The following is a 115343-nucleotide window of genomic DNA, read 5'->3' as shown; positions in this document are numbered from 1 at the left end:
GGTGATTACACAAAGTTTATGGCGCATCTTTTAACCAAACACACATCCGATCCGATGTTCAAACTGCAGGAGGAATCATATGCAAAGTTGAATGTCATTCCGTCATTAAGTCTCTATAGCTATGAACAAGAAATGGATACACCTGAAACTCGCAAGATGATTGAAAGAGCAAAAAGATTAAACAAGGAGTAATTATGAAACGTATTAAAACAGCGGTTATCGGTTCGGGATTTATGGGCGGTGCGCACATCGAAGCACTGCAGAGAATCGGTGGAGTTGATGTTGTTGCAATTGCTTCCGATGATAAAACCGGTGCAAGTGAATTACAATCAAAATATGATATTCCAAAGTATTATAAAGATTGGCAAGAATTAATGAATGATGATGAAGTTGAAGTAATACATAACTGTACTCCTAACTTTCTTCACTTTGAAATAAATAAAGCTGCAATCGAAGCAGGCAAACATATTCTTTCTGAAAAACCGTTAACTCTTACTGCAAATGAATCTGATCAACTTTTAGCACTATTGAAAAGGAAAAATGTAGTCAACGGAATCAACTTCAATTATAGATTTTATCCGTTGGTGCAGAACGCACGAGTTGAGATTGAAAAAGGAAATCTCGGCGATATTTATTTAGTTCACGGAAATTATTTACAGGATTGGCTTTACTACGATACCGATTACAATTGGAGATTGGAGACCGAGTTGAGTGGTACTTCACGCGCAATTGCTGATGTTGGTTCGCATTGGTGTGATACTGTTCAATTTGTAACTGGACAAAAAATTACACGTGTCTTCGCAAATTTGGTAACGATTCACAAGAAACGAAAAAAACCTACAAAACAAGTAGCAACATTTAAGGGGAAGGAAGAACTCGGTTCAACCGAGTATCAAGAAATTGAAATCAATACGGAAGATGCCGGTTCCGTTTTAATCCAATTTGAAAACGGAACTCAAGGAGTTTTCACTGTTTCGCAAGTTAGTGCGGGAAGAAAAAATCATTTTAGTTTTGATATTGACGGAAGTAAAAAAGCAATCTCTTGGAATCAAGAAAGACCGAATGAAATGTGGGTTGGTTATCGAGAGAAACCAAATGAAATACTTATTAAAGACCCTGCGTTGATTGACGAGAGTGTAAGAAAGTATGCGAGTTATCCCGGCGGACATCCTGAAGGTTATCCTGATGGACCAAAAAATTTATTTGCAAACTTCTATCAATTCATTCGCGAGGGAAAAGATCCGCAAAAAGAAAAATCGGATTTCCCCACATTCGCGGACGGACACATTGAAAACAAAATTGTAGAAGCAATTCTAAAAAGTAATAAAGAACAAATGTGGATTGAAGTCTAAAAAATTGCCGTCGGTTTTAACCGACGGGTTACAAAGAATTATCCTTGGTTTTGGCTTTAGCCACATTGTTTAAAAGTATATGGGTCTGAAGCCCTGAAAGTTTACAGTTATCACTGATACCGTCTGCTGAAGCAGACGGCAATAAATTGAAATACTTGAATTGAAAAATAAAACGGAGTATAAAATGAAATTAGGTTACATCACAGCTTGTTTCCCGAGTTTGAGTTTGGAAGAAATGGTAAAGTGGTCGGCTGATGCCGGATTCCAAACACTAGAACTTGCAGCTTGGCCGGTTGAAAGTGATAGAGATTATCAAGCTAGACAAATTGATGCAGCAAACTTTACGAAAGACGACGCAAAAAGAGTAAAGGATTTATTTACAGAAAACAATATGGAAATTTCTGCAATGGCTTATTATGATAATAACATGCATCCAGATTTAAAGAAAAGAGAATACTACATCAATCATCTTAAAAAAGTTATTGATACTGCAGAAATGTTGGATGTTGAGTTAGTCGGTACATTTGTCGGAAGCAGACCCGATAAGACACCGACGGAAAATATGAAAGAAATCGGTGAAGTTTTTCGTGACATATTAAAGTATGCTGAAGATAAAGGCAGAAAAATAATGATTGAAAACTGTCCGATGGAAAACTGGGTTCAATTCGGACTTCCGGGCAACTATGCATATTCGCCTGAACTTTGGGAAGCATTATTCAATGAAGTACCGAGTGATAATTTCGGATTGAACTTTGATCCCTCACATCTATACTGGCTCGGCATTGACCACATTGCAGCATTAAGAGAATTCAAATCAAAAATATTTCACGCTCACGCAAAGGATACAGAAATCTTAGATGACGGAGTTTACAGTTACGGTCTCTTCGGAAAACAAATAGATCCGACACCTTGGAAATCCGGCTGGTGGCGTTACAGAATGCCAGGCTGGGGAGAAATAGATTGGCAGAAATTTATCTCAGCTTTACAAGAAGAAGGATATGATAATGTTCTTTCAATCGAGCATGAAGACCCGGTTTGGGAAGGTTCGGTTGAGAAAACAAAGAAAGGTTTGCAGCTAGGACTCAAACATTTATCTCAATTTGTGATATAAAAATTTACGGAGTTATTAATGATAAATCTTATAAAAGGAAATTACGTTCCATTCGGTTCTCAATATTATAGAGCTCCCTCACCGCATCGTGAGGATTGGGATCGTGACTTAAATCGAATGTCTGAACTCGGTTTTAATACGATAAAATATTGGATTCAGTGGCGATGGAATAATCCAGCTGAAGGTGAATATTATTTTGACGACATTGATGAGTTAATGGACTTAGCACGGAAGTATAACTTAAAGGTTATGCTTAATACAATTTTTGATGTTGCTCCGGCTTGGATTTATGAAAAATATGAAGATGCGTCGATGGTAACTTTAAGCGGAAGAAAAATCGGTCCGCAGACTCAGCCGCATCGTCAAATTGGCGGACTTGGTTACTGTTTTAATCACGATGGTGTAAGCAAACACTTTTTCGATTTCTTGGCAGCATCAGTAGAAAGATATAAAGATCATCCAGCTCTTGAAATTTGGAATGTAGGCAGCGAACCGGAATTGACAAGCAGCATGGCAGAGATGCGGGATTATGCAAACGACTTAAACAAAATGGGCGATATGCTCTGCTTCTGTGATAACTGCAAAACTAAATTCAAAAAATGGTTAAGCACAAAGTATAATTCAATCGAACAATTAAACATAAGCTGGAATAGAAATTATACATCATTTGAGCAAGCTGAAATTCCGTTAACAAGAAATACATTCAATGATATGATTGATTGGAGAATGTTTTTCGTTTACACTCTCGGTGAAAATGTTAAGAAAAGATTTGAAGTAGCAAAAGAGATTGACAAAGGAAAACATCCTTTAATGTGTCATCACGTTTTCATTCAAGGATTTCCCGTTACTTCAACAGCAAGCGATCCTTGGAATGTCGGACAATACGGCGACTTGCACGGTTTTACTCAAATGGATGATGCTGCGATGATTGATATTCTTCGTTCGTGTGCGAGAGGCAAACCTGTTATCTCCGCTGAAATGTTAATGCTTCCCGGCTACACACTTAATTTGCCGGATATAATTGATGCAGATGATATTAAGAAATTCATTTTCAGCGGTGTTGCCGGTAATCAAAAAGGATTCATCTTTTGGCAGTATCGCCCCGAAATTCTCGGAAGAGAAGCCCCAACATGGGGACTTTCTTATCTCGATGGAGACGAAACTTCAAACTTAAAAGCTTATGCCGAAGTCGGAAAAGTCTTAAATAAAAATGTTGATTTAGTGATGGACGGCGAACCGGAAAAAGCTGAAGTGGCGATTATGTATAATCCCGAAAACCAAGTATTTGCTTGGGCTTCAACCGGCAGAGAAGGAAGTGCAACCGATTCCATTTTAGGAATACACAAAGCACTCTATGAAAGAAACATTACAAGTGACTTTTTACATCCGAAAGACTTTGAAAATGGTGAACTCGATAACTATAAAGTTCTTGTTCTTCCTTTCCCTTATTTAATTAACAAAAAGATTGCTGAACAAATTAAAACTTGGGTTGAAAAAGGCGGAGTAATTTTAAGCGAAAGTTACACTGCCGGATGGAATAAAGAAGGTGGACATCACGAAAAAACAGTTCCAGGTTACGGACTTCACGAAGTTTTTGGAATCAAACAGCGTGATGTTGAACCAGCTGATGATAACAACGATGTAGAAATAGAACTAACAGCTGATTTACCGTTACTCAAAAAAGGTGCAAAAGTAATCGGAAGTTTTGTTAAAGAAACTTTTGAAATCAATGGTGCAAAGGCTTTGGCAAAATTTAAAGATGGTAAAGCAGCGATCACTATTTCAAATTACGGTAAAGGTAAGGCAATTCAAATCGGTTCATATGCCGGAATGAATTATCACAGAAAAGGCATTGATGAAATCGGAAGACTCTTCCCATCATTAATCGAATATGCAATTGACCTCAATAAACCAAAAGTAAAAGATGATGTTAAGGTAAGAGTTGATACATTGAAAGACGTAAAGAGTTTGATGCTCATTCTTCAAAATAAAGAAGTGAAAGAAGTGAGTTCTGAAGTTGTTTTTAATTATGATAAAGAAATTGAGTTGACAGAGCAGTTTACCGGTGAAAAGTTAAAACTCACAAAAACAAATAACGGTGTTTCATGTTCATTCGGTTTGAGAGCTAAGGAGGTAAAGGTTTACTGTGGGTAAATTCTCTCTTCCTTCTTATAATTGGTCGGGCAACGTTAAGCGAAACTTTATTTTAAACGTTTTTGATGGAGCAATTTTTGCATTTGCTATGAACTTTGCTGCTTTAAATACTGTAATACCTGTGTACATTAAAAAAATCGGCGGTACAAATTTGGCAGTCGGTTTAATTCCAGTTATCTGGATAATCGGTTTTCATCTTCCGCAGATTTTTACAGCAAATTATGTGAGAAGACATTCCGAGAAAAAGAGAATTGTAATGTTCACCGCATTTATGCAAAGAATACCGTGGCTGATTCTTTCATTGTTAAGTTTTTTTGTTATCTATAAAGTAGATACGCAATTAGGGCTGCTCATTTTTTTTATAGGATTTTTACTTGCTTCTTTAGGTGGTGGAATGAATCTGCCCGCTTGGTTTGATTTACTTACAAAAATTACTCCGACTCATATACGTGGTAGGTTGTTTGCTTTCAGAGTTACTCTTGGTGCTGTGATGGGTATCTTCGCCGGGTACGCTTCAAAACAAGTTCTCGATAATGTGCAGTACCCGGCTAATTTTTCGCTTTTGTTTGGAATCGCCTTTGTCGTAATGATGATTTCTTATGTCTTTCTAGCATCAATTAAAGAGGAAAAAATCAATACTGTTGCTAAAGCAATTCATTGGAAAGATTTTTTAAAAGGGCTTCCTCAAATTTTAAAAAATGAAAGAAACTATCGAAATTATTTGATTGCAGATGTTCTGATGATTCTCGCAGGAATGGCAAATGCGTTTTACACAGTTTACGCGTTTGAAAAGTTTAATCTTACTTCCGGCTACGCGGGTGATTTTACAATTGTGATGATGACTGCAACGGTGTTTGCTAGTCTATTGTTCGGGTTCTTAGCGGATAAGTACGGACATCGAATTAATCTTTTCTTCGGTGCATTGTTTACCGCAATTGCTTGTTTGCTCGCAATAATTAGTCAGACGCTATTTCTTTATTACTCAGTGTTTGTTTTCTCTGCGATGACGATTGCACTAATTCAAGTATCGCGAATAACAATAATCGCAGAACTTTCACCTCAAGAAGAAACATCGACATATGTTTCATTAACCAATGTAATTACCGTTCCGTTCGTGTTGTCCGGAATTTTAGCCGGATGGCTAGCCGATTTGTTTGGTTACATTCCGGTCTTCGTTTTAGCAGGATTTTTTGCAGTTCTTTCTGCTTATTGGTTTTTGTTCATAATGAAGGAACCACGATTTCATCAAACAACTAATTTGAGTCAATAATGGATAGAAGAAAATTCATTAAAAATACTTTGATCGGAAGTATTGGGACAATCGCTGCAGCAAATTCAATTTTATCTGCCCCTTCTATTTTAACTTCATCGCGAGTTTCGAAAAGCACACTCGGAGGTGAATTAATTTTTAAACCAATGTTTGTTCAAAAAGGAATGGGTCCGCATCTATACGATTTAGTTTGGGCAACCGATAAAGATTGGGATACGTTTTATTCAAATATTGAACTTGCTCCGGATGGAATTAAAATCTCTGATTCTAAAGGAAAACAAAAATTCGGAATCAACGCAAGATGGAATGTAGAAGGATTCGGTTATACAAACATAACGGCAGATAATGGTGGCGAATTTTATGAACTTCCACCGGAAGGGAAATCACAAGAGTTTATTTTGCAATATGAATTTGCAAAGAGTCGTGTTGCAAGAAACAAAAGAAGAATAAAACTTCACTCGATAAATGGATGGCAGCCATCAACAGAATCTGCCGGATTACATGCATTCTCCCAAACACTGTTTGAAGATGCAACAAAGTATAAAAACGATAAAGAAAAATGTGCGGAGCTCTCACAAAAAAGTTTGATGTATGCATTATGGGCTTCCGAAAAAATTGAACTTGATAAAGCCAATTATGAAATCGCAAGAATGGGTAAAAGGAATGATTTCTTTATCGGCTGTGATGCAAGAGCATTTTATCAAATGGATCAAGATATATTTTTGGAAAACTTTGTTCCGCTGTTCAATTATGCCAACATAACTTTTGTCCCGCAAAGTAATAATGCTATAAATAGAGACTTCGAACCACAGCGGGGTAAACACAATTTTACAATCCGTGAACATTTAATTGATACTCTTGCCGAACACGGAATTAAATCACAGGGAAGATTAATGTATTGGTTTCATGATTGCTGTATGCCCGATTGGATGCAAGGAATGAAATATGATGAACTTCTAAAATATGTAGATGAAAACACAAGAAAAGTTACCAAGCATTACGGCGAAAAAATGTATGCTTGGGAAATGGTTAACGAACTTCACGACTGGGCTAATGAATTTCATCTTGATCATGAACAGATTAACGAACTAACTGGAATTATAACAGACGCTGCAAAAGAAACCGTTCCTAAGGTTAAAAGGACAATTAATAGCTGCTGTCCTTTTGCGGAATATGTCGGAATGAAAAGTTATTCCGGTTCTCCTGCATCACATCCACAAAGAACACCGGTGCAGTTTACGAGAGATATTTTAGATGCCGGAATCGACATAGATATTATCGAACAGCAAATGTATTTCCCGTACAGAGATTTACAAGATACAATTATGCTTATTGAACGATATGAAGAATTTGGCAAACCTATGCACATTTCTGAAATCGGTTGCCCGGGCGGACCAACTGAGTACTCGGTTAAAATGACTAACCAACCTTTCCCGTCTGAAGAACCATATTTATGGCATCATCATTGGGATGAAGAAACACAAGGTGATTGGATTGAACAGATCTATACATTGATCTACAGTAAGCCGTACATAAAAGCCGGCAACTGGTTCGATTTTGTTGAGCCGCATTCTTATATGCAGAACGGTGCTCTATTAAAAAATATAAGGGGGGAAAAGAAAGCCTCGTATCATAGATTCAAAAAAGTGGTTGATAGGTTTATATAAAATTAATTCTTCTGATGAATTGCCGTCTGCTTTAGCAGACGGATAAAGTAAAGAGAAAGTAGATGGGCTTCAGCCCCATAGTTCTTAATTAGAATGTGGCTAAAGCCAAATGTGATTTGAATTATTAGCATCCGTCGGTTAAAACCGACGGCAATAACTGCAAACAACACATTAAGGAAAAATAAAATGAGAAGACGAGATTTTCTGCGCAATACAATGTTAACCGGTGTCGGTTTGTCTGTCGGTTCAACTATACTAGGAGCACCAACTGTCCTTACACCAAAACGCACCAATTACAACACAGAGAAAGGAAGACTGGTTTTTAAACCTGTGTTTGTACAAAGCGGCAAAGGTCCGCATCTACTCGATTGGGCTTATGCTTCCGATCATAACTGGGATGCTTTCCATTCAAATATAACTTCTGATAACAAAGGTGTTGTAATAAGTGATACTGAAGGAACAGAAAAATTCGGTATCGATGTACGCTGGCACGTAGAAAATTTTGGATACATATTTATTACCGCTGATAACGGAGGAGAGTTTTATACACTTCCCGAAAAAGGAAAAACCAAAGAACTCAATCTCAACTACGAATTGGCAAAGAGCAGAGTTTATAGAAACAGAAAACGAAAAGGAAATTTTGAACCCTCAAGAGAAGTTGCATCACTGCTTGATTTATCAGAAGAGCTTTTAGAGGATTCAAAAAAATCAATTGGCAACGAATATAAGTTTTCGCAGCTAGCACAAAACTCCCTTTACTATGCAATGGTAGCCGGAGAAAAACTTGAATTAGAAAAAGCAAACTCTGCAATTCTTAAAACCGGTTATCGCCCCGATTTCTTTGTTGGATGTGATGCACGCGGTTACTTGCAAATGGATCCCGATGTTTTCATGGAATTATTTACGGAAGCTTTCAACTATGCAACTATTACACATTATTTAATCAGTGAAAAATATCAGAACTTCGAAACACACGAAGGTAAAAAGCAATTCAATTTAAGAACGGCACTTCATAAAGAATTAAGAAAGAAAGATATAACAGTTGAGGGAAGACCCCTTTTCTGGTTTTATAACACAGTAACACCAGATTGGTTAAGAAATAAATCATATGATCAACTGTTAAAATATGTTGAATCTCATACCAAAGAAGTAGTAGGACATTATGGTGATGGTATGTACGCGTGGGAAGTTGTGAACGAAGCTCACGATTGGGCAAATGAATTACAATTAACTCCTGATCAAATTGTTGAAGTAACAAAACTCGCTTGTGATGTTGCTAAAGATACAGCACCAAATGTTCATAGATTAATCAACAACTGCTGTCCGTTTGCGGAATATGTTCAACTTAAAAAATGGGGTGAACTAGATGCAAAATATCCACAGCGTACACCGGTTAAATTTATGCAAGATTTAGTAGATGCCGGAGTTGATTTTACTATAACCGGTCAACAAATGTATTTCCCGTATCGTGATCTTCAAGACACAATTATTTTAATTGAAAGACATGAGCAATTCGGAAGACCTGTTCAATTAACCGAAGTCGGAGCTTCATCAGGTCCAACAAAAGCTTCAATAAATGATGGAAGACTTGGATTATCGAATGAACCATACATCTGGCATCGTCACTGGGATCAAAATTTACAAGCTGAATGGCTTGAAGGATTATATACTTTAGCTTACAGCAAACCTTGGATTGAAGCAGTTAACTGGTATGATTTTGTTGATCCTTATTCATGGATAAAAGAAGGTGGTTTACTTGAATCACCGAATGGAGAAAAGAAAGAATCATATAACAGAATTATTGAGTTGCAAAAAAGATGGAAATCACTCGGAACTAAACAAGGATAAAAATGAGGCGAAGAGATTTTATAAGAAATTCTACGTTAGCCGGAGTCGGAGGGCTGGTCGCAGCAAATTCATTATTTAGTGCACCGACTATCTTAACAAAACCTCGTGTTCCAAAATCAACCGAACAGGGAACACTTGTTTTCAAACCATACGTAGTGCAGAATGGAAGCGGTCCGCATTATGGAATGGTAAATTCGCTAGACTCCTTAGGTGAAAAAGACTGGGCATTTCCTCAATGGGCTTTTGCAAGTGATGAAAATTGGGATGCTTTCTATTCTAATATTTTTGCATATCCCGACGGAGTAAAAATTTCAAACTCCGAAGGGCGAGATAAAATAGGAATCAATGTAAGATGGAATGTTGAGGGATTCGGTTTCATTTATATGACAGCAGACAACGGCGGTGAGTTTTACGAACTTCCTTCAATCGGTAACGAGAAGCAGTATAATTTAAATTTCGAATTGGCAAAATCTCGTCTGGTTAAAAACCGTGAACGTTACAACCAATTTATGAAAGAAGGTTACTTCCCCGAAAAGGACGTAAAAGCATATCTCGATTTAAGCGAAGAATATTTTCATGATGCACAAAGAGTAAGTGCCGATGAGTGGAAACGAGCACAGCTATCACAGAAATCTCTCTACTATTCGATGTGGGGAGGCGAAATGCTCGAACTCGATAAAGCAAGAAAAGATATTGTACTTCGCGGACATCGCTCCGACTTTTTCATCGGATGTGATACAAAAGGTTATCCGCATATGGATAAAGATTACTTCCTCGATATGTTCAGTGATATTTTTAACTATGCAACAATAACACACTACTTACCACGATTCGAAAAAGAAGAAGGTAAATACACTTATCTTGATAGAGACGAACAGTTTCGAGAATTAAGAAAACGAGGAGTTACTGTTGAAGGAAGACCAATATTTTGGTCCGCGGATTGTTGTATGCCCGATTGGATAATGAAGAAAAGCTATCCAGAACTATTAAAATATTTAGAAAGACACACTCGTGAAGTTGTAAGTCATTACGGTGATGAAATGTACGCTTGGGAAATTATAAACGAAGCACATGATCCGGGCAACCCATTAAAATTAACTCCCGATCAAATGGTAGAAATTGCAAAACTTATCGCGGATGTAGCAAAGGATACAAATCCCAAAGTTCATCGATTAATAAACAACTGTTGTATCCAAGCTGATTATGTTCAGCTGATGGATTGGAGCACTGTTCCTGAACGATATGATATAATTACTCCGCACAGATTTATAAAAATGTGTCACGAAGCCGGAGTTGATTTTGATATAACCGGACAGCAGTTGTATTTCCAATATACTAATCGCGACTTAGCCGATAACATTAGAATGACCGAAAGATTGAAAAAGTACGGAAGACCTGTGCAGATTACTGAGATTGGTACAACTGCAGGACCGACAAAAGAATCAATCATGTCCGGTGAAGTTGGAATACCGGAGCTTCCTTATCCTTGGCATCGCCATTGGGATGATGAACTTCAAGCAGATTGGATGGAGCAGATTTATACAATTTTTTATGCAAAAGATTGGGTGGAAGCAATTAATTGGTATGATTTTGTTGATCCGTATTCATTTATAGATAACGGTGGATTTTTAAAATCCCCCGAAGGCCCTGCTAGACCAATTTATGATAGATTGAAAAATATGCAAAAGTATTGGAAGAGTTTATAGAAAAATTACCGTTCGCTTTAGCGAACGGAAAAGTAGAATAAAAAAAGAATTAATGGGCTTTAGCCCCATCGAGTTTTTGCAATACGGCTAAAGCCAAACATTAAAATGATTACTCAATCCGTCGATTGAAACCGACGGCAATATTCACTAACAAAAGATTAATAACTATGCCACAATCAAAGCTAACATTCAAACCACACTTTGTACAAAACGGACGTGGTCCGCACATCGAGGAATTTGTATTTGCTACTGATCAATATGGTGATGTTTTCAAATCAGATATAAAATTAGATAAAGAGGGAATTGTAATAACCGATTCAGCCGGAGTTGAAAAGTTTGGAATAAACTTACGCTGGAATGTGGAAGGATATGGATATTTATTTATCAATGCTGATAACGGTGGTGAGTTTTATTCTTTGGAAAAATCTAGATCAAAAGAGTTGAATCTGAATTATGAGTTAGCTAATACTAGAGTTAAAAGAAACGAAAAAAGACTGCAAAAATTTTTGAGTGAAGGATTCATTCCATCGAGAGAAGTGAAAACACTTCACGAACTTTCGCAAGAATATTTAAGTGATGCAGAGAAAACAAAAGAGTCAAACGGGAATATAACTGCTGTAAAATCACAAAGAGCACTAAAACATGCTTTATGGGTAAGTGATTTACTCGAATTAGAAAAAGCAAAATTTGATGTAGCAAATATTGGTTATAGAAAAGATTTCTACTTCGGCTGTGATACACGCGGATATTTTCAAATGGATAAGAATCTTTTCTTAGATAGATTCACCGAACTCTTTAATTACGCAACCATAACACATTACTTAAAAGGTGATGTGGTTGATTTCGAACCTCAAGAAGGAAAGAAACAATTTAGAGAACGTGATGAACTGCTCGATAAACTTTTAGATAAAGGAATAACTGTTGAAGGCAGACCGCTTTTCTGGGTTCACACCTGGGTTACACCTGATTGGCTAAAGAAAAAATCATACAAGGATTTATTACAGTATGTTGAAGACCATGTTCACACTGTAGTTTCTCATTACGGTAATAAGATAAAAGTATGGGAAGTTGTAAATGAAATGCATGATTGGGCAAACGAACTGCAGCTTAATCATGAACAAACAATAGAACTTACTAAAATTGCTTTTGATACAGCACGAAAAACAAATCCAAACATTCAATTATTGTTAAATAACTGCTGTCCATTTGGTGATTATGTTCAAAAAGGTAAGTGGCATGATATAGAAGCAAAATATCCGCAACGAACACCGCATCAATTTACTAAACAGCTTATCGAAGCCAGTGTCGATTTCGATGTTGTAGGTGTTCAAGTTTATTTTACTCATCGTTCTGCAGCTGATCAAATTTTGCAGATTGAACGCTATAAAGAATTTAATAAAATAGTTCATCTCGCAGAAGTCGGCTCTCCTTCTATCGGAATTAAACAGGAGTTTATTGATAAGGAAGAAGGAAGCTTTTCACAATATCCTTACGAATGGCATCGTCATTGGGATGAGGAATTACAAGGTGATTGGCTAGAATATACTTTCACTTATGCATATGGACAAAAATTTATTGAAGCAGCTAACTGGTATGATTTTGTTGATCCGTACGGATTCTTGAAAAGTGGCGGCATCCTTCGTTCACCAAAAGGTGAAAAGAAAGCAGCAGTTGACCGGTTGATAAAACTGCAAAAACAATTCAAATCTCTTAAATGAAAGGAAAATAAATGCGCGAATCGAGAAGAAATTTTGTTAAAAAAGGGTTGATGGCTTCGGCTGCATTTACAACTCTTCCGTTGATCGATAGATCATCAAACATATTTGCACAAACCAACAGAGAACTTTCGATTAAATCATATCCGCACGAATGGATGGGTGAAACAACTTGGGTATATCTAGCCGATGAAAATGTTGATCCGTTTAAATCAACTGTTCGTTTCAATCAAGGGTCGGTTGTTATTGATGAACTAGACTCGTTGAAAGGAAAACGATTTTCAATTAATGCTCTTTGGTTCGTGGAAGGATTCGGAAACGTTGTTCTAGATGCAACTAACGGCGGTAAGCTATACAGTATTGATGATTTTCCATCCGAGTCAAATCTAAATTATGAATTCGCTCTTTCGCGTGTCGTTAGAAATAGAGAAGTAAAAAAACGTTATGAGTTAATGGGTACTAAATTCTCAAGCGAAGTTGAACATTTAGTTAACTTAGGAGAAGACCTTTGCAACGATGCAAAACAAAAAATAAATAATGGACCGAAGAGTGGTGAAGTTGCTAACCGCGCATTGAATTATATCCTTTGGGCTGGAGAAAAAATTGAACTTGAGCACGCCCGTCAACAAATTGAGATTCAAAAGCGAACAGATAAAGTTTATTTCGGTTGTGAGTCGCGCCAATACATTTGGGCTAAGTCAGAAGACATGACAAAGAGATTTGTTGAATTGTTCAATTTTGCAACTGTGACACACTATATATGGGATACATGGTATCCGCTCTTCGAACCTAAAGAAGGCGATCATAAATTTGGAATTAAAGATGACATTGTTGGATGGCTTGAAGATCATAATATAACAATTGAAGGACGACCGCTTTTTTGGTTCCATCCTGTCGTAACACCAGATTGGCTTAAGAATAAAAACTTCTCTCATTTAAAAGATTATGTTAAAAGTCATACTGAAACCGTAGTTGGACATTACGGTAATAAGCTTGCCAGTTGGGAAGTTGTGAACGAATATCATGATTGGGCTAACATTCATCATCACACTCCGGCTCAAATTTCAGAGATAACAAAACTGGCTTGTGATACCGTTAAGGAAGTAAATCCAAATGTCAAACGATTAATCAATAACTGCTGTCCATGGGCCGAATATGCCGCACGAGGGAGATACGCAAGGTCTAGTGAAGCAGCAGATAGGCCGTTACGTTCACCAAGAAAATTTATGGAAGATTTAATTAACGACGGTGTCGATTTCGACATACTCGGTATTCAAATTTATTTCCCACAACGCGATTTGTCCGACATAGTTCGTTTACTTGAAAGGTTAGATAAATTCAACAAACCGATTTATATCACTGAGATCGGCGCATCAGCTGGTTATTATGAACAAGCAATAAAGATGGATGAAATGGATATCGAAGACGCACCTTATCAATGGCACCGAAGATGGGATGAAGAACTTCAAGCTGATTGGCTGGAAGAAGTATATACACTTTATTATGCACGCAAAAATGTTCAAGCAATAAATTGGTATGACTTCTCCGACTTCAGACCGTTTATTAGAAACGGTGGATTAGTTCGCGAAGACGCATCACCGAAACGATCATTTTATAGATTAAAAGAACTCCTTGATAAATGGGGAAGATTACCGAAATCATAAAGAAAGGAAGTATGATGAAGTTTTTATTTAACATTTTTATTCTGTTGGTTATATTCAGCTCAACTTATTCACAAGGTATTTCGCTTCATAAAAAAGATGCAATAGTTTGGGGACAAGATCAGGTTATTAATGGTGAAGTCAACGGTGAATTTTCATCAAGCGGCACATTGTATTTTAATGAAGAAGAAATTCCTTTTCAAATTATTGACGACGAGTTTTCAGTCAATATAAAATTATTTGAGAAAGAAAATACAATTTTTGTAGGAATTGATAGTTCAGGTAGTGTTGTATACTCCGATACATTAAATCTAATACTCGGCTATGATTTACTACCTGAAGTTAGATTGACTCCTGGAGTATCCGGGAATCAAGTAACTATAAACGCGACTGTTGTTGAAAATCCCAAAGAACTTCCATTAACCTATAATTGGTTTGCGGATGAATCGAATCCATCCGATGTATCGATAACCGGTAATGATTTATCTGCGAGTGTTATGATTCCCAACGATGCTGCGTTAGGTGAATACTATTTCAGATTGCTAGTTACTACTTCAGAAAATGATTCGGCTTTGTTCGGCACATTTGTAACTGTCGACTCAAATTCAATTACACCTTTCAACATCAAAACAGATTATGCCGCGTGGATTGACTCGGCGGTAATTTATGAAGTAACTCCATACATATTTACTCTATATAATCATTTTCGAAACATAAAGAATAAACTTCCTGAAATACGTGAAATGGGCATCAACACTTTATGGATTCAACCAATAATGAAAACGGAGTATGGTGGACAAGGATATGACATTACAAATTATTTTGAGATGCGTGATGATCTTGGCACCGAAGAAGAATTGATGGAATTGATTCAAACAGCTAAAAGTCTTGGCATGCGTGTATTATTCGATATTGTTCAAAATCATTCTTCAATTTATCATCCTTATGCTCAAGATAAAATTAAAAATGGAGAATTCTCCCACTACTACGATTTTTACCAAAGCGAAAATGATAATGCTCCATACTCACAACACTATAACTCAAGATCAGGTGGATTCATTTATTACTTTTGGAATGATTTAGTTAACCATAACTATGATAATCCGGAAGTGCATAGATGGATGATAGAAGCAGCTAGGCATTGGATTAAAAAGTATGATATTGATGGTTACCGTTACGATGCAATTTGGGGCGTGAATGCAAGAGCTCCGGAGTTTGCAAGAGAAATGCGTCTCGCACTAAAAAGTATGAAACCGGAAATTCTAATGCTCGCTGAGGATAAAGCAACTTGGCCGGAAACTTTCGATGAAAGATTTGATGTAGGATTTGACTGGTTCCCCGACGAAAATTGGGTTTCTCAATGGTCTTTTCAAACATCTTACAGTGAAAATTCTAATCCGACTATTTTCAATAACAGTAATCAAAATAATAGATCAAATCTCTTAAGAAATGCTTTGACAAATAACGGAAACGGTTATGCTTCGAATGCAAAAATACTTCGGTTCATTGGCAATAACGATATCTTTCACTTTATAACTCATCATGGTATTGAAAGAACAAAGATGGCGGCGACATTAATTTTTGCATTGAACGGAATTCCAATGGTTTATAACGGACAAGAAATTGGTGCTGAAGGTCATCCTTATGGCACCGAAAGATTATTTTATCCGGGACAAACAATTAAAGAACAAGATGCTTATGGTTTGTATCCTCTATACCAAAGATTGGCTGAAATTAGGACTAATTCACCATCGCTTTACAGTGACAATTTTGAAGAAGTAAATGTCAATCCAAACGATTTCACATATGCTTTTAGAAGATGGCATCAATCTGAAAACGTAATCGGATTAATAAACATGGGTGATAGAAATGTCGGTGCTTCGCTTAATTTACCCATTGAAGAAATGAAATTAGATTCATCCAAAACTTATTACTTAACAGACTTAATTAACGGAGAGTATTTCCAATCCGATTTTGCCGGATTGCAATATATTACAATTCCTATAGCAGAATATACAACAAGAATATTAAGCCTTGCCGATACAGTTGCATTGGTTGTTTCTGTTGAAGATAATGAAAATGAAACTGTTCCAAACGAATTTTCAATTTCACAAAATTATCCAAACCCGTTTAACCCAACTACAAGAATAACTTATAGTTTACCTGAAGCTGGAAATGTGAAATTAAGTGTATATGATGCACTTGGGAGAGAAGTAAAGTTATTAATAGATAAATTTGAAAATGCCGGAAGACATACAATTGAATTTAACGGAAGAAATTTATCATCAGGTGTTTACTTTTATAGAGTTGAATTTCAAAACAATTTTGTTACAAAGAAGATGATTCTTCTTAAGTAGGAATTACGATGAAAATATTAATGATCGGCGGAACAGGATTTATAAGCAGCAACGTTGTAAAGCTTTTAATCGAAGAAGGTCACAATGTTACATTAGTGACCCGTGGAGAATCAAATATTGAATTGTTTGATAAAAGCAATGTTCAATTCGATTACGGTGAAAGACATGATAGAGAATTCCTCGCAAAACTTGCAAACGAAAATAGTTATGATGTGCTTTACGATATGATTGCCTACACACCGGATGAATCACAAATGATCGTCGATGTATTTACTGGCAAAATTCCGCGATTAATTCACACTAGTACAATTTCGGTCTATATGGTTTCGGATGTAATTAGAAATCCAATCAATGAAGAAGATGATAAACATCGCTTGATGAAATTTTGGGATAGGAATCCTTTCGGAATGCAATACGGAATTGACAAACGAAAATGTGAAGATGTCTTATGGAAAGCACATAACGAAGGTAAGTTTGAAGTATCGATGATTAGAGCACCATACGTTTGCGGTCCGCACGATCCGATGAAACGTGATTACTTTTGGATTCAAAGAATAATGGACGGTAAGCCCTTGCTTATCCCGGGCAGCGGCGATTATGCCTCACAGCACGTTTTTGTTGAGGATTTGGCAAAAACATTTGTCGACTTACTTAAGAGTGATGAGAGTAAAGGCAAAGTATATAATATTGCTTCAGAGGAAATATTTTCCTTAAATGATTACTTAGATGCACTTTGCAATTTGCTGAATAAAAGACCGGAAAGAGTTAGTGTTGACTTAGATGTGTTCGAAAAATTACCGTTCAGTGTCAGTCCGGAAGGTCATGCATTCCCGTTCAATACTTATCGAACTGCAATTTTTAGTATCGATAGAGCAAAACGAGATTTGAATTTTCAATCAACTCCATTCGAAAAATGGATGCCCGATACAATCGATTGGTATTTGAATGAATACAAAAAAGATTCGGTTGGTTACGGTAATCGTGATAAAGAAGTTGAGTTTGTTGAGAAGTGGAAGAGGTATAAAGGAGAATTGATTGCAAAAGTAACTTAATAGGATAAGTATAGGATTGTCATCCAGAAACGATTCCTTCGGAATGACAACAACTTGGTAATTAACTAATATGGAATACAAGTGAAAAAAAGATTATTAATGATTTTAATTTTTGTTACAACAACATTGATTAACTCCCAATCAAAAATATCACTCGAAGGTCAATGGCAATTTACCGCTGATAGTACAATCTATTTGAACATCAACAATATTGATGAGCACAAAGAGTGGTTACAAGTTGATGTTCCCGGATCATGGCATTTATATTCAGATGTATTGTTAGATTATCAAGGCATCGGTTGGTTTAAGAAGAACTTCACTATAGATGAAAAGATTGATAGCAAGAGATTTTTGCTGAATTTTGATGCAGTAGATTATTTATCAGAATTATACATCAACAAAAATTTAGTAGGAAAACATGAGGGTGGTTACACACCATTCAGTTTTGATGTAACAGAATTTATTAATCAAGGTAACAACGAAATATTATTACGTGTAAATGATCCGGCAACTGATGAAGAAGGAACTGAAGGAATTAGTTACTGGCATATCCCTCACGGGAAACAAAGTTGGTATGTTCAAACAAGCGGTATTTGGCAGTCGGTTGAATTGTTGATCAAAGAAAAAGTATTTATCGAAACTGTTCATGTAACTCCAAAGAATTCCGGTGAGTTTGTTCTTAATCTTACTCTTAATCATAATCTTACTCTTACTCCCAAAGAAAATCTAACAATAAAAATAATTTCACCCGATGAGCAGACAGTTTATGAAAAAACACTTACCATAAATTCAAAAGAACTATCTATCGAAAGCAAAATAGACAACCCTAAATTATGGGACATTGGTAAACCGAATCTTTATAAAGTAATTGCGCAAATCGGTAATTATCTTTATGAAGATAAATTCGGATTCCGTGAGTTCATTAAAAAGAACGGAAAGCTTTACTTGAACGGCAGACCATTTTATATGATCTCTGCATTGGACCAGAATTTTTATCCCGAAACTATCTATAAAAGTCCAAGCAAAGATTATATCCGAGACGAAATGCGGAAAGCAATTGAACTGGGTATCAACACAATGCGCTGTCACATTAAAATTCCAGAAAAAGAGTATTTGGAAATCGCCGATGAACTTGGCTTATTAGTTTGGTATGAAATCCCAAACTGGGATGTGTTTGATGAAAGCGTTAAGGAAAGATCACGCTATACATTAGACCAAATGTTAAAACGCGACTGGAATCATCCTTCGCTTGTAGTTATTAGTATAATAAACGAAAGCTGGGGAATTGATCTTTCAAAAGAAGAACAAAGAGAATGGCTGCTGAATGAATTTGATTATACAAAAGAAAAAGCAGTCGGAAGATTAATAGTTGACAACAGTGCTTGCTGGGGTAACTTCCATCTCAAGACGGATATAAATGACTACCACATTTACTGGGCGATGCCGGAAAACCACAAGAAATTTTCCGAACAGGTAAAAGAAATTAATACTCGTCCCAAATGGCTTTTCAGTGAACACGGCAATTCAAAAGAAACCGGAGACGAAGTATTGATGATTTCTGAATTCGGCAATTGGGGATTACCCAATCTACCGGATGAATTACCTTTCTGGTTTGATCGCGTGTTTTATGATGAGTGGATTACTCTCCCAGCCGGAGTTCAAAAACGTTTTGCTGATTATAAGTACGATAGAATATTTGATAATTATGATCAACTCGCAGAAGAAAGTCAAATTGCACAAACCAAAGCACTCAAATATGAAATTGAAGAAATTCGCTTAGCAGAAGCAATTCAAGGTTATTGTGTAACAGAGTTTACCGACATCAATTGGGAGGTAAACGGTTTGCTGGATATGTGGCGTAACTTTAAATTAAATAAAAATATGCTGCGGATGATTCAACAGCAGGATGTTATTATTCCTCGAGCGGAAAAACACAATTATTATACCGGTGAAGAAGTAGCAATCAAAACCTTTCTTTCTTATTACAGCGGTAATGATTTATCAAACTTATCACTTAGATGGAATGCTGAAAACTTTTCTAATGGTGAAGTCAATATTGATAAAAAAATCAATCTAGCAGATGTTCAAGAAATTGCTGAGATAAAATTTTCAATAAATGAATTGAACAAGTCACGGAAAATAAGAGTTGATTTAGAATTCATGTCTGACGAAAAAACAATTGCAGAAAATTATGTCGATGTTTTTGTTTATTCGATGATAGAAAAGAATGAAACGGAAGATTTACTTATTACAAACAAAGTCGATTCAGATATTTTGGAAAAAGTTAAATCCGGTAAAACGGTTTTATGTATCATCGACAGCACTGATGCTCTTCCCGAAACATTCCCTTATAAAATTATATCACGTGAAAGTGATTGGCTTGACGGCAATTGGGCATCCGCATTAAATTGGTATGATCCCAATCATCCGGTATTTCAAAATATAAATTTTGGTAAGTCATTTGGTTTTGAAGCTTATGAGGTTTTACCTAAATATGTCATAAGCGAAATTCCACAAGAGCAATTCGAATCGGTTCCTGCCGGAATTTTTATTGCTTGGATTTACCTAAACTCCGGCTACATTATTGAAATGAATTATGGTAAAGGGAAATTACTTTTGACGACTTTAGATTTGTCAAATCAAAATGATCCATATGTCGCAACGCTGAGAAATAATTTAATAGATTATATATCAAGTGAAGACTTCAAACCAAAGATTGATTTAAAATTAAGTACAGGTAAATAAAATGAGCGATAAGAAAAAAACTATACTTGATGCTATCAAGCAAAACGATGGAATAATAAGATTAAAACCCGCTTGGGTTGCTAGAGATTTTCTACCACCAGGAAGAAGACTAGGTTTGCCTAATGATCAATATGAACTTGGTGAACGCGGCGGAATATGCGAACGCTGGGTCGGCTCTACAACAAAAGCCGATAATAAAGTTTCCGTTCCGAACGAAGGATTAAGTATCCTGAATATCGATTGTAATGACAATATAACATTAAAAGAAACTGTAGAATTACTTCCAAAAGAAATTCTTGGTGAAGAGTATTCAAAAAATCATGATGGTTTAAAACGTCTTCCCAAAATATTTGATTACAAATACCGATTGCCTTATCACATACATCAAATGGAACATCACGCAAAACTTGTCGGCTGTAACTCGAAAGAAGAAGCATATTATTTCCCGGAAGACGTTCCATTAGGCGAAGAAGCCGAAACATATTTTGGTGTTCATCCTTACATAGCTCAGCAGAAAAAGTATGACTTGCTTCTGCCTCATATGATCGAATGGAAAGATGATACGATACTTCAGCATGCAAGAGCTTTTATGCAAATTCCCGGCGACGGTTACCATGTTCCTTCCGGTACACTTCACGCACCCGGTTCCGCACTAACAATTGAACTTCAGGAAGACTCCGATGTTTTCGCAATGCTGCAGCCTAAGACAGGCGGTAAGATAATCGACAAAGAATTGCTGTGGAAAGACGTTACCGAAACTGATAGAAAAGAAAAAGGTGAAAAGATAATTCTCGAAATGATCAACTGGGAAATAAGCGGCGATCCGTATTTTTATGAGAATCGTCATACACCGCCGATCTTAATCGAGGAAACAAAGCAAGCAGGCGGAGAAGAGTTTTGGATATTTTATAATACAAATAAATTCAGCGGGAAAAAGTTAATTGTCAAACCCGGCAGTAAATTTATAAGTAAAGATAAAGGGGTTTATAACATTTTGGTCTGGCGAGGTAATGGTACATTTGACGGATTAGATATAGAAGGCCAAAATTTCGAGCACGATGAACTTATTATTTGTCATGATAAAGCCGTTAAAGAAATTGAAGTGGTAAACAGAGGTGATAGAGATTTAATAATTTATAAGTTCTTCGGTCCGGATATTAATAACGTACCGATGCTTCCAAAATATGAAGGGTAATAAATATGCCCGTTTTTGACTATAAAAATAAATCTGCGTTAAAAGAAAGCGAAGTCGAAGTAATAGATATTATTCATCTCGGGATTAATGAAGTTTATCATGTAAAAAATCATCATGAGAAAGAGACACTGCTAGTTGGTAAAGGTAAGGCACTTGTAAAAACTGAGAATCATATTAGAGATATTAACAAAAATGAAGTCGAAGAATATGTGCGGGATAGAAACGAACTCAAACAAATAATCGCGTTTGAAAATTCCGTGATTATTCGAATCGGTGGCAAATGGAATAATAAAATTGGAACTCGCGGTGTTTTTCAATTAAGTGAAACTGATAAACCTAAGAACGTAGGAGATCCCGTTGATTATGAAAGAAATACAGAGTTCGATAATCACTTCCATGACTGCGATGAATTTTGGATTCTATTCAGCGGAAGCGGTGAAGTTGTTACCGAAGGAAATAGATATAATGTAAGAGCAGGAGACTGTGTTTTCACAAAAGCCGGTGATCATCACGATTTTCCGATTGTTCATAATACAATTGAAGGAGTTTGGTTTGAGACTTCTTTGGTTGGACAAAAACGTGAAGGTCATCTTTGGAATCACACACATAATAAGAGTGCTTAATGAATTACAGAAGAATGGGCAATTCAAATCTAATGGTATCCGAAATTTGCTTCGGCGCAATGACTTTTACCGGATCAGATGGCTGGACTCATCTCGGTGAACTTCATCAGAAAGATGCTGATGAACTTGTAAAGTCTGCGCTCGAAAACGGAGTTACTTTTTTTGATACTGCAGATTTTTATTCTTCCGGTACATCAGAAGAAATACTTGGTAAAGCATTGGGTAGAAAAAGAAAGGATGCGATAATCTGCACTAAGTTTGGTTTTAAAATGAGTGATGAACCTCATGGTAGGGGACTATCACGAAAAAGAACAATTGATGCATGCGAAGCAAGTTTAAAAAGACTCCAAACCGATTACATTGATTTGTACTTAATTCACGCCATGGATTTTGTTACACCTTTAGAAGAAACGTTTAGTGCACTTACTCAATTAGTTGTGGATGGAAAAGTTAGATACATCGGTTGTTCAAACTTTCCGGCATGGGTACTTGCTAAATCATATTACCTTGCCGAGAAAAACAATTATCAAAAATTGATCGCTCATCAAGCAAGCTATAATATTTTAAGAAGAGATCTCGAACTTGATATTATTCCGGCTTCTCTCGAGTATGGAATAGGAACAATGGTTTGGGGTCCGCTTCAAGGTGGAATACTAACCGGAAAATATAGAGACAAAAACAATTGGCCTAAAGATACACGAATGAAAAATCCCGGTGATCACAATCCGTACAATGTTGAAAAAGGTGAGAAGATTTTAGATGAACTTGAAAACATCGCAAAGAAAAGAAATGTTACCGTAACTCAAGTTTCGTTGAATTACTTACTTCGAAAAGAAGGTGTATCAAGTGTAGTTGTCGGCATTAGGAATAATGATCAATTACTTGATAACGTAAAAGCAAGCGATTGGGAATTAACGGAAGATGAGATGAAGAGATTAGATGTGCTAAGCGAACCATACCAATATTATCCACATTGGTATTATCAAAATTTCTGGACGGAAAACTATAAACAATACTATCTGCCAAAATAAAAGTAAATTTAGTTATGGGTAAAATATTAGTTCTATACGACAGCGCAACCGGCAACACGGAAAAGATGGCGCAGTATGTTAAGGAAGGTGCAGATTCCTTTGGTGATCACGAAGTTAAATTGAAAAAAGTCGATGAGGCAACTTACAAAGATATCGAATGGTGTGATGGTATTGCACTCGGGTCTCCGACAAACATGGGAATCGTTTCTTGGAAGATGAAAAAGTTTTGGGATGAAATAGGCGATAATGTTTGGGGAAAAATAGACGGTAAATTTGGATGTGCATTTGCATCTCAAGGTGGATGGGGAGGCGGAGCAGAGATTACTAACATGTCGCTTATGACAATCTTAATGAACTTTGGTTTTCTTGTCTTTGGATTAACCGATTATGTAGCCGATAAGTTTACTCTCCATTACGGTGCAACTTGCGCCGGCGAGCCACGTGAACAAAAAGAGATAGATGCATGCAAGCTATTAGGTAAACGATTATCGCAGTGGGTTTCAAAATATGTTGACAAAGAAGAGGTAAAAGTTAAATGAGTTATTTCATCGGACTTGATGTCGGCACAAGCGGAGTAAAAGCTTTACTCATTAATGAAAAAGGTGAAGTGATTTCTTCTGCTACTAATGAATATGTAATGCTCACGCCTAAACCAAATTGGACGGAACAAAATCCCGAAGATTGGTGGGAAGCAAGCAAGAAAAGTATTCGATCAGTTGCATCCAAAGTTAAGAAAGATGAGATAGAAGGAATTGGTTTAACGGGACAAATGCACGGTTTAGTTACTCTCGATGATAATTTAAATGTTGTTCGTCCATGCATTATGTGGAATGACCAAAGAACCGTAAAAGAATGTGATGAGATTACAACCAAAATCGGTTTTGATAAGTTGATAAAAATTACAGGCAATCAAGTTCTGACAGGATTTACCGCCCCCAAAATTTTGTGGATAAAGAATAACGAGCCGGACAACTATAATAAGATTAAAAAAATTCTTCTTCCTAAAGATTATATAAGATTCAGGTTAACCGGTGAGCTTGCGACTGATGTCTCGGATGCTTCGGGAACATCTTTGCTAAATGTTCCGGAAAGAAAATGGTCTGATGAAATTCTATCAGGATTAGAGATTCCAAAACAGTGGATGCCGCAACTATATGAATCATCAGAAATATCCGGTATAGTTAAAAAAGGTTTATGCGAAGAGTTAAACTTACCGGAAAATTTAATAGTTGCAGCCGGTGGCGGTGATCAAGCAGCAGGCGGAATTGGAACCGGAACGGTAAGTGAAGGAATAACTTCGCTTGTTCTCGGAACTTCGGGAGTCGTATTTGCTCACAGTGATAAGCCGCGAATAGAAGCAAGTGGAAAAGTTCATTCCTTTTGTCATGCTGTCCCTAACACTTGGCATGTAATGGGGGTTACGCTTTCTGCGGCAGGTTCATTGCAATGGTATAGAAACTCTTTTCATAATAGAATTGATTATTCTGAGTTGACTAAAGCGGCAGAGGAAATTCAACCCGGTTCTGAAGGACTATTCTTCTTACCATACTTAAGCGGTGAACGCACTCCATATGCTGATGCAAATGCCAAGGGAACTTTCATTGGTGCAACAGTCAGACATAACTCTGCACACTTTACAAGAGCTGTTTTGGAAGGGGTTGCTTTCAGTTTGCGAGACTGTTTTGAATTAAATGAAAATATCGGAGTCAAAACCGAACAAGTTCGTATATCGGGCGGTGGTGCAAAAAGTAAAATGTGGATTCAAATTTTATCCGATTTGCTGAAAAAAGAGATTGTAACTTTAACATCTACCGAGGGTGCGCCGTACGGAGCGGCAATTCTTGCTGCCGTTGCTTCGGGAAAATTTAACTCAGTGTATGAAGCATGTGCTTCGATCATCAAAATAAAAACGACAACAACTCCGAATAAAGAAAATATCAATATATATGAAGATTTCTACAATATTTATAAGAATCTTTACGGTACGCTTAAGAGCACTTTTGTTAATATAAGTAATGCCGTGGAGAAATATTCAAATTAATATGTCAATTAAATTATCATCAAAATATTACAAAGGTGACTTATGGCGGATGTAGTTCTTAAAAATGTGACTAAAGTTTACGAGGGCGGAACGGTTGCGGTACGAAGCGCAAACATAGAAGTAAAGGATAAAGAGTTTATGGTTCTGGTAGGTCCTTCGGGCTGTGGAAAATCGACAACGCTTAGAATGATTGCCGGACTTGAAGAAATAACCGAAGGCGAACTTTATATCGATAACGAATTAGTAAACAATGTTTCTCCAAAGAATCGGAACATTGCAATGGTATTTCAAAACTATGCTCTTTATCCTCACATGACCGTTGCCGAAAATATGGGATTCGGTTTAAAACTTAGAAAGTACAAGAGAGAAGAAATAAAGCAAAGAGTGCAAGAAGCTGCTGAAATATTAGGGATTACAGATTTACTTGATAGAAAACCTAAAGCATTGTCAGGCGGACAACGGCAGAGAGTTGCTGTCGGGAGGGCAATTGTCCGGCACCCGAAAGTGTTTTTGTTTGATGAACCGTTAAGTAATCTTGATGCGAAGTTGAGAGTTCAAATGCGTACGGAAATTTCTAAGCTTCATCAAAAACTTGAAGCAACAATGATCTACGTAACACACGATCAAACTGAAGCGATGACTATGGGTGATAGAATTGTAATTATGAAGGATGGTGATATTCATCAGATAGATACACCGCTTAAACTCTATAATCACCCTGCTAATAAATTTGTTGCCGGATTTATCGGTTCACCTTCTATGAATTTTATCGAAGGAAAAATCATAAAAGAAAATGGTCTTTACTTTGTTGATGAAGCTAATACAATTAAGATAAAAATTTTTACTGATCATGAAAGTTCATTAACCCCATACATTGATAATGAGATTACTGCTGGTGTAAGACCGGAGAATATTCATCATCCACTCACTGCTAAAGCAGAGAGTTTGGATGAAATAGAAGTTTTACTTGACGTAATTGAACCCATGGGTAATGAAATATTTCTCTATTTCACAGTTGCCGGTTCTAACTGTATTGCAAGAATAGCAGCCATAGAAGAACCTGAACCGGGACAGAAAATGCAGCTTTACATCGATGCTGCAAAGATGCATTACTTTAATAAAGAAACAGAAGAGGCAATTCTAAAATAACTTAAAGGAGTGAGGGCATGACAACACTTGAAAAAATACATATAACCGATGAACAAAAGAGGCAATATCAAGAGGATGGATTTTTTATTCTTGATAAAGTTATTCCAGATGATGTTTTGGAAATATTACGAAATGAGTGCGATTCCTTAATAGCTGAACAAGATGCGGAAATGGAAAAGCAGGGTGTTACTGAATTAAACTTAAGCAGAAAGAATAGCCGTTACTTTGTATTTCTTGCGTATAAAGAACGCAAAGCCTTAGGTGAATTTATTTTTAGTGACTTGATGGCTGATATCTGCAAAGCTACAATCGGTGATGATGCTTATCTTTTCTGGGAACAGTTTGTCGTTAAAGGATTGGATAAAAAAGGTGCGGAGTTTACTTGGCATCAAGATTCCGGCTATGTTGATAATAAACATAAGACATACGTCAATTGCTGGATACCCTTGGTTGATGTAAATGAAGATAACGGTACAATATATTTACTGCCGTATTCTAAAGCAGGCACAAAAGATAAAATTGAACATAAAGTAATGGAAGGATCGAAAGACAGAGTTGGATATTTCGGTGATGAAAAAGGAGTTCCCGTTGTAGCTAAAGCAGGCTCGATCGCTGTCTTTTCAAGTACATGTTTCCATCGCTCCGGACCAAATAGTACGGATGAAATGCGAAGAGCTTGGGCTATACAATACTCACCCGAAATTATTTATGAACCGGATGGCTCGCTAAAGGGATTGGATGAAAAGTTTTTAGAAAATGGAAAGAGAGTTAGATAGATTCTAAGTGATTGTCAAATCTAATTAGATGAAAAGAATTACCAGATAAATGAATGGAACACAGATGCTCGCTAAATACACGGGCATACACAGAAAAAACTGATTGTCACTGATCTATAAACTGCGTTAATCTGTAGTTTCTGCGTCATCTGCGTTCTATTGTTGCTTAGCAAATAACCTCCATTATAAGTTGAGAAAATCTTGAAACAAAAAATTCTCCTAGATACCGACATTGGTACAGACATAGACGATGCAGTAGCACTAGCATATTTACTCGCCAATCCAAAATGTGATTTGGTAGGTATAACAACAGTAACAGGTGAATCAACAAAACGGGCAATGATGGCAAGTGCTTTGTGCAAAATTGCAGGAAAAGATATACCAATTTATCCAGGTATTGAAAAACCACTTATTCGCGAACAACTTCAAACCAAAGCGCAGCAAGCCAAAGCATTAGATAAATGGGAACACGATACAGATTTCCCAAAAGGTGAAGCAATTAATTTTTTACAGAAAACAATCAGACAAAACCCGGGTGAAATAATTTTACTTACTATCGGTCCGCTTACAAACATCGGATTACTTTTTTCAATCGACCCGGAGATTCCATCATTACTTAAAGGAATATATACAATGGCAGGCAACTATAATTTGGAAGCCCCTGCTTACAGCGATGTGGAATGGAATGCAGAAGGGGATTATCACGCCTCTTACATTACTTACTATGCTAACGCAAAAAATCATCATTCAATCGGGATAGATATTACTTCAAGAGTTACTATGGACTCAGATGAATTCGCAGAAATATGTAAACACGATTTACTCAAACCGGTCTTAGATTTCTCACAAGTCTGGTTTGAAGAATGGGATGCCGTTACCTTTCACGATCCTTTAGTTGCCGCGACTATCTTTAACGATTCAATTTGCAAGTTTGAAAAAGGACATGTTGTTGTTGAATTGGATAATAAAGATAAAATGGGATTAACCCATTGGCATCCTAGAAAAGAACGCGGCAATCATTTGGTTGCTTTTGATGTTAATAAAGAAAAATTCTTTGAAGAATATCTTTCTGTATTTAAAGACTAATCACATACACCGGAAATAAAATGAAAGTATGGAGCGCTCTAATAGCAGTTCTATTGATTTCTTTGCTTGCCTTTCTCTCTTGCAATAACGAAAACGAATCCGCTTCATTAAGAATTGAATTAACATTTTGGCACAGCTTTGTTGCTAATACTCATCCTGCCTTAAAAGAATTATTAGATCAATATGAAAAAGAAAATCCCGATGTCAAAATAATCGAGCAGTATGTTCCATCCGGCGATCCACTTGTGCAGAAACTGATCACCGCAATTCAAAGTAATACGACTCCCGATTTAGCTTGGGTTCACACTGACTTTCTCGATAAACTTGTGCTTGCCGACGCAATTTATAAAATGGATCATTTCATAAAAGGAGATAACGGTTTTACTGTTGAAGAGTTCAATGATTTCTTTCCACAATTAATAAGCAATGCAAAATGGAACGACACACTTTATGCAATTCCTATGGAAGCAACAACTATAGCTTTGCTTTATAATAAAGATTTATTTAAGAGAGTCGGACTTGATCCTAATAAACCGCCCCAGACTTGGGAAGAGTTGAAAAAGTATTCGAAGAAGTTAACAATTGATACCGACGGTGATGGAAAGATGAATCATTATGGATTTTATGTACCGGCACTTCCAGCATCGGGTGCACTCAGCATTTGGATGCTGCTTCAATGGGAACCGTATCTCTGGCAAGCCGGAGGCGAGTTCTTAAATGAAGAACAAACCAAAGCACTCTTTAACAGCGAAGCCGGAGTACAGGCTTTAACTCTTTGGAAGGAATTGTATGACCAAATTGGTTTTGATTCTTTTTCGATGACACACGATATGGGATTTATTGCTCAAGCTTGTGCAATGATAATGGATGGACCCTGGGATTTACCATCGCTTCGAAAAATTAAAAATTTTGAATGGGGTGTTGCCCCGCTTCCCGAAGGTCCCGTTAAAAGAGCTACTTATGTTGCCGGTGAACATTTAACGATATTCAAAAATTCTAAGCATCCCGATGAAGCATGGAAATTTATTAAGTGGTTTACTTCACCGGAAATTCAAGCAAAGTTTTCGATTGAATCGGGTTATATGCCTGTTCGCAAATCGACTTTGGAATTACAATCATATAAAGATTACTTAAAATCTGATCCGTATCTTGCTGCATTTGTTGAACAGTTTGAAATCGGTTATGCTAGACAGAATATAACATACTATCGAGTTGAAATAAATCAACGAGTTGCCGAGGCAATTGAAAGCACACTGCTTGGCGATATGGATCCAAAAGAAGCTCTTGATAAAGCCGCAGAGCAAGTAAACGAAATATTAAGCAGAGTAAAAAGATGAAAAAAACAATTTACATAGTTATAGTAATGGTATTTGTCGATGTAGTTTATTCACAGTGCGGCTGTATCGATGACATGAAAAACGATCCGCATAAATATTCCGATAGAATTGAATTAATTTTCGACGGTGGTTTCTTCACCGAAGGTCCTGCTGTTGATTCCAAGGGAAATGTTTACTTCACCGATTTAACATTCACTTCCGAGACCGGGAACGAACCGGGACATATATGGAAGTATTCTCCTTCGACAAATAGAACTTCTATCTACCGTTCGCCAAGCAACATGGCTAATGGAATGATTATAAAAAATGATACACTTTATACTTGCGAAGGAGCGGACACTGGTGGAAGACGATTAATAAAAACCGATTTAGCTACCGGTAAAAGTTTTATATTAACAGATAACTTTAATGGCAAACCTTACAATTCACCTAACGATTTAACAATAGCCAATGACGGTACAATTTATTTTACCGATCCGCGGTACGCCGGGGATGAATTGATTGATCAACCAGTAAACGGAGTTTATCGCTTAAATGTTTTCGGTCAGAGTGAACTAATAATTGATAATATTTCAATGCCGAATGGTATTTCAGTTACACCCGATAATAAAAAGTTGTACGTCGGCTGCAATGATGATAATGCTCATGAGGAGAGTACAAATTTTATTGCGGAATATTTGATTGATGAAGAAGGTAGAGTAACCTTCAATAAATATGTTGCAAAATATTTACTGCCCACAGGTCCCGATGGTATCAAACTCGGTAAAGACGGTTTCATTTATGCGGCTTTACGTGATCCTTATCGACCGGGTATATATGTTTACTCACCAGAAGGTGTATTGATCGAAAAAGTTATTTTACCTGAAGACCCGAGCAATTTAATTTTTACCGATGAATCGCAAGAAATATTATATGTGACTGCCGGCGGTAATTTGTATAGAGTATTATTGAATTAGTACATTCTGAGTAAAGGTAAGCTACCATCAATTTTTATTGTTTTCAAAATTAAATCTACTTTATGATACATCCTTGAAAAACCAATTTTAAATTTGTACTCTCAATACGAAATATTTTTATCTAAATAACATTATTAATATTCTTGACACACAAATCCTTATTTTGTATAATTGTCTATACAATAGGAGATTATTAGGAAAACTATGATAATTGACAGAAATAGTCCGGTCCCGCAGTACTTTCAGCTCCAACGATGGTTAGTTGAACAAATAGAACAAGGTGTGTTCAAACCGGGTGATAAAATTCCTACCGAAGCAGAATTAGTACAAATGGCTGGATTGGCAAGAGCAACAATTCGTCAAGCTATCCAAAATCTAGTTAACTTGGGCTACTTAACCAGAAAAAGAAAACTTGGAACATTTGTTATGAGCCGAGTTGTAGACAACGGAAATAGAAAGATAATTGGGTTGTTGGTTCCCGATATTCGAGTAGGTTATGCTCCGGAGCTTGCCAGAGGCGCAGAAGATGAGGCGGCAAATAACAAACAAAGTTTAATTCTATGCAATACCGATGATTTATTTATAAAAGCAGAGTATCATGCAGAGAGGTTGATTGAGAATTCTGTAGCAGGAGTAATCTTCGTTCCTACGGCGGCTTCCGATGAAAAAAATAAACAAGTACTAGAGAAATTCACGAGCAGAAATATTCCTGTTGTTTTAGCCGATAGAATAATTCCCGGTGTGAATATTGATCATGTCACTACCGATAATTTTGACGGTGCATATAAAATAACCGAGTACTTAATTAAAAAAGGGCACGAAAAAATTGCCATAACTTTAAGTACATTATTCAGTTCTGAACGAGAACGTTTGGAAGGATACAGAAAAGCTCTTTCAGATTATAATCTTCCAATTGATAAATCAATAATACTCACTCACGATGGCAGGTATTCCGAAAAACCATACATAGAGTTTGCAAAAAAAATATTTAAGCAAAGAAAAAAATTGACCGCAATGTTTGCCGGTCATGATAGAATTGCATATCTACTTAGTTCCGTAGCTGTGGAAATGGGCATGAAAATTCCCGAAGATATTTCCATCGTTGGTTACGATGACCTTCTTCCGCATTGCCAGCATCAGGTTAGTCTTACTACAATGCATCAGCCTATTTATGAAATGGGAGTTGAAAGCATGAAGCTTATAAATCGGAGAATAAATGGATTGACCGGTAAAGGAAAATCTAAAGTTCTCAAATCATATTTGATTGAAAGAGAATCTGTGTTTAACAGAAATAAATAGAAATTATACTTCCACTATAGATTACATTTTTTCGTTTTTAAAAATTGTTGAAAAACTTTGAGGGATAAGTATGCTCTTTTATAACATGTGGGAAGTTTTTTAATAAGATAAAATAGTCTTACAAAGCTAATCTTCGCTTGAAGCAGAAATCTACTAATTGAGGAAAAATAAATGAAGAAAAAAATTAACGTTGGTTTAATCGGTACCGGAAGACTCGGGAATATGTATGCTGAATTTCTTACAACAAGAGTTTCGAAAGCAAACTTAGTTGCCGTAGCAGATATTATTCCGGAAAGAGCAACAAAGTGTGCAAAAAAATTTGATGTTGAAAAAGCCTACTTCAGTCATCAGGAAATTAACGATGACAAAAGCTTGGACGCGGTGATAGTCACTGCAACAACAGGTAATCATAAAGAAATTGTGCTTGATGCAGCCTCAAAAAAAAGAACCGTCTTCTGTGAAAAACCGATGACATTAAGTCTGGAAGATGCTCGTCAAATGAAAGCTGCGATTGATAAAAACGGTGTTTTTTATCAACAAGGATATATGAGAAGATTTGATAAAGGATTTGCGGCTGTTAAAAGAAAAATTGATGAAGGTGTTATAGGAACACCGGTTGTATTTAGAGGTTCTTCAAGAGATCCATATTTACCGGCTCTCGAATATTTATATCCACACAACAGTGGCGGACAAATTTTAGATATGGCTATTCACGATTTTGACATTGCAAGATGGTACATGGGTGAAGTAAATACTGTTTACTCTATCGGAGCGGTTTTAGCCTTCCCAGAAGTTGAACCAACCGGAGATACGGATAATGTTGTAATGGCCATGAGATTTGATAACGGAACACTGGGCGAAATTGATATTAGCAGAAACGGTGTTTATGGATATGATATTCGAGCTGAAGTATTAGGTACAAAGGGAACTATACAAGCTGGCTACTTGCGAGATACCCCAATACTTGTATTGACTAAAGAAGGTGTAACACACGATGTTGTGCCGTATTTCCCTGAACGGTTTTGTGATGCGTATGTCGCACAATTGAATGACTTCCTAAATAACCTAGAGAAAGGAACTTCACCGATGATTACAATAGATGACGGTATTGCCGGTTTACAGGTTGCTGTTGCAGCAACAGATTCCCTTCATAAAGGAACCGTCGTAAATGTAAAAGATTATTAAAATATGTTTTTAATGAATAGAAAGGAGCAGCAATGAAAACAGTTGAATTATATGCCAAATGGGATCCGAAACCGGATTTCGTTTTAGGTCACAAAGATATCGAGGGTAAGTTGACTTACTTAGGAAGTAAAGTTTGGCGTAATCCTCAAATCAGAACCGTTGATAAGAAAATAGGTGAACCCGGACCTACAGAAGTTGTAATTGAAGTTATGGCCTGTGGTATCTGTGGAAGCGACGTTCATATGTATCAAACCGATAAAGATGGCTACATCTATTATCCGGGTTTAACAGCTTTTCCGTCAACTTTAGGACATGAGTTCTCAGGCAAGGTAGTTAAAGCCGGAAAAGATGCAATCAATAAGAGAACAAATAAACCTTATGAAATTGGAGAAGCGGTTTGTTCCGAAGAAATGGTTTGGTGCGGTAACTGTAGACCTTGTGCCGATGGATATCCTAATCACTGTGAACGATTGCAGGAAATTGGATTTTCAATCGACGGCGCATATGCAAAACATATTATTGTTGATGCAAGATATCTATGGAGTATAGAAGGTTTCCGAAAATTATTTGGCGAAGAAAAAATGTATCTGCTCGGAAGTTTGGTTGAACCAACATCGGTTGCATATAATGCAGTAATTGAAAGAGGCGGAGGAATTCGTCCGGGTGAAAATGTTCTGATTCTCGGCGCCGGACCTGTTGGTGCAGCAGCCTGCGCGATTTTAAGAAGAGCAGGCGGAAGTGCTGTCATACTATCGGAACCTTCAGCAGCAAGAAGAAAAATGGCCCTGGAAATGGGAGCCACACATGTGATCGATCCATCAAAAGAAAATGTTGCCGATAAAGTTTTAGAGATCACTGAAGGACATGGTGTGGGTTTGATTTTGGAAGCAACCGGTTTACCAAGTGTTGTCTGGAATGATGTTGAAAGAATTATCTGGGAAGGCAGAGCAGTCAATACAACAGTCGTTGTAGTTGCACGAGCAGATGATAGAATTCCTCTTAACGGAGAAGTACTTCAAGTTCGCCGTGCAGAAGTTATCGGTGCTCAAGGACACTCAGGTCACGGTACTTTTCCAAATGTAATTAGCTGTATTTCTACAGGTATGGATGTTTCACCGATGATTACAAAACAAATTTCTTTGGATGAAGTAGAAGAAAATTTGAAAAAATTACAGACCGATAGAGACGATGTTAAAATAACTATAACAAATTTTGACTAACCAAAAATAAATATAGGAGGCTGTGATGCCTAAATGGATTAAAGCCGATAGAGGAGATATCCTTTTCGAAGATACCAGTGTTGGTAGATTAAAGAAAAAAATATGGGATGCGAGTGATGAAGAAATCGACAAAATACTTGCCGATTATGAAATCCCGAGTCCATCCGAATTGGCTAAGAAAGGAAGTTATATTCAAACAACAATTCGTAAAGACGTTGTTGAAAACAGAAAGAAAAATGATGTTCTATTTATTCCAATCGGTTGTACCGAGCTGCACGGATTACATACTGTAACAGCTCTAGATACGTTAATGGTAACACAAATATTAGAAGGCGTTCGACGATACACAGCGAAAAAAGGCTCACCTTGTAATTTAACGTGGACTCCGCTCAACTTCGGCGGTCATCCCCATCATCACGTTGGAATGCCCGGAACAATACATCTTGAAGATGAAGTTGTAAAGAAAATTTTAATTGATGTAATGGTTGGTTTCTGGAACGACGGATTCAGAAAAATTATTCTGGTAAATAATCACGGTCACTCTTGGCTGCTTGAAGCTGCAATTCAAGAATTGCAGAAAACATGGAATCTACCAGGAATTTTTAGAACACTCGATTGGCACCGTTCTGTAAGAGAATTCTTCCGAACAAAAGATAGAGGCGGAGATTGGGATGATAACTTTGTTCATGCCGACGAAGCTGAAACATCTGTACTTCTGTTATTAGCTAATGAACTTGTTGAAATGAATTACGCCGAAGAAACTGAAGTACCGGCTTATTTACCTGACGGTCACTTTGATAAAGCAGTTGACCCATTTGCAAGACCGTCACGATGGTCTGAAGGACAAGGACATTTCCCTACAGAGCTAGGTTCAATTCCGGAAGGTGTTGTAGGCAGACCAACTATAGGCACAGCGCAAAAAGCTAAAAGAACCATTGCTGCAATTCTATCTTACTTAACATTAGTACACAACGAAATACATGAAGCATTCCCATCAGGTAAGGTTCCGCCAATCGAGAACACAACAATGCGCACAACAAAAGAAATGGAACCTTATATGAAAGAACCGTTTACCGAAGGTTGGCGACCGATTTATTCAATTAATAAAATGGGATTGTAAAATGAAATTAAGTATTGTCCTTTCAACTCAGCCAGCTTCTTTTTCTGCCCTGGCATATAAAGGTAATATTGAAGAGAATATTAAACAAATTAAAAAACTCGGTTACGATGGAGTTGAATTGGCAGTACGCAATCCAAATGAAGTAGATGTCGAATACGTAAAATCAATATTAGAAGAGAACAACCTGCCGGTTCCTGCAGTTGGAACCGGTCAGGCTTTTGGTGAGGAAGGTTTGTCGTTTACTCACGGTGATCCTAGGATAAGACGAAAAGCAATTGAGAGAATTAAAGACCAAATTACTTTTTCTAAAAATTTTGATGCCGTTGTAATAATCGGATTGGTCAGAGGGATTGTCGGTCAAGATGAAGATAGAAATCAAGCATACAAAAATATGCTTACCGCATTTGATGAGTGTGCATCCTTTGATGAAAACGTAAAAATTGTAATAGAACCTATAAACAGGTATGAAACAAATTTACTTAATACAGTTGAACAAACACTCCAGTTTATTGATGAGTTGGGTAAACCTAATGTAGGACTGCTGCTTGATACATTTCATATGAATATTGAAGAGCCGAATATTATTGAAAGTATGAGAGTCGCTAAAGAGAAAATCTTCCATTTTCACGTAGCTGACTCTAACAGATGGCATCCCGGGGCAGGACATATAAACTTTTATGAAATCTATGAAACCCTTCAGCGATTCAATTATGACGGGTTTGTTTCAGCAGAAATTTTACCAATGCCAAATCCAGATGCTGCTGCGGCTAATAACATAAAATATTTGAAAAAAGTGTTCGCATCTTAATCGTTAGTTAAAACTAATTTGATAGCACCCATGCAGAACAATGCGATACTAAAACTAAATGATATAACAAAAGAATTTCCCGGTGTGGTTGCACTCAACAAAGTATCGCTTGAGGTGAAGCCCGGTGAAGTTCATATTCTGCTTGGTGAAAACGGTGCAGGTAAATCAACGCTCGTAAAAATATTAAGCGGCGCCTATTCAAAAGATTCCGGCGAAATATTTTTAAGCAATGAGAAAGTTGAAATTAAAAATCCAAAACACGCACAAGAATTGGGGATTGGTGTTATTTATCAAGAATTAAATCTCATTCCCCATTTAACTGTGGCGGAAAACATATTTCTCGGCAGAGAATTTTCTTATCCAGTGGGCATAATCGATTCAAAAAGAATCATTGAAGAAACAAAAAAACTTCTTAATGAATTAAATGTGAATATCAACCTGAATGCATTAATATCATCGTTGGGTACAGCACAACAGCAAATGGTAGAAATTGCAAAAGCTCTTTCACTCAATTCAAAAATCTTAATAATGGATGAACCCACTTCATCTTTAACAAAGAAAGAAATTGAAACATTATTTATAACAATCAGAAAACTAAAACAAAAAGATGTTGCAATAATTTATATCTCACATCGCTTGGAAGAATTATTTGAAATTGGTGATAGAGTAACAGTATTGCGAGATGGTAGTTTGATCGAAACAAAACTAATTGCAGATACGAATCGTGCTGAATTAATTAAACTAATGGTCAACAGAGATTTAAAGGACCAGTACCCTGAAAGAAAGAAGGAAATCGGAAGTGAACTGCTTAAAGTAATAAATTTATCGACGGAGAATTTATTACAAAACATTTCATTTAGTTTATTTGAGGGAGAGATTGTTGGTATTTACGGCTTATTGGGTTCCGGTCGAACAGAATTAGCACGTACAATTTTTGGTGCTGATCAATTTGAAAGCGGAGAAATATTCATAAATGGTAAACCGACAAAAATAAATTCCCCCGGTAAAGCTATAAAAAAAGGAATCGGATTTTTAACCGAAGACAGAAAAACGCAAGGATTAATTTTAGACCTATCTGTTAAAGAAAATATAAGTATCACATCATTGGATGAACTTACAAGTTTCGGTGTAATCAAGATAAAAGATGAACTACAAGTAACAGACCACTACATATTCGAATTAAAAATAAAAACTACCGGCAGCAATCAAAATGTTAGATGTTTAAGCGGAGGTAATCAACAGAAAGTTGTATTCGCAAAATGGTTAAACACCGAAACTAATATTTTCATTTTTGATGAACCGACGCGCGGAATTGATGTCGGGGCGAAACAAGAAATTTATGAGTTGATGAATAAACTTACTCGTACCGGATGCGGGATTATTATGATTTCATCCGAACTCCCGGAAATTCTAGGAATGAGTGATAGAGTTTTGGTTATGCACAACGGGAAAATAACAGCAGAATTCGATAACATAGATTTATCTCAAGAGGTAATTCTAAATTCAGCTATCGGAGAAGTTTATGCAAATTAAAAGTCTATGGATTCATAATGCACGACAATTCGGAACCTTCATCGGGTTGGTTGTGATCATATTAATCTTTTCATTTTGGACGCCATATTTTCTTACAGTATCTAATTTATTAAATGTTGCTCAGCAAACGACAATTAATGCAGTTATAGCGGTTGGGATGACTTATGTAATTATTACCGCAGGAATTGATCTTTCGGTCGGTTCAATTATGGCATTCTCAGGTGTTGTGCTTGCAAGTCTGCTGCATGCAGATCAACCTTTAGTTATTGCAATATTGGGAGGATTATTTGTCGGCGCAGCTTGTGGATTTATAAATGGTGTGTTGATAAGTTACGGTAAACTTCCGCCTTTTATTTCTACCCTCGGTTTAATGAGTGTTGCTCGCGGTGCCGCATTACTTTACACAGACGGTCGTCCGATCTCAGGCTTCGATGAAAATTTTAGATTCATTGCAACTGGTGAAATTCTTCACATACCTTTCCCGATAATAGTAATAATTATTATTTATTTGATCGGACATTTTGTTTTAACACGAACAAAGTTAGGACGATATACATACGCAACCGGAGGAAATGAGCAAGCGGCAATTCTTTCAGGGGTAAACGTAAAATTGATAAAAATTGTTGTTTACAGTTTGTGCGGATTATTAAGCGGAGCAGCCGCTGTGCTCTTAACAGCCAGATTGAATTCTGCTCAACCGATTGCCGGAATAATGTATGAACTTGATGCAATTGCCGCAGTAGTAATCGGAGGCACAAGCTTAATGGGCGGCGAAGGAAAATTGACTGGTACACTAATCGGTGCATTGATTATGGGAGTTCTTCGCAACGGATTGAATTTACTCGATGTCTCTTCATTCATTCAGCAAATTGTAATTGGGTCGGTAATTATCTGTGCAGTATTGATAGATATGGCATTAAAGAAAAAGAAAGTTTAACAAGCGGAGGATGTTTTGAGAAATATTATCCAAATAATAAGCGTTTGCCTGATTGTATGTTTAATGAGTTTCTCAGGTTGTAAAGAATCCGAAGTTATTGATGAAAGCAGACCAACCATTGCAATTGTTTTAAAAACATTGAACAATCCCTTCTTTATTGATATTCAACTCGGCGGAGAAGAAGCTGCAAAAAAACATAATGTAAATTTACTTGTTCAAGCGGCCGAAAGAGAAATAGATGTTGAAAAACAAATGCAGATAATCGAAAACTTAATCCAGAGAAAAGTTGATGTAATTTGTCTTGCCGCAGCCGGATCAAAAGAAATTATTCCGGCAATAGTTAAAGCAAATGAAGCTGGTATTTTTGTTATTGCAATTGATACAAGAGTAGATGAAGAATTCTTAAAACAATCCGGCGGGAAAATTTCTGCGTTTATAGGTTCGGATAACTTTGAAGGCGGAAGAATAGCCGGTGAGTTTATTGCCGAACAATTAAACGGCGGCGGTAGTATAGCAATTCTTGAAGGTGTTCCGGGACACGAAACAGGCGATGCACGTTTAACCGGATTTTATTCAGCAATTAAAAAGTACAAAGATATAAATGTACTTGCTTCTCAAACTGCAAATTTTGAACGTGACCAAGGTTTCAATGTTTTTCAAAACATTCTTCAAGCTAATCCTAATATCGAAGCTGTTTTTGCCTGCAACGATATGATGGCTCTTGGCGCAATTGAAGCAATTTCAGCAGCAAGGAAAACTGGCGAAATTATAGTTATTGGATTTGATGCAATTCAAGACAGCCGTAAAGCAATCTTAGCGGGAACAATGGCAGGTTCAATTGCTCAATACCCAAAAGAAATGGGAAGAGCCGCTATTGAATATGCAGTTAAAGCAATAAACGGCGAGCCGATTCCAAAAGAAATCCCAACTAAAATTGAGTTGATAACTAAAGAAAAATTGGAAAGTAATTAATCCATGCAAAGTACTCTTACTAAAAATAAAATTTCTAATATTGGTTCAAAAAATATATCCGAATGGCATGCTGCGTTAGAGAATAAACTCGGCAATAAAATTTCTTGGGATGTTGTTACTCTTCAGATGTACAGCACTGCTGCATGCATTTATGAAGTAACTCCTTTGGCTGTCGTTATTCCGCACAATATTGATGATATAATTACTACAGTAAATATCTGTTCGGAATACAGTATTCCCTTACTACCACGCGGTGCCGGATCAAGTCTTTCCGGCAACTCTGTCGGCGAAGCTGTTATACTGGATCTAACTCAACACTTCAAAAAAATTATTGATATGGATGACAATCTCGCAAAGGTTGATGTGGGAGTAATTCTAAATCATCTTAAAGATGAAGAGAAAAAAAGAGGATTAAAATTTGCTCCCGATCCAAGCAGCGGTAATGTTTGTGTTATAGGTGGAATGCTCGGCAACAACAGCGGCGGTCCTCATACTCTAAAACACGGGAATATGTACAAGCATGTTGAGGAAGTAAACGTTGTCTTATCAAACGGGAAAATTTTTAATGCAAAAAACATTTCGCTTAATGAAATAAAAAATCTCGATTATTTTCACAAGCCGTATTATATAAAAGTAAAAGAATTACTTGAGCAGTACTCCGAAAAAATAAGAGAGGAAAGACCTTATACATCAAAGAATGCTTCCGGTTATCAAGTGTGGGATATTCTAACCGATACACATCTGAATATGGCATCACTTATGGTTGGCAGCGAAGGTACTTTGGGGGTATTTACTGATTCTGTTTTGAAACTTATTCCGCTAGTTTCTCATCGCGGTATAATTTCGCTTTACTTTACCGACATTTCAAAAATGGGTGTAGCTGTAAAACACTTACGCAACTTGAATGCTTCTGCAATTGAATTCGTTGATCAATCATTTATAAATCTTGCACTGACATACCGACCGGAATTAAAAAAATTCTTACCGGATCATGTTAAGTACTTGCTATATGTTGAATATGAAAGTGAAGATGAAAATGAAATAACTAATTTCTTCCGTGATGCGGAAAGAATAATTTGTAAAGAAGAGAACCTCGCCGAGTTAGGTTCGTACTCAACTGATGAAAAAGAAATTGATACAATAATGCGTGTTAGAAAAGCCGCAACCGTAATACTTAACAAGATACAAGGAAAAGATAAACCGGCACCTTTTGTTGAAGATGCGGCAATTCATCCCGAAGTGTTTCCTCATTTTTTAAAAGATTTATCTGCTTTACTTGATAACTATACTTTTAATTATGTTGTATTCGGTCATGCCGGTGATGGTAATTTGCACTTAAGACCATTGATAAGTTTTAAAGATGACAAACTTTTTGCCGAAGCGGATGACTTGATGACAAAATTTGTCGACCTTGTTGCAAAATATAAAGGATCACTTTCTGCTGAACATGGTGATGGTAGACTGCGAACATCTTTCCTACCAAAAACTTTTCCGAAACTGATTCCGTTGTTCAAAGAAATAAAAAATCTCTTCGATCCTTATGGAATAATGAATCCCGAAATTATGGTTCAAACCAAGCCGCAAAAGTGGAATGAAAATTTAAGATACAATCCAAGTTACAATTATGTTGATACCGGTTCAAGACTTGATAATGAAAACTGGCAGCTCGAAATAGAAAAATGTCATGGCTGCGGAACATGCCGAGAATATTGTCCGGTTTTTGTTGCAACCGGAGAAGAAGAAGCGACCGCACGGGCAAAAGCAAATCTTTTACGCGGAATTGTTTCCGGTAAAATTTCTTCGGATACTTTTGATACGGATCATTTTTACGAAATTATGAATTACTGTTTGAACTGCGGGCAATGTTTGACCGACTGTCCGACAAACGTCAATGTTCCCGGAATGGCCGTTCTTGCTAAAGAAAAACTGCACGAAAAACGTCCATTTAAAATGAATGAGATACTACTACAAAACGGAAAGTTAGTAAGCTCGTTAGCTTCAAAACTTCCAACTGTAAGTAATGCTACTCTTAAATTTCCGGTGATTCGCAAAGTAATGGAAGCAACGGTTGGCATACATAATGAAAGAAAATTTCCACTGTTTGTGAATCATAAAATTACCATGAACAACATGAGAAGTGATGATTCAAAAACTGTTGTGCTTTGGACTGGGTGTGCAGCACAATTTAATGATCCTTATGGAGAAATTGAAAGCAGTAAACAAATTTTAGAAAAGTTGGGATATAAAATTGTACTGCCGGAGTGGAAATGCTGCAATGTTGCCAAAATTTCGTACGGTAATTTGGATGCCGCGCTTCCGGATATTGAATTTAATATGAAAGTATTAAAACCGTATGTCGAAAAGAAAATTCCAATAATATTTACAAGCGCATCTTGTGGTTATGCATTTATGCATGAGTACTTGAATTTCTTTCCGGATAGGGAAGATATAAAGGAAACAGCAGCAGTTTGCATTGATATACATGATTTCCTTGCACAAATATTAAGCAAACCGGAATGGAAAAATTCTTTTAAGAAAAATCCGATAAAAATTGCTTATCACGATCCGTGTCATTTAAAATCTCAGAAAAATAAATATGGTCCTAAAGATTTGCTAAAGTTAATTCCGGGATTAGAGTTACTGAATATAAAAGATAGCTGCTGCGGTATTGCTGGAACATTCGGAATGAAGAAAGAAAATTTTGATCTATCTATGCAAATAGGTTCAAAACTTTTTAACGAGATAAAGAGAGTTAAAGCTGATTATGCTGTTTCGGGATGCGGAACATGTCAGATCCAAATTAATCAAGGTACAGGATTAAAAGTACTGCACCCGATGAGATTGGTAAATGAAGCTTTTATTCCGAATAAAGATTAATGAAAAATATTTAAATAGACGGTGAAGAATCTAAAAAAAATGAATGTTTTTTTTAAAGAAATTAAATAGATAAATATCCTTTTGGGAAAATAAGTATCTAATAATTAATTAACAGTAGAGTGGGCAGTGGAAAAAGCTTGATATTGTGGGAGTTACTTCTTATTATAGTATCGTCTAGACAAATAGACGAATATACAAATATACTATACTCAATATCTTTTTTACTGCTCTAATTTCAAACAACGGAGAAGAAATGAAAACGATGAAATCCTTAACCTACAAAGATGTTGGGAAAATTGTTTACGAAGAAAGACCACTTCCTAAAATAGTTGAACCAACCGATGTAATATTAAAAGTTGCTGCCGTAGGTATTTGTGGTACTGATGTGAAAATTATGGAAGGCAAACATGTTGTTGGTGAAGACATTGCCCTTGGTCATGAATTTGGCGGTGTAGTAACAGAGATAGGTAGTAGTGTCTCCACTTTAAAAATTGGTGATCGAATTGCCATCGATAATAGTCTTAGATGCGGTTTATGTGAATATTGCAGAACCGGTAACAGTCCGCAATGTCATTGGTTGAAAGATAAATCCATAGGCATATTTCAAAATGGCGGTTATGCGGAATATTGTGTTGTTCCCGAAAGTGCTTGTTATAAAATTCCCGATGAAATGGATGATATAACTGCAACACAAGTAGAAACTTTAGCAACAGTTCTTAATGGAATGCAAGCGGTTCAGATGCAATGCTGGGATACTGTTGTAGTTTTAGGTTTTGGACCAATAGGATATCTTTTCTCTGCTTTATCTAAAAATGTTGCTGCCTACACTATGTGCACGGAAATTGATCCCTTCAGAATAGAAGTAGCAAAAAAATTAGGTGTACCTGTTTTCAATCCTGATGAAGTTGATATCGAAAAAGAAGTGATGAAATTTACAAATGGTAAAGGTGCGGATATTGTTATTGATGCAGTTGGCAGCCAATTGGAAAATGCTATTAAATACGTTACTCCGGGAGGAAAAATTCTAGCGTTTGGCATGGATAGCAGTATAAAAGCAACGGTAGTTCCGAATACAATTACACGTAAGGCGATTAAGTTGATAGGTACTTACATCGGACAAAACACAATGTTGTATGCAATCCGAATTTTAATGTCTGGCAAAATTAATATGAAACCATTCTTTACTGAAGTGATACCTCTAAAAGATGGCTTAAAAGCATTCAGTAAACTTGGGTTAGATCTAAATACTCAGCAACATATACCAAAACAAGCTATGAAAATTGTAATGAAACCGTAATAGGTATAAAATCAAAGTGAGAGTTTCATAATAATACTTGGTATGAATGAAAACAATACTTGACTTTTTTGCAACCGGCAAAGCAGCTCCTCAATTAACAAATGAGGGAGAAATAAACTCTCTCTACAAAAAGTACAGATGGCGGGTAATGATGGCAATTACTGTCGGTTATGGATTAGCATATCCGCTGAGACTTGCCTTATCCGCAATGAAAAAGGATTTAATAGATGGTAATGTTTTTTCCGCAGTAGAACTTGGAGCAGTCGGTTCTGCACTTCTTTATTCTTATGCTTTCGGAAAATTCTTCAACGGCATTCTCGCCGATCATGCAAACGTAAAAAGATTTTTTACTCTTGGCGTAATACTTTCCGCAACAATTAATATTATCATAAGCGGTACTACCACTTTATGGATTTGGGTTGTTCTCTGGGGGTTAAACGGGTATTTCCAAGGATTCGGCGCTCCAACCGGTGCGGTAACACTTTCCAATTGGTTCAGCAATAAAGAAAGAGGAAGATTTTATGGAATCTGGAGTACGGGACACGCTATCGGTGAAGGGTTGACTTTCATCGTATCAGCAACTCTTGTGTCTTTCTTCGGTTGGCAAGCTGGATTTTGGGGACCAGGTTTATTCGGAATACTCGTGGCTATGGGTATTTATTATTTGTTACAAGATAGACCGGAAACACTAGGGCTTCCAACAATTGCAAAATGGAAAAATGATTTTCCCTCAAAAGAAAGCACTGAAGAAGAGGAATCCACTTCAACAAGAAAAGATCAATTAAAGATATTTAAGAATCCTGCAATTTGGGTGCTCGGTTTGTCTAGTGCTCTAATGTATGTTACCCGTTATGCAATTAATAGCTGGGGATTTTTATATCTGCAAGAAGATAAAGGTTACACTTTGGTTGAAGCAGGTAGTTTGCTTGGATTAAATACATTTGCCGGTTTGGCCGGATGCGTTGCTTATGGATTTATTTCGGATAAACTATTCAACGCTAAACGTCCTCCCGTTACTTTAATTTTTGGGATAATAGAAGTAATTGCATTGGGTATAATATTCTTTATCCCCGATGGAAGCCATACTGTAATAACAATCGCATTTATTGTATATGGATTTACATTGAGTGGATTGCTTGCGGCACTGGGAGGTTTATTTGCTATTGATATTGCTCCACGAAGAGCAGCAGGTGCAGTGATGGGGTTCATAGGAATTTTCAGTTACATAGGTGCTGGTATTCAAGACCAAGTAAGCGGAGTTTTAATTGAAAACGGAACAACAATAATTGACGGTGTTCGTCATTATGATTTCAGCGGAGCCATTACGTTTTGGCTTGGTGGCTCAGTATTATCTATGCTGCTTGCAGCAACTCTTTGGAAAGCTAAAGTGAGAAATTAATCGGAGAACAAATGACTGAGAACAAATTTTATGATATACTAATATTCGGGAATTACACCAAGGATACAATCGTTTCGAAAAGGGGAACTCGTTATGTTGACGGCGGTGGATTCAATTACGGTGCTCACGCAGCCGTTAATTCTGGAAAAAGTGTTGCGGCAGTAACTCGTTTAGCAGAAGAAGATCGACATGTTGTAGAAACCCTAAATTCCATTGGAGTGGATGTATACCCTACGTTCACTCCATCCTCTACTCATATGAGATTAGAATATCCAACCGACAATCCGGATGAAAGAATCCTTACTTGCACCACAACCGCAGGAACATATACCCTGGATCAGTTTAATGGATTGACAGCGAAAGCAATTTTAATAAACGGTTCGGTGAGAGAAGAGGCCCCGTTAGAGCTAGTAAGAGAATTAAGAAAAAGAGATTCACTTTTAGTTGCTGATTCGCAAGGATTCATTAGAATTATTCATCCCGATCATACACTTATTCATGCGGATTGGCCTGAACAAAAAGAAGTACTTGCTTTAATAGATATTTTAAAAGCTGACATAGTTGAAGCAGAATCTTTGACCGGAGAAAAGAATATTCACAAAGCAGCGAAACTACTGCGTGAGATGGGCCCAAAAGAGATAGTAATTACTCATCGTGATGGAATTGTTGTTTACGCCGATGGGATTTTTTATGAACAAACGTTTACCCCAAAAGAATTGATTGGAAGAAGCGGAAGAGGAGATACTTGCATAGCTTCTTATGTTGCATCTCGATTAACAAACGAACCTGCCAAAGCAATTGTATGGTCTGCAGCAGTTACAAGTTTGAAACTGGAAGCAGAAGGACCTTTCAATTTAGGTTTAGAGAAAATCAAACAAAAAATTGCAGAAAATTATAGTTAAGAGAATATATAAATAATTAATTAGGAGATTTTATGCCGATCAAAAAATATAAATCCATTTTTCTCATACTATTTCTTGTCGTATTAACTGTTTCATCCCAAACTATTAGTTTGCCAGGTGAAAGCGTTGTTCCTAAAGATGCAGAAAAGTTAGCCGACTTAGACGGTCATTTTACATTCATGATAACTAGTGATTTGGGTCGTAACGGTTATTACGATCAAAAGCCTGTGGCTGAAATGATGGGAATAGTCACGAAAGTTTCAGATGTCGAGTTCGTTGCAGCTATCGGAGATGTGCATCACTTTTTAGGTGTTAAATCTGTTGATGACCCCTTATGGGAAACAAATTATGAATGGATTTATAAGCATCCTGAATTAATGATTCCTTGGTATCCAGTACTTGGTAATCATGAATATGAAGGCAATACACAAGCTGTAGTTGATTATACTAATGTCAGTCGTCGTTGGGTAATGCCGGCAAAGTATTACTCTAAAACTTTTAAAGCTACGGATGAAACCGAAGTATTACTACTTTGGATTGATACACCATCACTAATCGACAAATACAGAAATAATCCTGAAGAATATCCCGACGGCGGAAAAATTTCAATTGAAGAACAATTAGAATGGTTAGAGACTACTATAAGTGAATCTGATGCCAAATGGAAAATTGCAATGGGGCACCATCCTGTTTATGCAGGCACTTATAAAGATGACGTTGAACGTACTGATCTGCAAAAACGTCTTCAACCGCTGCTAGATAAATATAATGTGGATTTTGCAGTTAGCGGGCATATACACAATTTTCAACACCTTCAAGTAGAAGGTTCTAAGGTAGATTATTTTGTAAACACTTCAGCTTCGCGAACACGAGAAATCGACGAGAAACATATTACGGAAGGACAATTATTCACAAGCTCTGATTCCGGTTTTTCGTTGTGTACAGTTAAAGATAATGAACTGATTATTTCTTTCGTTAATAAGGAAGGTGAAATCATTTATCAATATACAAAGGAAAAATAAATTAGTTATTTGCCATGGTTGATGTTATTGATTCAAAGGTAAGCCAATCTATTAATCCCACTAAATAGGTTGCTAATAGTAGAAAATTGCAATGACAAAAAATTACGGCAGTAGTATTAGATATTCATTCATTGTTAATAAATATCTATAAACTTTTTAATGTGCGTAAGTACAAGGAGGAAAACAAGTAACAGTAGTTTTAATTAATTGCTTAATTAATTACTAACAGGAGATGGAAATGGAAAAAATTTTTTCCAAGGTATTTCGGAAAAGCACCCTTTCAATCCTTATTTACTGTGTGTTAGCTGCCGTGTTATTTCTACCAAACACAACTTCGGCTCAGAAAAGAGGGCAAATTACCGGACGCGTTTTTGATTTAGCTTCAAAAGAGTATTTACCCGGTGCTAATGTTCGTTTGGAAGGAACGACATACGGCGCTGCCACAAACATTAGCGGAATTTACAGAATCGCTAATATCCCACCAGGAGATTATAAATTGATTGTGAGTTATATAGGTTATGATAATGACACAACAAGTGTGTCAGTTCCTGAAGGTCATACACTCAATCAAGATATGGGCATCAAAGCTAGTGATGTTAAAATGGAGGAAGTCACAATTTTTGGTCTTGCCCAAGGTCAAACAAAAGCACTTAGTATTCAGAAAACAGCCGACAATATCAAGAACGTTATTTCCGAAGAAGGGATTGAGAAATTCCCGGATATCAACGCTGCCGAAGCTTTGCAAAGATTGCCGGGTGTATCAGTTCAACGTGATCAAGGTGAAGGACGATATGTTCAAATTAGAGGTACATCACCACAAATGAATGCAATGAAAGTCAACGGTGAAGATATCCCATCACCTGAAGGCGGTGAGCGAACTACTCAAATGGATATTATACCCGCAAATCAACTGGCTACAATTGAAGTAGTGAAAGCTTTAACACCGGATATGGATGGTAATGCTATTGGCGGAGCCGTAAATTTAGTTACTAAAAGTGCACTCGATTATGAAAAACCAGTGCTAAATGCTACCGTAGGTGGTGGATATGCAGACATTTCCGGTAAAGGACTTTATCAAGGTAATTTTAATTACGGAACAAGATTTGGCGCAAACAATGATTTCGGAATTATGGTTGGTGCAAGCTATTTAAGATCTGATCGCGGTTCTCATAATAATGAAATGGAATGGGGAAATGTTGAAGATCCTGATGAAAATGAAATCCCGTGGGCATTAGAAAATCTTTCATTAAGGAATTATGATCTAAGACGTGACAGAATGGGTTTTTCAACCAGTTTAGATTATAGACCCGACAACAATAATTCATATTCACTTAGAGCAATTTATAATGATTATTTGGATATAGAAAGTAGAAATGAATTGATTGTCGAGCCCGATGGTTTTCTTTCGGCAACCGATGCAACTGAAGCAGAGATAGTTCACGAAATGAAAGCAAGAGATCAAAACGCAACACTTTACAGCATCATGTTTAGGGGTGAAAATCATTTCGGTGGTTTAACGCTTGATTACTCTATGTCTTATAACTATGCTCAAGAAAAAGAAGATCGTCATTTTGAGCCTAAGTTTGAAATGGATGAAACACCGGATTTGACATGGAATCTATCCGATGTAGATAATCCTAAATTCACCTTCACTAATTTTGATAAAGATTACTACCTAGATGCTTCCAATTTTGTTCTAGATGAAATGGAATTTCACGACAACCTTTCGACCAATACTGATATTATCGGTTCGGTAAATTTCAAGGTTCCATATAGTTTCTTTGGCAACCAAGCTGAATTCAAGCTTGGAAGTAAAGTATCGATGAAGAACAAAGATCGTAAAGAGAATATTTGGGTCTATGAATGGGATGGCGACGATGATATATTAAAGAGCCAATTTACAAGTGGCAATGTATCGGATTTACTTGATGGAAATTATAATTTCGGTCCTCTTGTTGATGTCGATAAAGTTGAGAGTTTTTTCAATAAAAATAAGGATGGGGATCTTGTAGGAGAATTAAGCAGGGAAGACTCCGATGCAGCTACGTACGATGCCACCGAAGATATCTATGCATTTTATTTGATGACTACAATAAACTTTGATAATCTTATGATTCTTGCCGGTATTAGAGATGAAATATCTACAACATCCTACACAGGCAATGAAGTTATTTTTGATGATGAGGGTGATTATGTAGAAACAAATAAAGTATCTGCAGACAAATCTCATAATCATATCCTACCGTCAGTTCATCTAAAATATACAATTTCGGATAGAACTAATTTACGTGCTGCGTTTACAAGTGGTTTAGCTAGACCGCATTACGAACATATGGTTCCTTTCAGCATCGTATTGCATGAAGATGAAGAAATTGAAAGAGGTAATGCAGATCTAGTACCGACTACAGCATACGGATTTGATTTACTAGCAGAACATTACTTCTCAGGTATCGGTGTTGTATCCGGTGGAGTTTTTTATAAGATATTAGAAGATGCTATATATCCAACCGTAATAGAACAAGAAGGTGGAATTTATGACGGTTATGAAATTATTCAGCCTTGGCAGCCTGAAGATGCAGAACCGGCTACAATCCTCGGATTTGAAATTAATTGGCAACAACAACTAAGTTTCTTACCGGGTTTTCTTGATGGGTTTGGAATCTATGCAAACTACACATATACTAAATCAACAGCAGATATGCCAGGAAGAGAAAACGCTACATTACCCGGTCAGGCCGGAAGTACTGCCAACTTAGCTTTAAGTTATCAGAAATCTGGTTTCACGGCACAAATCAGTCTAAACTATCAAGACAGTTTTATTTCTGAAGTTGGTGAAGATTCCGAACATGATATTTATTACAAAGATCATATCCAATTTGACTTCTCTGCAAACCAAGAAATTTTCAGTGGTTTTAATGCCTATTTACAATTGGTAAATCTTAATAATGCTCCCCTTAATTTTTATCTGGGCAATGAGAACAGACCAATTCAACGTGAATATTATTCATGGTGGCTGCAGGCCGGTTTCAAATATAATATGTAAAATTTCATCCCTTCCTTTGTGTGGTTAATGCAGCGTTTCCTCGGAAGCGCTGTATTTTTGTTGGATCAAACACAGTTTCTATTTTACTTATTAAATTTTATTTGTATATTTGTCTATACAAAAGAAAATTCAAGTTATTTACTAAAAAAGTCATTTAGCATCAGTTTTGCGATATTCTATAAACTATCAAAGAGGAAATAATATGATGAAATCTACTAACAACAGACTAGTTTTATTTATGATAAGTATAATTCTGTTATTGCTAATAGGATGCAGTAACCCTCCTCAAGAATGTAGTGATGTAATTGAGCCGGTTGCAGTTACGGATACTGTTAAGTGGGATACCGATGACCCGGCTATTTGGATCAATCCGAATGATTTTTCTAAAAGCTTAATATTAGGAACAGATAAGGACGAGGACGGAGCATTGTATGTCTTCGATTTGGATGGAAATGTTATAGAAGAAAAAACAGTAAGAAATATAAACCGTCCTAATAACGTGGATGTTGAATACGGATTTATGTTGGACGGTAAAGAGATTGATATAGCAGTACTATCTGAAAGATATGATAATAAAATTAGAGTTTTCAGTCTGCCTGATATGATAGCAATTGACAACGGAGGAATAAAAGCAGAAGGCCTAGTTGCACCCATGGGTATTAGTCTCTATAAAAGACCTGGTGACGGAGCCATATTTGCAATTGTCAGTCCCAAAGAAGGTCCCTCTGAAAACTATTTGTGGCAGTTTCTTCTTAAAGATGACGGAAACGGAAGTGTAATTGGCGAGGAAGTAAGACGTTTCGGTAATTTCAGCGGAATAAAAGAAGTTGAAGCTATTGCGGTTGATGACCAATTAGGTTATGTCTATTATTCTGATGAACAATTCGGAGTTAGGAAATATAATGCCGATCCTTCTGCTCCTGATGCCGATATAGAACTCGGCATAATTGATACGAGAGATTATTGGGAAGATAATGAAGGAATATGTATTTACCCGACCGGAGAGGGAACAGGCTATATTCTAGTCTCTGATCAATCGGCAAACCGATTTAGAATTTATTTAAGAGAAGGAACACCGGCAATAGTTGATCCCGAAGACCCTGAAGACAATGTACCTGCAAATCCGCATAAACATAAACTCATTAAAATTGTCAATACAATGACAAATAACAGTGATGGTTCTGAAGTAACAAATGTTAATCTTGGACCAAAATTTCCGAACGGAATGTTTGTTGCGATGTCTGATGATAAAACCTTCCAAATCTATAATTGGGAAGATATAATTGGCAAAAACGTATTAAGCACAGAAAATTACGGGTTATAAAAAATGAAAAACCTTGGCAAATATTCGATGGGAATTGGTGATCGATTCGGTCATCAAGCTGAAGCACAACTAAGTGCAATTATCAAAGCGAAAGAATTAGGAGTTGATATCACTCCTGTGTGGAATAAATCATATAGAGAGCACCAAATAATTCACAGTCAACCATCGAATACAAGGTTGAAAGCAGATGCAGCCGTTAAAAATTTGGAATGGAAAGACAATTATTTTGTAGATGCCGATCATATTGGAATGGACACGGTGGAACTGTTTATAGAATCATCCGATTTTTATACAATTGATGTTGCTGATTCGATCGGCATCTCACCTGAAACAGATGATTTAGAAAAATTTCTATACGATAATAAAAAATTTATTGGAGAATTAGATTTACCTACTACTTCACTTAAAATTATCGTAACAGAAAAGACAATTGAAAATGCAGGTAAAAAATATCTAACTGCAGTTAAACAAGCTGGGAAAATCTACAGAAAAATTAAGGAACTAAAAGGCGAAGAGGAATTCGTGACCGAAGTATCAATGGATGAAACCGATGAACCTCAAAGTCCGTCCGAATTATTTTTTATTTTGTCTGCAATCGCTTCAGAAAAAATTCCGGTGCAAACAATTGCTCCAAAATTTTCCGGCAGATTCAATAAGGGTGTTGATTATGTGGGAGATGTAGAAAGGTTCAAAAAAGAATTTGAACTTGATTTAATGGTAATAGCAAAAGCTGTGGACATCTTTGAACTGCCTAAAAAATTAAAACTCAGTGTTCATTCGGGAAGTGATAAGTTTTCGATTTACAATCCAATTAAAGAAGCAATAAAAGAATACGATGCCGGACTACATATAAAAACTGCAGGTACAACGTGGTTGGAAGAATTAATTGGATTAGCATCTGCGGGAGATGAAGGTTTACAAATCGCCAAAGATGTTTACAAAAAAGCATTAGCCCGATTTGAGGAACTGTCCGGACCGTATAAAACTGTAATTGATATTGATCCGGATAAACTTCCTTCCGCTGATGAAGTAAATAGTTGGGAAGGTGAAAAGTTCGCTCAAACATTGCGGCATGATTTATCTAACAACAATTACAATAAACATTTTCGTCAACTGCTACACGTTAGTTATAAAATAGCTGCCGAATTTGGCGGCAGATACTTCAATGCGTTAAATAAATACAAAGATGTAATTGCGGAAAATGTTGAAGAAAATATTTTTGAAAGACACATTAAACGTGTTTTCCCTCTATAGTTCATAATTAGGAAACTTTATGCCTTACATAACAATCATAGCAAAATTCAAACTTATAACACAACCCGAGAAAGTTAAGAACGAATTACTTGGTCTTGTTGAACCAACAAGGAATGAAAAAGGATGTGTCGATTACACTTTTTATCTTGATAACGATAATCCGGATATTATATTGCTATACGAAAATTGGGAAACCGACGAGGACCTTAAAGCACATATGGAAACAGACCGATTTAAGAATACCTTTAAAGGAATTGAAGGCATGTTTGAATTGGAAGTTCACAAACTGACAGCAATAGTTTAGCGGAATATTTGAAGAGAAAAGAAATGGAAATCATTAATCCCGGTAATGAAGATTATCATATTCATTCGTTTAATTTTTCTGATGGAATGAACACGGTTGACGAAATTGTAAAGTTTGCCGGGGAAATAGGTTTGGAGAAAATTGCTATAACCGATCATTGCCAGGCTCATCAAGATAGACGAAAGTTTGTAAAGAAAAATTATTACAACATGATCGAACGTTGGAAGAATATTCACAACAATGTAGAAGTAACTTTTGGCGTAGAAGGTGATCTGTTAAACGAAGAAGGAGAAATTTGTATTGATATTCAAGGCTTTACTCCCGAAGTAATAATTCTTTCTTCCCATCCTGCACCGGTTTACAGTGGAGATCCGGCGAAAATAACAGAAGCTTATCTAAATGCAATTGAACTTCATCACGATAAAATTTCATTTCTAGGTCACCCATGCTCAAAATATTTTGAAAAAAACATAGACATTATCCCAATTATTGAATTATGTAATAAGTATGATCTACCGATGGAAATTAACTGTGCTAATCTAGTTTACAAGAAAACGAATTTGCAGAATTTAGATTTAATGCTGCAAAATATTAAAAGAATTTATGTAAATAGTGATGCACACATTTTAAACGAAATAAAGGAATTACGAAGGATTGGATTTCAATACTTATCTGAGAACAACTACTTTTAGTTTGTAAATCTCTTCCAAACTAAGAGATTACTTTAATCTTTTCACGCAAATATTTTATAACAATCCAACAATCATTCTCTCCTTCTCTAATGAAGTATATAGTTTTATAAATTCGAGAAATGGATTTGACAAAACACTATATTGAATTAGCTTATATGAAATTATATTTAACATTAACCAGGGATATTCTTTGACACATTCAATTAAACCAACCTTAAGAATAGCACTATATATATTTCTTTATATAAGTGTTTTAGCTTCACAGACGAAGCATGAAATAAATGATCTCATTAATCCATTTATCGGAACTTCAAACGGCGGCAACACATATCCGGGAGCGGTTGTCCCTTGGGGAATGGTGAGTGTAAGTCCGCACAATTCAACTGGTGTTCCATCAGGTTACATATATGGTGAAAAATATTTTTACGGATTCGGTCATACACATTTAAGTGGAACAGGCTGCTCCGAACTCGGGAATATCGTTGTGACAGTCAGCAAAACAAGTTCAACCGAGCCGGAGAATTATAAAACTATTTACAGTAATGAGATTGCCTCACCGGGTTATTATTCTCTTTACTTGAATGAAAATAAAATCAAAGCAGAAGTTTCAGCGACGGAAAGAAATGGCATAATTAAATTTACTTCTGAAGAAGAAACTGAAATTAATTTGTTAATTGATACCGGAAGAAATTTAAGTTTAGTGGGTGGCGGTGAAATTGAAATTTTATCTAATAGAGAGATTACAGGATATAACATCAGTGGTGGTTTCTGCGGTGAGGAGAATCGAAAAAATGTTTATTTCTATTCGGTTATTAATTATGAAGCTGAGAAAATGTCTATTCATCAAGACGATACTTTAATAGATGAAACAAAGTATTCTGTAAAGGACAAACCACTTCTTTGTTCAATACGATTAAAAATACTGCCTGATAATCCGTTGATCATTAAAACCGGCATATCATATACAAACAAAGAAAACGCAAAGGAGAATTTGCTAAAGGAAATTATTCATTGGGATTTTGATGAAGTAGTTAATTATGCAAAAGATAAATGGAACCAAATATTAAGTAAAATAATTGTCAAAGATTCAGACAAAACTAACAAGATGAAATTTTACTCTGCTTTATATCATATGTTGATTCATCCGAATATCATAAGTGATTTCAATGGTGATTATCCTACTATGAATGAACATAAAGTTAAAAATTATTCCGATCGAAACAGATATTCAGTTTATTCATTGTGGGATACTTACAGAACACTTCACCCGTTTTTAACATTGGCTTATCCTAAGCAACAATCAGATATGATTAGGACAATGATAGACATGTATGATGAACAAGGTTATCTGCCAAAATGGGAACTGATCGGCAACGAAACATACATGATGGTTGGTGATCCTGCTGTTCCGGTTATTGTTGACAGCTATGTAAAAGGTATTCGCAATTTTGATATCAAGAAAGCATACGAAGCAATTCTTAAACCAGTAACACTAGATACAAATAAAAAAGCACCGCCTGTGCGGGCAGCTTATCATTATATATTGGAATACGGCTACATACCTTTCGATCAAAACATGGAAGATGAATGGTGGGCGTGGGGACCTGTATCAACTACTTTAGAATATAATTATGCAGACTGGACAATTTCTCAATTAGCTGGTTTACTAAATGATACAGAAACTAAAAATAAATTTTACCAACGATCACTTAGCTACAAAAAGTTGTTCGATCCTGAAACTAAATTCCTGAGACCGAAATTAATAAACGGTAGATGGAAGGAGCCGTTTGATCAGCTTGCAACAGAAGGTTCGGGAGATTGGGTTGGCTCCGGCGGACCTGGTTACGTTGAAGGCAATGCTTGGAATTATACATGGTTCGTGCCGCACGATGTTTATGGTCTGATTGAATTATTCGGAAGCCAAAATGAGTTTGCTGAAAAACTTTTGGAGTCATTCGACAACGGTCAGTTTACAATCAACAATGAGCCGGATATTTTTTATCCATATTTATTTAAGTACACCGATAACTATTCACAGCATACAACTAAATTAGTAGAAGAAATTATGAACTCAGAATTTGGAATAGATGAAAACGGATTACCCGGCAACGATGATTGCGGGACAATCTCCGGTTGGTTTGTATTTTCTGCATTGGGATTCTATCCGGTTTGCCCGGGTTCGGATGAATACGTTTTGAATCAGCCATTATTTGATGAAATAAAAATTCGGCTTGATCAAAATTACTATAGTGGAAATGAATTGATAATTAAGAAGAAAAGCGGAAACAAAAGAGAAGTTATTTTTAATGGCGAAAAAGTTGACTCAAATTTTATAAAGCACAGCGAATTAACTAGAGGTGGGGAATTGATATTCATTATCCCCAATGGAGAAGAGAAATGAGAAAAGTAAAACTAGGAATAATCGGGACCGGTTTGGCTGCAAAGAATTTACACTTACCGGCATTGCAAAAACTGAAAAATAAATTTGAAATTGTTGCTGTTTGCAATCATACCGAAAAGAAAGCAAAAGAATTTGCAAAGTTGTTAGGTGGTGTTCCGTATTATCTCGATTATAAAGAATTGCTAAAACAAAAAGATGTTGAAGCAGTTGATATAACATTGCCGATTCATTTGAATTTTAAAGTGGCTCGGGATTCTATTAAAGCAGGAAAGCATGTTATACTTGAAAAGCCGCTTGCGGGTGATTTGAAGGAAGCCAAAGCATTATTAAAACTCGACCTAAAATATGATGTTATCAAATTGGTTGCTGAAAATTTTCGATACAGGAAAGTATTTCATAAAGCAAAAGTATACATTGAAAACGGGATGATAGGTAAACCGTATGCCGTGAATTGGAATTTATTTTATCATGTAACGACTGATAAAGATTATTGGTCAACCAAGTGGAGACAGAAACACGTACATCCCGGTGGATTTTTGCTTGATGCCGGCGTTCACAATGTTGCTGCAATAAGAATGATGCTGGGTGATTTCAAATCCGGCAATGCGTTAATTAAATCAGTCAACCCTAAAATTGGTACGTTTGATACAACAGTCTTTCAGTTCGAATTAATAAACGGAATTATCGGTTTGTATAATCTCTACTTTTCCGTAAACGGTCATTGGGAAGACAAATTTTTGATTTTCGGTAGTAAGGGTAGCATCGAAATCAACACAAATGTTTTGACACTTAAACAGGAGGGCAAGAAAGATAAAACTGAAGATTTAACCGACGGGCATGGTTATGATGCGGAGTTCAATGATTTTTACAACGCCATTGTCAAGGGAACCAAAGTAGATTATTCATTTAAAGAAGCTTACCGTGATATGGAAATTGTTTTGGGTGCGTTGAATTCTGCCGAGAATAAAAAGAAGGTTAACTTTTGAGAATTGGAATTATCTATTAATATTATAAATCATTCTACGCAGGTATAACATTCTTTCTGTGCTGCTTTCTAAAATCACCCGGCGATAAGTTGTATTTCTTTTTAAATAGATGGTAATAGTGGCTCAAATTTTCGAACCCGCATTCAATTGAGATGTATGGTATGCTTTCGTCAGTTGTCATTAGTAAGTTAGCGCTGTAGTTTAATCGAAGATCGTTAATGTATTCAGTCGGTGTTTGATGGTAATGTTTTTTGAATTCCCTACAAAGATGTTCTTTTGATCTATGTGAAATTTCAACCATAGATTCGAATCCGCTTACGAATCTCTCTTTCTGCTGCATTTCTGAACGAGTTTCTTCCAACCATTTTGGAACGGCACTTCTTTGTATCCAAAAACTTTTTGAGAAATAGTTTGTCATTATCTCAGCTAATAAAATTCTCAAAGCAGTTCTAATTTCAGCTTTTTTAGTAAGAGGAATTAACTGAAGTTTTTCAAACCTTCCCTTTAAAATTGTTTTTTCGGTCGAAGATAAAATTGTCGACGGAGGAAGTTTGCTTTCAAGTAATCGTTCTGCTTCAAAACCTTCTCCCAAATAATAAAATAACTCGGCAATAGTTTTTTTAGGGAAAGCTAAATTTATCAACTCGACTTCATCTTTTTCATGTCTTTGATAAAAATGAATATCATTTGGTCTCATAAAAATCATCGTACCTTCATCAAGCACTTGCTCGTTATCATTAATGATGTGTTTAACCTTTCCTTTTGCAATTAAAAATATTTCATAAAAATCGTGTGTGTGTTTAACCGTAATATCTTTTAATGATTTGTGAAACGCATAATGAATTTCTGTCTGCGGATCGAGGATTTCTTCGGTATATATTTTAATTGGACTCATATCTCGTAAAAATCAATATAATACAATTAATTAATCATTCTAAAACAAGATAATGCTTGTATATCTTTGTATTTATCTACTGTTTAATATAATAATTGTTAACCAAATATCAATATTTATGAAAAAGAAAGATTTCCAAACCGAACTAAAATTTACCGAGATATACAGAAAATATCAAAACGATCATCCGGCAATTAGAGAAGCAAAATGTCTCGATGCACAATACCCGGATTATTTTGCCGAGATAAAAAAGAAGGATCTTTTCGCCGGTAGAATTGATCACGGTTTAGTTGGATTCAGCATTGATGAATGGGGACCTACTGCATTTGGTTACTACTGCCGGTTTGAAGAGTTCGAAAAATATTTAAGTGAATTCAATTATTCTCCCGAGGAAGAAAAAGAAATCCAAGAGATGATGAAATTTTGGGAGAAGGAAGATACTTCGAACAAACTTCGTGAAGCGTATCCCGATGAAATGAAAAAATGGCTGCCTAACGATGATTGGATGAATGCTTCCGGAATTGCATTCCCTCTTTACCGCTTAACCGGCGGAAATATTGATAACGAAAAATTAGTAACACTCGGAATACCGGGATTACAGAAAGAAATTAAAGCTAAACTTGTTAATGCCGAACCCGGCAAGAAAGAATTCTATGAAGGAGCTTTACTTGCAATTGATGTGTTGATTAAGGTCGCAAAGCATTATGCCGCACAAGCAAGATATTTTGTTGAAGAAACTAATGATAAGAAGTGGAAAAACGAGCTTATAAAAATTGCCAATACACTTGATTTAATAACCCAAAGTAAACCGAAAACACTTCGTGAAGCTATACAACTTTTTTGGCTTTACTCATTGATAAGTGATATACGCAATCATGGAAGAATGGATGTTTATTTCGGTGACTTTCTGGCTAATGATTTGCAAAACGGTGTATTGACAAAAGATGAAGCATTGCGATTCCTTCAATCACTATGGCAGTTAATGGCGGATAGAAATACTGTTGTTCATGGACGAATAATAATCGGTGGAAAGGGAAGAAGAAACGAAAAGAATGCAGATGAGTTTGCATTGCTTGCACTTGAAGCGAGTAGAACTGTATTGGAAGTTGAGCCGCAGCTTTCGTTAAGAATTTATAACGGAATGAATGAACGTATTTATGAAAAAGCACTCGATGTAATAGGTGAAGGAAGAACTTATCCGATTTTGTATAATGATGAAGTTAATATTCCGTCAGTTGTAAAAGCGTTTGAATTCACACCACTCAAAGCTGAACAGTATGTCCCTTATGGATGTGGTGAATATATTTTAGAACATCAATCGTTCGGAACACCAAGCGGAGTAATAAACTTATTGAAAGCTCTCGAAGTAACTCTTCATAACGGTATCGATCCTATAACCGGCGAAGTTATCGGATTACAACTCGGCGAGTTTAACGATTTTGAAACTTTCGATGATTTATGGAATGCATATAAAAAACAGGTTGAATTCTTTGTCGATTTAATGGCTCAACAGGAAGTAATCGAATATAAAATTGCCGGTGAATTTGCTCCTTTTCTTTTTGCAAGTATTTTATACGACGATTGTTTAGAAAAAGGTAAAGGTTTGTTCGAAGGAGGAATTCGCTATTTGGGCGGAACGCTTGAAACATATGGAAATACAAACACAGCCGACAGCTTAACGGCGATTAAAAAATTAGTCTACGAACAAAAGAAAATTACTCAAGAAGAATTGCTAAATGCACTCGACAATAATTTTGATGGCTACGACAATCTTAGAAAGGAATTATTGCAACAACCCAAATACGGCAACGATAATGACGAAGCCGATTCAATGCTCGTTAAGGTTCACGAACACGTTTGCAATTATGTGAGAGATCAAAAGCACAAAGTTAACTTGGATTCATACCTAGTAGTTATAATTAATAACTCGGCTAATACGTTAATGGGTCACTCCACTTCAGCATCAGCAGACGGCAGGTTATCCGGTACATACATGAACAACGGCAATGCACCTTCGGGCGGCAGCGACAAAGAAGGAGTAACCGCAATGTTGAATTCGATAACAAAACCGGATACATCAATACATGCTGGTGCCGTGCAGAATATGAAATTCAGCAAAAAAATGTTTACTGAAAACAGAGAAGAATTGAAAGCTCTACTAAAAACATATTTTGAAAAAGGCGGCCAACAGGCAATGATTACGGTCGTAAATAGAAATGATCTCGAGAACGCAATAAAAGAACCGGAAAAATATCAACACTTATTTGTAAGAGTCGGTGGTTTCAGCGCAAGATTTATTGAACTTTCCCCTGACGTACAAAAAGATATTTTAAGTAGAACACTTTATTAATTCTTTGCGTCTCAGCGCCTTGGCGGTTAATCAATGAAATTACAAAATCATCATACAGGACTTGTTTCCGATATACAAAGATTCTCGCTTCATGACGGACCGGGAATTCGCACAACTGTTTTTTTAAAAGGATGCCCGCTTAACTGTAAATGGTGTCATAATCCAGAAACACAAATATCAAAACCGCAGTTATCATTTTCTGTGGATAAATGCATGAACTGTTTCAAGTGCGTTGAAGTTTGTCCAACCGGAACACACTACATTGAAGATGAACAACATAAAGTAAATTTCTCGTTGTGTGAATTATCCGGGGAATGTATTTCTGTTTGTCCCAACGATGCGTTAAAAATTATTGGTAAAGAAAATTCCATTAACGAAACTCTTGAATTAGTTTTGCGCGATAAAGAGTATTACAATAACTCAGGCGGCGGCTTAACAATTTCCGGCGGTGAACCGATGAATCAGTTCTCGTTCACAAGAGATCTGCTTCAGCTTGCAAAGTTAAACGGAATACATACCGTACTTGAAACTTGCGGCTTCGCACCAAAAAATCGCTATCTCGATATAGTTCATTTAGTCGATTTGTTTCTTTACGATTACAAAGAAACCGATCCGGTAAAACACAACGAGTTCACCGGAGTTGACAGAAAAGTTATCATTGATAATTTAAAAACACTTCATGATAATGGAGCAAATATAATTCTTCGTTGCCCGATTATTCCAAGTGTGAATGACAGAGATGATCATTTTGAAGGAATTGCCGAGTTGGTTTTTCAGCTTCCAAATTTAGTTTCTGTCGAGCTTATGGCTTATCACGATATTGGGAGGGATAAAGCCGCAAAAGTTGGAAGAGATAACGAATATTATCATATTGAAAATGCAACTGAAAAGATGAAAAAAGAATGGTTGCAGAAATTGAACGAGTTGAATGTTAATAATGTTTCAATAGGATAGTTAAATGATTAAAAACGTTTAACCCTTTTAGTTGTTTTTATTTTTTCGCCTTGTTGTCTATTCATGTTAAATCCCTCCGGGATTTATATTAAACCATCTTTAAAGAACTCCGATTGAGATGAATGTGAATAGAATCCAAGCAAATTTGAATCTGAAATTACATCAAAATTTTGCATGAACTTCAAAGGAATTCAATGTTCAGAACCATCGTGAATTAATAGGAACTCCGAAGGAGTTCAACATGAATAGAAAAATGTAATTTTAAAAAAAGAACCCCAACGGGGTTCAACAAAAATTCATAATTATAAATATGTCATTATAAGCGGAGGTTTAATGGAGTATCGTTATTTAGGTAAATCAGGATTAAAAGTATCAGCTTTATCATTCGGTTCATGGGTTACATTTCACGATCAAATAGGTGAAGATGTTGCATACAAATGTATGAAAGAAGCCTACGACGCGGGCGTAAACTTTTTTGATAACGCCGAAGTTTATGCAAACGGTCAATCGGAAATACTGATGGGAAAAGTATTAAAGAAAACGGGATGGAAAAGAAGTGATTTAGTCTTATCAACAAAAATATTTTGGGGAGGCGAAGGTCCAAATGATAAAGGTCTTTCACGTAAGCATATAATTGAAGGAACTGATGCAGCATTAAAAAGAATGCAAGTAGATTACGTTGACTTAATATTTTGCCATCGTCCTGATATTCACACACCGATTGAAGAAACCGTTAGAGCAATGAACCATATTATTAATCAAGGTAAAGCATTCTATTGGGGAACGAGCGAATGGACAGCTCAACAAATTATGGAAGCATACGGAATTGCAAGACGTGAACACTTAATTCCACCACTTATGGAACAACCGGAATACAATATGTTCAGAAGAGAAAAAATTGAAAAGGAATATCTTCCACTTTACAATGAAGTTGGTTTAGGAACAACAATCTGGAGTCCCCTTGCAAGTGGCTTATTAACCGGAAAATATGTTGATGGAATTCCCGAAGGAAGTAGACTCAATCTTAAGGGGTATGAATGGTTAAGAGATTGGATACTAAATGAAGATGGAAAAAAACGTAATGCGAAAGTGAAGGATTTAATTCCAATTGCAAAAGAAATTGGTGTAACCATGCCCGAACTAGCGATCGCATGGTGTTTAAAAAACCCAAATGTAAGTACAGTCATAACCGGCGCATCAAATGCAGATCAAGTAAAACAAAACATGAAAGCTCTTAGGGCAGTTGAAAAACTAACCGATGAGGTGATGAAAAAAATTGATGATGTATTGGATAATAAGCCTCAGCCTGACTATGATAATAGGGGATAATTTAACCTAATCGAGTTAATTTACAGCACACTGAGGAGCATATTTTTTCTATCAATAGTTTCAGCATTATAAATGCAACTAATAAATATCTGAGACTCATTAAGAATTTGGCAAATATACTTGTTCTCGATATATACCAAAAAAGCGGCTGAGTAATACTTAAGCCGCTTTTTATTGTGGTGAAAATTAGAAATTATTTCAACAATAAAAGTTTCTTTGCCTGTGTAAATCCCTCTGCCGATAGACGATATAAATATAAACCGCTTGGTAGATTAGCAGCATCAAATATGAAATCATATTTTCCGGCGGAGAGTTCACTATCTACTAGCTTGGATACTTCTCTACCCAGAATGTCATATATAGTTAATTTTACTTGCGTTCGTATTGGGATTTGAAACTCAATTGTTGTTGTTGGATTAAATGGATTTGGATAATTGTTGCTCAATTCAAACTTTATCGGAAGTAAATCATCATTAACATCAAGGTTAGTTATAATTTGTCCATCGTTTAACTCCCCTGGGGAAGGATTGGATGAATAACCATAAGTAAAATGAGTATAATTTGTTCCAGAACCTTGCAAACCGATTGATTGACCTTCAGTTAATTCACCCAAGTCATTACTTGCTAAACTCATAGCAGAACCTTCCGTAGCAGTAAATTCACCACCATAGCTGAAAAATTGTCCGGGTATTAAAGTACCGCTATAGTTTATAGCTATTCCTCCACTTTGACTTAAAAAATGATCTTCATTAAAAGTATAGAGGTACAACTGTATGCTATCTTCAACAGATGCCACATCAAACTCACCTAAGCTTATCTCAGAATAAACTGTTCCATCTGAACCGTCATAGAATAAAATAGTGTATAGTTCTAATTCTTGAATATTCGGACCAAGTCCAATTTCAATAAATTCGTTATCAGCAGTAATTTGGTTTGATTTATTTTTTATCAAATTACCATCTAACGCAAAGAATTCATTTAAGAAAGCAGCCGTTGCTTCGCCTTCACTCGGACGTGGACTTTCAGCAGCAGCTAAAAAAATTCTTCTGGAATTATTGTGACCAAACCTCATCGCACCTTCATCATCAATGGAAATTTCATGAGTCTCACGGAATGTACCCCAATCATCCTCTCCATTCTTTCCATTTTTTCTACTTTGGATTCGATCATGTGAAAATGTTATAGTTTTTTTACCGCTCTGATATTCCTCAAATCCAATAACGTTTACAGAATGAGCATGCCAATTGCTATCGGCATCTTGCCAATGATAATTCATTTCAACATCCTCACCATCTTTCAGCATTTGTTTTATGAAATTCCAATCCGGCCAAGGCTTATCCGGTCTGTTGAAATTTTGTGCGGTTGCATTTCCATTACTGCTTGTGACATTTGTATCCAAATATTTTGTTTGAAATTTTACAGAGAGTGGGATCTTCGTTTCCTCAATAAAATCAAGTTTGCCTTTGATCATTGGTTCAGGTCTAACACCTTTCTGATGCTCTCGATTCATGTTCTTACTCAATGTTGCAAGTTTATTACCAGGACTATTTTTTAAGTATTCGGCATCACCTTTAAATTCAATTTTCTTTTGGTCTTCTAACCACTGCATGCTATTTGCTGTTGCTGTGGGCACACATGCATTCAAATCACCGGCATAACCAGTTGGTGATCCTGGATTTGTTTCGTTATCGAGGTCTAGATTATAAACTTTTGTCCTTAATAAGAAATCTGTTTTCGGATCCTCCGGTGGTTGCGTAACCGGTTGGACTGATGCCAATTTTGTCGCTAAGTCAAATAAAAATAATGCGCCAACAGCATCATAGTAGGATAGTGTCAGTAATACAAGTAATTGTCCTTGGAAGGTATGCGGTGCGAATGGATAAAATCCGATAGTACTTAAACAATGAATGTAAACTATAAACTCTATTGATGATTGAGAAGAATTCATTTGTTTTATCATCTCTTCAGTCACACCCAAATCATAAAGATTGTAAGAGGCTGTAAGAGTATATCTGTTTGTGTCAACTTCACTTTCACTTGGTAAGTAAAGATTTTCGAGAATGATATCGAATGGACCTGAAAAATCACTCCATTCAGCTCCAAGACTAAGGTATGCCCCACTATTACCTGGTGTGTATTCAACTATTATTAACCCCTCAAGATAATTCTCTGAGCTATAGTAGGGATTTTCAATTTGCTGAATTTTTATATTAAAATCGGATTGAGTATATACAGTTTGGGTTGTGAATAAGATGAGTAAGGATGATAGGAAGTATATTTTTTTCATATTTCCTCCAAAAGGTTGGTTTATTTAAAGGAGGCAGATACTAAATAAGAGGGTCTGTCTTATTCATTAAATTTAATGAAATACCTTTTCCAAAGCAATGAGCAATGTGATTTAAATCAATTATTAAAAGCAAAATTAGAGTAAACAAGGCCTTAAGGACAGAATAATTAACTATTAGATAGAGAATAATTTTTGTAAATTTATAATCTATGTTTGGAAAATTTCTTACATATAGTCCGATTTAGAATACCTCCCAAAGTATCTCAAACCATATTGAAATAATTTTTTATAAACCATAATTGAACAAGAATAAAATATGTCAAATATATCAGAAATAAATAAACGAAAGACTTTTGCAATTATAAGTCATCCCGATGCCGGAAAAACAACGTTAACCGAAAAATTACTTTTATATAGTGGGGCTATTCAAATTGCGGGGGCTGTCAAATCAAATAAAATTAAAAAAACTGCTGCATCAGATTTCCTTGAAATTGAAAAGCAGAGAGGAATTTCCGTTGCAACCTCTGTACTTTCATTTAATTACAAAAATCATAAAGTAAATCTGCTTGACACACCGGGTCATAAGGATTTTGCTGAAGATACATATAGAACTTTAACTGCAGTAGATAGTGTCATTCTTGTTGTTGATTGCGTTAAGGGTGTTGAAGAACAAACAGAAAAACTGATGCAAGTCTGCAGAATGAGAAATACTCCGGTAATTATTCTAATTAATAAAATGGATAGAGAGGGGAAAGACCCGATAGAATTATTAGATGAGTTGGAATCAAAACTTGAAATCAGAGTAAGACCCCTAACTTATCCTTTAGGAATGGGTTCACAATTTAGAGGCGTTTATAATATCTACAAAAATTCGTTTGCTACCTTTACACCAAATAAATCTAAAGTTGAAGAAGATATAACTCTATTCGATAATATCCATGATCCCGGATTGGATGAACGATTTGGACAAGATGCAAATAAATTACGGCACGACGTTGAACTAATCGATGGAATCTATGAAGACTTTACAAAAGAAAAATATCTAAGCGGTGAACTTGCACCGGTATTTTTTGGCAGTACTTTAAATAATTTCGGAATTCGAGAACTGCTTGATACTTTTATTGAAATTGCACCTTCCCCAAAAGAGCGTGAAGTTACCGATGGTATTGTTAGACCAACCGATGAAAACTTCAGTGGATTTGTTTTTAAAATTCACTCAAACCTTGATCCGAATCATAGAGATAGAGTTGCCTTTTTGCGTGTTTGTTCCGGTAAATTTGAACGAAACAAGTTTTATCATCATGTTAGATTAAATAGAGAACTTAAATTCGCTAATCCGGCTTCATTTATGGCGCAGAGCAAAACCTTGCTCGAAGAAGCATTTCCCGGTGATGTAATTGGTTTATATGATTCGGGTATTTTCAAAATTGGCGATACACTTACCGAGGGTGATTCATTCATGTTCAAAGGCATCCCTCGATTTTCTCCGGAAGTGTTCAGAGTTGTTAGAAATATGGATCCATTTAAATCAAAACAAATGGAAAAAGGAATTAGCTTTCTAACTGATGAGGGTCTAGCGCAACTATTTACACAAAATCTTGGCAATAAAAAAGTTGTGGGAGTTGTTGGTGAACTTCAATTTGATGTAATGAAATATCGTTTATTAAATGAGTATGGCGCAAGTATTGATTTTATGCAAATGCCGGCATATAAAGCTTTCTGGCTTCAATATGATTCAAAAGACGATATAGATTATTTGCATCGAATCTATTTTAATAACCTCTATTACGATAAGAATAATAATTTAGTTTTTATTGCCGAAACTCATTACACATACACAATGGCTGCTGAAAAATGTCCGAATGTTAAATTTCTGTCAGCAATAGAGCATAATGATCAAACTATTGCTATGGAAAACGTTGCATAAAAAATAGCTATCTGGTTTGATGTTATTAAGTGGATGGTTTCTTTAAGGTAATAATAAAAGTAGTTCCAATATTTTTTTTGCTTTTTACATCTATGGAAGCATTATTTAGTTCACAATAATTTTTAACAAGAGCTAAACCTAAACCTGTTCCCTCATATTTTCGGCTGTATCCGGTTTCCTCTTGTGAAAAAGCCGAGAATAATTTAGGAATAAAATCTTCAGACATTCCGATTCCGGAATCTTCAATTTTCACATTAATATTTTCTGAATCACACGAAACACCAATCCTCACAAATCCTTGCTCGGTATATTTAATTGCATTATCAATAAGATTGGTAAATAATTGAGACAGACTGTATCTATCACCTATAACAGATGTTTTCTCGCATTCATTTTCAAGAGTAAATTCCAAATATTTTGATTTGGCAATTGAAATAAATTCATGATTAAGTGGAATTAGAATATCGTTATAAACATCAAGTTCTTCCAGTTTAACATCAAATGCGCCGCTAGTAAATTGTGCCATATTTAGAATTGAATCGATAGTTCTAATTAATCTATGGCTTGCATGATCAATAGCTCCAAATCCCTCTTTTAAATCATCATCGATTGTATTCGAGACAGCATCTTTAATCAAATTTGTAAAACTTAATATCACGTTTACAGGTGTTCTAATTTCGTGAGACATTTGTGCTAAGAAATCACTTTTCATCTTTTCACCGGCTTCAGCTTTTTCTTTTGCATCCAACAACTGCATTTCGGCTAACTTACGATCTGTTATATCATTTATAACAACTAAAACAGCGTCAGTATTTTTATATTCAATTTGATGCGACGTAATTAAAACATCAATTAACTTCCCATTTTTAAGTTTATGTTTCCACTCGCCGGATTTTGAAAGCAGTGGCCTGTTTCTTTTCAAGTCATCTAATAATTTTTGTTTTTCTTCCTCTGGACGAATATCCAAAATTTGCAAACTTAAAAACTCATCTTTGGAATATCCATAGGTATCAATAGCCGAAGTGTTTACTTCCATAAAATCATAAGTCGATAAATTATATATCCACATTGGTAACGGATTATGTTCAAATAGATATCTAAAATATTCTTCGCTCTTTCTAAGTTGATCTTGTGCTTCTTTTGTTTCTGTTATATCGCTAATAAAACCCTCGAGGGCCACAGCTTTACCTTTGGAATTATAAACAGCTATTCCTCTTTCCCAAACCCATCTTTGCGTTCCTTCACGTGTTTTTATTCTATAAATAATTGTAAAAGTCTTCTTGTTATTTATAGATTCCATAATTTCATCCCACACAAATTTACTGTCATCGGGATGAATCAGTTGGCCATATGTGATACTTTTTTCTTTTACAAATTCATCAGAAGTATAACCTGTAATATTAAGTGTTCCTTCACTCATGAATTCCATATCATAGTCACGGTTAAGTCTACATCTATAAGCTATGCCGGGTAAATTTGAAAATAAGGTTGTCAACTGCCTTTCATTTTCTTTTATTTTTTGTTCAATTAATTTCCTTTGTTCATTTTTTTCAATTGATTCTAAAGAATAAGATATATCCGAAGCGATTTCTTCAAGTAATTTGATCTCCGCTGTCTTAAAGAAATTTTCTGCACCTGAATAAAGTATTATAGAGCCAATCGTTTTGTCAAATGTTTTTAATGGTGCTGCACTGCATGATTTGAAACCACATTTAAGCGCAATCTCTGCCCACTTTTCTTTCGTGTTATTTAAAGAGTCATAGACAATAGTGGAGGAATTATTATATGCTTTTACCGAAGGATCATCAACTAAGTATTCTGAATTATCATTTAGAATTTTATGGAAATAGTCGAAATTACCATCAAATGATTCTACCTTTAGTTTGCCTAATTTCTCGTCGAAAATACTTAATGAACAAGCTGGAAATCCTCCGAATTTTACCGGTAGTTTTGTGATAGTCAGTAGCAATTCAGATTTACTTTGTTCTCTAACAATAGATTGATTAATCTGACTAAGGGTAGCATATAATCTACTTAACCGAACTTTCTCTGATTGAAGTTCAACTTCTTTTTGATAAAAAGCCAGTTTTGATTTACGTAATACTCCTAAAAAAATTAAATACACAATTGCAATTAATAACAAAACAATAATTATACTGTTTAAAAGTGAGGTTTTTAATTCACCAAGAATTTCTGCTTCATCAACTTTTGTGATAATAAACCATTCAGTACCCGGAATATGACCAACGTCTGAGATAACAAGTTCACCACGATAATCATAACCGGTAAACATTCCGCTAAAACCATCTATTGCTTTTACGGTGGGAAGATCAACTCTTGATTTGGGAAGTTTAAATTCAAGTGCGGTATTCTTTTTATGTCGGAGTTCATTTAAGAAAACAACCGAATCACCAACAGATTTCACTAAAATTGTCTCGGCAGTTTTACTCGGTGTTGGCCAGTTCTGGATTAAAGGAAATAAAAAATCATTTGGATCTATTACAAGTAAAATGTGTGAAGTCGGAATTCCATTTTCTCTAAAAGTAATTCTTAATGTAAAGTGTATGTAGCTATAATTAGATTTATGCAAAGGTGAGATTACAATATCTTCATCTTCAGTTAAATTTTTAAATACACCAAAATGATATTTATCCATTTCTAAATTATCATTAAGTGAAACTAGTGGGTTGTAATTATTATCGACAAGAATCAAGTCAGTATATCGATATGATTTTTTTAATACATTGAACCAGATAAGTATTTTTTCTTTTAGATCCGGGTTCTTTGTAGTTACAAAGTTTTTTATATCATTTGAAATAAGAGGATTTTCCAAAATGGCTCTTGCATCACCAATTCTTTCATTTCTCCAATCAACAATCTGTTTTACTTTAAGGGATTTTATAGCGGCAAGTTCGTTGTAGCGATTCTTTGTAATTCCTTTAACCTGAACATCATAAGCAAAATATCCTCCGGCTAATATTATAATTACAATAAAAATAAAGGAGGCAAAAATTAGCTTATTTGTCGTTTTGCTATTTTTGTTCATTGTTAGAAGCAGAACCTAAATTAACTTTAATTAAAATAAAAAGAATTTTATAAAGTACCCATTAAAATGAGGAGATCAAAATCTACTACAGACCTATCTCACAAAGAACTTTAAACTAAAGTTACGTGTTAATTTACTTGTAATAAGAGATGTGAATAATGTCTTTCAAATCTAATAACTACTTTATATATATTCGGAGATTTTGTGCGAGAGTTTATAGTAATTGGTGCCGGTTACGGAGGTTTAGCTGCAGCATCATTGCTTGCCAAAAATAGAAAGGATGTTCTTCTTCTCGAATCACATTCTAAAATTGGAGGATGTGCTTCTTTTTATAAAAGAAAAGAATTTACATTTGATGTCGGGGCTACAACAATTAGTGGTGTTAAGAAACATCAACCGCTTGGCAAATTGTTTAATTATCTTGAGCTCAAACCTGAACTATTAAGAATTGATCCCGGACTCATTGTCAAGTTAGAGGATAAACAAATATCACGCAATGCTCATCGGGAAACTTGGATTAAAAATGCCGAATTATTATTTAATTCAGAAAACCAAAGAAAATTTTGGAATGAGGTTTTTGAGACTAATGACTTAGCCTGGCAGTTTATCTCTGAGAACAATACAATTTTACCAAGAAATTTTAATGATATTTTCACACTTACAAAGCTGAGCAATTTAAAATACACAAAATTGCTTCCCTACATTTTCAAAAGCGTTCATCACTTTGTTGAGAAGTACAATTTAACAGATACTGCATTTCACAGATTTCTACAAGAACAGCTTTTAATCACAACACAAAACAGTATTTCAGATTCTCCATTTTTGACCGCTGCAATGGGGCTAGCTTATCCATCCGATTCTTACTATCCGGTTGGTGGAATGTATAAACCTGCTGAACTACTTTTTGAATCATTTAAATCAAGTGGAGGAGAAATTCAATTTAAGAAAAGAGTTAAATCAATTGGAAAAGTTAAAAGCGGTTATTTGATAAGCTTACAAAATGGTGATCAGTTACTTGCAAAAAATGTTATTTCAAATATTCCAATATGGAATATGGTAGAAATGACTGACGGTAAGATTAAAAAATATTTCGAGGAAAAATCAAAACTATTCAACTTTTCATGGGGAGCATTCACCGTCAATTTTGGAATAGAAAGCAAGGAAGAACTCGATTCGCTTTACTATCAAATTCATACAAATGAGAAAATTCCTCACAGTGATTCAAATTCCTTTTTTGTTTCATTCTCTCATATTGATGATCGTCAGAGAGCTCCGGAAGGAAGTCGATCCGTTACAATTAGTTTGCATACGAATGTGAAGAATTGGATGAATCTTTCTGAGGATGAGTATAAAATTCGAAAAGAGAAAACAACTTTTTACATAATCTCACAATTCGATAAACATTTCCCACAGTTTATGGACTCTGAGAAATTGCATCTTCTATCGGGTACTCCAAAAACTTTCCAATTTTATACAGGTCGTTCCAATGGATTTGTTGGTGGAATTCCTCATTCAGTTAGCAAAAATCTGCTCAAAATGCCATCAAATATTTCCCCTTTTGATGGATTATATCTTGTCGGAGATACAGTTTTCCCCGGACAAGGAACTCCGGCTGTAGTTTTAGGCGCCTTAAATATTGTTAACGAGATTTTGAACTAAATTTCTTGAATCCTGGTTTACACGTATACAACTGAAATTAAGGATTAAATTAAAAGAAAATGAAATCAGCGTTAATAATTGGATCAGGATTAGGCGGATTAAGTACAGCTCTTAGACTTAGCCACAAAGGCTATGATGTTACAATTCTTGAAAAACACCATAGAGCTGGTGGTAGATTAAATCTTATCGAGCAAGATGGTTTCCGTTTTGATATGGGTCCGTCATTTATGAGTATGACTTATGAGCTTGATGAATTATTCAATAGCATTAATGAGAAGAATCCAATTGAATTAGAAGAACTTGATCCGCTTTATCAAGTTTTTTTTGAAGGCAAAGAAAAACCTAGACTGATTTACAAAGATTTACAAAAACTTCAAGAAGAGTTCAAAGATATTGAACCCGACTTGGCTAATAAAGTTGATAAATATTTATCAAGAGCCAGTCAATTTTTTCATGATACCGAAGATAAAGTTGTTAAGTCTAATTTTAATAATAAGCTTGAATATATTCTAAAACTCAGCAGAGTTCCGCTTAAACATCTACCATATTTATTTAAGACGATGTGGAGTGAAGTTGATAGAACTTTTAAGTCTGAAGAAATGAAAATTATCTTCTCTCTTGTTGCTTTCTTTTTAGGTTCAACACCATTTCAAACACCTGCAATATATTCTTTGCTAAACTACACAGAAATGCGTCACAACGGTTACTGGAAAGTTAAAGGCGGTATGTACAAAATGGTAGAAGCAATTCTAAAAATATTAGAACGCAAGGGAGTTAAGATTCACTACAATACAGAAATAGTCAGCATAGGAAATAACAACGGCAAGCTAAATGAAGTAATCGATCAAAACGGAAAAAGATGGACTGCCGATATAATTATATCAAATTCTGATGCTGCATCTTTTAGAGGAAAATTACTTGGTCGAAAAAATTATTCTGAGGCTAAACTTGATAAAATGCATTGGACGCTGGCTCCATATACAATTTATCTCGGTGTTAAAGGTAAGGTAGATAAACTAATGCATCATAATTATTTCCTTGGAAGTAATTTTAGAGGTTATGCAGATACAATTTTTACATCTTCTATAAATCCGCAAAAGCCTTACTACTATGTGAATGTTACTTCAAAATCGGATCAAACAGCCGCACCGGAAGGTCATGAGAATATTTATATTCTTTGTCCCGTACCGGATTTAAGATTCAAAAAAGATTGGTCTGATAAAGAAGAATTAGCCGAAACATTAATTTCCGATCTCTCGCAACGAACCGGATTCGATATCAAGAATAATATTGTAACTAAAAGAATAATGGCTCCTGATGACTGGGCAAATGCTCTTAATCTCTACAAAGGATCAGGTCTTGGATTAGCACACGATATTGACCAAGTAGGAGCATTTAGACCAAGCAATAAAGACGAAGAGTTTAGCAATTTGTACTACGTTGGTGCATCAACAACGCCCGGCACCGGATTGCCGATGGTAATAATTAGTTCAAAACTTGTAACCGAAAGGATCGAGAAAGACTATGCAACTTTATCATAATGTTTCGTATAAAATGAGTAAAAAACTTACTCAAGCTTATAGTACGTCATTTAGTTTTGGTATAAAAGCGTTTGCTCCGGAATATCGCGACCCAATATATGCTATTTATGGTTTCGTGAGAATAGCTGATGAAATCGTAGATACATTTCATGGTTATGATAAAGCTGCTTTGATTCAAAAATTTAGAGAAGATACATATAATGCAATAGAAAACGGAATTTCAACAAATCCAGTTCTTCATGCATTTCAACTCGTTGTAAATGAATACAAAATAGATCTTGAATATATTGATGCATTCTTAAACAGCATGGAAATGGATCTTTATAACTCAACCTATAAACGTAATAGTTATGACAATTATATTTACGGTTCTGCGGAAGTTGTCGGATTAATGTGTTTAAAAGTCTTTAATAAACATGATAACGAAAAATTCGAATCATTAAAAGAACCGGCAAGATTACTAGGTTCAGCATTTCAAAAAGTTAATTTTCTACGTGATATTAAAAGTGATATTGAAGAAAGAGGTAGAATTTATCTGCCCAATGTTGATGCTGAAGTAGAAATAAATGACGCAAACAAAATATTACTTGAAAATGAAATCCAACGTGAATTTGATGAAGCACTAATTGGAATTATGAAACTTCCGATTGGTGTAAAACTCGGTGTGTACTCAGCATTTTTATATTATCAAAGATTGTTTTCAAAAATTAGAAAATGTAGCGTAAATGAATTGCAATCAAAACGAATAAGAATTTCAAACGCATATAAATTTGCGCTGTTCATAAAAGGATTATGGGAAATAAAAGTACTACGGCTTACTTAATGACTGATTACAAGAATTATATCGTTGCATTGCTTTTTCTTGTTATCTATGTAAATTTATCTGCTTCGCAAAATGAATCGTCGAAACATATCAATGATGCAGTTCTTGAAAAATTAAGGCTAAATTACTATTCCGGCGTTGAAGAATATGAGTATGTGGATTCATTACAAACTTATATAGAAGATATTTTTGGTAAAAATATATCAGATTATCCGCCAACTATTCTTGCTTATAAAGCTGGAATAGATGCCTTAAAATCCAAGCATGCATTCTGGCCTTTTAAAAAAATGAGTTATCTTAATGATTCAATGAGCTTATTTGAAGAAGCGATTGCAAAGGATCCGGAAAATTTAGAGATAAGGTTTATGAGGTTTTCTATCTTATATTACGTTCCCGGAATATTGGGTTATGGAAACGAAACTGAAGAAGATCTAGATGTAGTTTACCAATTATTACTTGAACGAGATTATTCGGCACTTGATTATGAAATTCAAAACGGAATGATTGAATTCCTATTGATGACAGATTTACTCTCAAAGGATGAAGAAAACAAATTGAAAAATTATTTGGTATCAGCCAAACCAAATGAGTGACTATTTACTGATTAATATTGCCACTATTTTTGTCCCGATTCTGTTAACCTTCGAAAAGAAATTAAAGTTCTACCGCAATATTCCTGCGGTTTTTATTTCTATAGTACCAGTCGGACTTCTATTCATTGCATGGGATATAATTGCTACTGCAAGAGGAGATTGGTCTTTTAACGAAGAACATATATTGGGTGTTTATGTATTCAATCTTCCACTCGAAGAAATATTATTTTTTGTTACTGTTCCTTATGCTATAATATTTCTGTATGAAACGGCAAAGTTTTACTTGGGCGATAAAGAGATAACGTATTACTGCAATCTTTATACCTACGCTGCATTATTTTTTTCTGTTGCCTCATTGGCTTTTATCGGGCAGTATTATACTCTCACAATAATGTTGTTTGTTGGATTATTCTTTGTCGCTGCTAAATTGTTAAATCCTTCTTTGCTAAAATCAAGATTGTACTGGCGATTTATTGCTTTTACTTTCATTCCATTTTTCATTGTTAATTATTTTCTTACATCCATTCCTATAGTTTTATATAATGATTCGGCTATTTGGGGTACGCGGATAATTACGATACCGGTTGAAGATTTTTTCTATTCATTCTCATTGCTGTCCTTTAACTTACTAATTTATGTGACTGTAAAAGAAAAATGGCTTATAAAAAAGTAGCAATTATCGGATCGGGAATCGGTGGACTTTCAACGGCTTTGAGATTAAGTGTTCTTGGTTATGAAGTAGATGTTTATGAGCAAAGCAACTCAGTTGGAGGTAAAGCAAACGAAATCAACAAAAATGGTTTTCGATTTGATACCGGACCATCACTTCTTACAATGCCTTTTGTTCTAGAAGATCTTTTCACTTCATCCGGATTAAATTTATCCGACTATATCAAAATGAAAAAATTAGATGTGTTGTGTAAGTATTTTTATCCGGATTCAACTATAATTACTGCATACTCAGACGTAGATAAATTTGCTGAAGAAATTGAATTCAATACTAACGATAAAGCCGATGATATTAAGAAATACTTAAATTATTGCAAGAATATTTATGATCTTTCCGCGGATTTATTTCTTTTTAAAAGTTTTTCAGAGAAGAAAAATTTTATAAGTAAAAAAGCGATCAAGACTTTACTAAATATTAAGAATCTTGACACACATCGAACTATGCACGAAGCTAACTCCTCTTTCTTCAAGGATGATAAAACTATTCAGCTATTCGATAGATATGCGACTTATAATGGCTCAAATCCATTTCAAGCACCGGCGACGTTAAATGTTATTCAACATGTTGAATATAATCTCGGCGGATATATTTCCAATGACGGCATTTATTCTATTCCGAAAGCAATTGAAAAGGCTGCAAGACTCAAGGGAGTAAACTTCTTTTTTAATTCTTCAGTTCAAAAAGTTATTCACGAAAAGAATATTATAAAGGGGATCACAGTCAATGGCAAACAAATAGACTATGATATCGTAGTCTCGAATTCAGATGTGGAAAACACTTATAAAAATTTACTAAATGATAATACTTCTTCTTCAGCAAAAAAATATTCTAAATTAGAGAAATCGACTTCTGCACTTGTATTCTATTGGGGAATCGAAGGAATATACTCCGAATTAGAGATTCATAATATTCTTTTCTCGGAAGATTATCAAAAAGAATTTGATGATCTATTTACTAACAGAATTATCCCTACAGATCCAACGATATATATTTATATTTCCTCAAAATTTAAAAATGATGATGCGCCGGTTAATTATGAAAATTGGTTTGTGATGATCAATGTTCCTTATAACAAACAACAAGTTTGGGAAAAGGAAATCCAGAGAGCCAGAAAAATAATTCTAGAAAAACTTAACCGAATTTTAGGAGTCAATATTGAAAGTAAAATTGTACTTGAAGATATACTGACTCCAGAATTGATTGAGAAGAAAACCAGCAGTATTGGCGGAAGTATTTATGGAATATCGTCAAATAATAAAATGGCAGCTTTCTTACGTCAACAGAATAAATCTAAAGAATATAACGGTTTATATTTCTGTGGCGGAAGTGCACATCCCGGTGGCGGAATTCCTTTAGTAATTTTATCCGGTAAGATTACTGCAGAACTTATTGAAAAGTATGAAATAAAATAAATGATTAAAGCTGAACACTCAAATATTGCGAGATTGATTTTTAATCCATACATAAACAGGATAATTAAAAAATCTTTCAGCAATTTTTATTTAGTAAACTTATATCCTTCTGTTTCTTCCGAATCTTCACTTATTGTAACGCCAAATCATATTAGCTGGTGGGACGGATTTTTTATTGATTTTGTTAACCGTAAAAAGATCAATCGTAAAATGTATTTAATGATGCTGGAATCATCTTTAAAGAAATATTGGTTCTTTAAAAAGGTAGGAGCTTATTCAATCGATCCTGATAATCCAAGATCTATTGTTGAGACAGTTAAGTACACAAACGAAATTCTTAATGATACTAAGAACTTTGTGGTTACTTATCCTCAAGGAAAGATTGAACCATTCGAAAAACGACCGATTGATATAAAAGAAGGACTGAAATTATTAATTAAAAATTCGAGTGATAAGAAATTTGTATTACCGGTTGGATTTAAAATTCAATTTTATAATGAAAAAAATCCGGCAGTTATTTGCAGATTTGGTGAATTAATAGAAGTAAAATTGATTTTGGAAGATTATAACCAATTTAGATTTAAGTTCACGGAAAACCTTGATTTATTAAATGAAGCTGCTAATCAAAAAAGTTTTATTGAAGATTTATTATAATGACAGCAATAGAATTAATCATATTCGCTATACTTTTTATCTCACATTCAATTTTTCTTGGAATAGTCTTGTTTAATTATTCAACAGCACCTCGACTATATAATACTAGAAAAGAGATCACCGAAAACATTTTTATCTCGATTTTAATCCCGGTAAGAAACGAAGAAAAAAATATAGGGGACTTACTTAACTCTATAAACCAGCAATCGTACGATAACTATGAAGTTATTGTCCTCGATGATAATTCAGAAGATCAATCCACAAAGATAGTCCAAGAATATTCTTCCAAGTATAGTAAAGTAAAACTTGTTAATGGTAAATCAATTCCTTCAAATTGGCTGGGTAAAAATTGGGCATGTTATCAACTATCAAAATATGCGAACGGAGAATATTTATTATTTGTAGATGCCGATGTTACATTAAACAAGCATGCAGTTTCAAACGCAATTTATGAGATGCAAAAGCACAAATTATCATTGTATTCGGTTTTTCCAACACAAAAAATTGCTAGTTTTGGCGAATGGTTTGTTGTACCGTTAATGAATTGGTTGTTACTTAATTTTCTTCCGTTGAAGTTTGTAAATTCAAAAAAAAGTGAAAATCTAGCAGCGGCAAACGGTCAGTTTTTAATGATGAATAAGGAGATTTATGAACAAATTGGCACTCATGAAGCTGTTAAGAATGAGGTAGTTGAAGATATGCAGTTTGTTCGTCTATTCAAAAGAAATGGATACAAAGTAAGAACATCACTAGGTGAGGATGCTGTGTTCTGCAAAATGTATAATTCTTTTTCTGATTCGGTTAATGGATTTGTAAAGAATTTTTACAAGGGATTTAATGTCGGGAAAACAACTTTTATTATTCTTTTACTAGTCTTGTTTTTTATGTTTACAGCACCACTATTATTATATTTTTTTAACGATATATTTATGTTAATTGTGCTCATGATATTCTTCGAAAGAATTTTTATTTCGATAATGAGTAAGCAAAACTGGTTTTTAAACCTAATACTACATCCGTTTCAAATGATTATCATGTTATTATTTGGTTTAAAATCCGTAAGTAGTAAATATTATAATTGGAAGGAGAGAATAGTTGAGTCATAAATCTACACTGATAGTCTTATATGTGGTTTATGCAGTTGGCATTATCGGACATCTCTTTACTCCAACTAGAGAATACATGTTGATGTTGACTCCATATACATTACTTCTAACAGGTGGTATTGTCCTTAGCAAAGTTTTACCTCACAATATTACGCTCGTTAAATGGATTGTTATCGTATATATCGTCACGTTTGCATTGGAAGTGTTTGGAGTGAAGACCGGCTTACTTTTTGGTTCTTATGAATATGGAGATGTATTAGGTCCTAAACTTTTTGAAACCCCTCTCATAATAGGATTTAACTGGGTTTTAGTAATTTTGGGTGGAGTTCTTCTTTCTAGCAAATTTATTTCCAATAACTTTCTTATTGTATTATTTACTCCATTGCTTACAGTTCTATTCGATTTTTTCCTAGAACCTGTTGCAATAAAATTAAATTATTGGATGTGGTTTAGAGGTGAGATACCAGTACAGAATTATTTAGCGTGGTACGCTATTTCATTATTAGCTGTTTTCTTTTTTATGCAGTCCAAAATTGAAGTAAAGTCCACCATCCCTATTCATTACTTTGCTATACAAATATTCTTTTTTCTTTCATTAAATATTATGTTATAAAAAATGGGTGTAACAATTGCCATATCGATCATAGTAATTTGGGGAATACATTTATTTTATTCTCTAAATTATTTAGAAATCAATTTCACTAATCCATGGATTTACTTTCATGTCTTTTTGCAAGCATATCTATACACCGGATTATTTATCACCGGGCATGATGCCATGCATAGACTAGTCAGTAAAAATTATAAAGTAAACAAAATAATCGGTCAGATTTCTACATTTCTATTTGCAGCTTTGTCTTACAATCGTTTAGTGAAGAATCATTTTCTGCATCACAAATTTCCGGGAACCGAAAAGGATCCGGATTACTCCATTAAATCCCAGAACTTTTTTGTGTGGTACTCAACTTTCATGATCAGATATGCTACAGTACTTCAGTTGGTTATGATGGCAATAATTTTCAATGTTTTAAAACTTTGGTTTCCCGAGATTAACATTTGGGTGTTTTGGGTAATTCCCGCATTTCTTGGATCAATGCAGTTGTTTTATTTCGGAACATATTTACCGCATAGAAAACCGCATGAAGATAATATGGAACCACACAAAGCAAGAACTCAAAAGAAAAATCATTTATGGGCGATGCTGACTTGTTACTTTTTTGGTTATCATTTTGAACATCACGATGATGTTCACATTCCATGGTGGCAGCTTTATAAGATGAAATAGGTATTACAAATTTTGAACAAATCTACTAAAGTGGGATATGCTTTGATTTAGTTAAATCATTATTCTTTTTATCTCGCTTTGCATTTTTCTTTTCTTTTTTTGTAAGCAGAGGGGTTTTTTTTGTATTCTTTTTAACATTCTGACCTTTACTCATTTTATCTCCGGTTCTGTGTTGCTTTAATTAATTCTCGTTAGTTTGTAACCAATTTAATGCTTCGGATAAATCTTTTTCCATAAAGTATTTTACAACACAAAAACGGCTATTCTGATTTGAAGCATCCGGTATATCGCTTTTCTTTTTTGTATTGGCAATAATAATGGCAATTCGATCTTTATCAGTAAATCCAAACTCCTGAAGCTCTTCACCTGATGTGTGCAAACGATAAACACCTTCCTTCAATGTTGTCTCGGTATGATCGATAAGAAATTTATTACACAAATTTTCTTGTGCTAGCTTAATTGTATCTTTTGAATATTGCTCGGCTGCTTGAAAGTTAATTCTACCAGTAACTTTTATAAGTATGTATTCATCTTTGGGTAAATATGTAACGGAATATTTCATTAGTTTGGATTCTTCTGTTCTTGCTTAAGTACAATTTAGACAGAAAAAACTTAGCAAGCTACTTAATTATTATTCTCTAATAAATTGATTGAATTATGAGTTCTTTTTTAATGCTGATTTCTTTAAAATAAAAAATCCCGGACAAAGCCGGGATTTAAGTACAATAATAAACGTATATGTTAGTTGATTACTCTTACGTCAGCTGCTTGAAGACCTTTTGGACCTTCAGTAACAGAATATTCAACTCTATCATTTTCTTCAAGTGATTTGTAACCGTCGCCGGCAATTGCTTTGAAATGTACAAATACATCATCGCCGCTAGCTTGTTGAATGAAACCAAAACCTTTAGTACTGTTGAACCATTTTACTGATCCTTGTTTGCGCTCTGCCATAACAGATGCTCCTTTTTGTAAATTATAAATTGTATTGTTTTTGACAGGGCTCTAAAATTGTACTGGGGGATTTTCGAATTACTTCTACTTCTACATTACCACTTACTGCGGGTTTACATTTTTAAGATACTGCCGTACAGCTCCAAATATAGATTAAATTCCTTTAGTAACCTAATTTTATTTTCGATGTCTTGCTGAATGTTGAGTTTAAGCGCCAAAATGGCCTAAAGTGAATTAGAAGAAATCAGAAAAGATTAAGAATCCAAGTAACTTTTCAGACTATTTTGAATAAAATATTCCCATCCACCTTTACAACTTTCGGGTTTAAACTCCGGTATATCATCCGAAAAATCTTCAATAACCTCTGTGGTTACTCTTAACAATGATTTACTTCCATGATCTTCTAACTCAAATGTAACAAACGAATCACCGGAGTAATCTTTATACTTCCAATTGTACTTTATTAATTTGTTGGGGGTGACTTCAACAATTTTCCAGAGATGCAAAAAATCTCTTTCGCCGGAGCTCACATTAAATTGAGTTTCAAATCCAATCTCCGGTTTAAAATCCAGGATATTAGTGAAAAACCACTTCTTCATCTGATCAACTTCGGTGATTGCTTTCCAAACTTTGGAAGTCGGTTGGTTAAATTCTTCTTCAACTATAATTGGCTCATCTGTTGTTTTCATATTTAACTGTTACCCTTTATTAAAATTGTATCGCAATTTGCTGCTGTTAATCGGTGCTTTAAAATTTTCTGATATTCATCTGAATAATACCAATTCTCAAAATCATTTTTATTTTCAAATTGAATAACTACGGTCCGAGAGTAATTCCAATTTCCTTCAAGTATAACGGGATCATTATCCGAAGCTAAATATTTGCCATTATATTTTGCGAAAACATGGTCAACGCTCTTTAAGTAATTATTATATTCCTTCTCATCCTTAATTCTAATATTTGCGATAAAATAATAAGCCATTCTTAAACATTACGATTTATTTTAATACTAAAAATAGTTCCTTCCGGTTTTTGGGAAGTAAAGAAAACTTCACCACTAAGATATTGTTCGACTAAAAGTTTTACACTGTATGTGCCAATTCCTCTTCCATAACCTTTTGTGGAAAACGAACGTTGAAATATTTGTAATTGAATGACCTCGGGAATAATTTGTGGATTTTGGACGGAGAAAATAATATGATCGTTATCAATTGTAGAATATATTTTTATCTCATCATTTTTTGAAGAAGCTTCAATTGCGTTTTTAACTAAGTTGCCAAAACATCTAACTAAAAGTTTTTTATCTGTGTTTACTTTTATAAATGGATCACTTTCGGCTAAGGTCAACTTCTTGTCTTTTGTAAGTTGATGCTTGGAATATTGTGAGTAAACTTTTCTTAAAATGTCATTTACTTCCGTAGTTTGAAAATCAACCGACAATTTTCCGTCTTCCGCATTTCTCAGATCACGTTGAGTTAAAATCTCTTGAATTAGTTGATCGGATGATTCTATAAGCGGCGGGAGAATTTCATCAAATTCATCTTCTTCCGCATCTTTCAATAGTAATGAAAAATTGTTAACAACCGAAGCAGTGTTTAAAACATCATGAAAAAAAATTCTTTCTAGTGCTTGACGTCGCTTATCGCCGGAAATGTCTCTGATTGCAAAGATAGTATATTGTTCTTCATCTATATCTAGTAAAGATGTATTTACCTTGAAATCAAATGATTCTTCCTTCTGACTGAGTTCGCTGATAATTCGGCACTCCTCTTCAGAGGATAACTTGTTTTCATTAGTAAATTTAATTGCGTGGGCAGCACCGCATTCCGCGCAAAATTTCGATGTTCCGCATGAATCTTTTCCCATTTCATCACTATGAATGCAAGAGATTGCTTCACCTACACGTTTTCCTTTTAGCTCTTCAAAACTTGATTTTCTGAAACCGGCAATTGCCTTTTTGTTAGCGGCAACAATCTGTCTGTTTTTATCAAGTATAACCGCCAACTCAGGAAACCCGTCAAGCAATGTTTGAACAATTTTGTGATTGATAAGTTTTTGAGATTCCGAATTAATTTTCTCGTCTGATGTTCTTTCCGGTGAGTCGTAATAGGTGGTAATAGTTTTTTCCATGCACTCCTCAATTAAAGTAATATCTTGCACCGACAGCCAAATCTATTTCAAGCTTAGTTTCAGGAAGTAATCTGAATACCGGGACAAATTCCAGAAAGATATCCATTGGAATATTATCAGGGTAAAATAATATTCCGCCGACACCTCTGAATCCTAAACCGAATTTATCTTTTTCATTTCTTAAGCGTACACCGAAACCGTAATATAATGGAAAACTAATATTAGTATTAAAAGTATTGTCGATATGATATAAATAATCAGCGTGAATTGAGAGACCGTCATCACGACCTAAGAAATGCCAACCCAATCCACCGACAACTGCGTTATTTTCACTTACCCAGTATTTTGCATTTATACCGGAAGGTTCCCCGAACATTAATCCCAGACCGAAATTTGAAGGTTGTGAAAAACTATTTAGAAACATTAACACGAAGAATAGAAGAATAATTTTTAATTTCATTCTTTGCCCATTATTAATTCGTTTAACATACTTCTGAAAAATATTTGCTAAATTATTAGAGCAAATTTAACATAATCTAAACGGATGTAAAAAGGTAATAATTATGATAGAATCCAAAACAGAAATTGATATTAACGAGCTTATAAAAATTTATTCTGCCGAATTCGACACATCAAAAAAAGAGACATCAATAATCTTAGCTGCCGGTCACGGTAAAAGAATAAAATCACATCGTTCAAAAATGCTGCATAAAATTTGGGGTGAGCCCACAGTCTCTAGAGTTTTCGATGCTTGTGCTAAGGGACTAAAATCAGCAAACATTATAGTAGTGATTGGAATTAAAGCTGAAAACGTTATAGAAACAGTGGGGAAAAGAGAATACGGAAGTTATGCTTACCAAGCCGAGCAGCAAGGCACCGGTCATGCAGTTCAGGTTGCATTAGAAAAAATTGAAAACAAAAATTATGATGGCATTGTTTATGTTTTCCCCGGTGATATGGGGTTGGTTGACGAGAAAACAGTCTCAAGATTTAAAGATGAATTCCACAAATCCAATTCCGATATGATGGTTTTAACCGGACTTTTCGAAGGTGACTATAAAGAAAATTATTACGGTAGAATTGTAAGAGTAAAAGAAACCGACGTAAATGGAAATAAATCTCCTGATGCCGGACAAGTTATTAAAATTATGGAGCACAAAGATATTCTTAGTCTGTCCGAAACCGAAAATCATATTATCGAATTTAAAGAAAAAAAATACGCTTTTACTCGTCAGGAATTATTGGAGAACAATGAATTTAATTCCGGTGTTTTCGCTTTCAAGTATAAATATCTTGCTAAGCTTATCAACGAAATAGAAAGCAATAATGTACAGGGGGAGATATATCTTACAGACTTAATTCATCTATTCAATGAAGAAGGATTATCGGTTGGCGCTGTAAGTCCGATACAGCAGCATGTTATAATGGGATTTAATAATAAGTCTGTTCTTAAAGAGATGGAGAAGATTGCCCGCAATCATGTATATGATAAGATAAAAGATATAATCGAAATTGAAGATGAAGAAGATTTTTACATTGCCGATGATGTAGTCGAAAAAATATTGGAAATGGATTCACAAGGCACTCCTTTAGATATCCATGTCGGAAGAGGAGCATTTATTTGTAAAGGAGTTTCTGTTAATTATGGATGCACATTTGGTCGTGAGTGTATAGTAAAAGATAACATTGTACTCGGTAAAAATGTAAACATTGGTGAAGGCGTCGAAATATCATGCTTCCAGGGACAACAAGTTCTTGTTGGTGATAATGTTGAGATCATGAAAGGAGATATCATCAAAGGGAATATTACCATTGGCAACAATTCAAGAATTGAATCCAGCGTTAATATGACCGGCAGTGACGATTACCCGGTTACTATAGGAAATAATGTGGAGATAAAAGGAACAACATATATTTTCGGATCGAAGATTGCCGATAATATTTTGATTTATCATTCGGTGTTAGTAAGAAAAAATGTGATTAATCCTAATAAAGATGGTTCACAATTCAAGATAGGTTTTTATATTCCGGAAGTAATCGGTAGGGAAGGAATAAAAGAAATTTAAAAAGAAAAAGGAATGCAGCTTTGCATTCCTTTTTAAGAATAAAATTAAGTAAAACTATTTTTCTAATTTATTAACGAACTTAGTAAGTCTTGCTTTTTTTCTTGCCGCTGTATTTTTATGAAGTTTACCTTTTGAAGCAGCTTTATCGATTGCTGATACCGCTGATTTTAATACAACTTCAGCTTGTTCTTTTTCGGTTGAATCCAAAACTTTACCAACTAAAGTATTTACTTTAGATTTTATAGCTTTGTTTCTTATTCGTCTCGTCTCGTTTTGACGCGCTCTCTTTTTAGCAGAAGCGTGATTAGCCATTCTTATAACCCTAAATTAGATTTTTAATAGACCACAAATATAAGAGTATTACCAGTTTTGTGCAAATAAAATTAGTGTTTTTAAAGTCCTGACCAAAGTATAGTCTTTAATCTCACCAATTTAATAACTATTTTTGTCCTCCAATTTTTTAAGAGAAAGCTGCAAAAAATGCTTAAAATCAACGAAATTTATCATTCTATTCAGGGTGAGAGCACAAAAGCCGGTCTGCCTTGTGTTTTTATCAGACTGACATACTGCAATCTTCGCTGCACTTATTGCGATACCGAGTATGCTTTTTATGAGGGATATGATAAATCGATTGATGAAGTTATAAAGGAAGTAAAAAAATATAACTGCAATTTGGTTGAAGTGACCGGTGGTGAACCACTTGTTCAAAATGAATCAATTGAATTGATGAAAAGATTATGCGATGAAGGTTTTGAGGTAATGCTGGAGACTGGCGGAAGTCTGCCAATCGCAGAGATTGATAAAAGAGTAAGAATTATTCTCGATCTAAAATGTCCTTCCAGCGGGATGATGAAGAAAAATTTATATGAGAATATTGAACATCTAAAACCAATTGACGAAGTAAAATTTGTTATTGGCACTCGTGAAGATTATGAATGGTCAAAAGAACAAGTCGAAAAGTATCAATTCGATAAAAAATGTGCTGTTCTTTTCTCGGTTGTTTTCGGAGAACTTGAACCGGTTACTTTAGTAAATTGGATATTAGAAGATAAAATTAATGTGCGGTATCAATTACAAATGCATAAAATAATTTGGGAACCCGATAAAAAAGGTGTGTAATGAAAATTTCTAAAGAGTTTAAATGGGAAATGGGACATAGACTTCCGTTCCATTCCGGTAAATGTAAAAACATTCACGGTCATACTTACAAAATGCGCATTGAGATTGAAGGCGACTTGGATGAAAACGGAATGGTAATAGATTATTACGATGTCTCAGAAATCATTTCTCCAATTATTGATGAACTTGATCATTCTTTCATGGTAAAAGATTCCGATAAAGAAGTAATTGATTTTCTTGTTAAACTAAATTCCAAAAAAGTTGTAGTTCCTTTTGAAACGACAGCAGAGAATATTACTCTACATTTATTAACGAAAATAAAAGAACGAATTACTTCCGATCGAATAAAAAAAATAAAAATAAGAGTTTACGAAACAGAAAAGACTTACGCTGAAGATGAACTTGAGTTGTAAATCCTAAATCTTAATTTCGAAATACTAAACAATATTGAAGCAATAAATCCGAAATCCCAAACCGGGAAATTAGTTTTGTGCTTGTTTGATTTGAATTTTGAATTTGTTTAGAATTTAGTGCTTCGAATTTAGGATTTTTCCGAAGAGACAGTTTATTTCATTTTAATAACAAGTAATGTTACATCATCTTGCAGAGGATGATCTCCTTTCCAATCATTAGCAGTTTCAAGTAATAAATTAAGTAAAGATTCGGCACCGTTAAAACTGCTTGAAAGTAATCTTGATTTTATCCTTTCCATACCTAGCATTTCATTTTGAGAATTAAATAATTCGGGTAATCCGTCGGTCATAAAAACTAAATGGTCATCTTTATTCAGATCAATAATCATATTGCTGTAAGGAATATTTGGATTCAGACCAAGCGGCAAGCCTTTTAATGGAAATTCTTCTAATGTATTCTTGGTTTTATTTATTATAAGTAATGGAGGAATCCCAGCACCACTAATTTCCAGTTTATTTTCCACTAACTTTCCGGCAGCAAGTGACATAAAAAGTTTGGGTAAACGAATTTGTTTAACTCTTTCGTTTGCTTTTTGTAAAAAATCTGTTGGATCCAGAATTGAACCATAGTTACTGAAAATTGTTTTAGTTGCAGTTACCATTGCACCGGCATTAGCTCCATGCCCGGTTGCATCTCCAATTACAAATCTGAAAATGTCATTATCAAATACGAAATCATAATAGTCACCGCCGATTTCCGAAGCAGTTTCCATCTTTACGGCAATCTCCGCGTTTTTCATTATCGGCAGTACTTGCGGTAACATTGCAAGCTGAATGTTTCTCGCTGCTTCGAGTTCGTCACTTTTTCGTTTGTGTTCAATCTCAAGTTCTTTACTCTTTAATTCTAAAATTCTGTTTTGCCAAAAGACTGTTCGCATATAGTATTCGAGACTATAGCTTGCAAACATTCCCAAAATATTAGCCGAGGCAAGAAAGAACACATTATTTATAAAAACGTGAATTGGTGTAACGTGAAGTAAAATAGTTGACAACGCGTAAATAAGAACAACAACCCATGTTACCATCGACGCATAGATAAATCTGAGTCTTAAAAGTGAATGAGCATAAATTATAGCTAATAAAATACCGGCGTAATAATTTTGTCCGCCATAAGATTCCGAAATGATAATCATTACAATTATACCTGACCCGCCGAGCAGCACAACCAATCCCATTAAAAATTGCAAATATTTTTTAAGTGGTGTGAAGGTCAAGGCAATTATTACAAAGAAGAAGAAAATACTTATAATTCTGACGACGAAAACTTTTTCGGTCGCGTCCGGAATAACAACTTTATCTAATATATCAAAGAGAGCATACAAAAAAGCGGCTAGAAAGATTGAACCTCTAACGAGATTAAGAGATTTGATAATTAGATGATCACCAAACTCTTTGTTGAGTTTCTCATCTTTGAATGAAAGTGTGAACCGGTTTATAGAAAATTCAGGTAAATCTAATTGTGAACCGGATTTATTTGATCTATTTAAATCGATTTTCTTTCCCAACTATTTTTTGAGTTCTTTTACCTTACTCAAAATTTCCGGCAGTACTTTCCCGGCTTCTCCAAAAAATGAATGATGTGCGTTTTTAGTGAATTCAGTCGGCTCAATGTTTACTTCAACTAAATAAGAACCGGCTTGTAAAGCTGTAATAGGAATATAAGCAGCCGGATAAACAATTGCCGAAGTGCCGACAACAAAACATATATCACTTTTACCGGCTTCCCATTCTGAATTTTTGAATTCATCTTCGGGTAAATATTCACCAAACCAAACTACATCGGGACGAATAAGTCCGCCGCAACTACATTTAATCGCACCTTTTTTTTCATCGCTAATCGGAACATCGTTGTACCATTTTTTACAATCGATGCAATAATTTCTTTCTATATTACCGTGAAGTTCGTATATCTTTTTACTTCCGGCACGTTTATGTAAATTATCAACATTTTGTGTTACAACAGTAACATTTGGGTAATACATTTCAAATTCAGCAATTGCTAGATGTCCGGGATTTGGTTTAGCTTCTCTTACAATTTTTCTTCTGTATTGATACCATTCCCAAACCATATCGGAATTCCGGAGGAACGCGTTAAAGTTTGCAAGTTCCTCCGGTTTAAGTTTATTCCAGATTCCATCTTTACCGCGAAAAGTCGGGACTCCGCTTTCTGCTGATATTCCGGCACCAGAATAGAAAACAATATTCTCTGCCGATTTTAATTTCTCAACTAATTCGGACGGAATTGGGAATTCATTCATTTATAATTCTTTTTTTACTTTTTCGAGTAATTCTTTCGCTTCAACTAATCGCTGTTCATCATCTTCATCAATAATTGGACACTTCAAAGCTTTCTCCAACATTTTTTTTGCATCTGCCCAATCATCTTCTTCCATGAAGGCTTTTGCATAATCTAGATAGATCATCATAAAATTCGGATAAAGTTCAACAGCTTTAGCATAGTGTTTCATTCCAATTTCATAATCAGCCCAACCTAAACCGAGAGCAGCGCGCGCGACAGACCATTTATCTGAAATTTTATCGTGTGTTCTTCCCAAAACATAATGAGCAACGCCTTGAACTTCATTACCTCCGTTACCAAGTGAAATTGCTTTTTCACAATCGTCTCTTACTTGATCAACTACCGCACCAACAGAAAATACACCTTTGAAAAGAGCAATTCTTCCGTTGGCAATTGCTCGTCTTAACCAAGTTATAGATTTATCAGGAGCTTTTTCAATTGCTCGATCGGCATACTTAACTGACAATTCATATATCGCTAATTGTTCATCTTCTTGTTTGCTTGTTGAAGTAGGCATATGTTCGCCTATATCAACGTATGTTCGACTTAATCGCCATAGAATTTCCCAGTTATCGGGGTATTTTTCGTCAGCTGCTTTAAAGATTTTTAATGCGCCTTCATTATCAAATATTTTGTAGAGAGAATCTCCTTCAGAGATATATTTTTCAACTGTTTGAGAATAGGTGAGAGAAGTGAAAAGGAAAATGAGCATAGTTAGTAGAAAAGATATTCTTTTCATAATGCCGTCCTTATTAGTTATCAAATAGAGTTTCTTGTTCTTCTGTTAATTTTTCTTTGTCAGGAATGAAGATAGCAGTACCGGCAAGTTGTTGGAATCTTGTCCAGTTCTCACCTTTGTTTTCATCCAGCTTGATTGCATATTTATACGCATTAGATTTTGCACTCAATTCATCCGCGTGATAAAGTGTAATCGCTTCTAATGTTTTAGGAACTACCGGAGAAGCTTGCTCAAGTTTACCTTGGTGACTCAATACCAAGTGAATCAAATGTTCTTTAAGATCAAGAGGAAAATCTTTAATAGTTGAGGCGGCTTTCTCAATTTCAATTGCAGCTATTACGATATGTCCAAGTAATTTGCCGGAATCAGTATAATCGAAATTGGTTTCATAATTCAATTCCTTTGTTTTGCCGAAGTCATGAAGTATTGCACCGCATACCAATAAATCTCTATTAATTTCCGGGTGAATATCACTCATTAAATCACAAATTTTAATAATCTCTAAAGTGTGCTCAATTAATCCATGCACATAAGCATGATGCCAAGCTTTACCGGCAGGTACGTGTTTATATTTTGCATAGTTTTCACCGGAAAGAATTTTATTAATTAGCTGTTTGAGATGTTCATTTTTTATTTGTGAAATTCTTTTCTCAAGTTCCTTCACCATCTCTTCAAAGTTGTGTGAAGACTTAGGCATAAAATCACTTGGATTCACATCATCATTTTTAGTTGCAATGCGAATTGAGGAAACTTTTATCTGAGGTGAATTATTGAATTCTTCCATTTGTCCGGTAACTTTCACGACTTTACCGGGTTCTGCAGATTTTTGAAAATCATCAAATCCGTCCCAAACTTTTGCGCTAATCAAAGATGATTTATCGCGAAGCTCAAGATTTAAAAATGGTTTACCGGTTTTCGTTGTTCTTTCTTCTAATTTTAACAGAATAAAAAAGTGGTTTATGTTTTCGCCGGTTTGTATTTCGATAAGTTCTTTCTGTTTCATTTTAACTTTGCTTTATTTCTTTAACAATACTTTCTTTTGGAAGACGAACAATTACCGAACGGCGCAGCAAGTCAATTGTAATCCCGAAAATTTTACCGCGGTCGTCCGTCTGACAAACAATTCCTTCAACACCGGCAAATGGTCCTTCTACAATTTTAACTTTTGTACCTTCGCATAGCATGTCACCGACAATTACAGAATGATTTTCCGCCAGCATTTTTTGGAGATTTTCAATTTGCCAATCAGGAATTTTTGCCGGTTTACCTTCAAAGCAGATTGTATTTATAATGGCTTCGTGTTGAAGTGCGTCAAAGCGTTCTAATTCATTACAATTGACAAAAATATATCCTTTAAATAAAGGTTCGGTTACTTTCTTTTTGCGATCACTCCATTTTCTGACTGTTGTGATTGTAGGAAGATAGGATTCCAGTTCAATACTATCTAAATATTCTTTTGCTTTAAATTCGTGTCTCGGTTTGGTATATAGTGCGAACCAAGATTTTTGTAAAGAAATTTTTGGATTGATAATCATATTATTTTCTGCGGTTTGATGCATATCAAACAATAATTTCCTTTAGTGAATTTACAAGTTCTTCTTGCTCAATTGGTTTGTGAAGAATTTTAAGAACTCCGAGTCGTTCATATTTGGTCTGCAATTCTTCATTCATCTTAGCAGAAATAACTAATATTGGAATTGAAAAATTTTTGTCACGTTTTCGAATTGCTTCGACTAATTGATAACCGTTCATCAACGGCATGTCATGATCAGTAATAACAATCGTCGGAAGCGAATTCATAATTATGCTCATCGCTTCGTAACCGTTTTTAGATCTAAGAACTTCATAGCCGGACAAAGCTTTATCAATTGACTTGTTATAAAGTTCCATCATGGATTCATCATCTTCAACAAGTAGAATAATATTTTTTGCTTCGGGTATTGTTACGTGAAATTCTGTTCCTTCATCAAGTTTAGAGTAAAACCAAATTTCACCTTTATGTTTTTCAACAATTTCTTTTACCAGAGTTAATCCGAGTCCGCTTCCTTTTTCGCCATCAGTTCCTTCCAAGGTAAATTTCTGATCGATCCTAAAAATTTTCTCTTGATCCTTTTCCGCAATTCCTCTTCCCTGGTCTTTAACAATTAATTCTATCATTCCGATTTTAAATTTCTCTACAGTTACGGTTACGGACTTTCCTTTAGGCGTAAATTTAAGAGCATTACTTAACAGATTCGTAATTGCTTGAGAAATTAGTTTTTCATCCGCGTGAATAAATATATCTTCGGGAATATCTTGTTTGAGTTCAATATCTTTTCTAATAGCGTTGCCGATTAAAGTAGCTATACATGTAGAAACTACCAAACGTAAATTCAAACGCTTGATTTCCATTTGAATTCTACCAGTTTGCAACCGTGACCATTCCAACAAGTAATTAATTAACTGAAGCTGATTTTGAGAAGCATCATAAATGTAAGTTAAGTATTCTTGTTTTTCTTCATCGGAAAGCTCGTTCTCATTTAAAAGTATTTCCGAGAATCCCAGCAAACTTGTAAAAGGCGCGCGTAAATCATGAGAAACGATGGAGATAAATCTATCTTTTGCTTGATTTATTTCGCGAAGATGTTCAGCTTTGGTTTTAAATTCTTCTTCATTTTCTTTTATCGAATTGATGTCACAAAAAATGGAGAAATGTTTTAAGATTCTTCCATGCTCATCGCGGTCAACATATATGGATTCTTTAATCCATTTCGGTTTTTGTTCCTTATCTAAAATTCGGTAAATATGCTGCATGGATTTCTTTTTCGGATTAGTTTCAAACTCACCAATATTTCTTTTAACCAAGGAAGTATCTTCGTCAAAAATAAGCGAGAAAATTCCTCCCGGCATTTTTTCTATTTCTTCGGACGTATATCCTAGGGTATCTTTAACTGAAGCTGAAATAGAAAATTTCTTCGGTGATTTTCTGTCCCGTTCTATAAAAAAGAAATCCTTCAGTTCCATGTTTACCGGGAAGGATTTATCATTGCTGATTCTAATTAAATCGACTAATTCTTCAAAAGAATCATCGTCTTTTGCTAATTTTTTTAATTTTTCGAGATCAACGCCCATGCAGTCTTTTTAAGAATTGTTTGAATTACTAAATATACTAATAAGTATTATAATTCAGCAATCTGCACTTTTTTATAATTACGAAACTTTAAATTAGTTTAGATTGTTCTATTTCTTGAAAAACAAAAGGATAAAATGAAAAAATTATTATTTGGATTATTGTTCGCGGCTTCGGTGACGTTGGCTCAATCGGCTGGTCAGATTGTAGGCAAAGTAATTGACAAAATTACGAAACAGCCAATTCCGGGTGTCAATATTTTGGTGGTAGATACGCAATTTGGCGCGGCTTCAGATTTAAATGGCAACTATGAAATCAGTAATGTACCGATAGGTAATTATCAGTTAAGAGCCAGCGCGATTGGCTATTCAACTATTACACGTGTTGATGTTATTGTAAACTCAGCCAGACCGGCACAAGTAAATTTCGAATTAAGCGAAACCATTTTAGAATTGGATGATGTTACCGTAACTTCAGATCTATTTGAAACAGAACCGACTGAAGTAACTAGTATAAAAAAGTTTTCCTATGAAGAAATTAGAAGATCACCCGGCGGATTTGAAGATGTTGTACGAGCACTTTCGGTATTACCCGGTGTTGCTCAACAATCATCTGGACGAAATGATTTAGTTGTTAGAGGCGGAGCACCTTCGGAAAATTTGTACATAGTTGACGGATTTGTTTTTCCCACGATTAATCATTTCGGAAATCAAGGTGCGACCGGTGGTCCACTTAGTTTTGTTAATCTCGATTTTGTAGAAGATGTATCTTTTTCGACCGGCGGTTTCTCTTCACTTTACGGAGATAAACTTTCATCTGTACTAAATATTGATTTACGCAATGGAAGAAATGATAGACTTGGTGGTAAAGCAACAATCTCAGCTTCACAATTCGGATTGAATTTGGAAGGACCAACCGGCGATCAAAGTAATTTTATTTTTTCGGTGAGAAGAAGTTATCTCGATTTTATTTTTAATGCGGCGGGATTCAATTTTGTGCCGGAGTATTATGACTTGCTTGGCAAATACAATTTTAATATAGATAATTCCAACAGATTCTCATTTCTATTTATCGGAGCACTGGACAGAGTAAAATTTAATAATAACGATGAAGAAGATATTTTTGATAACGCAAGAATTTTAGGAAGCGATCAAAATCAATATGTAACGGGAATTAAATACCACCATCTTTTCGGTAAAGGAATTTTATCATTCAGCGCTAGCAGAAGTTATATCAATTTTGAGTCATTCCAGAATGATACATTATTAAATCCAATCTTTAAGAATAATTCCAAAGAAGCCGAACATGAATTAAAAGGGGAGTTGGTTTACAAACTTTCTTCTAATGCCGAATTAAACGCCGGAGCTTCTGCAAAGTTCATAAATTTTGATGCGGATGTTTTATTCCCAAATAATTTTGTTACAACATTTGGCGATACACTTACCCAAAATAATTTAGTAACAAATGAAAACTTCACCAAATTGGGCGCTTATCTGCAATACAGCAATGTGTTTTTTAATCGACTTAGATTTAATCTCGGTGGGCGTGTTGACTATTTTGATGCGATTGAAAATCAAGTTTATGTAAGTCCGAGATTTTCCACGGCATATAATTTTAATAATTTGACAAGTTTGAATTTCAGCACGGGAATTTACTACCAATTTCCATCATACATTTGGCTGCTTGCCGGAAACCGTAACTTGGATGCGATAAGAGTCAATCAATACGTTCTCGGCTTATCTCATCGTTTATCGGAGAATATCAGAATAAAACTGGAAGGATTTTATAAAGATTATCAAGATTACCCTACAAGTACATTAAGACCGTATCTTGTTCTCGCTAATACCGGCGCGGGTTATGGCGGTTCGGAAGATAATTTTGAATCGTTTGGATTGGAACCTTTGATAAGCGAAGGTTATGGAAGAGCAAGGGGAGTCGAGCTTTCTGTTCAAAAAAGATCGACCGGACAAGGATTATATGGATTGCTAAGCGCAACTTATTCTCAATCTGATTTCACTTCTCTTGACGGAATTGAGAGACCCAGCACATACGAGCAAGAATTTATATTTAATATAAGCGGCGGATATATTTTTAATGCTGAATGGGAAGTTTCTTTTAAGTTCAGATATGCCTCGGGCAGACCGAGTACGCCATATAATTTTGACGGTACACAAACTTTATCCAATTATTTAACCGAAACTTTACCACCGATTCACGCATTGGATTTAAGAGTTGATAAGCGCTGGGATTTGGGCGGATTAAGTTTAATAACTTATTTAGACATACAGAATATTTACAACCGAAGCAACATTCAAAATATCAGATGGGATTATAAAGAAATGAAAGTCGATGATACATCTTCAATTGGTATACTTCCGTCAATTGGTATCAGTCTGGAATTTTAACTTAAAAACCCCGGGATTTTTCTGCAAGATAGTGATAAGGAAGTCACAATTTACCAACTTGCTTCGGACAAATCCCGGGGTTTTCCCACTTATTTTATCATAACTTGTCCTCCGAAGCTTTAGCGAAGGAGGATCATCTTCTTAGTCTGCATAAAATCACCACTAGTTAAACGATAAAAATAAACTCCACTTGCGAGTTGTGATGCGTTGAAAGTAACTTCATATGTTCCGGGTGCTTTTATTTCGTTTACGAGGGTAGTAATCTCTCTTCCAAGAATGTCATAAACCTTTAATTCAACCTTACCCAATTTTGCAATTTGATATTTGATTTTTGATGTTGGATTAAACGGGTTCGGGAAATTCTGCGATAGTGAAAAATCATTTACAACTTCATCTTGTTGGTCTTCCACACCAACTAAAGTTGAAAAATTATTTCCGTATTCTTCAAAAAGATAACGAACAGTTTCTCTTGTTAGATCTATTGAATTGAATGAATTCATTCCTCGTTCCGCTGTATATGCAACAATTATATCAACCGGCTGTTCTTTTACCAAATCAAATTTCCCGGTATTAAGTAATTGTCTCTGATCCGTAGTATAATTATTAATCCAACCGGTTTGTGTAACGGGGTCACCTGAATACCATAAATATGGGTTCACATTTGAACACTCTTGATTTATTACACTACCCAAATACCAATTACATGGATCAGGAGCCATTCCATCTTTTGTGGTTCCAAGATGATAATTTCGTTGTTCGCTTGCATTAGTCGGATCACCTAAAAATGGATCGGAGGATTGATAATGTACATGAGACTCAATTCCAACATTCACAAATCCGGGATATTCAATCACACCTAAATCGGGACCGAGTTTATTAAAAGCAATATCATTTTCGTCACCGGTATATTTAATTGGTCCTTGCAAAATTGTTGTGAATAGCGCCGGCGGGTTGGTCCCGAAACTCTGATCGTTGTAATCATTCGGTTTATAGGTAAACGCTGATTGTAATAAGGTATCGCAAGCTACAAGATCAGCATTATAATTATAACCAATATCATTATCCACCCATGGAGAAAAGATAACATCTTTCAATGTATCAGCAATCATTCCTGTATTTACAATTGAGTATCTGAAGAATACCGTATTGCTAAGCAAAGTATTATTTGCAGAGGCAAAAGCAGTTTGTCTAATTTCAATTCCCTGAGGGTCAACGGTATTGAATCGTTTTTGCGATTTCGGAACTGCATCATTATAGACAGTAAAATAAGTAGCATCAAAAAGAATATCCGGTTTGTCCTCATCTTCATCCCATAGCCCGTTGCTGTTTTTATCAATCGGATTGTAAACACCGTCATCATCACCGTCATAAAAGTATGCACCTTGATCAACCGCTGTCTTCCAATCTTGCCAGCTTTGTCCGAACGGAGTATCGGTTCTCCAGACTGAATAAATTTTGTACTCCGGATAATTTGGATCAGATCCGACATTTCCGGGAAGATAATCTTCTATTAAACTTGCCGAAGCCACTCCGTTAGCAATTAAGTCTCCGTTACTGTAACCAGATAGCATAAATCCACCGGCGAACATTATACTTATGTCATCAAGTCTTATTCCTCTTCCAAAATCTTCATACTCAACAAGTTTTAGATTTGAAGTTGAATTGTCATTTATATCTGTCGCGACTACTTCAATTTCGTTTCTCAATACTTCAACTCCTATATCTGCGATTCTTCCGGAGTTATCGATAGGTGTGGTTAGATTATTTACATCAATAAATGTCTTATTAACATCAAGCGGTCTTTCTATTCCCGGGATTAGAGAGCCGTATATGTTGTCATTTGCTAGTGAATCATTATGATTACCGTCATCAAATAATTCATACTCTACCTCGTTATAATTAACTTTTACAGATGCAATTCCATTATTATCATTCACAAATGCACGCACTATTAATTCATTATGATATTTTACAGTTTCGGGGATAATGAAATCGTAAATAGCAGGCGGGGCAGTATCAACAGAATTAATTAGATCGGCGAAATATGGAGAATAAGTTGAATACACGGGTCTGTTTATATTCAAGCTGATCAATAATCGATTACCCGAGTTTACTATTTCAGAAATAAGATCATTTCCTATGTAAAAAGTGAATTGTACTTTATCACTCCAAGTAATACCACCGTCTTCGCTTACTATGTAATATACATTTGATTGATAATCGTCGATTAACTCTACATACTCCTTTTCTTCAAAAGCAATGTAAAGCTTGCCGTCAAATGTTTGAATAACCGGGTTTGCAATTTCATTATCGGATGTAAAAATTTCGACTTCATTACTCCAATTTTCGCCAAGATCGTCTGTTAATATTGACTTAATAGAACCATCGGATTCATAGACAACAAAAACATTATTATTATGCTGAGCAATTTGAAGAGCCTTTTCATTTGTTGAAATTGAAGGGGAGAACAACTTATCACTCCATGTATTACCGCCGTCGTTGCTAGTTATATAAAATAAAGTGTTGTCTGAAGATCGAGCCGAAACAAAGTAATTATTTTCGTCAATTTGCAGATTCTCAAAAGTTGAAAGACCGCTTATGCTAGTATTTGTGCCCACAGCTATATTTGAGTTAGAGGAAAAATTATAATTAAACATCATAATCGATTGAGGGAAGCGTACAGTTGAAATGAGTATTTTATTTTGTGGAGTCAAACTGACATCAAAATTCCTGAGATTTGATGTAAGCAATCCTTGTATAGATTGAGGTTCACTCCAAGTCAATCCATTATCATTACTTACTATTACATTTAGAGACGAAAGATGTCTGAAGAAACAAAACAACGAATCATCTTTCTCAATAAATGAAACCTTTGATTGCTCGTTAATAGTTGCATCTCCCAAATGAACATTCCGAATCTGTTCAAATTGTGCAAATTGAACAGAACTAATTACAAAAATTAACAGTAAGAGTATTCTTTTCATGACGTGCCCCAATTGATATTGATTTATAAAAATTATTAACGAAGAAGAACCATTTTTTTTGTTTGCATAAAAGAACCGCTTTGTAATCTATAAAAATACACACCACTCGCAAGTTGTGATGCATCGAAAGTAACTTCATACGTTCCGGGAGTTTTTAATTCGTTTACTAATGTTTTTACGACTTGTCCCAAAATGTTATAAACAATCAATTGTGTACGTAGGGGACGAATATATTCGTCCCCTACATTTGGAATTGTATATTGAATTGTAGTAGTTGGATTAAACGGGTTTGGGTAATTTTGCGATAGTGAAAAATCACTTACAACTTCTTCATGTTTATCATCAACACCTACAATTGTAGAAAAATTATTTGCATACTCTTCGTGAATATAATGAACCCTTTCTCTAACCAAATCAATTGAATTCATTCCATCAATTCCTCTATCGATTGTGTATGCAACAATAATATCTGTCGGTTCGTTTACCGGCAAGTCAAATTTCTCGGTATTTAAAAGATTTCTAATATCACCTTCTTTATCAAAGAGCCAGCCTGTATTTGATACAGGATCGCCGGATACCCAGAAGTGTGGATTAACTTCGTTACAATTACCTCCGATAAATCTGCTGTGTTCGAATGTACATGGATCAATCACTTCACCCGCTGCTGAAAGTCCCAATCCAAAATTTCTTGCTTCTTCAACGGATGCCGGATCCATAAATCCCCAGAAATATCTGACATTGAAAATAGCAGAACCTAATCCGACTGTTTTATAAAATTGTGATTGATCTTCTCCGAGAATAGGACCACGTCTATTTAGTGAATAATCGTTGGAGTTCCCGGTGTATGTTTTCGGACCTTGTACTAAAGTAAAATATACAGCCGGTGGAATTCCGAACGACATGTCTTCGTTATCATGGTCATAAACAAATGTTGATTGTAAAGTAGTATCACTGCCAAAACGATCATCAACGTAATCACCCATGTCGGGATCCTGCCAGCTTGAAAAAATCACATCCCTTAATGTATCTGCAACTAAACCGGTGTTGAGTAATGAATAACGGACAAATACGGTATTACTCAAACGTGTATTTCTGGAGGAACCGAAAACCGTTTGTCTAATTTCTATTCCTAAGGGATTCATATCCTGGAATCTTCGTGTAGTATCTGGTTTGCCGTCATTATAAACTGTGAAATATGTTGCGTCATAAAGTAAGTCCGGTCTATCTTCGTTTGTATCCCAAACGCCGTTTCCATTGTGATCGATAGGGGAATAGACCCCATTCTCATCGCCATCATAAAAATATGCACCTTGATCTACTGCATCACTCCACTTCTGCCATTGTATTCCGAATGGTGCAGCATCAGCGTGAACTTCATAAATAATATTCTTTGGATCATCTGGAATCGAGTTAACATTACCTGCTTGATAGTCTTCAATAAAAGCTGCTGAAGCTACCGCATTAGCGAATAATTGACCGTTTGCAAAACCGCTTAAATAGAAACCTCCGGAGAACAAAAATCCTATTTTTTCAAATTTACCTAATGAACCATAATATTCGGTTGGTGTTGTAGTTAGTGAAAAATCGAATTCTGATGAATTACCAAGTGAGTTTGTTAATCTAAATAGAATTGGTTCTCTTATTCCCGTGTAATGTGCATCTGCTAATACACCGCTATTATTAAAGGGCATGTAAACATTATTTATATCAATAGATTTAACAGTGCTTTCGTCGTAGGCAGGTGAGTCTGCTGTTATTCGTACGGAGTAGATATTGTCTCCGGCAATTGAGTCAGCTCCGATACCGTCATCTTTCATTTCATGAGTTATATTTTGAAAGGTGACTTCATAAGAAGTTATGGGATTATTATCAACTGCAAATATGGATATATCGAAAGTTTCATTAAAATGAACTTGATACGGTATATCTAGATAAGTAAATAATGGACGCTCAACATCTTGGAATAAATCAATATTTAATAAATAATTATGTGGGTGCGGTAAAATTTGTTTATACCTGTTGGCATTTATAAGCAACAATGGTTGATTGCCGTTCACGGAATAACCATAAATTTTATCATCCGCCATATATTTTGTAAGTTGTGTTGTGGTGCTCCAATTTTGTCCGGCATCTGTACTTGTTATGTAATAAATATCACGATAATCGACATTTGTGTTTTCATGATTAACGTATGATTTAACCACGTTGAAAACAAAGTAAAGAGTTTCATCCTCCGTTTGCATAATTCTTACGCGTTCTATACTATCTGAAATAAGGTTCAGAGAATTGTCGAAATTAATAGTTGAACCATAGTCTGAAGATGTATAAATATCATATTGTTGAGGATTTGTATCTTCGTTGATGATAATTGTCAGAGAATTATCGATGAATTTGAACACATCGAAGAATTCGATTTTACCAAGAGAATTATATAAGGTAACCGGATTACTCCAATTATCACCCTCGTCGGTTGAAGTAATTTTAATCAGTGAGTTATTTGTGGTACTCGCAAAAACAATTAACTCATTGTTTTGTCCTTCAATAATTTTCACACTGTTGATATCTAATCTGAAACCACCTTGGTTAACAAAACTGAGAGTATAAGGCTCGGTGGATTTATACAAGTAGAAATATAAACCGCCCCCGGAAATTGCCAGATAATAGTAACCATCATCGTTGATTAGAACTGAGAACGGACGATTACTTTGTTGAATGATTTGCGGCATACCTGACGGAGAAATTTCCTGCCAATCGCCATCGATGTCATTTGTTGAACGAATCCTAATTCTTCCGTCAACTTCGGTAAAGATATCTGTTTGAGAATTAGCTTGTATAATTTGTGAAAAACTTTCATCGGATAAATCAATGAAATTCAATTGAGTTAATCCGGCTTCTTGCCCGGAAATTGTAAGAGTTAGGATAAGCAATAAAATTATTTGTAAAAATCTTTTCATTTTTACCTCCGGCTGATATATACATATATAAACTTATAATTAACGCATCAGTACCAGATTATCTAATAAACATTTGTCCTCGATGACATTAGCGAAGAAGAACCATTTTTTTTGTTTTAATAAAAGAACCACTTTGTAATCGATAAAAATAAACCCCGCTCGCGAGCTGTGATGCATTGAAAGTAACTTCATAAGTTCCGGGTGCTTTTACTTCGTTAACTAGAGTTTTTATTTCTCTACCCAGAATGTCATAAACAACAAGTTTAGTGATTGACGTCTCACGTTTCACGTCTGAAGGCACCGTGAATTTAATCGTTGTGCTTGGATTAAACGGGTTCGGGTAATTCTGCGAAAGTGAAAATTCATTTACAACTTCTTCAGGTTTATCATCAACACTTAAAATTGTAGAAAAATTACGTTCGTATTCTTCCAATAAATAACTAACACGTTCACGAGTTTTGGTAATTGATTCCATACCGTCACCACCCCGGTCGATTGTATAAGCAACTATTATATCCGTTGGATTATTTTTAGGAAGATTAAACATACCGGAATGCAAGAGAGTTCTGATATTTGTTGGACGATTTCCGATCCACCCGAAATCTGTAACCGGATCTCCCGATAACCAAAACAATGGGTTTGCATCAGAACAATCAACTTCATTAAAATAACCAAGAGCAAAATTACATGGGTTCATCTCAACACCGTCACGGAAAAACCCAAGAGCATAATTTCTTAAATCTTGAGCACTGTTTGCATCACCTAGAATTGGATCTGAACCTTGATAGAACGTGAAAGATCTAATTCCAACATTTTTATGATCTTGTAAATTAATTTCACCAAGAACCGGACCCATTCGATTTATTGCATTATCATTCGGATTACCTGTGAAAGTTTTTGGCCCTTGAACAATAGTAAAGAAAACAGCCGGTGGTACTCCGTATTGATAATCAAAATTATCATCATCGTAAACGAAACTAGATTGTAAAACCGTATCGACTCCACTAATATCATCTGTATAATCTCCAACATCCGGATCTTGCCAGAATGAAAAGATTACATCTTTTAATGTGTCGGTAACCAAACCCGTATTTAAAATAGAATATCGTACGAAGACTGTGTTCTCTAGTAAGGTGTTTCTTCCCGAAGCAAAAACTGATTGTCTGATTTCAATTCCGTGGGGTGCTACAGTATTAAACCTTTTTCTCTCAGCTTCAACACCATCATTATATACTGTAAAGTATAATTCATCATATATCAAATCGGGACGATCCTCATCCGCATCCCAAATGCCGTTTGCATTTTTATCGATAGGATCATATAAACCGTCACCATCACCATCGTAAAAATAAGCTCCTTGCTCAACAGCATCTTTCCACATTATCCACTCATCACCGAACGGTTCGCAGTTGTCGGTAATTTTATAGATTATATTTTTTGGATCATCAGGAGAAGACCCGACTTTACCGGCTTGATAATCTTCAACTAAAGAAGCCGACGCCATACCATTTGCAAAAAGTTCATTGTTGGCATAACCCGAAAGAAAAAACCCACCTGAAAAAAGAAAACCAATGCTATCATATCTAGCCAGAGTACCTATTGGCGGTACATTTGCATCGGCTAAAATCCCGTTATTTGTAAATGGGAAGTAAACTTTGTTTACGTTAATTGCATTGGCCGTTTGAGCGTATAATGCTGTTGACAAAATTATAAACAAAATTATTTTATACATGGCATTACTCCATTTTACAAAATTATATTTTTTCTTCGTTCGCACCAGTTATCATTCTATTTCATATGAATCATCTTTCTAGTCTGCATGAAATCACCGCTTTGTAATCTATAAAAATAAACACCACTTGAAAGTTGTGATGCATCGAAAGTAACTTCATAACTACCCGGAGCTTTTACTTCGTTAACTAATGTTTTTACGACTTGTCCCAAAATGTTATACACAATCAATTGTGTGCGTAGGGGACGAATATTTTCGTCCCCTACATTTGAAATTGTATATTGAATTGTTGTAGTTGGATTAAACGGATTAGGATAATTCTGTGAAAGTGAAAATTCATTTACGACTTCTTCAGGTTTATCATCAACACTAACAATAGTAGAAAAATTACGTTCGTATTCTTCGTGGATGTACTGAACTCTTTCTCTAACCAAATCAAGCGAGTTCATTCCATCTGTGCCTTGGTCAATTGTGTATGCGACAATTATATCGATTGGTTCATTAACCGGCATCTCAAAAAAATTGGAGTGCAGTGATGATCTAATATCCGATTCATCAATAGAAAGCCATCCGCAATTGGTAACCGGATCACCCGACACCCAAAATAGATTTGTTACGTCTTCGCAATCCATACAATTAACTACTGCCATTTCGTTAGGTCTTCCAAAATTAGAAACGCAAGGATCAATCGGATCACCTAATCTGTTTAATCCAAGTGAATAATTTCTGGCTTCCTGTACTGAATTCGGGTCACCTGAAAATGGATCAGATTTTCTATAGTACGTAGCTGATCTTTCTTCAACATTTTGATAATATTGTAATTGTTCTTCACCTAAAATGGATCCCATTTTATTTATCGCGTAATCATTCGGATTACCAGTATAGTTTTTGGGACTTTGAACTAATGTAAAGTATACTGCCGGCGGAATCCCATAATCATTGTCATGGTTATCCAAGTCATACATAAATGTTGAACTTAAAGTTGAATCACTTCCAAACGTATCATCGATATAATCACCAACATCAGCATCCTGCCAAGAAGTAAAAATTACATCCTTTAAAGTATCTGCTATTAATCCGGTATTCACAATCGAATAGCGCACAAAAAATGTGTTATTCAATATAGAATTTCTTGCAGACCCAAAAATAGATTGTCTTACCTCAATACCTAAAGGATTTACGGTGTGCCATCTTCTATTACTTGAAGGAACTCCATCGTTAAACACAGTAAAGTATAATTCATCATAAATCAAATCAGGCCGATCTTCGTCCGCATCCCAAATTCCATTACTATTTTTATCTACAGGTTCGTATATGCCATCAGCGTCACCATCGTAGAAGTAAGCACCTTGTTCAACAGCGTCTTTCCACTTTATCCAATCTTCGCCGAAAGGTTCAGAGTTTTCTGATATTCTATAGATTATATTTTTTAGATCATCCGGAGAGCTTCCAACAGTACCAGGTTGATAATCTTCAACTAATGATGCAGAGGCTACACCGTTTGCAAAAAGTTCATCGTTTGCATAACCCGAAAGCCAAAAACCACCTGAGAAGAGAAAAACATTACCTGCAAATTGCCCACCTTGTCCAAGTGGTGGAATATTTACTTCACCCAAAATACCTGCATTATTAAACGGGAGATAGATGTTATTTACTTTAATTGCATCTTCTATCTGAGCAATTACACAACTTGTTAATAATAAAATGACGAGTAAAAGTTTCTTCATGGCTGACTCCTATTATGAATTATTTATAAAACAATCTCTTCAATCGGTATTTTATTTATGATATGTCATTCTATAAACGCGATAAAATGCTAAGCAACTTTTTCGGCAGGCTGTCATTAATGAAACCTAATCACAGTAATAAAGATTACATTAATGAAAGCTTTAGTAATAGAATCAATATATGGAATGAAAAATTGAAATGAAACATAAAAATTGAAATAATGGGTAAATTAATTAAAAGAGATATGAAGTATAAAAACTCAGTATAAGTACCGATTTTCCTACAATATGAAATTATGTTTCTAATTTGGGATTAGAATCTTGCATTTAATTAGTTCAACAAAACTTGCACAAGGAGTAACGAATAAATTACTTTGGCGACTTTGTCGGAATATTTAATTCTTCCATTTTTCTATAAAGCGAAGACAAACCGATTGCCAAGGCTTTTGCAGCTTCTTCTTTATTGTAATCGAACTTTTTGATTATTCGTAAAATATGTTCGCGTTCAAATCCGGCAATCGCATCTTTTAATGAATCGGGATAACCGTGAGGCATTGCGTCGCCTCTAATATGTTCGGAAAGATTATCCACTCTTATCATGTCTTCGGCAGCAAATATTACAGCACGTTCAATAACGTTTTCCAACTCACGAACTCCGCCTTGCCAATCGTGACCCATTAGTACTTTCATAGTTTCGTTATCAACACCTAAAACTTTTTTACCCATTTCATTACAATATTTTTCAATGAAATGATTTACAAGTAACGGAATATCATCTTTCCTTTCATTCAAAGAGGGGAGTTTTATTTCGACAACATTTAATCTATAGAATAAATCTTCACGGAATTCACCTTTCTTAGTTTTCTCATAAAGATTTTGATTTGTTGCCGCAATAATTCTCACATTTGTTTGAATATGTTTTGTTCCGCCGACCGGAAGAAACTGTTTGTCTTCAATCGCGCGTAATAATTTTACTTGCAAGTTTAACGGAAGATCACCGATTTCATCCAAGAATAATGTACCACCATCGGCAACTTTGAATAAACCCTGTTTCTCTTCGGTAGCGCCTGTGAAAGATCCTTTTTTATGTCCAAACAATTCCGATTCAATTAAATTTTCTGAAATAGCGCCGCAATTAATCGGTAGAAATATTTGATCCTTTCTCAAACTATTGTAGTGAATCGCTTTTGCGACGAGTTCTTTACCGGTTCCACTTTTTCCGGAAATTAAAACATTACTGTTTGTTGGTGCGACTTGTTTGATTAAACTGAAGACTTTGTTCATCGGCTCACTTTTACCGATGATGTTATTAAAGTTTCCTTCTTCAACAGTTCGCTGACGAAGCATTTTATTTTCAAGAGATAATTTTCTGTAATCGAGTAGTCGTTTTATTCTTATCAATAAATCATCAAACTCAACCGGTTTAATTAAATAATCGAAAGCTCCGTGACGTAATGCTTCGACCGCGGTATTTACAGATGCATATGCAGTCATAATAACAAAAAATGTACTCGGTGAAATTTTCGATGCTTTGTTAAGTAATTCGATGCCGTCAATATTCGGCATTTTGATATCGCTGATAATAATATCGAAGTTTTCCTCCGAAATAAATTTTAGAGCTTCTTCACCGTCCGCGGCTGATTTAACCTCGTAACCTTCGTCGGTCAAAATCATGTTTAACGAATCGCGTATCGATCTCTCGTCATCAACTACTAATATTCTTGCTGCCATTTATATGCTCCTCTTAATTCTCTTCTATTGGAATTTTTATTGTAAACTTTGTTCCATTGTTTATTTCACTCTCTACAAAAATATCGCCGTGGAATTTTTTTATAATTCCATAACTAACTGAAAGTCCCAGACCCGTTCCCTTACCGACTGCTTTTGTTGTAAAGAAAGGATCAAAAATTTTATTAAGTGTAATCTCATCTATCCCGCAGCCGTTATCTTCGATAATTACATAAACGTTTTCATCATCATGAGAAGTTTCAACTTTTATCTCTCCGTTTCCTTCAATTGCATCCAATGCATTTATCAAAATATTAACAAATACTTGAAGAAGTTGATCGGGGACAAGCAAAATTAACGGTGCGTCATTATCTAACTTAACATTGAAATCAACTTTCTTTACACGTTTGTCGTACTTGACAATTCCTATTGCAGTCTTAATTATATCCGTAATTTGAATTATTGTTTTTTCATGAGATGGCGGACGCGAGAAATCAACAAGTTCTCTTACAATTTTCGAAATTCGATCAATATTTTCTTTAATTGTCGATAGTTGTTCACTGAAAAAATCATCCGGTGCTTTACGTTGCAGTATTTGCACAATTGCGGAAATTGAAGTCAACGGATTGCCGATTTCATGCGCAACACCGGCTGCAAGTTGACCAATAACGGCAAGTTTTTCCGATTGATCTACTTGCTGCTGTAATTTTTTTACTTCGGTAAAGTCTCGTATTATAACAGTTCTTCCGGCAGAATCACCATTACTGCCGGGCAGTTTTGTTACATTCAATTGGACCGTTACTAATCTTCCATCTTTTGAAATTCTTTCTGTTTCGTTTATTGTTACAAATCCGCGAGTTTTGATTTCTTCACGAATATGCTTTAACTCTTTTAAATACTTTTCTCCTTTTGGAAAGAGTAATGAAGATGATTTTCCTACGACTTCTTCTTCGGTAAAACCAAAAATTTTCTCGGCTCCTTTATTCCAGGCAATGAACCTTTCATCATCGTCAATAACCATAATTGCAGAATCGGAAGTGTGAAGAATATTATCTAGATATTGCTGACTTGTATCTAATTTTAAGGCAAGTCTGTCTCTATCTGATGTAAGTTCCTGCATCTCGGCATTTTGATGAAGCATACCATAACGAGCATAAATTTGTTCAATTACTTCATCGAGAAAACCTAAAAGTATAAGCGGATCAATGTCATAATTCGAATCTTTCTCCAAAAAATTAATTATTGAATATCTGCCGATTGTAAAAAGTTGACTTATCTGAAGCAAATTAAATTTAGTTTTGCTGAAAAGTTGGTATGAGTCGATTAGGTACTGATCGGCGCGCGTGTAATCCGTCGTATCAATTACATCTATGATAGTATTTAAAGTACTTTCAACAAAAGTTGTAAGCTGAGCTTTGGAAAGTTTTTTCCCGAACTCCTGCTCAAGTTTTTCAACCCAACTTTGCGTAATTTGAGTGAAGTACTTCTTTATTAATTCAATTATGAGTTTTTTCATTCGTAAAAAATTTTACTGAAACCGGGAATTTGCCCTCTTCCCAAAAATGAGAATTGAAAAATACGGATTGCAAGTATGAATTAAAAGGTGAATCGAGTTAATTTGTTGGCTATTGCTTTATAAAATAGAAATGCAGTAGACTGAATAACTATTGACTTTGTTGCACAAATGATTTTTTTGTCACAACTCTTAGAGTGGGAAATTGCCGTCGGTTTCAGAGTGTGTGGCATAACTGTCATTCTGAATGTAGCGGAGCGGAATGAAGAATCTCACTCAATATAAATTGAGATTTTAGCGGTTTTTAGGTGAGATTCCTCTCTCGCCGAAAAACAGCTCGATCGGAATGACAGTTTATCAGTTGTACAACACACTCTAAAGTGGACGGCAAAAAAAAGTATTTATGCAACACATAGCGATCTCTATGGCAATTATTCTTTGAGTTCTACATCACAGTCATAAATCCATGGATGCTTTTATGAGGAACCGTAAAAATAAATTAGTGTATAAAACGAAGCTTAAAACTTGTTGAGGTTATTATGATAAAGAAAATATTAGTGATTGCTTTCTCATTTTTTGCGGTAATTAATTTATCCGCAAAAGAAATTCCCGCCGATACAAAATTAAATTCCGTAACTGTTTTTCTTGGTGGTGCGGAATTAACTCACACAGCTCAAATTGATGTACCACAAGGTATCCATGAAATAATTTTAGAAAATGTTGCAAACAATATTATAGGCAACAGTCTGCAAGTAGGGGGAACCGGTGACTTTGTAATACTTTCCGTAAACCAGCGACAAAATTTTCTCAAAGCAAAAGAAAAAACGCCGCAGCTCATTGTTCTGGAGGATTCATTAAAATTACTAAAAGCCGATTTAAGCAAATTGAATAACAATAGACAAGTACTTCAATATGAACTTGATTTACTTTTAGCAAATAAAAGTTTGGGAAGCGATAATAAAACAATTACGGTTCAAGAACTTCAAAGAATGTCGGAATATTTCAACAAGAAATCGACACAGCTTTTGAATGACATGACCTCAATCGATTTGAAAAAAGAAAAAGTAAACGAAAGAATAACAAAAATTCAAAATCAGATTAATGATCTAAATGGTAAAAATAAACCATCAGTGACCGAGATTGTTGTAACGGTTTCTGCGCACAAGAATACAAAGGCAAACTTAAAAGCTAACTATTTGACTTATGACGCCGGTTGGAATCCTTCTTATGATTTAAGAAGTTCGGGTATAGATACTCCGATTAAACTTGATCTACGTGCTGATGTTTGGCAGCAAACCGGTATTGAATGGAAGGATATGAATATTGTTCTTTCAACGCGTTCGGCAAGACAAAATAACAACAAACCCGAATTAAGAAGGTGGTTCATTGACTTTGTTCAGGAAATGAGATCAAGAGCCGGCGGTGTTAATGAGATGCAGTTAATGAAATCAGCCGCAGCCCCGACAATGGACGCAGCCGCTGAAGCTGAATCAATGGCGGATTACATGGTGGTTAATGAAACTCAACTCGCAGTTGAATACACTCCGCAAATAAAATATTCAATCGCTGCAGATGGAAAACCACACATTGTTGCGCTTCAAAGTTATGATTTACAAGCTGAATATGAATACTATGCCGCTCCAAAACTTGTTTCAAATGCTTTCCTTGTCGCAAATGTTAAAGATTGGAGTAAATATAATCTGCTGCCGGGACCTGCTAATATTTATTTTGAAAATTCTTTTGTCGGTAACTCGTTTATTAATCCCAACATTACCGAAGAAGCAATGACTTTCTCTTTGGGAAGAGATGAAAGCATTGTCATAAAACGAGAAACTTTACAAGACTTTACGGAAGATAAATTCTTCGGCAGCGATGTTGAAAGATTTTTTGGATATGAAATCACAGTGCGAAATTCGAAGAGTAAAGAAATTAAGTTAACTCTCGAGGATCAATTCCCAATTTCGAAGAACGAAGATATAGAAGTAAAATTGATCGAAACAGCTGATGCAAAAATAAATAAGAATGATGGTATCTTAACTTGGAATCTTAAACTCAATCCGGCTGAAACAATTTCTAAAAAGTTTACATATTCAGTTAGACATCCCGGTGATAAACCGGTTAATATTTATTAAACCTAATAGGAACGCGGATTTTTATGATGGTTATGATAAGTTATGATTTTAATCAGTGTCAAGCATAATTGATTAGAATAATCCGTGTTCCGTATTTTTCTTTATCCCCAAAATACTTCTCAACAGTTGTGAACCTATTCGGCTTTGTATCGTCAAAATAGACTACAAGATGTCCGATATTTCTAATGATTATTCAGATAAACATTGGTAAAACGAGGGTGAAGATTAATTATATGAAAAATTTATGGCTGATATTTTTATTTCTTAGTATAGCATTCATTCTTTCATGCAAAGAAGATAGAGTTGTTGATCCAATTGATGATGAACCATATAAAGAAATTTATACATTGCCGGTTGTTATTCACATTCTTCACAAAGGTGAGCCGATTGGGGAAGGATTTAATCTCTCAAAAGAACGCATTGAACGTCAAGTTGAAATATTGAATGAGGATTATAGAAAACGAGAAGGAACAAGAGGATATAATAAACATCCAGATGGAGGAGATTCAAAAATTGAATTTGTGTTGGCCAAAAAGAATCCGGGTGGAGATGTAACTGACGGAATTGTTAGAGTTAATATTGACTCGGTGGACAATCCCACAAACACCGGAAGTCTATTTGATTACTATGCTTATTACAGCTATTGGAACCCGGAAAATTATATAAATATTTGGACGATGCCTCTTGATGAATCGATGATAAACATTGTTCTTGGAATGGCTACCGGACCTGAAACAGAATTACCCGGAGCCGATTTACTTGCGAAGGGTGAACCTTATCAAGCCGAAGGAATTCTAATTAACACTTATCATTTTGGAGAATCTGAAATTAACTCGAATTACAATCTTGGAAGAACTCTCACCCACGAGATGGGACACTATTTGGGTGTGCTTCATTTATGGGGCGGAGGCGATTGTGAGAATAATGATTTCTGTGATGATACACCACCAATTTCAGAAAAGATTACCGGATGTTCTCCAGATGTTTCGAGCGGATGTGACGAAGAACCGGTTATGTTTAATAATTACATGACCTGGTCAAACGATATTTATATGAACATTTTTACGAATGATCAGATTTCAAGAATGCACTATGTGCTTGAGAATAGTGCACGACGAAAAACTCTACAAAATTCAATTGGCTTAAGTGATTAAAGTAACTGCTTGTTCACTTTTTCTTCCGAGCTTTAGAATCCATAAAAGCAAAAATGAACTGCATGATAAAATTATCGGGGAAGTAAGATTTCAAACCATATTCTTTTGGTTTTTCCGGACGAGGGAGATATGCCGAACCCCAAATCCAATCCCAAATTGCGAGTTTTGTAGCAAAATTTCTGTTGCGACCTTTACCAACATCATGATGCCAACGGTGCATTTCCGGTCCGTTAATTATATACTGCAATCTTCCGGTATTTACATTAATATTTGAGTGAATGTACATTCCCCAAACGGCACTAATGACACCTTTGTATGCAATCACTTCCGGTGGTGAACCGAGTAAAACAATCGGCGCAAATTCAATTGTTTGGTTGATAAGAATTTCGAATGCATGTGAACGAGAACCGCTTAGCCAATCGACTTTCTTTGGTGAGTGATGTGCTTCATGAATTCGCCATAACCATTTATTCTTGTGCTGCCAGCGATGCATCCAGTAAATGTAAATATCATGTGTGATTAAGAAAAATAATAACTGAAGCCAGATCGGGATATTTGCAAATAAACCGAGTCTCGATAAACCCGTTGTATTGTCGATGTAATAAATTATTCCACCGAAAATTATTATTCCGAGGATATAACTCTGTGCGATTGTATATAAAGCAAGATCATTAAAGAATCCTTCACGTAAAAATTTTTGTCCCTTTGAATAAGGGAAAATTCTTTCGAGTAAAATTATAACAAACGCCCCACCGATTATTAATCCAAACGAAATTAATTCCGGTAAGGAAAGTGAGTTATAATAATTTGTTATGAAATTTATGACCGAATCTATCATAAGGAAACTCTGTGGTTCTCCGTGCCTTCTCCATGGTTCTTTGTGTTTAAGTTTCACAAAGTACCACAAAGTACACTCAAAGTAACACTAATGTTATTTTACTCTTCTCAATTTTACCAGCGAAGGTTTTTCACAGTTGTAAACTTTTTTAATACCGTCGCCGAGAGCTAATTCAATATCTCGGATATCTTTTACCAGTCTTGACATACCAACCATTTCAACCGATGCCGCTTGATCTGTTCCCCACATTGCGCGATCTAAAGTGATATGTCGTTCAACAAATGTAGCGCCTAATGCAACCGCGGCAAGTGTCGGCGCCAGACCGGTTTCATGTCCGGAATAACCAATTGGTACTTCCGGATATTTTTCTTTGAATGAGCTAATTACTTTCAAATTTAGTTCCTCAAGTTTACACGGATAAGACGAAGTTGATTGAGCAATCATTAAGTTATCAGATCCAATAATTGAAATTGCTTTATCGATTTCTTCCAATGTTGACATGCCGGTGGAAAGCATAATCGGTTTGCCGGTTGACTTAACTTTTTTCAGCAGAAAATTATCCGTTAACGAAGCCGAAGCAAGTTTAAAACAAACCGGATTAAATTTTTCCAAAAAGTTTACTGCTTCTTCATCCCAAGGCGAAGCAAACCAATGAATGTTTTTCTCTTTACAATATTTATCAATAATCTCGTATTCTTTTTCTTTGAACTCAATTTTATGACGATATTCGATATACGTCATTCTTCCCCAAGGAGTTTCACGTTCAATATACCATTGATCTGCAGGCACGCATAATTCCGGTGTTCGTTTTTGGAATTTGACTGCATCACATCCTGCTGCAGCCGCACCATCAATTAACTTTTTTGCAATCTCAAGTGATCCGTTATGGTTAATTCCGATTTCACCAATAATATAAACCGGTTCGCCCTCACCTATATAACGATCGCCGACTTTTACTTTTGCCATTAATTTTGATCCTCATTTTTATTCAAGTTTGCCTCGATAATCATTTCCGCAAAATCACGAAATGCACCATGCCCGCCTTTACTTTCAACAATTATATCCGCCAGTTCTTTTGCGAAACTCGTTGCATCGGAAGGACAAGCTGTTAAACCGACAATTTTCATAATTTCAATATCGTTTGTGTCATCACCGATGAATGCAATTTCGTCTAATTGTAAATTCAGTCGTTCACAGATTTCTTTTACGCAAGAGACTTTATCTTTAATACCGAGATGCACTTCGGTAATATTTAACTTAATTGCGCGACTTGTTACAATTCCGCTATTTTCTCCGGTAACAATTCCCGTTTCTATGTTACAGAACTTTCGTAATCGTTCGGTTCCCATTCCGTCACGGATAGAAAATCGTTTCATCTCTTCACCGTTCGCGGTATAGTAAGTTCCGGTATTGGTTAAAACACCGTCACAATCGGTTAGGACTAATTTAATTTTTCGTGCTTTTTCTAGTGTGTTTGATTTCATTTTTCCCTTAAAGATTTTAAATAACTTGTATTCCGTTTAAATGAGTGATGCAAAACTCAAAAAATGTCATTCCGAACGAGCAAGGTTTTGGCGAGAGAGGAATCTCACCACTCTACTACTTGAAATCTCAATCTACATAAAATGAGATTCTTCATTTCGCTTCGCTCCATTCAGAATGACAATTATTAAACAAACATATAGATAACGGTAATTCATTACATAAAAAATATAGTTAGAACTTACCACGCCGTCCACCCACCATCAACAACAAGATTAGCACCTGTCATATAATTTGATGCATCACTTGCGAGAAAAATAAGTGCGCCTTTGTAGTCGGTCGGTTTTGCCATACTGTTTAACATAGTCCGTTTTGAGTATTGCTCAATAAAAAATTCATCTTGGTTATTTTCAACTCCGCCGGGAGTTAATGTATTTACTCTGACATTATCCTTTCCCCAATAAGCGGCAAGGTAACGAGTGAACATTATCACTCCGCCCTTTGTTGCCGAATAAGCCGGAGGTTTGAAGAAATCCTGTGTACCGTCTTTCTTAATATATAATGATTGATCGGGGGCGGTTATACCGTAAGTCGATGCAACGTTTATTATACTGCCGGATTTTTGCTTTGACATTTCTGTCCCAAAAACTTGTGAACAGAGAAACACTCCCGTTAAATTCACATCAACCGATTTCTGCCAGAGTTCTAACGGATAATTCTCAAATTTGCTTTGTTCGCTTGCGGCTTTAGGATTTTCAAACATATCATTAATTGCTGCGTTGTTTACAAGTATATCGATGTGACCGAACTTTTCTAAAATTTTATCTCGTGCAGAAATTAATGAATCTTTGTTTGTTACATCTATTCCAATTCCGATTGATTCTGATTTCAATGTCTTCGCAAATTCTTCACATTTCTTATCATCAATGTCGGCTACAATTACATTTGCACCGGCTTCGGATAAGGCTATACAATGTTCCTTCCCGATTAACCCAAGTGCACCGGTTACGATTGCAATCTTATTCTTTAATGAAAACATAGACACGAATTTCACCAATTACGCTAATTATAGAATTACTCTTTTGTATTTTAATGAATCTTCTCCGAAATTTACTAATAAACCTAATTTCATTTTAGATGCTGCAAGATAATTCAATGTTTGTTTTATGTTTGAATTAGATAGCGATTCAATTGCTTTTGCTTCCAAAATTATTTTATCATAAACAACAAAATCAGCATTGTATTGGCGTGGAAGAGGAAAACTTTTGTATGTTAATTCAAATTTCTTTTCTCTTTCATAAGGGATGTTATTTAATTTAAACTCAATCTCTAATGCATCTTTATACACGATTTCATTAAACCCCTTGCCTAATGTTTTGTGCACTTCCATACAGCAACCAACAATGGAATAAGCTTCATCTTTATATAACAATTCTTTAGTCAATTAATATCTCATTTGTGTAATTCGTGAAATTAGTGTCTCGGTTTCATGTTAAAGTTGTCTGTCTTACGGAAAACAGGTTGTACTGGTTTACCTCTCAATAAATCCTTTGCGTTATTCTCTTCAACAGCTTTTTTCAATATTAATAAAACTTGTTCGTAAGCTTTCAACGTATATTGAATATCTTCATCAGTATGAGAGAATGACATATTATGAAATCCACCCCAAAGTACACCACGCTTAATCATTTCCTGCTGAACGAGAGATTTTAATATCAGTGGGTCACCGGCTTTAGCATCAAATGTAACAATTGAACGCCAATTATATCCGCTTGCTTTGGTGTAATTTAATCCTAGTTCTTCTGCA

General features: G+C 35.3%; 92 protein-coding genes (2 of these 92 running past the window's edge). 63 read left to right on the top strand and 29 right to left on the bottom strand.

The window, feature by feature from the left end; translation table 11 throughout:
* From QY331_13605 to QY331_13395, 43 genes are all read left to right on the top strand, one after another.
* A protein-coding gene (locus QY331_13605) for a DUF6259 domain-containing protein (GenBank protein ID WKZ68991.1) crosses the window boundary here: on the top strand, nucleotides 1–192 show its end. The gene continues 1473 nt to the left of window position 1, outside the view; the window shows 192 of its 1665 coding nt (coding positions 1474–1665); the start codon falls outside the window, past its left edge; its stop codon occupies nucleotides 190–192.
* Nucleotides 193–194: 2 nt separating this feature from the next.
* Entirely contained in the window at nucleotides 195–1352 is a 1158-nt protein-coding gene (locus tag QY331_13600; GenBank protein ID WKZ68990.1) for a Gfo/Idh/MocA family oxidoreductase, read from the top strand.
* Nucleotides 1353–1536: 184 nt separating this feature from the next.
* Nucleotides 1537–2463 (top strand): sugar phosphate isomerase/epimerase family protein, encoded by a 927-nt coding sequence (locus tag QY331_13595; GenBank protein ID WKZ68989.1) that lies wholly within the window; start codon nucleotides 1537–1539, stop codon nucleotides 2461–2463.
* 18 nt (nucleotides 2464–2481) lie between these two features.
* Nucleotides 2482–4617 carry a beta-galactosidase gene (locus QY331_13590; protein ID WKZ68988.1) on the top strand — a complete coding sequence of 712 codons (2136 nt, stop codon included), beginning with the start codon at nucleotides 2482–2484 and terminating at the stop codon, nucleotides 4615–4617.
* Nucleotides 4610–5887, top strand: coding sequence for an MFS transporter (locus QY331_13585; GenBank protein WKZ68987.1), 1278 nt, complete (start codon nucleotides 4610–4612; stop codon nucleotides 5885–5887). Before QY331_13590 ends, QY331_13585 begins: the two co-directional genes overlap by 8 nt.
* A complete protein-coding gene (locus QY331_13580) occupies nucleotides 5887–7554 on the top strand; it encodes an endo-1,4-beta-xylanase (protein WKZ68986.1) in 1668 nt (555 codons plus the stop codon). Before QY331_13585 ends, QY331_13580 begins: the two co-directional genes overlap by 1 nt.
* Before the next feature lie 186 nt (nucleotides 7555–7740).
* Nucleotides 7741–9402: an endo-1,4-beta-xylanase gene (locus QY331_13575; protein ID WKZ68985.1), complete on the top strand. Its 1662-nt coding sequence runs from the start codon at nucleotides 7741–7743 to the stop codon at nucleotides 9400–9402.
* 2 nt (nucleotides 9403–9404) lie between these two features.
* Nucleotides 9405–11108, top strand: coding sequence for an endo-1,4-beta-xylanase (locus QY331_13570; GenBank protein ID WKZ68984.1), 1704 nt, complete (start codon nucleotides 9405–9407; stop codon nucleotides 11106–11108).
* 167 nt (nucleotides 11109–11275) lie between these two features.
* A complete protein-coding gene (locus QY331_13565) occupies nucleotides 11276–12826 on the top strand; it encodes an endo-1,4-beta-xylanase (protein WKZ68983.1) in 1551 nt (516 codons plus the stop codon).
* Nucleotides 12827–12837: 11 nt separating this feature from the next.
* Complete coding sequence (locus tag QY331_13560; GenBank protein WKZ68982.1) at nucleotides 12838–14487, top strand: endo-1,4-beta-xylanase; 1650 nt, start codon at nucleotides 12838–12840, stop codon at nucleotides 14485–14487.
* Between the two features lie 14 nt (nucleotides 14488–14501).
* Nucleotides 14502–16841: an alpha-amylase family glycosyl hydrolase gene (locus QY331_13555; GenBank protein WKZ68981.1), complete on the top strand. Its 2340-nt coding sequence runs from the start codon at nucleotides 14502–14504 to the stop codon at nucleotides 16839–16841.
* A gap of 8 nt (nucleotides 16842–16849) precedes the next feature.
* Entirely contained in the window at nucleotides 16850–17893 is a 1044-nt protein-coding gene (locus QY331_13550; GenBank protein ID WKZ68980.1) for an NAD-dependent epimerase/dehydratase family protein, read from the top strand.
* Between the two features lie 81 nt (nucleotides 17894–17974).
* The gene (locus QY331_13545; protein WKZ68979.1) at nucleotides 17975–20638 is read left to right on the top strand and encodes a hypothetical protein; all 2664 of its coding nucleotides are present in this window, start codon (nucleotides 17975–17977) and stop codon (nucleotides 20636–20638) included.
* A gap of 1 nt (nucleotide 20639) precedes the next feature.
* On the top strand, nucleotides 20640–21833 hold the full coding sequence (locus tag QY331_13540; GenBank protein ID WKZ68978.1) for a hypothetical protein: 1194 nt from the start codon (nucleotides 20640–20642) through the stop codon (nucleotides 21831–21833).
* Between the two features lie 5 nt (nucleotides 21834–21838).
* Nucleotides 21839–22456 (top strand): cupin domain-containing protein, encoded by a 618-nt coding sequence (locus QY331_13535; protein WKZ68977.1) that lies wholly within the window; start codon nucleotides 21839–21841, stop codon nucleotides 22454–22456.
* Complete coding sequence (locus tag QY331_13530) at nucleotides 22456–23487, top strand: aldo/keto reductase (protein WKZ68976.1); 1032 nt, start codon at nucleotides 22456–22458, stop codon at nucleotides 23485–23487. The genes QY331_13535 and QY331_13530 overlap by 1 nt, the downstream gene beginning before the upstream one ends.
* A 14-nt stretch (nucleotides 23488–23501) precedes the next feature.
* Nucleotides 23502–24026, top strand: coding sequence for a flavodoxin domain-containing protein (locus QY331_13525; GenBank protein WKZ68975.1), 525 nt, complete (start codon nucleotides 23502–23504; stop codon nucleotides 24024–24026).
* Complete coding sequence (gene xylB / locus QY331_13520; protein ID WKZ68974.1) at nucleotides 24023–25528, top strand: xylulokinase; 1506 nt, start codon at nucleotides 24023–24025, stop codon at nucleotides 25526–25528. The genes QY331_13525 and xylB overlap by 4 nt, the downstream gene beginning before the upstream one ends.
* 42 nt (nucleotides 25529–25570) lie before the next feature.
* A complete protein-coding gene (ugpC, locus tag QY331_13515; GenBank protein ID WKZ68973.1) occupies nucleotides 25571–26677 on the top strand; it encodes a sn-glycerol-3-phosphate ABC transporter ATP-binding protein UgpC in 1107 nt (368 codons plus the stop codon).
* A gap of 17 nt (nucleotides 26678–26694) precedes the next feature.
* Entirely contained in the window at nucleotides 26695–27453 is a 759-nt protein-coding gene (locus QY331_13510; protein WKZ68972.1) for a phytanoyl-CoA dioxygenase family protein, read from the top strand.
* Between the two features lie 201 nt (nucleotides 27454–27654).
* A complete protein-coding gene (locus QY331_13505; protein WKZ68971.1) occupies nucleotides 27655–28539 on the top strand; it encodes a nucleoside hydrolase in 885 nt (294 codons plus the stop codon).
* Nucleotides 28540–28559: 20 nt separating this feature from the next.
* A complete protein-coding gene (locus QY331_13500) occupies nucleotides 28560–29876 on the top strand; it encodes an ABC transporter substrate-binding protein (protein ID WKZ68970.1) in 1317 nt (438 codons plus the stop codon).
* Entirely contained in the window at nucleotides 29873–30832 is a 960-nt protein-coding gene (locus QY331_13495) for an SMP-30/gluconolactonase/LRE family protein (protein ID WKZ68969.1), read from the top strand. Before QY331_13500 ends, QY331_13495 begins: the two co-directional genes overlap by 4 nt.
* 204 nt (nucleotides 30833–31036) lie before the next feature.
* Nucleotides 31037–32131, top strand: a complete 1095-nt coding sequence (locus tag QY331_13490) for a GntR family transcriptional regulator (GenBank protein ID WKZ68968.1) — start codon at nucleotides 31037–31039, stop codon at nucleotides 32129–32131.
* Between the two features lie 171 nt (nucleotides 32132–32302).
* Nucleotides 32303–33316, top strand: coding sequence for a Gfo/Idh/MocA family oxidoreductase (locus QY331_13485; protein ID WKZ68967.1), 1014 nt, complete (start codon nucleotides 32303–32305; stop codon nucleotides 33314–33316).
* A gap of 32 nt (nucleotides 33317–33348) precedes the next feature.
* The gene (gene iolM / locus QY331_13480; protein WKZ68966.1) at nucleotides 33349–34536 is read left to right on the top strand and encodes a scyllo-inosose 3-dehydrogenase; all 1188 of its coding nucleotides are present in this window, start codon (nucleotides 33349–33351) and stop codon (nucleotides 34534–34536) included.
* Between the two features lie 25 nt (nucleotides 34537–34561).
* Entirely contained in the window at nucleotides 34562–35656 is a 1095-nt protein-coding gene (gene iolN / locus QY331_13475) for a 3-dehydro-scyllo-inosose hydrolase (GenBank protein ID WKZ68965.1), read from the top strand.
* Nucleotide 35657: 1 nt separating this feature from the next.
* On the top strand, nucleotides 35658–36464 hold the full coding sequence (iolO, locus tag QY331_13470; protein WKZ68964.1) for a 5-keto-L-gluconate epimerase: 807 nt from the start codon (nucleotides 35658–35660) through the stop codon (nucleotides 36462–36464).
* A gap of 30 nt (nucleotides 36465–36494) precedes the next feature.
* Nucleotides 36495–37997 (top strand): sugar ABC transporter ATP-binding protein, encoded by a 1503-nt coding sequence (locus QY331_13465; protein WKZ68963.1) that lies wholly within the window; start codon nucleotides 36495–36497, stop codon nucleotides 37995–37997.
* Nucleotides 37987–38934, top strand: a complete 948-nt coding sequence (gene rbsC / locus QY331_13460) for a ribose ABC transporter permease (protein WKZ68962.1) — start codon at nucleotides 37987–37989, stop codon at nucleotides 38932–38934. The genes QY331_13465 and rbsC overlap by 11 nt, the downstream gene beginning before the upstream one ends.
* Before the next feature lie 15 nt (nucleotides 38935–38949).
* Complete coding sequence (locus QY331_13455; protein ID WKZ68961.1) at nucleotides 38950–39906, top strand: sugar ABC transporter substrate-binding protein; 957 nt, start codon at nucleotides 38950–38952, stop codon at nucleotides 39904–39906.
* A gap of 3 nt (nucleotides 39907–39909) precedes the next feature.
* On the top strand, nucleotides 39910–42783 hold the full coding sequence (locus QY331_13450) for an anaerobic glycerol-3-phosphate dehydrogenase subunit C (protein WKZ68960.1): 2874 nt from the start codon (nucleotides 39910–39912) through the stop codon (nucleotides 42781–42783).
* Between the two features lie 253 nt (nucleotides 42784–43036).
* On the top strand, nucleotides 43037–44080 hold the full coding sequence (locus QY331_13445) for an alcohol dehydrogenase catalytic domain-containing protein (protein ID WKZ68959.1): 1044 nt from the start codon (nucleotides 43037–43039) through the stop codon (nucleotides 44078–44080).
* 46 nt (nucleotides 44081–44126) lie between these two features.
* Nucleotides 44127–45479, top strand: coding sequence for an MFS transporter (locus QY331_13440; protein WKZ68958.1), 1353 nt, complete (start codon nucleotides 44127–44129; stop codon nucleotides 45477–45479).
* An 11-nt stretch (nucleotides 45480–45490) separates the two neighbouring features.
* Complete coding sequence (locus QY331_13435) at nucleotides 45491–46381, top strand: PfkB family carbohydrate kinase (GenBank protein ID WKZ68957.1); 891 nt, start codon at nucleotides 45491–45493, stop codon at nucleotides 46379–46381.
* A gap of 32 nt (nucleotides 46382–46413) precedes the next feature.
* Complete coding sequence (locus tag QY331_13430) at nucleotides 46414–47403, top strand: metallophosphoesterase (GenBank protein ID WKZ68956.1); 990 nt, start codon at nucleotides 46414–46416, stop codon at nucleotides 47401–47403.
* A gap of 238 nt (nucleotides 47404–47641) precedes the next feature.
* Nucleotides 47642–50446 (top strand): TonB-dependent receptor, encoded by a 2805-nt coding sequence (locus QY331_13425; GenBank protein ID WKZ68955.1) that lies wholly within the window; start codon nucleotides 47642–47644, stop codon nucleotides 50444–50446.
* Between the two features lie 202 nt (nucleotides 50447–50648).
* Nucleotides 50649–51770, top strand: a complete 1122-nt coding sequence (locus tag QY331_13420) for a phytase (GenBank protein ID WKZ68954.1) — start codon at nucleotides 50649–50651, stop codon at nucleotides 51768–51770.
* Nucleotides 51771–51773: 3 nt separating this feature from the next.
* Complete coding sequence (locus QY331_13415) at nucleotides 51774–53024, top strand: tagaturonate epimerase family protein (GenBank protein WKZ68953.1); 1251 nt, start codon at nucleotides 51774–51776, stop codon at nucleotides 53022–53024.
* Between the two features lie 19 nt (nucleotides 53025–53043).
* Nucleotides 53044–53328, top strand: a complete 285-nt coding sequence (locus QY331_13410; GenBank protein ID WKZ68952.1) for a putative quinol monooxygenase — start codon at nucleotides 53044–53046, stop codon at nucleotides 53326–53328.
* A gap of 23 nt (nucleotides 53329–53351) precedes the next feature.
* Nucleotides 53352–54020 (top strand): PHP domain-containing protein, encoded by a 669-nt coding sequence (locus QY331_13405; GenBank protein WKZ68951.1) that lies wholly within the window; start codon nucleotides 53352–53354, stop codon nucleotides 54018–54020.
* 190 nt (nucleotides 54021–54210) lie between these two features.
* Nucleotides 54211–56421, top strand: a complete 2211-nt coding sequence (locus QY331_13400) for a GH92 family glycosyl hydrolase (protein WKZ68950.1) — start codon at nucleotides 54211–54213, stop codon at nucleotides 56419–56421.
* Nucleotides 56418–57407 carry a Gfo/Idh/MocA family oxidoreductase gene (locus tag QY331_13395; protein ID WKZ68949.1) on the top strand — a complete coding sequence of 330 codons (990 nt, stop codon included), beginning with the start codon at nucleotides 56418–56420 and terminating at the stop codon, nucleotides 57405–57407. The genes QY331_13400 and QY331_13395 overlap by 4 nt, the downstream gene beginning before the upstream one ends.
* Nucleotides 57408–57441: 34 nt before the next feature.
* Here the strand turns inward: QY331_13395 and QY331_13390 are convergent, their stop codons facing one another.
* Nucleotides 57442–58302, bottom strand: a complete 861-nt coding sequence (locus tag QY331_13390; GenBank protein WKZ68948.1) for an AraC family transcriptional regulator — start codon at nucleotides 58300–58302, stop codon at nucleotides 57442–57444.
* 118 nt (nucleotides 58303–58420) lie between these two features.
* On the opposite strand from QY331_13390, the gene QY331_13385 reads away from it, so the two are divergent.
* From QY331_13385 to QY331_13375, 3 genes are all read left to right on the top strand, one after another.
* Nucleotides 58421–60652, top strand: coding sequence for a pyruvate formate lyase family protein (locus QY331_13385; protein WKZ68947.1), 2232 nt, complete (start codon nucleotides 58421–58423; stop codon nucleotides 60650–60652).
* Nucleotides 60653–60685: 33 nt separating this feature from the next.
* Complete coding sequence (locus tag QY331_13380; GenBank protein ID WKZ68946.1) at nucleotides 60686–61606, top strand: glycyl-radical enzyme activating protein; 921 nt, start codon at nucleotides 60686–60688, stop codon at nucleotides 61604–61606.
* A 333-nt stretch (nucleotides 61607–61939) separates the two neighbouring features.
* Nucleotides 61940–62935, top strand: a complete 996-nt coding sequence (locus tag QY331_13375) for an aldo/keto reductase (GenBank protein ID WKZ68945.1) — start codon at nucleotides 61940–61942, stop codon at nucleotides 62933–62935.
* Nucleotides 62936–63128: 193 nt separating this feature from the next.
* On the opposite strand, the gene QY331_13370 is transcribed toward QY331_13375, so the two are convergent.
* Nucleotides 63129–65222 carry a T9SS type A sorting domain-containing protein gene (locus QY331_13370; protein ID WKZ68944.1) on the bottom strand — a complete coding sequence of 698 codons (2094 nt, stop codon included), beginning with the start codon at nucleotides 65220–65222 and terminating at the stop codon, nucleotides 63129–63131.
* 316 nt (nucleotides 65223–65538) lie between these two features.
* Between QY331_13370 and QY331_13365 the strand changes: the two genes are divergently transcribed.
* A complete protein-coding gene (locus QY331_13365) occupies nucleotides 65539–67149 on the top strand; it encodes a peptide chain release factor 3 (GenBank protein WKZ68943.1) in 1611 nt (536 codons plus the stop codon).
* Nucleotides 67150–67174: 25 nt separating this feature from the next.
* Here QY331_13365 and QY331_13360 read toward each other — a convergent pair whose 3' ends face one another.
* The gene (locus QY331_13360; GenBank protein ID WKZ68942.1) at nucleotides 67175–70195 is read right to left on the bottom strand and encodes a PAS domain S-box protein; all 3021 of its coding nucleotides are present in this window, start codon (nucleotides 70193–70195) and stop codon (nucleotides 67175–67177) included.
* A 204-nt stretch (nucleotides 70196–70399) separates the two neighbouring features.
* On the opposite strand from QY331_13360, the gene QY331_13355 reads away from it, so the two are divergent.
* Genes QY331_13355 through QY331_13310 form a run of 10 tightly spaced genes read left to right on the top strand, consistent with a single transcriptional unit; the run spans nucleotide 70400 to nucleotide 79998 of the window.
* Nucleotides 70400–71854 (top strand): FAD-dependent oxidoreductase, encoded by a 1455-nt coding sequence (locus QY331_13355; protein ID WKZ68941.1) that lies wholly within the window; start codon nucleotides 70400–70402, stop codon nucleotides 71852–71854.
* A gap of 59 nt (nucleotides 71855–71913) precedes the next feature.
* Complete coding sequence (gene crtI / locus QY331_13350; protein ID WKZ68940.1) at nucleotides 71914–73395, top strand: phytoene desaturase family protein; 1482 nt, start codon at nucleotides 71914–71916, stop codon at nucleotides 73393–73395.
* Entirely contained in the window at nucleotides 73379–74218 is an 840-nt protein-coding gene (locus QY331_13345) for a phytoene/squalene synthase family protein (GenBank protein ID WKZ68939.1), read from the top strand. The genes crtI (QY331_13350) and QY331_13345 overlap by 17 nt, the downstream gene beginning before the upstream one ends.
* Nucleotides 74218–74811, top strand: a complete 594-nt coding sequence (locus QY331_13340) for a hypothetical protein (GenBank protein ID WKZ68938.1) — start codon at nucleotides 74218–74220, stop codon at nucleotides 74809–74811. The genes QY331_13345 and QY331_13340 overlap by 1 nt, the downstream gene beginning before the upstream one ends.
* Nucleotides 74804–75484, top strand: a complete 681-nt coding sequence (locus QY331_13335) for a lycopene cyclase domain-containing protein (protein WKZ68937.1) — start codon at nucleotides 74804–74806, stop codon at nucleotides 75482–75484. Before QY331_13340 ends, QY331_13335 begins: the two co-directional genes overlap by 8 nt.
* The gene (crtI, locus tag QY331_13330) at nucleotides 75466–76953 is read left to right on the top strand and encodes a phytoene desaturase family protein (protein WKZ68936.1); all 1488 of its coding nucleotides are present in this window, start codon (nucleotides 75466–75468) and stop codon (nucleotides 76951–76953) included. Before QY331_13335 ends, crtI (QY331_13330) begins: the two co-directional genes overlap by 19 nt.
* Nucleotides 76954–77607, top strand: a complete 654-nt coding sequence (locus QY331_13325) for a lysophospholipid acyltransferase family protein (GenBank protein WKZ68935.1) — start codon at nucleotides 76954–76956, stop codon at nucleotides 77605–77607.
* Nucleotides 77607–78713, top strand: a complete 1107-nt coding sequence (locus QY331_13320) for a glycosyltransferase family 2 protein (protein WKZ68934.1) — start codon at nucleotides 77607–77609, stop codon at nucleotides 78711–78713. The genes QY331_13325 and QY331_13320 overlap by 1 nt, the downstream gene beginning before the upstream one ends.
* The gene (locus QY331_13315; GenBank protein ID WKZ68933.1) at nucleotides 78703–79326 is read left to right on the top strand and encodes a carotenoid biosynthesis protein; all 624 of its coding nucleotides are present in this window, start codon (nucleotides 78703–78705) and stop codon (nucleotides 79324–79326) included. Before QY331_13320 ends, QY331_13315 begins: the two co-directional genes overlap by 11 nt.
* Before the next feature lie 3 nt (nucleotides 79327–79329).
* Complete coding sequence (locus QY331_13310; protein ID WKZ68932.1) at nucleotides 79330–79998, top strand: fatty acid desaturase; 669 nt, start codon at nucleotides 79330–79332, stop codon at nucleotides 79996–79998.
* A gap of 25 nt (nucleotides 79999–80023) precedes the next feature.
* Here the strand turns inward: QY331_13310 and QY331_13305 are convergent, their stop codons facing one another.
* The 7 genes from QY331_13305 to QY331_13275 form a co-directional block, all read right to left on the bottom strand.
* Nucleotides 80024–80152 carry a hypothetical protein gene (locus QY331_13305; protein WKZ68931.1) on the bottom strand — a complete coding sequence of 43 codons (129 nt, stop codon included), beginning with the start codon at nucleotides 80150–80152 and terminating at the stop codon, nucleotides 80024–80026.
* Between the two features lie 27 nt (nucleotides 80153–80179).
* Nucleotides 80180–80560 carry a hypothetical protein gene (locus QY331_13300; protein ID WKZ68930.1) on the bottom strand — a complete coding sequence of 127 codons (381 nt, stop codon included), beginning with the start codon at nucleotides 80558–80560 and terminating at the stop codon, nucleotides 80180–80182.
* A gap of 179 nt (nucleotides 80561–80739) precedes the next feature.
* A complete protein-coding gene (locus QY331_13295) occupies nucleotides 80740–80952 on the bottom strand; it encodes a cold-shock protein (GenBank protein WKZ68929.1) in 213 nt (70 codons plus the stop codon).
* A gap of 254 nt (nucleotides 80953–81206) precedes the next feature.
* The gene (locus QY331_13290; protein WKZ68928.1) at nucleotides 81207–81641 is read right to left on the bottom strand and encodes an SRPBCC domain-containing protein; all 435 of its coding nucleotides are present in this window, start codon (nucleotides 81639–81641) and stop codon (nucleotides 81207–81209) included.
* A gap of 2 nt (nucleotides 81642–81643) precedes the next feature.
* Entirely contained in the window at nucleotides 81644–81934 is a 291-nt protein-coding gene (locus QY331_13285) for a DUF1330 domain-containing protein (GenBank protein WKZ68927.1), read from the bottom strand.
* Between the two features lie 2 nt (nucleotides 81935–81936).
* On the bottom strand, nucleotides 81937–83082 hold the full coding sequence (locus QY331_13280) for a HAMP domain-containing sensor histidine kinase (protein WKZ68926.1): 1146 nt from the start codon (nucleotides 83080–83082) through the stop codon (nucleotides 81937–81939).
* A 7-nt stretch (nucleotides 83083–83089) separates the two neighbouring features.
* Entirely contained in the window at nucleotides 83090–83542 is a 453-nt protein-coding gene (locus QY331_13275; protein ID WKZ68925.1) for a hypothetical protein, read from the bottom strand.
* Between the two features lie 103 nt (nucleotides 83543–83645).
* Here QY331_13275 and QY331_13270 point away from each other — a divergent pair, with 103 nt between their 5' ends.
* Nucleotides 83646–85148: an NTP transferase domain-containing protein gene (locus tag QY331_13270; protein WKZ68924.1), complete on the top strand. Its 1503-nt coding sequence runs from the start codon at nucleotides 83646–83648 to the stop codon at nucleotides 85146–85148.
* A 54-nt stretch (nucleotides 85149–85202) separates the two neighbouring features.
* Here QY331_13270 and rpsT read toward each other — a convergent pair whose 3' ends face one another.
* A complete protein-coding gene (gene rpsT, locus QY331_13265; protein ID WKZ68923.1) occupies nucleotides 85203–85460 on the bottom strand; it encodes a 30S ribosomal protein S20 in 258 nt (85 codons plus the stop codon).
* A gap of 168 nt (nucleotides 85461–85628) precedes the next feature.
* On the opposite strand from rpsT, the gene QY331_13260 reads away from it, so the two are divergent.
* Nucleotides 85629–86267, top strand: a complete 639-nt coding sequence (locus QY331_13260; protein ID WKZ68922.1) for a radical SAM protein — start codon at nucleotides 85629–85631, stop codon at nucleotides 86265–86267.
* On the top strand, nucleotides 86267–86680 hold the full coding sequence (queD, locus tag QY331_13255) for a 6-carboxytetrahydropterin synthase QueD (protein ID WKZ68921.1): 414 nt from the start codon (nucleotides 86267–86269) through the stop codon (nucleotides 86678–86680). Before QY331_13260 ends, queD begins: the two co-directional genes overlap by 1 nt.
* Nucleotides 86681–86832: 152 nt before the next feature.
* On the opposite strand, the gene QY331_13250 is transcribed toward queD, so the two are convergent.
* From QY331_13250 to QY331_13225, 6 genes are read right to left on the bottom strand one after another with little or no spacing between them, the layout of a single operon-like run.
* Nucleotides 86833–88245, bottom strand: coding sequence for a SpoIIE family protein phosphatase (locus QY331_13250; GenBank protein WKZ68920.1), 1413 nt, complete (start codon nucleotides 88243–88245; stop codon nucleotides 86833–86835).
* Nucleotides 88246–88998 carry an NAD-dependent deacylase gene (locus QY331_13245; GenBank protein ID WKZ68919.1) on the bottom strand — a complete coding sequence of 251 codons (753 nt, stop codon included), beginning with the start codon at nucleotides 88996–88998 and terminating at the stop codon, nucleotides 88246–88248.
* Nucleotides 88999–89778: a hypothetical protein gene (locus QY331_13240; protein ID WKZ68918.1), complete on the bottom strand. Its 780-nt coding sequence runs from the start codon at nucleotides 89776–89778 to the stop codon at nucleotides 88999–89001.
* 13 nt (nucleotides 89779–89791) lie between these two features.
* The gene (locus QY331_13235) at nucleotides 89792–90781 is read right to left on the bottom strand and encodes an HD domain-containing protein (protein ID WKZ68917.1); all 990 of its coding nucleotides are present in this window, start codon (nucleotides 90779–90781) and stop codon (nucleotides 89792–89794) included.
* A 1-nt stretch (nucleotide 90782) separates the two neighbouring features.
* Complete coding sequence (locus QY331_13230) at nucleotides 90783–91313, bottom strand: UpxY family transcription antiterminator (GenBank protein ID WKZ68916.1); 531 nt, start codon at nucleotides 91311–91313, stop codon at nucleotides 90783–90785.
* 25 nt (nucleotides 91314–91338) lie between these two features.
* Nucleotides 91339–92889 (bottom strand): ATP-binding protein, encoded by a 1551-nt coding sequence (locus QY331_13225; protein ID WKZ68915.1) that lies wholly within the window; start codon nucleotides 92887–92889, stop codon nucleotides 91339–91341.
* 135 nt (nucleotides 92890–93024) lie between these two features.
* On the opposite strand from QY331_13225, the gene QY331_13220 reads away from it, so the two are divergent.
* The gene (locus QY331_13220) at nucleotides 93025–95292 is read left to right on the top strand and encodes a TonB-dependent receptor (GenBank protein ID WKZ68914.1); all 2268 of its coding nucleotides are present in this window, start codon (nucleotides 93025–93027) and stop codon (nucleotides 95290–95292) included.
* 119 nt (nucleotides 95293–95411) lie between these two features.
* Here the strand turns inward: QY331_13220 and QY331_13215 are convergent, their stop codons facing one another.
* The 6 genes from QY331_13215 to QY331_13190 form a co-directional block, all read right to left on the bottom strand.
* On the bottom strand, nucleotides 95412–98276 hold the full coding sequence (locus QY331_13215) for a T9SS type A sorting domain-containing protein (protein WKZ68913.1): 2865 nt from the start codon (nucleotides 98274–98276) through the stop codon (nucleotides 95412–95414).
* A 35-nt stretch (nucleotides 98277–98311) separates the two neighbouring features.
* Entirely contained in the window at nucleotides 98312–101230 is a 2919-nt protein-coding gene (locus QY331_13210; protein ID WKZ68912.1) for a T9SS type A sorting domain-containing protein, read from the bottom strand.
* A gap of 88 nt (nucleotides 101231–101318) precedes the next feature.
* Entirely contained in the window at nucleotides 101319–102962 is a 1644-nt protein-coding gene (locus QY331_13205) for a T9SS type A sorting domain-containing protein (protein ID WKZ68911.1), read from the bottom strand.
* A 56-nt stretch (nucleotides 102963–103018) separates the two neighbouring features.
* Nucleotides 103019–104689, bottom strand: a complete 1671-nt coding sequence (locus QY331_13200) for a T9SS type A sorting domain-containing protein (GenBank protein WKZ68910.1) — start codon at nucleotides 104687–104689, stop codon at nucleotides 103019–103021.
* A gap of 369 nt (nucleotides 104690–105058) precedes the next feature.
* On the bottom strand, nucleotides 105059–106420 hold the full coding sequence (locus QY331_13195) for a sigma-54 dependent transcriptional regulator (GenBank protein ID WKZ68909.1): 1362 nt from the start codon (nucleotides 106418–106420) through the stop codon (nucleotides 105059–105061).
* Nucleotides 106421–106433: 13 nt separating this feature from the next.
* Entirely contained in the window at nucleotides 106434–107933 is a 1500-nt protein-coding gene (locus tag QY331_13190) for a PAS domain S-box protein (protein WKZ68908.1), read from the bottom strand.
* 536 nt (nucleotides 107934–108469) lie between these two features.
* On the opposite strand from QY331_13190, the gene QY331_13185 reads away from it, so the two are divergent.
* Together QY331_13185 and QY331_13180 are read left to right on the top strand one after the other, a co-directional pair.
* Nucleotides 108470–110062 carry a DUF4139 domain-containing protein gene (locus tag QY331_13185; protein WKZ68907.1) on the top strand — a complete coding sequence of 531 codons (1593 nt, stop codon included), beginning with the start codon at nucleotides 108470–108472 and terminating at the stop codon, nucleotides 110060–110062.
* Between the two features lie 233 nt (nucleotides 110063–110295).
* On the top strand, nucleotides 110296–111216 hold the full coding sequence (locus tag QY331_13180; protein WKZ68906.1) for a M43 family zinc metalloprotease: 921 nt from the start codon (nucleotides 110296–110298) through the stop codon (nucleotides 111214–111216).
* A gap of 13 nt (nucleotides 111217–111229) precedes the next feature.
* On the opposite strand, the gene QY331_13175 is transcribed toward QY331_13180, so the two are convergent.
* The 6 genes from QY331_13175 to QY331_13150 all read right to left on the bottom strand — a co-directional run.
* A complete protein-coding gene (locus QY331_13175) occupies nucleotides 111230–112054 on the bottom strand; it encodes a sterol desaturase family protein (protein ID WKZ68905.1) in 825 nt (274 codons plus the stop codon).
* A 93-nt stretch (nucleotides 112055–112147) separates the two neighbouring features.
* Nucleotides 112148–113020: an N-acetylneuraminate synthase family protein gene (locus QY331_13170; GenBank protein ID WKZ68904.1), complete on the bottom strand. Its 873-nt coding sequence runs from the start codon at nucleotides 113018–113020 to the stop codon at nucleotides 112148–112150.
* The gene (locus QY331_13165; protein WKZ68903.1) at nucleotides 113020–113538 is read right to left on the bottom strand and encodes an HAD-IIIA family hydrolase; all 519 of its coding nucleotides are present in this window, start codon (nucleotides 113536–113538) and stop codon (nucleotides 113020–113022) included. The genes QY331_13170 and QY331_13165 overlap by 1 nt, the downstream gene beginning before the upstream one ends.
* A gap of 239 nt (nucleotides 113539–113777) precedes the next feature.
* Nucleotides 113778–114575 carry an SDR family oxidoreductase gene (locus QY331_13160; protein WKZ68902.1) on the bottom strand — a complete coding sequence of 266 codons (798 nt, stop codon included), beginning with the start codon at nucleotides 114573–114575 and terminating at the stop codon, nucleotides 113778–113780.
* Between the two features lie 27 nt (nucleotides 114576–114602).
* A complete protein-coding gene (locus tag QY331_13155; GenBank protein WKZ68901.1) occupies nucleotides 114603–114980 on the bottom strand; it encodes a GxxExxY protein in 378 nt (125 codons plus the stop codon).
* A gap of 29 nt (nucleotides 114981–115009) precedes the next feature.
* Nucleotides 115010–115343: the 3' portion of an aminotransferase class III-fold pyridoxal phosphate-dependent enzyme gene (locus tag QY331_13150; GenBank protein ID WKZ68900.1), read on the bottom strand. 998 nt of this gene lie beyond the right edge of the window; the window shows 334 of its 1332 coding nt (coding positions 999–1332); the start codon falls outside the window, past its right edge — the gene reads right to left on this strand; the stop codon is at nucleotides 115010–115012.

The sequence above is a fragment of the Melioribacteraceae bacterium genome (assembly GCA_030584085.1).
Taxonomy (GTDB): Bacteria; Bacteroidota; Ignavibacteria; order Ignavibacteriales; family Melioribacteraceae; genus SURF-28.
The sequence above is the reverse complement of the archived record's forward strand: the minus strand, read 5'-3'. Positions and strand labels throughout refer to the sequence as shown.

Coding starts and splice junctions, on each gene's coding strand:
- QY331_13580 (WKZ68986.1), top strand. CDS start 5,887: ATGGATAGAAGAAAATTCATTAAAAATACTTTGATCGGAAGTATTGGG.
- QY331_13370 (WKZ68944.1), bottom strand. CDS start 65,222: ATGAAAAAAATATACTTCCTATCATCCTTACTCATCTTATTCACAACC.
- QY331_13310 (WKZ68932.1), top strand. CDS start 79,330: ATGGGTGTAACAATTGCCATATCGATCATAGTAATTTGGGGAATACAT.
- QY331_13595 (WKZ68989.1), top strand. CDS start 1,537: ATGAAATTAGGTTACATCACAGCTTGTTTCCCGAGTTTGAGTTTGGAA.
- QY331_13275 (WKZ68925.1), bottom strand. CDS start 83,542: ATGAAATTAAAAATTATTCTTCTATTCTTCGTGTTAATGTTTCTAAAT.
- QY331_13180 (WKZ68906.1), top strand. CDS start 110,296: ATGAAAAATTTATGGCTGATATTTTTATTTCTTAGTATAGCATTCATT.
- QY331_13405 (WKZ68951.1), top strand. CDS start 53,352: ATGGAAATCATTAATCCCGGTAATGAAGATTATCATATTCATTCGTTT.
- QY331_13200 (WKZ68910.1), bottom strand. CDS start 104,689: ATGAAGAAACTTTTACTCGTCATTTTATTATTAACAAGTTGTGTAATT.
- QY331_13210 (WKZ68912.1), bottom strand. CDS start 101,230: ATGAAAAGATTTTTACAAATAATTTTATTGCTTATCCTAACTCTTACA.
- QY331_13530 (WKZ68976.1), top strand. CDS start 22,456: ATGAATTACAGAAGAATGGGCAATTCAAATCTAATGGTATCCGAAATT.
- QY331_13430 (WKZ68956.1), top strand. CDS start 46,414: ATGCCGATCAAAAAATATAAATCCATTTTTCTCATACTATTTCTTGTC.
- QY331_13600 (WKZ68990.1), top strand. CDS start 195: ATGAAACGTATTAAAACAGCGGTTATCGGTTCGGGATTTATGGGCGGT.
- crtI (WKZ68940.1), top strand. CDS start 71,914: ATGAAATCAGCGTTAATAATTGGATCAGGATTAGGCGGATTAAGTACA.
- QY331_13170 (WKZ68904.1), bottom strand. CDS start 113,020: ATGGCAAAAGTAAAAGTCGGCGATCGTTATATAGGTGAGGGCGAACCG.
- QY331_13320 (WKZ68934.1), top strand. CDS start 77,607: ATGACAGCAATAGAATTAATCATATTCGCTATACTTTTTATCTCACAT.
- rpsT (WKZ68923.1), bottom strand. CDS start 85,460: ATGGCTAATCACGCTTCTGCTAAAAAGAGAGCGCGTCAAAACGAGACG.
- QY331_13205 (WKZ68911.1), bottom strand. CDS start 102,962: ATGTATAAAATAATTTTGTTTATAATTTTGTCAACAGCATTATACGCT.
- QY331_13295 (WKZ68929.1), bottom strand. CDS start 80,952: ATGGCAGAGCGCAAACAAGGATCAGTAAAATGGTTCAACAGTACTAAA.
- QY331_13415 (WKZ68953.1), top strand. CDS start 51,774: ATGAAAAACCTTGGCAAATATTCGATGGGAATTGGTGATCGATTCGGT.
- QY331_13500 (WKZ68970.1), top strand. CDS start 28,560: ATGAAAGTATGGAGCGCTCTAATAGCAGTTCTATTGATTTCTTTGCTT.
- QY331_13565 (WKZ68983.1), top strand. CDS start 11,276: ATGCCACAATCAAAGCTAACATTCAAACCACACTTTGTACAAAACGGA.
- QY331_13495 (WKZ68969.1), top strand. CDS start 29,873: ATGAAAAAAACAATTTACATAGTTATAGTAATGGTATTTGTCGATGTA.
- QY331_13535 (WKZ68977.1), top strand. CDS start 21,839: ATGCCCGTTTTTGACTATAAAAATAAATCTGCGTTAAAAGAAAGCGAA.
- ugpC (WKZ68973.1), top strand. CDS start 25,571: ATGGCGGATGTAGTTCTTAAAAATGTGACTAAAGTTTACGAGGGCGGA.
- iolM (WKZ68966.1), top strand. CDS start 33,349: ATGAAAACAGTTGAATTATATGCCAAATGGGATCCGAAACCGGATTTC.
- xylB (WKZ68974.1), top strand. CDS start 24,023: ATGAGTTATTTCATCGGACTTGATGTCGGCACAAGCGGAGTAAAAGCT.
- QY331_13510 (WKZ68972.1), top strand. CDS start 26,695: ATGACAACACTTGAAAAAATACATATAACCGATGAACAAAAGAGGCAA.
- QY331_13270 (WKZ68924.1), top strand. CDS start 83,646: ATGATAGAATCCAAAACAGAAATTGATATTAACGAGCTTATAAAAATT.
- QY331_13375 (WKZ68945.1), top strand. CDS start 61,940: ATGGAGTATCGTTATTTAGGTAAATCAGGATTAAAAGTATCAGCTTTA.
- QY331_13190 (WKZ68908.1), bottom strand. CDS start 107,933: ATGAAAAAACTCATAATTGAATTAATAAAGAAGTACTTCACTCAAATT.
- QY331_13215 (WKZ68913.1), bottom strand. CDS start 98,276: ATGAAAAGAATACTCTTACTGTTAATTTTTGTAATTAGTTCTGTTCAA.
- QY331_13550 (WKZ68980.1), top strand. CDS start 16,850: ATGAAAATATTAATGATCGGCGGAACAGGATTTATAAGCAGCAACGTT.
- QY331_13165 (WKZ68903.1), bottom strand. CDS start 113,538: ATGAAATCAAACACACTAGAAAAAGCACGAAAAATTAAATTAGTCCTA.
- crtI (WKZ68936.1), top strand. CDS start 75,466: ATGGCTTATAAAAAAGTAGCAATTATCGGATCGGGAATCGGTGGACTT.
- QY331_13575 (WKZ68985.1), top strand. CDS start 7,741: ATGAGAAGACGAGATTTTCTGCGCAATACAATGTTAACCGGTGTCGGT.
- iolO (WKZ68964.1), top strand. CDS start 35,658: ATGAAATTAAGTATTGTCCTTTCAACTCAGCCAGCTTCTTTTTCTGCC.
- QY331_13345 (WKZ68939.1), top strand. CDS start 73,379: ATGCAACTTTATCATAATGTTTCGTATAAAATGAGTAAAAAACTTACT.
- QY331_13335 (WKZ68937.1), top strand. CDS start 74,804: ATGAGTGACTATTTACTGATTAATATTGCCACTATTTTTGTCCCGATT.
- QY331_13435 (WKZ68957.1), top strand. CDS start 45,491: ATGACTGAGAACAAATTTTATGATATACTAATATTCGGGAATTACACC.
- QY331_13450 (WKZ68960.1), top strand. CDS start 39,910: ATGCAAAGTACTCTTACTAAAAATAAAATTTCTAATATTGGTTCAAAA.
- QY331_13160 (WKZ68902.1), bottom strand. CDS start 114,575: ATGTTTTCATTAAAGAATAAGATTGCAATCGTAACCGGTGCACTTGGG.
- rbsC (WKZ68962.1), top strand. CDS start 37,987: ATGCAAATTAAAAGTCTATGGATTCATAATGCACGACAATTCGGAACC.
- QY331_13445 (WKZ68959.1), top strand. CDS start 43,037: ATGAAAACGATGAAATCCTTAACCTACAAAGATGTTGGGAAAATTGTT.
- QY331_13560 (WKZ68982.1), top strand. CDS start 12,838: ATGCGCGAATCGAGAAGAAATTTTGTTAAAAAAGGGTTGATGGCTTCG.
- QY331_13220 (WKZ68914.1), top strand. CDS start 93,025: ATGAAAAAATTATTATTTGGATTATTGTTCGCGGCTTCGGTGACGTTG.
- QY331_13485 (WKZ68967.1), top strand. CDS start 32,303: ATGAAGAAAAAAATTAACGTTGGTTTAATCGGTACCGGAAGACTCGGG.
- QY331_13390 (WKZ68948.1), bottom strand. CDS start 58,302: ATGAGTCCAATTAAAATATATACCGAAGAAATCCTCGATCCGCAGACA.
- QY331_13340 (WKZ68938.1), top strand. CDS start 74,218: ATGACTGATTACAAGAATTATATCGTTGCATTGCTTTTTCTTGTTATC.
- QY331_13290 (WKZ68928.1), bottom strand. CDS start 81,641: ATGAAAACAACAGATGAGCCAATTATAGTTGAAGAAGAATTTAACCAA.
- QY331_13385 (WKZ68947.1), top strand. CDS start 58,421: ATGAAAAAGAAAGATTTCCAAACCGAACTAAAATTTACCGAGATATAC.
- QY331_13305 (WKZ68931.1), bottom strand. CDS start 80,152: ATGAGTAAAGGTCAGAATGTTAAAAAGAATACAAAAAAAACCCCTCTG.
- QY331_13410 (WKZ68952.1), top strand. CDS start 53,044: ATGCCTTACATAACAATCATAGCAAAATTCAAACTTATAACACAACCC.
- QY331_13285 (WKZ68927.1), bottom strand. CDS start 81,934: ATGGCTTATTATTTTATCGCAAATATTAGAATTAAGGATGAGAAGGAA.
- QY331_13245 (WKZ68919.1), bottom strand. CDS start 88,998: ATGAATGAATTCCCAATTCCGTCCGAATTAGTTGAGAAATTAAAATCG.
- QY331_13240 (WKZ68918.1), bottom strand. CDS start 89,778: ATGAAAAGAATATCTTTTCTACTAACTATGCTCATTTTCCTTTTCACT.
- QY331_13395 (WKZ68949.1), top strand. CDS start 56,418: ATGAGAAAAGTAAAACTAGGAATAATCGGGACCGGTTTGGCTGCAAAG.
- QY331_13380 (WKZ68946.1), top strand. CDS start 60,686: ATGAAATTACAAAATCATCATACAGGACTTGTTTCCGATATACAAAGA.
- queD (WKZ68921.1), top strand. CDS start 86,267: ATGAAAATTTCTAAAGAGTTTAAATGGGAAATGGGACATAGACTTCCG.
- QY331_13555 (WKZ68981.1), top strand. CDS start 14,502: ATGAAGTTTTTATTTAACATTTTTATTCTGTTGGTTATATTCAGCTCA.
- QY331_13465 (WKZ68963.1), top strand. CDS start 36,495: ATGCAGAACAATGCGATACTAAAACTAAATGATATAACAAAAGAATTT.
- QY331_13225 (WKZ68915.1), bottom strand. CDS start 92,889: ATGGGCGTTGATCTCGAAAAATTAAAAAAATTAGCAAAAGACGATGAT.
- QY331_13425 (WKZ68955.1), top strand. CDS start 47,642: ATGGAAAAAATTTTTTCCAAGGTATTTCGGAAAAGCACCCTTTCAATC.
- QY331_13525 (WKZ68975.1), top strand. CDS start 23,502: ATGGGTAAAATATTAGTTCTATACGACAGCGCAACCGGCAACACGGAA.
- QY331_13365 (WKZ68943.1), top strand. CDS start 65,539: ATGTCAAATATATCAGAAATAAATAAACGAAAGACTTTTGCAATTATA.
- QY331_13420 (WKZ68954.1), top strand. CDS start 50,649: ATGATGAAATCTACTAACAACAGACTAGTTTTATTTATGATAAGTATA.
- QY331_13195 (WKZ68909.1), bottom strand. CDS start 106,420: ATGGCAGCAAGAATATTAGTAGTTGATGACGAGAGATCGATACGCGAT.
- QY331_13260 (WKZ68922.1), top strand. CDS start 85,629: ATGCTTAAAATCAACGAAATTTATCATTCTATTCAGGGTGAGAGCACA.
- QY331_13570 (WKZ68984.1), top strand. CDS start 9,405: ATGAGGCGAAGAGATTTTATAAGAAATTCTACGTTAGCCGGAGTCGGA.
- QY331_13325 (WKZ68935.1), top strand. CDS start 76,954: ATGATTAAAGCTGAACACTCAAATATTGCGAGATTGATTTTTAATCCA.
- QY331_13230 (WKZ68916.1), bottom strand. CDS start 91,313: ATGATTATCAATCCAAAAATTTCTTTACAAAAATCTTGGTTCGCACTA.
- QY331_13490 (WKZ68968.1), top strand. CDS start 31,037: ATGATAATTGACAGAAATAGTCCGGTCCCGCAGTACTTTCAGCTCCAA.
- QY331_13300 (WKZ68930.1), bottom strand. CDS start 80,560: ATGAAATATTCCGTTACATATTTACCCAAAGATGAATACATACTTATA.
- QY331_13280 (WKZ68926.1), bottom strand. CDS start 83,082: ATGGAAAAAACTATTACCACCTATTACGACTCACCGGAAAGAACATCA.
- QY331_13185 (WKZ68907.1), top strand. CDS start 108,470: ATGATAAAGAAAATATTAGTGATTGCTTTCTCATTTTTTGCGGTAATT.
- QY331_13540 (WKZ68978.1), top strand. CDS start 20,640: ATGAGCGATAAGAAAAAAACTATACTTGATGCTATCAAGCAAAACGAT.
- QY331_13360 (WKZ68942.1), bottom strand. CDS start 70,195: ATGAACAAAAATAGCAAAACGACAAATAAGCTAATTTTTGCCTCCTTT.
- QY331_13175 (WKZ68905.1), bottom strand. CDS start 112,054: ATGATAGATTCGGTCATAAATTTCATAACAAATTATTATAACTCACTT.
- QY331_13590 (WKZ68988.1), top strand. CDS start 2,482: ATGATAAATCTTATAAAAGGAAATTACGTTCCATTCGGTTCTCAATAT.
- iolN (WKZ68965.1), top strand. CDS start 34,562: ATGCCTAAATGGATTAAAGCCGATAGAGGAGATATCCTTTTCGAAGAT.
- QY331_13235 (WKZ68917.1), bottom strand. CDS start 90,781: ATGAAACAGAAAGAACTTATCGAAATACAAACCGGCGAAAACATAAAC.
- QY331_13440 (WKZ68958.1), top strand. CDS start 44,127: ATGAAAACAATACTTGACTTTTTTGCAACCGGCAAAGCAGCTCCTCAA.